General features: G+C 73.0%; 83 protein-coding genes and 3 pseudogenes (1 of these 86 only partly in view). 32 read left to right on the top strand and 54 right to left on the bottom strand.

Translation table 11 applies throughout. From position 1 onward, the window contains the following. Positions 1-108: 108 nt before the first annotated feature. Positions 109-720, bottom strand: a complete 612-nt coding sequence (locus AB0F03_RS27895) for a hypothetical protein (protein WP_361996711.1) — start codon at positions 718-720, stop codon at positions 109-111. A gap of 205 nt (positions 721-925) precedes the next feature. On the opposite strand from AB0F03_RS27895, the gene AB0F03_RS27890 reads away from it, so the two are divergent. Beyond that, positions 926-1621: a glycoside hydrolase family 75 protein gene (locus AB0F03_RS27890; protein WP_361996709.1), complete on the top strand. Its 696-nt coding sequence runs from the start codon at positions 926-928 to the stop codon at positions 1619-1621. Positions 1622-1644: 23 nt separating this feature from the next. Here the strand turns inward: AB0F03_RS27890 and AB0F03_RS27885 are convergent, their stop codons facing one another. The 3 genes from AB0F03_RS27885 to AB0F03_RS27875 form a co-directional block, all read right to left on the bottom strand. Continuing rightward, positions 1645-2547 carry a methyltransferase domain-containing protein gene (locus tag AB0F03_RS27885; RefSeq protein WP_361996707.1) on the bottom strand — a complete coding sequence of 301 codons (903 nt, stop codon included), beginning with the start codon at positions 2545-2547 and terminating at the stop codon, positions 1645-1647. A 142-nt stretch (positions 2548-2689) separates the two neighbouring features. Next, positions 2690-4528: a glycoside hydrolase family 6 protein gene (locus AB0F03_RS27880; protein ID WP_361996705.1), complete on the bottom strand. Its 1839-nt coding sequence runs from the start codon at positions 4526-4528 to the stop codon at positions 2690-2692. Between the two features lie 43 nt (positions 4529-4571). Continuing rightward, positions 4572-6062 carry a cellulase family glycosylhydrolase gene (locus AB0F03_RS27875; protein ID WP_361996703.1) on the bottom strand — a complete coding sequence of 497 codons (1491 nt, stop codon included), beginning with the start codon at positions 6060-6062 and terminating at the stop codon, positions 4572-4574. Between the two features lie 262 nt (positions 6063-6324). On the opposite strand from AB0F03_RS27875, the gene AB0F03_RS27870 reads away from it, so the two are divergent. Continuing rightward, entirely contained in the window at positions 6325-9240 is a 2916-nt protein-coding gene (locus AB0F03_RS27870; RefSeq protein ID WP_361996701.1) for a glycoside hydrolase family 48 protein, read from the top strand. A 168-nt stretch (positions 9241-9408) separates the two neighbouring features. On the opposite strand, the gene AB0F03_RS27865 is transcribed toward AB0F03_RS27870, so the two are convergent. After that, positions 9409-10194 carry a class I SAM-dependent methyltransferase gene (locus AB0F03_RS27865; protein ID WP_361996699.1) on the bottom strand — a complete coding sequence of 262 codons (786 nt, stop codon included), beginning with the start codon at positions 10192-10194 and terminating at the stop codon, positions 9409-9411. Between the two features lie 5 nt (positions 10195-10199). Further along, a complete protein-coding gene (locus AB0F03_RS27860; RefSeq protein WP_361996725.1) occupies positions 10200-10505 on the bottom strand; it encodes a 4a-hydroxytetrahydrobiopterin dehydratase in 306 nt (101 codons plus the stop codon). A gap of 151 nt (positions 10506-10656) precedes the next feature. On the opposite strand from AB0F03_RS27860, the gene AB0F03_RS27855 reads away from it, so the two are divergent. The 3 genes from AB0F03_RS27855 (at position 10657) to AB0F03_RS27845 (ending at position 13176) form a co-directional block, all read left to right on the top strand. After that, positions 10657-11487, top strand: coding sequence for a helix-turn-helix transcriptional regulator (locus AB0F03_RS27855; RefSeq protein ID WP_361996697.1), 831 nt, complete (start codon positions 10657-10659; stop codon positions 11485-11487). Positions 11488-11590: 103 nt separating this feature from the next. Beyond that, positions 11591-12454, top strand: coding sequence for a helix-turn-helix transcriptional regulator (locus AB0F03_RS27850; protein WP_361996695.1), 864 nt, complete (start codon positions 11591-11593; stop codon positions 12452-12454). Positions 12455-12696: 242 nt separating this feature from the next. Beyond that, the gene (locus AB0F03_RS27845; protein ID WP_361996693.1) at positions 12697-13176 is read left to right on the top strand and encodes a molecular chaperone TorD family protein; all 480 of its coding nucleotides are present in this window, start codon (positions 12697-12699) and stop codon (positions 13174-13176) included. 79 nt (positions 13177-13255) lie between these two features. On the opposite strand, the gene AB0F03_RS27840 is transcribed toward AB0F03_RS27845, so the two are convergent. The 3 genes from AB0F03_RS27840 to AB0F03_RS27830 form a co-directional block, all read right to left on the bottom strand. Next, positions 13256-13681: an OsmC family protein gene (locus AB0F03_RS27840; RefSeq protein WP_356825008.1), complete on the bottom strand. Its 426-nt coding sequence runs from the start codon at positions 13679-13681 to the stop codon at positions 13256-13258. A gap of 131 nt (positions 13682-13812) precedes the next feature. Continuing rightward, a complete protein-coding gene (locus AB0F03_RS27835; protein WP_361996691.1) occupies positions 13813-15942 on the bottom strand; it encodes a phage holin family protein in 2130 nt (709 codons plus the stop codon). Between the two features lie 94 nt (positions 15943-16036). Beyond that, the gene (locus AB0F03_RS27830; RefSeq protein ID WP_361996690.1) at positions 16037-16468 is read right to left on the bottom strand and encodes a hypothetical protein; all 432 of its coding nucleotides are present in this window, start codon (positions 16466-16468) and stop codon (positions 16037-16039) included. A gap of 84 nt (positions 16469-16552) precedes the next feature. Between AB0F03_RS27830 and AB0F03_RS27825 the strand changes: the two genes are divergently transcribed. Further along, on the top strand, positions 16553-17326 hold the full coding sequence (locus AB0F03_RS27825; protein WP_361996723.1) for an MBL fold metallo-hydrolase: 774 nt from the start codon (positions 16553-16555) through the stop codon (positions 17324-17326). Between the two features lie 32 nt (positions 17327-17358). Further along, entirely contained in the window at positions 17359-17949 is a 591-nt protein-coding gene (locus tag AB0F03_RS27820; RefSeq protein WP_361996721.1) for a VTT domain-containing protein, read from the top strand. Positions 17950-18019: 70 nt separating this feature from the next. Here AB0F03_RS27820 and AB0F03_RS27815 read toward each other — a convergent pair whose 3' ends face one another. The 3 genes from AB0F03_RS27815 to AB0F03_RS27805 form a co-directional block, all read right to left on the bottom strand. Next, positions 18020-19075, bottom strand: coding sequence for an MBL fold metallo-hydrolase (locus AB0F03_RS27815; protein ID WP_361996688.1), 1056 nt, complete (start codon positions 19073-19075; stop codon positions 18020-18022). Further along, positions 19072-20331, bottom strand: coding sequence for an aminotransferase class I/II-fold pyridoxal phosphate-dependent enzyme (locus AB0F03_RS27810; RefSeq protein ID WP_361996686.1), 1260 nt, complete (start codon positions 20329-20331; stop codon positions 19072-19074). Before AB0F03_RS27810 ends, AB0F03_RS27815 begins: the two co-directional genes overlap by 4 nt. Before the next feature lie 208 nt (positions 20332-20539). Then, positions 20540-21373 (bottom strand): hypothetical protein, encoded by an 834-nt coding sequence (locus AB0F03_RS27805; protein WP_361996684.1) that lies wholly within the window; start codon positions 21371-21373, stop codon positions 20540-20542. A 296-nt stretch (positions 21374-21669) separates the two neighbouring features. Here AB0F03_RS27805 and AB0F03_RS27800 point away from each other — a divergent pair, with 296 nt between their 5' ends. After that, a complete protein-coding gene (locus AB0F03_RS27800; RefSeq protein ID WP_361996682.1) occupies positions 21670-23466 on the top strand; it encodes a thiamine pyrophosphate-requiring protein in 1797 nt (598 codons plus the stop codon). A 26-nt stretch (positions 23467-23492) separates the two neighbouring features. Here the strand turns inward: AB0F03_RS27800 and AB0F03_RS27795 are convergent, their stop codons facing one another. Further along, positions 23493-24002, bottom strand: coding sequence for a DUF3761 domain-containing protein (locus AB0F03_RS27795; protein WP_361996681.1), 510 nt, complete (start codon positions 24000-24002; stop codon positions 23493-23495). Positions 24003-24227: 225 nt separating this feature from the next. Here AB0F03_RS27795 and AB0F03_RS27790 point away from each other — a divergent pair, with 225 nt between their 5' ends. Together AB0F03_RS27790 and AB0F03_RS27785 are read left to right on the top strand one after the other, a co-directional pair. Further along, complete coding sequence (locus AB0F03_RS27790) at positions 24228-24605, top strand: DUF2795 domain-containing protein (protein WP_361996679.1); 378 nt, start codon at positions 24228-24230, stop codon at positions 24603-24605. A 202-nt stretch (positions 24606-24807) separates the two neighbouring features. After that, the gene (locus tag AB0F03_RS27785) at positions 24808-25353 is read left to right on the top strand and encodes a type 1 glutamine amidotransferase domain-containing protein (RefSeq protein WP_361996677.1); all 546 of its coding nucleotides are present in this window, start codon (positions 24808-24810) and stop codon (positions 25351-25353) included. A gap of 85 nt (positions 25354-25438) precedes the next feature. Here the strand turns inward: AB0F03_RS27785 and AB0F03_RS27780 are convergent, their stop codons facing one another. Further along, positions 25439-25726: a DUF6158 family protein gene (locus AB0F03_RS27780; RefSeq protein WP_361996675.1), complete on the bottom strand. Its 288-nt coding sequence runs from the start codon at positions 25724-25726 to the stop codon at positions 25439-25441. Between the two features lie 54 nt (positions 25727-25780). Further along, on the bottom strand, positions 25781-27400 hold the full coding sequence (locus tag AB0F03_RS27775) for an ATP-binding cassette domain-containing protein (protein ID WP_361996673.1): 1620 nt from the start codon (positions 27398-27400) through the stop codon (positions 25781-25783). A 169-nt stretch (positions 27401-27569) separates the two neighbouring features. On the opposite strand from AB0F03_RS27775, the gene AB0F03_RS27770 reads away from it, so the two are divergent. The 3 genes from AB0F03_RS27770 to AB0F03_RS27760 all read left to right on the top strand — a co-directional run bounded on the left by AB0F03_RS27770 (position 27570) and on the right by AB0F03_RS27760 (position 30219). Next, positions 27570-29066: a phosphatase PAP2 family protein gene (locus tag AB0F03_RS27770; protein WP_361996671.1), complete on the top strand. Its 1497-nt coding sequence runs from the start codon at positions 27570-27572 to the stop codon at positions 29064-29066. A gap of 118 nt (positions 29067-29184) precedes the next feature. Beyond that, positions 29185-30006, top strand: coding sequence for a methyltransferase domain-containing protein (locus tag AB0F03_RS27765; protein WP_361996669.1), 822 nt, complete (start codon positions 29185-29187; stop codon positions 30004-30006). Between the two features lie 42 nt (positions 30007-30048). Beyond that, complete coding sequence (locus AB0F03_RS27760; RefSeq protein ID WP_361996667.1) at positions 30049-30219, top strand: hydrophobic protein; 171 nt, start codon at positions 30049-30051, stop codon at positions 30217-30219. 21 nt (positions 30220-30240) lie between these two features. Here the strand turns inward: AB0F03_RS27760 and AB0F03_RS27755 are convergent, their stop codons facing one another. The 13 genes from AB0F03_RS27755 to AB0F03_RS27695 all read right to left on the bottom strand — a co-directional run bounded on the left by AB0F03_RS27755 (position 30241) and on the right by AB0F03_RS27695 (position 39085). Next, positions 30241-30543 carry a gas vesicle protein K gene (locus tag AB0F03_RS27755; RefSeq protein ID WP_361996665.1) on the bottom strand — a complete coding sequence of 101 codons (303 nt, stop codon included), beginning with the start codon at positions 30541-30543 and terminating at the stop codon, positions 30241-30243. Further along, the gene (locus tag AB0F03_RS27750) at positions 30540-30728 is read right to left on the bottom strand and encodes a gas vesicle protein (RefSeq protein WP_121786038.1); all 189 of its coding nucleotides are present in this window, start codon (positions 30726-30728) and stop codon (positions 30540-30542) included. Before AB0F03_RS27750 ends, AB0F03_RS27755 begins: the two co-directional genes overlap by 4 nt. After that, the gene (locus AB0F03_RS27745; RefSeq protein ID WP_361996663.1) at positions 30725-31519 is read right to left on the bottom strand and encodes a GvpL/GvpF family gas vesicle protein; all 795 of its coding nucleotides are present in this window, start codon (positions 31517-31519) and stop codon (positions 30725-30727) included. The genes AB0F03_RS27750 and AB0F03_RS27745 overlap by 4 nt, the downstream gene beginning before the upstream one ends. Then, positions 31516-31851 (bottom strand): gas vesicle protein, encoded by a 336-nt coding sequence (locus AB0F03_RS27740; RefSeq protein WP_356825043.1) that lies wholly within the window; start codon positions 31849-31851, stop codon positions 31516-31518. Before AB0F03_RS27740 ends, AB0F03_RS27745 begins: the two co-directional genes overlap by 4 nt. Further along, on the bottom strand, positions 31848-33008 hold the full coding sequence (locus tag AB0F03_RS27735; protein WP_361996661.1) for an SRPBCC family protein: 1161 nt from the start codon (positions 33006-33008) through the stop codon (positions 31848-31850). The genes AB0F03_RS27740 and AB0F03_RS27735 overlap by 4 nt, the downstream gene beginning before the upstream one ends. Beyond that, complete coding sequence (locus AB0F03_RS27730) at positions 33005-33904, bottom strand: DNA primase (protein WP_361996659.1); 900 nt, start codon at positions 33902-33904, stop codon at positions 33005-33007. Before AB0F03_RS27730 ends, AB0F03_RS27735 begins: the two co-directional genes overlap by 4 nt. Position 33905: 1 nt before the next feature. Next, positions 33906-34163, bottom strand: coding sequence for a gas vesicle protein GvpG (locus AB0F03_RS27725; RefSeq protein WP_356825049.1), 258 nt, complete (start codon positions 34161-34163; stop codon positions 33906-33908). A gap of 31 nt (positions 34164-34194) precedes the next feature. After that, positions 34195-34965 (bottom strand): GvpL/GvpF family gas vesicle protein, encoded by a 771-nt coding sequence (locus AB0F03_RS27720; protein ID WP_361996657.1) that lies wholly within the window; start codon positions 34963-34965, stop codon positions 34195-34197. After that, complete coding sequence (locus AB0F03_RS27715) at positions 34962-35384, bottom strand: gas vesicle structural protein GvpA (protein ID WP_361996655.1); 423 nt, start codon at positions 35382-35384, stop codon at positions 34962-34964. The genes AB0F03_RS27720 and AB0F03_RS27715 overlap by 4 nt, the downstream gene beginning before the upstream one ends. Before the next feature lie 77 nt (positions 35385-35461). Next, a complete protein-coding gene (locus tag AB0F03_RS27710) occupies positions 35462-35836 on the bottom strand; it encodes a gas vesicle protein (protein ID WP_361996653.1) in 375 nt (124 codons plus the stop codon). Between the two features lie 104 nt (positions 35837-35940). Next, positions 35941-36876: a non-homologous end-joining DNA ligase gene (gene ligD, locus AB0F03_RS27705; protein WP_361996652.1), complete on the bottom strand. Its 936-nt coding sequence runs from the start codon at positions 36874-36876 to the stop codon at positions 35941-35943. After that, complete coding sequence (locus AB0F03_RS27700; protein WP_361996650.1) at positions 36873-38720, bottom strand: transketolase; 1848 nt, start codon at positions 38718-38720, stop codon at positions 36873-36875. Before AB0F03_RS27700 ends, ligD begins: the two co-directional genes overlap by 4 nt. Positions 38721-38797: 77 nt before the next feature. Continuing rightward, positions 38798-39085, bottom strand: coding sequence for a hypothetical protein (locus tag AB0F03_RS27695; RefSeq protein WP_361996648.1), 288 nt, complete (start codon positions 39083-39085; stop codon positions 38798-38800). A 364-nt stretch (positions 39086-39449) separates the two neighbouring features. On the opposite strand from AB0F03_RS27695, the gene AB0F03_RS27690 reads away from it, so the two are divergent. Continuing rightward, positions 39450-40409 carry a TIGR03557 family F420-dependent LLM class oxidoreductase gene (locus AB0F03_RS27690; RefSeq protein WP_361996646.1) on the top strand — a complete coding sequence of 320 codons (960 nt, stop codon included), beginning with the start codon at positions 39450-39452 and terminating at the stop codon, positions 40407-40409. A gap of 81 nt (positions 40410-40490) precedes the next feature. On the opposite strand, the gene AB0F03_RS27685 is transcribed toward AB0F03_RS27690, so the two are convergent. Continuing rightward, positions 40491-40934: a phage holin family protein gene (locus tag AB0F03_RS27685; RefSeq protein ID WP_361996644.1), complete on the bottom strand. Its 444-nt coding sequence runs from the start codon at positions 40932-40934 to the stop codon at positions 40491-40493. 80 nt (positions 40935-41014) lie between these two features. Here AB0F03_RS27685 and AB0F03_RS27680 point away from each other — a divergent pair, with 80 nt between their 5' ends. Continuing rightward, positions 41015-41362 (top strand): VOC family protein, encoded by a 348-nt coding sequence (locus AB0F03_RS27680; RefSeq protein WP_361996642.1) that lies wholly within the window; start codon positions 41015-41017, stop codon positions 41360-41362. Positions 41363-41412: 50 nt separating this feature from the next. Here AB0F03_RS27680 and AB0F03_RS27675 read toward each other — a convergent pair whose 3' ends face one another. The 10 genes from AB0F03_RS27675 to AB0F03_RS27630 form a co-directional block, all read right to left on the bottom strand. Beyond that, complete coding sequence (locus AB0F03_RS27675; RefSeq protein ID WP_361996640.1) at positions 41413-41964, bottom strand: GNAT family protein; 552 nt, start codon at positions 41962-41964, stop codon at positions 41413-41415. Between the two features lie 17 nt (positions 41965-41981). Next, entirely contained in the window at positions 41982-42215 is a 234-nt protein-coding gene (locus AB0F03_RS27670) for a LapA family protein (RefSeq protein WP_361996638.1), read from the bottom strand. A gap of 89 nt (positions 42216-42304) precedes the next feature. After that, positions 42305-43228: an LD-carboxypeptidase gene (locus AB0F03_RS27665; RefSeq protein ID WP_361996637.1), complete on the bottom strand. Its 924-nt coding sequence runs from the start codon at positions 43226-43228 to the stop codon at positions 42305-42307. Next, positions 43225-45180 carry a prolyl oligopeptidase family serine peptidase gene (locus tag AB0F03_RS27660; RefSeq protein WP_361996635.1) on the bottom strand — a complete coding sequence of 652 codons (1956 nt, stop codon included), beginning with the start codon at positions 45178-45180 and terminating at the stop codon, positions 43225-43227. Before AB0F03_RS27660 ends, AB0F03_RS27665 begins: the two co-directional genes overlap by 4 nt. 15 nt (positions 45181-45195) lie before the next feature. Further along, positions 45196-46500, bottom strand: a complete 1305-nt coding sequence (locus AB0F03_RS27655) for a M20/M25/M40 family metallo-hydrolase (protein WP_361996633.1) — start codon at positions 46498-46500, stop codon at positions 45196-45198. After that, complete coding sequence (locus AB0F03_RS27650) at positions 46493-47326, bottom strand: M55 family metallopeptidase (RefSeq protein ID WP_361996631.1); 834 nt, start codon at positions 47324-47326, stop codon at positions 46493-46495. The genes AB0F03_RS27655 and AB0F03_RS27650 overlap by 8 nt, the downstream gene beginning before the upstream one ends. A gap of 83 nt (positions 47327-47409) precedes the next feature. After that, a complete protein-coding gene (locus tag AB0F03_RS27645) occupies positions 47410-48129 on the bottom strand; it encodes a class I SAM-dependent methyltransferase (protein ID WP_361996629.1) in 720 nt (239 codons plus the stop codon). Positions 48130-48256: 127 nt separating this feature from the next. Next, positions 48257-50749, bottom strand: a complete 2493-nt coding sequence (locus AB0F03_RS27640) for a SpoIIE family protein phosphatase (protein WP_361996627.1) — start codon at positions 50747-50749, stop codon at positions 48257-48259. A gap of 154 nt (positions 50750-50903) precedes the next feature. Then, positions 50904-53351, bottom strand: coding sequence for a DHA2 family efflux MFS transporter permease subunit (locus tag AB0F03_RS27635; RefSeq protein ID WP_361996625.1), 2448 nt, complete (start codon positions 53349-53351; stop codon positions 50904-50906). A gap of 152 nt (positions 53352-53503) precedes the next feature. After that, entirely contained in the window at positions 53504-53947 is a 444-nt protein-coding gene (locus tag AB0F03_RS27630; protein WP_356825129.1) for an SRPBCC family protein, read from the bottom strand. Between the two features lie 134 nt (positions 53948-54081). Here AB0F03_RS27630 and AB0F03_RS27625 point away from each other — a divergent pair, with 134 nt between their 5' ends. The 3 genes and pseudogenes from AB0F03_RS27625 (at position 54082) to AB0F03_RS27615 (ending at position 57475) form a co-directional block, all read left to right on the top strand. Continuing rightward, positions 54082-55143, top strand: coding sequence for an Rv2578c family radical SAM protein (locus tag AB0F03_RS27625; RefSeq protein WP_361996623.1), 1062 nt, complete (start codon positions 54082-54084; stop codon positions 55141-55143). 147 nt (positions 55144-55290) lie between these two features. Next, positions 55291-56852, top strand: a pseudogene (locus AB0F03_RS27620) (alpha/beta hydrolase). 53 nt (positions 56853-56905) lie between these two features. After that, entirely contained in the window at positions 56906-57475 is a 570-nt protein-coding gene (locus AB0F03_RS27615) for a GNAT family N-acetyltransferase (RefSeq protein ID WP_361996621.1), read from the top strand. A gap of 16 nt (positions 57476-57491) precedes the next feature. Here AB0F03_RS27615 and AB0F03_RS27610 read toward each other — a convergent pair whose 3' ends face one another. Beyond that, positions 57492-58073, bottom strand: a complete 582-nt coding sequence (locus AB0F03_RS27610) for an adenylosuccinate lyase (protein ID WP_361996619.1) — start codon at positions 58071-58073, stop codon at positions 57492-57494. 384 nt (positions 58074-58457) lie between these two features. Here AB0F03_RS27610 and AB0F03_RS27605 point away from each other — a divergent pair, with 384 nt between their 5' ends. From AB0F03_RS27605 to pssA, 9 genes are all read left to right on the top strand, one after another. After that, complete coding sequence (locus AB0F03_RS27605; RefSeq protein ID WP_361996617.1) at positions 58458-60272, top strand: 3-hydroxybutyryl-CoA dehydrogenase; 1815 nt, start codon at positions 58458-58460, stop codon at positions 60270-60272. A gap of 184 nt (positions 60273-60456) precedes the next feature. Then, positions 60457-61284 (top strand): TetR family transcriptional regulator, encoded by an 828-nt coding sequence (locus tag AB0F03_RS27600; protein ID WP_361996615.1) that lies wholly within the window; start codon positions 60457-60459, stop codon positions 61282-61284. Between the two features lie 433 nt (positions 61285-61717). Then, positions 61718-63055 (top strand): crotonyl-CoA carboxylase/reductase, encoded by a 1338-nt coding sequence (ccrA, locus tag AB0F03_RS27595; RefSeq protein ID WP_361996719.1) that lies wholly within the window; start codon positions 61718-61720, stop codon positions 63053-63055. A 9-nt stretch (positions 63056-63064) separates the two neighbouring features. Then, positions 63065-65092 (top strand): protein meaA, encoded by a 2028-nt coding sequence (locus AB0F03_RS27590; RefSeq protein WP_361996613.1) that lies wholly within the window; start codon positions 63065-63067, stop codon positions 65090-65092. Next, on the top strand, positions 65089-66051 hold the full coding sequence (locus tag AB0F03_RS27585) for a CoA ester lyase (RefSeq protein ID WP_361996611.1): 963 nt from the start codon (positions 65089-65091) through the stop codon (positions 66049-66051). Before AB0F03_RS27590 ends, AB0F03_RS27585 begins: the two co-directional genes overlap by 4 nt. A 5-nt stretch (positions 66052-66056) precedes the next feature. Continuing rightward, a complete protein-coding gene (locus tag AB0F03_RS27580) occupies positions 66057-66569 on the top strand; it encodes a MaoC family dehydratase (protein WP_361996609.1) in 513 nt (170 codons plus the stop codon). Positions 66570-66572: 3 nt separating this feature from the next. Continuing rightward, positions 66573-67778 (top strand): acyl-CoA dehydrogenase family protein, encoded by a 1206-nt coding sequence (locus AB0F03_RS27575; RefSeq protein ID WP_356825105.1) that lies wholly within the window; start codon positions 66573-66575, stop codon positions 67776-67778. Between the two features lie 170 nt (positions 67779-67948). Next, positions 67949-68605 (top strand): phosphatidylserine decarboxylase, encoded by a 657-nt coding sequence (locus AB0F03_RS27570; protein ID WP_361996607.1) that lies wholly within the window; start codon positions 67949-67951, stop codon positions 68603-68605. A 22-nt stretch (positions 68606-68627) separates the two neighbouring features. Further along, complete coding sequence (gene pssA / locus AB0F03_RS27565) at positions 68628-69446, top strand: CDP-diacylglycerol--serine O-phosphatidyltransferase (protein ID WP_361996605.1); 819 nt, start codon at positions 68628-68630, stop codon at positions 69444-69446. 434 nt (positions 69447-69880) lie between these two features. On the opposite strand, the gene AB0F03_RS27560 is transcribed toward pssA, so the two are convergent. Beyond that, positions 69881-71032 carry a glycerate kinase gene (locus AB0F03_RS27560; protein ID WP_361996603.1) on the bottom strand — a complete coding sequence of 384 codons (1152 nt, stop codon included), beginning with the start codon at positions 71030-71032 and terminating at the stop codon, positions 69881-69883. Between the two features lie 154 nt (positions 71033-71186). Here AB0F03_RS27560 and AB0F03_RS27555 point away from each other — a divergent pair, with 154 nt between their 5' ends. From AB0F03_RS27555 to AB0F03_RS27545, 3 genes and pseudogenes are all read left to right on the top strand, one after another. Continuing rightward, positions 71187-72260 (top strand): ADP-ribosylglycohydrolase family protein, encoded by a 1074-nt coding sequence (locus AB0F03_RS27555; protein ID WP_361996601.1) that lies wholly within the window; start codon positions 71187-71189, stop codon positions 72258-72260. A gap of 28 nt (positions 72261-72288) precedes the next feature. Further along, complete coding sequence (locus AB0F03_RS27550) at positions 72289-72783, top strand: NUDIX hydrolase (RefSeq protein ID WP_361996599.1); 495 nt, start codon at positions 72289-72291, stop codon at positions 72781-72783. 80 nt (positions 72784-72863) lie between these two features. Next, positions 72864-72953, top strand: a pseudogene (locus AB0F03_RS27545) (NAD-dependent deacetylase); the annotation flags it as partial. A gap of 21 nt (positions 72954-72974) precedes the next feature. Here AB0F03_RS27545 and AB0F03_RS27540 read toward each other — a convergent pair. From AB0F03_RS27540 to AB0F03_RS27490, 11 genes and pseudogenes are all read right to left on the bottom strand, one after another. Further along, the gene (locus AB0F03_RS27540) at positions 72975-73466 is read right to left on the bottom strand and encodes a methylated-DNA--[protein]-cysteine S-methyltransferase (RefSeq protein WP_361996597.1); all 492 of its coding nucleotides are present in this window, start codon (positions 73464-73466) and stop codon (positions 72975-72977) included. A gap of 9 nt (positions 73467-73475) precedes the next feature. Next, on the bottom strand, positions 73476-74954 hold the full coding sequence (locus AB0F03_RS27535; protein ID WP_361996595.1) for an AlkA N-terminal domain-containing protein: 1479 nt from the start codon (positions 74952-74954) through the stop codon (positions 73476-73478). Positions 74955-75117: 163 nt separating this feature from the next. Next, complete coding sequence (locus AB0F03_RS27530) at positions 75118-75924, bottom strand: methylenetetrahydrofolate reductase (RefSeq protein ID WP_361996717.1); 807 nt, start codon at positions 75922-75924, stop codon at positions 75118-75120. Positions 75925-76116: 192 nt separating this feature from the next. Next, complete coding sequence (locus AB0F03_RS27525; RefSeq protein WP_361996593.1) at positions 76117-76572, bottom strand: hypothetical protein; 456 nt, start codon at positions 76570-76572, stop codon at positions 76117-76119. A gap of 236 nt (positions 76573-76808) precedes the next feature. Continuing rightward, positions 76809-77236: pseudogene (locus AB0F03_RS27520) on the bottom strand (lytic polysaccharide monooxygenase); the annotation flags it as partial. Positions 77237-77434: 198 nt separating this feature from the next. Continuing rightward, entirely contained in the window at positions 77435-77605 is a 171-nt protein-coding gene (locus AB0F03_RS27515) for a hypothetical protein (protein WP_037661814.1), read from the bottom strand. Positions 77606-77736: 131 nt separating this feature from the next. Next, complete coding sequence (locus AB0F03_RS27510; RefSeq protein WP_361996591.1) at positions 77737-78219, bottom strand: hypothetical protein; 483 nt, start codon at positions 78217-78219, stop codon at positions 77737-77739. Positions 78220-78290: 71 nt separating this feature from the next. After that, positions 78291-78803 (bottom strand): O-acetyl-ADP-ribose deacetylase, encoded by a 513-nt coding sequence (locus AB0F03_RS27505; protein ID WP_361996589.1) that lies wholly within the window; start codon positions 78801-78803, stop codon positions 78291-78293. Then, entirely contained in the window at positions 78800-80209 is a 1410-nt protein-coding gene (locus tag AB0F03_RS27500) for an NAD(P)/FAD-dependent oxidoreductase (RefSeq protein ID WP_361996587.1), read from the bottom strand. Before AB0F03_RS27500 ends, AB0F03_RS27505 begins: the two co-directional genes overlap by 4 nt. Before the next feature lie 95 nt (positions 80210-80304). Continuing rightward, a complete protein-coding gene (locus AB0F03_RS27495; RefSeq protein WP_361996585.1) occupies positions 80305-81150 on the bottom strand; it encodes an inositol monophosphatase family protein in 846 nt (281 codons plus the stop codon). Between the two features lie 124 nt (positions 81151-81274). Continuing rightward, entirely contained in the window at positions 81275-83116 is a 1842-nt protein-coding gene (locus AB0F03_RS27490) for a gamma-glutamyltransferase (RefSeq protein WP_361996583.1), read from the bottom strand. A 109-nt stretch (positions 83117-83225) separates the two neighbouring features. Between AB0F03_RS27490 and AB0F03_RS27485 the strand changes: the two genes are divergently transcribed. Further along, on the top strand, positions 83226-84290 hold the full coding sequence (locus tag AB0F03_RS27485; RefSeq protein WP_361996581.1) for a lipoate--protein ligase family protein: 1065 nt from the start codon (positions 83226-83228) through the stop codon (positions 84288-84290). Between the two features lie 197 nt (positions 84291-84487). Beyond that, entirely contained in the window at positions 84488-85156 is a 669-nt protein-coding gene (locus AB0F03_RS27480; protein ID WP_361996579.1) for a hypothetical protein, read from the top strand. A 433-nt stretch (positions 85157-85589) separates the two neighbouring features. Here AB0F03_RS27480 and AB0F03_RS27475 read toward each other — a convergent pair whose 3' ends face one another. Together AB0F03_RS27475 and AB0F03_RS27470 are read right to left on the bottom strand one after the other, a co-directional pair. Next, a complete protein-coding gene (locus AB0F03_RS27475; RefSeq protein WP_361996577.1) occupies positions 85590-87113 on the bottom strand; it encodes an NCS1 family nucleobase:cation symporter-1 in 1524 nt (507 codons plus the stop codon). A 118-nt stretch (positions 87114-87231) separates the two neighbouring features. Next, on the bottom strand, positions 87232-87842 hold the 3' portion of the coding sequence (locus AB0F03_RS27470; RefSeq protein WP_361996575.1) for a TIGR03842 family LLM class F420-dependent oxidoreductase. Its footprint extends 409 nt past the window's final position; only the last 611 of its 1020 coding nucleotides appear in the window; the start codon falls outside the window, past its right edge; its stop codon occupies positions 87232-87234.

Below are 87842 nucleotides of genomic sequence, written 5' to 3'. Positions count from 1 at the left end.
CAACATCCCACCCAACCCCGCCAAACCCGACGCAATCACCTGACTACGCCGCGCCACCACCCGCGCCACGGCCGCGTCCGTGTCCGGGCGCCTCCGTCACCGTCCGCTTCAGTCGAGGCGCGCGTCCGCGTACACCACCTCGAACTCCTCCAGGCCGACCACGTCCACGTGCGCCTTCGCCGTCGCCGCGTGGCGCGCGCTCGCCATGGCGGCGCGCGAGGCGGCCAGGCAGGTACGGTCGGTGAACAGGGCGCCGGCGACGCCCCGGCCCCGCACGCGGTCGATCAGCAGCGAGATCCTGGCCAGTCCCGGGAGGGATTCGGCCCGGGGTACCACCGTCGACCGGAACGTGTCGATGACCAGGTCCCCGTCCGGGGGGTCGAACTCCAGGCGGGTGACGCGCAGTGCGCCGCCCTGGAGGGGGTGTGCGAGGTGGTGGACCACCGCGGCCTCGTAGGCGGCGACCGCGACCGTTCCCGCGAAGGGCTCCAGGAGTCCCGCGCGCCGCTCGCGCATCACCTCGTCGCTGTTCCGCCGCGCCTCCTCGGTCTCCCACCAGCTCGCGGTGAGGATCTTGCCGAGGACCCGGTCCGCGAAGACACTCGCCCCGCGGTATCCGGGGCGTTCCTCCAGCAGATCCCGCCCCTCGCTGTTCAGGGACCGTAGGGCCGTGCCGAGCAGGGCCGGATCGCCGGTCGCGTACACCGTGCGCACGAACATGAGCCTCGCCTCCCGAGGGCTGTGGCCGCCCGGCACCGCCGGACAGGTGCAGCACATCCGACCCCTCCAGTCTCACGGGTGGGGCAAAACCCCGCAATGCGCTCGGGATTCAGCCGTTCGCCACCCAGCGCTTGACGCGGGCATGGCGGCCGGGCACGGTGGAGGCCATCTGGTAAGGAAACTTTCCTAACAGAAAGGTCCCTCCATGCGCCTCCGTTCCCTGACCCTCGCCGCGGCCTCCGGCACCGCCCTGCTCGCCGCCGGACTCCTGCCCGCGCACGCCACCGCCGCCCCCACGCCCAGGTCGGCGCAGGAGGGCACGGTCAGCGCCGCCGACCTGCTCTCGAAGGTGACGTCCTGTTCGCAGGTCTCCAACGGCAAGTACCAGACCGACGAGGAGACGTCGGCCACCGTCCCCGTGTGCGGCAAGAACGGCGCCGTGTTCTGGAAGGCCGACCTGGACATCGACTGCGACGGCCAGCGCACCACCAACTGCAACGAGGACCGCGACCCCTGGTACCAGGACGACACGGCCTTCCACCAGTCCGACGGCAAGCCGCTGAAGGCGGAGACACTGCCGTACGTGGTCGTGCCCAGCACCAGCAGCATCTGGAACTACTCCAACGCCGGCATCAAGGGCGGCGGCGTGGTCGCCGTCATCTACAACAACAAGGTCGAGTACGCCGTCGTCGGCGACACCGGCCCCACCAAGATCATCGGCGAGGCGTCGTACGCCACCGCCAAGGCGCTCGGCATCGACCCGGACCCGGCCACCGGCGGCGCCGACTCGGGCGTGACCTACATCCTGTTCAAGAACTCCAAGGTCTCCCCCATCGAGAGCCACAGCGCCGCGGTCAGCCTCGGCAACCAGCTGGCCCAGCAGTTCCTGTCGAACAACTGACCCCACCCGCCGGTGACGAGGTGTCAGACGGGCCGTACCCCGGCGTGCACCGTGCAGGCGCTCAGGACGAACAGGTCCGGCCGCAGGTGCACGCCCGCCGGGTCGGACGGGTCGAGCAGCCGGTCGAGGGTGGCCCGGTCCCCGGCGTCGAGGGCGTCGCCGAAGCCGTCGCGCAGCCGGGACAGGTGCGCGGCGACGTAGGCGCGGGTCCGGCCGGCGGCCGGGGCGGGCAGGTCCAGCAGGAAGGTGCGGGTGCGGATGTGCCCGAGGCCGGCGGCCCTCAGCAGGGCGGGCCAGTCCTCGGTCTCGGCGGCCGAACCGGGCAGGTCGGCCCGCATCCGCGCGAACCACTCCTCCTCCAGCGCGTCGAGCCGCGCCTGTAGTCCGGGACGGCCGATGCCGATGTCCCGGGGCAGGAAACGCGAGGGCAGGCCGCCTTCGAGCAGGGCCAGCGTGCCGCCGGGGGCGAGCCGCCCGGCGAACGCCGTGAGCCCGGCCCGCTGGTCGCCGAGGTGGTGCAGGCTGCGGCTGGCCCACAGCAGGCCGGCGGGCCGGTCCAGCTCGTCCAGCACGCCGGGCAGTTCACCGGCGACGGTGTCGAAGCGGTCGGCGACGCCCTGGCGGGCGGCCCGGGCCCGGGCACGCTCCAGCAGCGGGGCGGCGCCGTCGACGGCGACGACCCGGGCGCCGGGGAACGCCTCGGCGAACAGGCAGGAGACGACTCCGGGGCCGCTGCCCGCGTCCACGACCAGGCCCGGCTCGGTCACCTCTTCCGCGAGCCACGCCATGGCCTGCTCGTACACGGGGGTGAACAACTCCGCCTGTGTCTCCAGCAGGGGGCCCAGCTCGTTCCAGTCAGGGTCCGTGCCGTGGCCGTGGCCGTGCTGGTGGGCGGTGCCGTGGTGGTCGTGGTGGTCGTGCGCCATGGTGGTCAGCCTCTCTTCCGGGTGCGGTCAGCCTGCGACGGCACACCGGACGAGGGCCACCCGCGTTGCCGGTACGGCAAAAACCGGGTGCGCCGCCGGGGCCCGGCCCGATGAGGCCGGACCCCGGCGGGTCCTCATCCGGCTACGGGAGCGCCGGGTAGGCGTTCTGCATCAGCTGCTGGAACTGCGCGGAGAACCAGTGCCCGGCCAGCGGCGCGTTGGCCAGCGCGCCCGAGGGGTTGTTGCCGTTGCGGCCGTTGCCGCCGTAGGTGGGGTCGCACATCCGGTCGAAGCCCTTGCCCTCGTCGTTGTTGATGGCGGAGCTGGCGCCGTCCGACTCCCCCGGGGGCTTCACCCACACGTAGGCGTCGATCCCGGCCGCGGGGGCCGCGGTCGGCCGCTCGCCGAGACCGGCACCGCTCTGGTTGCACCAGTTGCCGACGTGGATGCGCCGGTCGATGCGGCTGCCGTTGACGTAGTCGTCGACGGAGGTCAGCGGGCCGGACCTGGTGGGCCGGGCGGCGCCGCCCCAGCCGTTGCGGGAGGTGTCGATCAGCATGCCGAGACCGGAGTTGAAGCCGACCGAGACGAGCTTGTCCCGCAACCCCTGGGCGAAGGACTGCTCGTCCACGTACTGGTTCCAGTCCACCCACTTGGACTGGCGCACGGTCTGCCCGTTCACGCTGTCGGTGACCTTGAAGTACGGCTCCTTGGTGGGGCTGTAGTTGGCGGTGTTGACGATGAAGCCGGTGACGTCGTTCACGCCGGCGCCGTTGGTCGTGGCGACCTTGTAGAACTCCTGTGCGGCGGGGCCGAGGTTGGTGTCCCAACCGAGCCAGCCGTGGTGGCCGGCGTCGATGTAGTTGTAGACGTTCGGGATGGCGCCCAGCTTGTCCAGGGCGTAGCTGACGCCCTTCTCGTAGTTGCCGTTGGCCTTCATGGTCGCGCAGGCGTCGGTGCTGCCGGCGGTGCCGCCGGCGTTGGTGGTGAGGTTGGGCAGCGAGTCGGGTTCGATGACGGTGGCGATGCGCAGGCCCGCGTACTTGGCGTCGGCCAGGATGGACGCGATCGGGTCGATGTACTGCGACTTGTACTTGTCGATGTCGTTCGGGCCGAGTTCGCCGTTGGAGGCGAGGGCGGCGCAGTCGCGGCCGGGGAGGTCGTAGATGACCAGCTGGACGACGAGGTTGCCGGAGCCCTTCTGCTTCAGGGCCTCGTCCAGGTGGGCGCGCAGGCCCATGCTGCCGCTGACCCCGTTGATGGTGGCGATCCGGTCGAGCCAGACCGCGGTGGGCTGGTTGGAGACGCGGCTGCCGCCCGGTTCCGCGGCGGCCCTGGCGGACCACTCCGGGTTCACGTAGACCTTGGCGCCGGTGTAGGGGTTGTCGGCGCGGCCGCCGGTGTCCCCGCCGCCGCCTCCGCCGCCCGTGCTGCCGCCGGTGTCCCCGCCGGTGCTGCCGCCCGTGCTGCCGCCGGTGTCCCCGCCGGTACCGCCGCCGGTACCGCCGCCGGTGTCCCCACCGGTGCCGCCACCCGTGCTGCCACCGGTGCCGCCGTCGACGTTGCAGGTGACTCCGTCGAGCGTGAAGGTGGCGGGGACGGCGTTGGTGCCGCTGTAGGTGCCGTTGAAGCCGAAGCTGACCGAACCGCCGGTCGCGAGCGAGCCGTTGTAGCTCTCGTTGGCGGCGGTGACCGCGGTGCCGCTCTGGGTCAGCTTGGCGTTCCAGCCGCTGGTGACCTTCTGGGTGCCGCCGTACGACCACTTCACCGCCCAGCTGGACTTGGCGGCGGCGTTGTTGGTGACGGTCACGGCGGCGGTGAAGCCGGTGTCCCACTGGCTCTGGATCTTGTAGTCGACCGTGCAGGGCACGACGGCGACGGCGGTGCCGGCGGAACCGGCCGGCAGGGCCGCGAACGCCGTCCCGGAGGCTCCGGCGAGCAGGCCGAGGGCCACCAGCAGTGTTGTTCGGGTACGGCTCATGGGTGCGGGTTTCCTTCTTCCGTGGGTGAGCGGATGCGGGTGCTTACGGGTTGAGGGCGCGCAGGTGGTCGCGCAGCCCGGCGCCGTACGCGGTGGCTGTGCCGTCGTAGGCGGAGATGAGGGACGGCCCGGAGGAGCAGTCCCAGGTGTTCCAGGTCCAGCCCAGGTAGGACAGGCCGTGGTCGTCGAACCACTTCATGACCTGGTCGGTGAACCCATGTGAGCAGGTGTTCTCACCGATCTCCCCGGCGACCAGCGGCACTCGGGCCGCCACCGGGGCGAGCGTGGAGTTCCAGCAGCTCTCGGTCGAGCAGGTGTTGAAGTTGTAGACGTGGTAGGCGGCGGCGAGATTGCCGGCCGGGTCGGTGGGCTGGTACGCCGTCCACTGGCTGAGGTCGTTGGAGTACGCCAGACCGCCGGCCATGATGACGTTCTTGGCTCCGGTGCCGCGGACGCTGTCGACCAGGTCCTGCATGCCGGCGACCTCGTAGGAGATCCCGGGACAGGTGCCCCCGTCCCGCCAGCACTTCCAGGCGTCCGTGGCAGTGCCGGTCGCCCGGTCCGGGTACGGCTCGTTGAACAGGTCGAACACGGCGGCCCGGTCGTCCTTGAAGGTGTCCGCCACCGATGCCCAGAACGACGGGCTGTACTGCATGTCGGGCATCGGCTTCTGGCAGGTGGCGTGCACGTCGGAGCAGCCCGCCGAGTTCCCGGTGTACTGGCCGTAGGTCCAGTGCAGGTCCAGGATCGGCGTCATGCCGTGCGCCTCGACGCGGGCCACCAGCTCCTTCACGGCGGTGATGTAGTGGGCGCCGGCGTACTCGGGTTCGATGTCGGCGAGACCCAGCCAGCACTCCTCGTTGAGCGGGATGCGGACCGCGTTCGCCTTCCAGTCGGCTATCGCCTTGACGGCCGCGTCGTCCACGGGGCCGTCCCAGATGCCGTACCCCTGCACGCACATGAACTCGCCGCCGGACCGGTTGACGCCGAGCAGACGGCGGGTCCGGCCGTCGGCGTCCACGAGTTTGCTGCCGGAGACGTGCAGTGCGGGCGCGGTGCCGCCGGACGGGGGTGGCGTCGTCGGTGGCGGGGTCGTGGGGGGTGGGGTCGTCGGTTCGGTGTCCACGTTGCAGGTCGTGCCGTTGAGCTTGAACACGGTGGGCGTGGCGTTGCTCCCCGACCAGGAGGCGAGGAACCCGGCGCTGACACTCGCGCCGGTGCCGAGCCCGGCGTTCCAGCTCTCGCCGGCCGCGGTCACGGTGGTGCCGGACTGGGACCATGAGGCGTTCCAGCCCTGTGTGACCTTCTGCCCGCCGGCGAGGTCGAAGGTGAGCTTCCAGCCGCTCAGCGCGGCGCGGTTGTTGGTGATCTTCACCGACCCCTGGAAGCCGTTGTCCCACTGACTGGTGACGGAGTACTCCACCGAGCACGCGGGCGTGGCTCCCTGGGCCGACACCACCGGGACGACCGCGCTCGTGACGAGCGCGATCGCACCGGAGGCGGCTAGAAGTACTGAACGCGGGGGGTGTCGCATGAGCGACTCCTTGCAGTTTGGCGCGCCGTGACGGACGCGTCGACTGAACGGAATCGCTCCCACTGGTGCGATGGAAGGTAGCGCCGACTCGCCTCTGTGCCCAGGGGAGTTGCTCGACTTTTCTGTCACCGGTCCTGTCGAATCTTTTCGACTCTTCAAGCATCTTGACCGCCCCCGCCCGCATCCCCACTATGGGAGCGCTCCCACTGGTTCAAGCCTTGACTTCTCCCCGAGCCGCACGCCGCAAGGAGGAACCAGCACCATGGATCCCGGACGGAAGAGCAGAGCCGGGCGGCGGTTGTGGACCGCGGTCGCCGCCGCGTTCGCCCTGCCGCTGTCGATGCTCGCCACCGGCACGGAGACCGCGCACGCGGCCACCGTGCAGTGCAGCGTCGACTACAAGACCAACGACTGGGGCGCCGGCTTCACCGCCGAGCTCACCCTCACCAACCGTGGCACCGCCGCCCTCGACGGCTGGACGCTGACCTACGGCTACACGGGCAACCAGAAGCTGTCCAACGGCTGGAACGGCACGTGGTCCCAGTCCGGCCAGACGGTCACCGTGAAGAACGCCTCGTACAACGGCACCGTCGCCGCGGGCGCCGCCGTCACCACCGGCGCCCAGTTCACCTACAGCGGCACCAACACCGCCCCCACGTCCTTCGCGGTCAACGGCACCGCCTGCACCGGCGCCCACCAGCCGCCGGTGACCGTGCTGACCAGCCCGAGCGCGGGCGCGGTCTACACCCAGGGCGAGGCGGTGCCGCTCGCGGCGACCGCGGCGGCGGCCGACAACGCGACGATCGGCAAGGTGGAGTTCTACGACGACACCACGCTGCTGGGCACGGACACGAGCGCGCCGTACTCGCTCCCGGTCTCCACCCTGGCCGCGGGCAGCCATTCGCTGGTGGCGAAGGCGTACGACAGCCTGGGCGCGTCCGCCGCGTCCACCCCCGTGGGCATCACGGTCGCCTCCGGGCCCGCCGTGGTCGCCTCGCCCTCCCAACTGGGCGTGCAGCAGGGCAGGTCGGGCACGTTCTCGGTGAAGCTGTCGACGCAGCCGAGCGCGAACGTGACGGTGAGCACGGCCCGTACCGACGGCAACACGGGCCTGTCCGTGACGGCCGGTTCCACACTGACCTTCACCCCGTCGAACTGGAACACCGCGCAGCCGGTGACGATCACGGCGGACTCCTCCGGCACCGGCGGCGCGACGTTCACCGCGTCGGCCACCGGGCACACCAAGGCGACGGTCACGGTCACGGAGCTGCCCGCGTCGAAGGCGTACGACGCCCGCTTCCTGGACCTGTACGGGAAGATCACCAACCCGGCGAACGGCTACTTCTCCCCCGAGGGCATCCCGTACCACTCGGTGGAGACGCTGATCGTGGAGGCTCCGGACCAGGGCCATGAGAGCACGTCGGAGGCGTACAGCTACCTGCTGTGGCTCCAGGCGATGTACGGCAAGGTCACCGGTGACTGGTCGAAGTTCAACGGCGCGTGGGACGTCATGGAGAAGTACATGATCCCCACCCACGCCGACCAGCCGACGAACTCCTTCTACAACGCCTCCAAGCCGGCGACGTACGCACCCGAGTCGGACACGCCGAACGAGTACCCGGCGAAGCTCGACACGTCCGTGCCGGTGGGCACGGACCCGATAGCCGGCGAGCTGAAGAGCGCGTACGGCACGGACGACGTCTACGGGATGCACTGGATCCAGGACGTGGACAACGTCTACGGCTACGGTGACGAGCCCGGCAAGTGCGAGGCCGGGCCGACGGCCACCGGACCGTCGTACATCAACACCTTCCAGCGCGGTCCGCAGGAGTCCGTCTGGGAGACGGTGCCGCAGCCGACGTGCGACGCCTTCAAGTACGGCGGGAAGAACGGCTACCTGGACCTGTTCACCGGCGACTCCTCCTACGCCAAGCAGTGGAAGTACACCGACGCCCCGGACGCGGACGCGCGCGCCGTGCAGGCCGCGTACTGGGCCGACGTGTGGGCGAAGGCGCAGGGCAAGGGCGGTGACGTCTCGACGACGGTCTCCAAGGCCGCGAAGATGGGCGACTACCTGCGCTACGCGATGTACGACAAGTACTTCAAGAAGATCGGCAACTGTGTCGGACCCTCGTCCTGCGCCGCCGGCACCGGCAAGGACGCCTCGCACTACCTGCTGTCCTGGTACTACGCCTGGGGCGGCGCCAACGACACCAGCGCCGGCTGGGCCTGGCGGATCGGCTCCAGCCATGTCCACGGCGGCTACCAGAACCCCCTGGCCGCGTACGCGCTCAGCTCCTACGCCGACCTGAAGCCCAAGTCGGCGACCGGTGCGTCCGACTGGAGCAGGTCGCTCCAGCGGCAGCTGGAGTTCTACCAGTGGCTCCAGTCGTCCGAGGGCGCGATCGCGGGCGGCGCGACCAACAGCTGGCAGGGCCGCTACGCCACCCCGCCGGCGGGCACGTCCACCTTCTACGGCATGTACTACGACGAGGCGCCCGTCTACCACGACCCGCCGTCCAACCAGTGGTTCGGCTTCCAGGCGTGGTCGATGGAACGGGTCGCCGAGTACTACCAGCAGACCGGGAACACCCAGGCGAAGGCGGTCCTCGACAAGTGGGTGAAGTGGGCGCTGTCCAAGACCACGGTCAACCCGGACGGCACCTACAAGATCCCCTCCACCCTCCAGTGGTCGGGACAGCCCGACACCTGGAACGCGTCGAGCCCCGGCTCCAACAGCGGGCTGCACGTGACGGTCGCCGACTACACCGAGGACGTCGGTGTGGCCGCCGCGTACGCCAAGACCCTGACGTACTACGCCGCCAGGTCCGGTGACGCGAGCGCCAGGTCCACGGCGAAGGCGCTGCTGGACGGCATGTGGAACAACCACCAGGACAGCCTGGGCATCGCCGTCCCCGAGACCCGCAGCGACTACAGCCGGTTCAACGACAGCGTGTACGTGCCGAGCGGCTGGACCGGCACCATGCCGAACGGCGACGCGATCAACTCCTCGTCCACGTTCGCCTCGCTGCGGTCCTTCTACAAGAGCGACCCGAACTGGTCGAAGGTCGAGGCCTACCTCAAGGGCGGCGCCGCGCCCGTGTTCACGTACCACCGGTTCTGGGCCGAGGCGGACATCGCCATGGCCATGGGCTCGTACGCGGAGCTGCTCGAATAGTCCCCGCTGACGCTCCGCGTGCACGGCCCCGTCACCGGACGACGGGGCCACCCGGCCGGGCGGCCACCACCCGCACAGGTGGCCGCCCGGTCCGCGCGTGCGCCCGCCCCCGGACGCGCCACGATGCCCCCGTGACGCCCGCCGCCTTCCCCGGGCCGCCCCGGTCCGTCAGTTGCCGTCGCCCATGCGGAGGCCGCCGGGTCGGTCGTGGGCCGACGGTTTCCGGAAGGCCAGTACGCCGAAGCGCGGGTCGGGGCGCGGGCGGTCCTGGTCCGGGAGCGCGGCCAGGCGCGCGGCGAACTCCTCGGTGCGCGGCTCGCCCGGCGGGAGCAGGGTGAACCAGCCGCGGCGCAGGTCGGCGATGGTGCTCCGGGGGCTGCGGCCCTGTCCGGCGCCGCGGAACGCGGTGCGGCCGGCCGGCCGGAACCCGTACCGGACGGCATGAGCCGTCACGGCGCCGGCGGCGTCCGCGGCGGGCCGGCGCGGGCGGGCGGCGAGGACGGCGTCGATGTCGCTGCCGACGTCGTGCGCGGCGGCCTTGTCCACGGTGGTGACGTACACCCCGCCGGGCCGCAGCACGCGCGCGCACTCGGCGACCACCGCCCGCACGTCCTCCGGGTCGTGCAGCAGGTGCAGCAGCCAGACGGTGGCGACCGCGTCGAAGGTGCCGCCGCGGAAGGGCAGCCGGCGGCCGTCGGCCCGGACGATCGCGCCGGGCAGCCGCGCCGCGGCCCTGCGCACCATGGCCGGGGTGGCGTCCGCACCGGTCACCCGCAGTTCCGGGCGGACGGCGGCGATCCGCCGGGTCACGCTCCCGGTGCCGCAGGCGACGTCGAGGAGGCTGCCCGGGCCGCCCGGTATCAGACCGAGCACGGCCCCCGCGGCAGCCTCGGCGCGGGCCTCGCCGCCGCGCAGGGCGTCGTAACGGCCGGCTTCCTTCTCGTAGTCCAGCACATCCCTCAGTGTGCTCCGTGGCCCGGCGCGATGTCCTCCACCCTGCGGGCGAGCGCGAAGTCCTTCTCGGTCACGGCGCCGCCCGCGCTGTGGGTGTGGACCGCGAGGGACACGGTGCGGTAGCCGAGGGTGAGGTCGGAGTGGTGGTCCAGCTCGTCCTGGACGGCGGCGATGTGCACGACCAGCGCCGCCGCCGCGACGTGCGAGGGGAGCCGGTAGGAGCGGGTCAGCCGGCCACCGTCGGCCGACCAGCCGGGCAGCTCGGTGAGCCGGTCCTCGATCTCCTGCTGCGACAGCGGTTCCACGGCCATGGCCGGGGCTCCCTTCATGAGGTGCGGTGTACCGGACACGGGTCCGGCGGTCCAGCCTGCCACGGGGGCCGGGGGCGCGGTACGGCGACGCGTCGGGGCCCGCGCGTCCGCCCCTCGATGGCCTCCGCCGTCCTGGACTAGGGTCGGCGGTATGACGATCGCCGCGTCGAGCCCGACCGCCTCCGCCGCCGCCCTCCCGGGCAAGGGGGTCGGGCCGTTGCTGCGCGCCTGGCGGGAGCGGCGGCGGATCTCCCAGCTGGAGCTGGCGCTGCGCGCCGACTCCTCCGCCCGGCACATCAGCTTCATCGAGACCGGCCGGTCCCGGCCGAGCGACGAGATGGTGCTGCGGCTCGCCGAGCAACTGGACGTGCCGGTGCGTGAGCGCAACTCCCTGCTGCTGGCGGCCGGTTACGCCCCGCGCTATCCGGAGACCCCGCTGGACGACCCGGCGCTGGACGCGCTGCGCGACGGCATGGAGCGTCTCATCCGGGGCTACGAGCCCTACCCCGCGCTGGTGGTCGACGCCGCGTACACGGTGGTCGCCGCGAACCGGGGCATCGCGATGCTGCTGGAGGGCGTGCCGGAGGAGCTGATGGCGCCTGCGCCGAACGCGATGCGGCTGACCCTGCACCCCGAGGGGCTGGCGCCGCGCATCCGGAACCTGCGCGAGTGGCGCGGGCACCTGCTGGCGCAGATGGAGCGGGAGATCGCCCTGCACCGCTCGGACCGGCTCCGCGCCCTGTACGAGGAGGTGGCGGCCTACCCGGTGCCCGGGCAGCCGCCCGGCGCCGAACCGGCCGATCCCGTCGCGTACTTCGCGCTGCCCCTGCGCATCGAGCACGACGGCCGGCTCCTGTCGTTCGTGTCCTCGATCTCCACGTTCAACACGCCGATGGACGTCACGGTCGCCGAACTCGCCATCGAGACGTTTCTGCCGGCGGACCAGGCGACCGCCAAGTACCTGCACACTCTGGTCGGTTGAGCCGTCCTCCCGGCAGCCGGCCGCCCCGGGGACGGGTACGGGACGGCGGCACATGACAGACTGCTGCCCGCGTACGTCGGTGTGCAGGGGAGGGGGGCGTGGCGTGAGTGAGCGGCGGGCTGCGCCCACCGTGGGTCAGGTGGTGCTCGGCAAACGGCTTCAGGAACTGCGCGAGGCGGCGGGGCTCAGCCGTGAGGAGGCCGCCCGCGTCCTGAGGGTGGCGTCGGCGACCGTACGGCGGATGGAGATGGCCGAGGTCGCGCTGAAGATCCCCTACGTGCAGGTGCTGCTGTCCACCTACGGGGTGGCCGGGGAGGAGACCGACGCGTTCGTGCGGCTGGCCGAGGAGGCGAACCAGCCGGGCTGGTGGCAGCGCTTCCACGACGTGCTGCCGGACTGGTTCAGCCTGTACGTCAGCCTGGAGGGCGCCGCCCGGATCATCCGCTCCTACGAGCCGCACTTCGTGCCCGGTCTGCTCCAGACCGAGGCGTACGCGCGCGCCGTCATGGAGGCCGGGACGATCGGGCAGACCTCGCCGGAGACGATCGAGCGGCATGTGTCGCTGCGCATGGAACGGCAGCGGCTGCTGGAGCGGGAGGACCCGCCCCACCTGTGGGTGATCATGGACGAGACGGTGCTCAGACGCCCGGTGAGCGCGCGGCCGCAGGTGATGCGGGAGCAGCTGGACCGGTTGCTGGAGTACGGCGAACGGGACCGCGTCACGCTCCAGATCGCCGAGTTCGCGGCCGGCCCGCACCCGGGGACGTACGCGCCGTTCACACTGTTCCGGTTCGCCGAGCCCGAGCTGCCGGACATGGTGTTCACCGAGTACCTGACCGGCGCGCTCTACCTGGACTCGCGCCGCGAGGTCGCCACGCACCTGGAGGTGCTGGACCACATGACGGCCCGGGCCGGGTCCGCCCGGCGCACGCGGGAGCTGCTGCTGGAGTACCGCGACCGTCGCTGAGCCCGCGGGCCCGTCAGGTGTGACCCGTACGGGTCCGGTGACGGGTGCGTTCCGGGACGCGGCCCTAGGTTCTGAGTACGGGGGCGGACCGAGGGAGCGCACGTGACCGACCCGCAGACACCGCCCGGGAACCCCGGTGCGGCTCCGCTCGCCGCCGGCCGTCTCCTCCGGCCGGGCCCGGCCGCACCCGGCCTTTCCGTACCCGGCCCCCACGACAGGGGCGGTCCGGTGCGGGAACCCTGATGCCCTCGGACGCGGTCCTCCACCAGGCGGCGGCCCTCTGTCTGACCTATCCGGACGAGAACCTCATCGCCCGTCTGCCCCTGCTGCGCGAGGCCGCTCCGCAGCTGCGCGGGTTCACCGACCACGCGGCCGTCACCCCCGCCCGGGAGCTGGCCGCCCACTACCAGCGGGTCTTCGCCGCCGGGCACCGGCACGGCCTGTACCTGAGCCGGTGGCGCGAAGGCCCCACCCCCCGGCGGGCGGCACTGGACCGCTTCGAGAGCCTCTACCGCCGGCACGGCCTGGAGTGCGACGGCGGGCGGCCGCCCGACTTCCTGCCCGCGGTCCTGGAGCTCACCGCGCGGACCGGCGACACCAGCGTGCTGACCGAGTACCGCGACGGACTGGAGCGGCTGCGCGCACGGCTGGCCGAGGACGGCACGCCGTACGCCGGCGTCCTGGACGCGGTGTGCGCCACCCTGCCGGCCGCGTACGGCTGAGCGGGACGACCGGGCGGGACGACCGGGAACCGCGATGCCGCGCCCCGGCCGGGGCGCGGCATCCGGGGACGGACGAGCGTCAGGCCAGCTCGGCCGTCAGGGTGATGGTCGTGCCGGTCAGGGCCTGGCTGACCGGGCAGTTCTTCTTGGCGTCCTCGGCGGCGGACGCGAAGCCCTCCGCGTCCACGCCCGGCACCTCGCCGCGCACGGTGAGGTGGATGCCGGTGATGCCCTCGCCCGGCTGGAAGGTGACGTCGGCCTTGGTCTCCAGCCGGGTGGGCGGAGTGCCGGCGCCGGCCAGGCCGTGCGAGAGGGCCATGGAGAAGCAGCTGGAGTGGGCGGCGGCGATCAGCTCCTCGGGGCTGGTCCTGCCGTTCGCCTGCTCGGCGCGCGAGGGCCACGACACCGGCTGCTGGCCGATGCCGGAGGAGTCGAAGGTGACGACGCCGTTGCCCTCGAGCAGGTTGCCTTCCCAGACGGTGTGGGCGGTGCGCGTGGTTGCCACGATGGTTCCTTTCGCGAGTGTCGCGTACGGGGTTCCCCGTGGCCCTATCCGATCACATCCGGGCTCGTCGCACGCTGCGGACGGCCCACGCGGCCCGGACGGCAGGCACATCGGGCGGCGGGGCGGCGGGCTCAGGCGGCCTGCTCCTCCTCGGCGGCGGCGGCGGTGAGCGGCACCTGCGGTCCGTCCAGTTCGCGCAGCCAGCGCCGCAGTACGCGGTGCACGTGCTCGGCGCCGGCCGGTTCCCCGCCGTCCTCGACCGGTGCGGACAGCTCCCGCGGGAAGAGCAGGAACGGACGGGACTGGGCGCCGCCGAGGCCGCCGTGGGAGCCGATCTGTTCCTCGAAGGCGAGGACCTCGCCGTCGGCGGGGTCGTAGGCGGAGTTCACCATGATGTCCGCGGTGTGCGGGAAGGAATGGGTGCGGCGGACGGCACCGGCGGCACCGGGGCCGAAGGGGGCCAGCGGGCCGGGGTCGTCGTCGAGCCGGGCCAGCGGTGTCTCGGCGCCGTCGGCGCCGAGCACCACGCCGTCGTGCTCGGCGCTGCGCACCAGGAGGAAACCGACGCCGGGGTGGTTGGCGAGGGTGGTGAGCAGCGCGGGGTAACGGGCGTCGATCTCCTCCTTGGTCATGCGGTGCGGGACGTCCGGGAAGGAGACCAGGCCGAGGTTGCCGGAGGCGAGCACGATCGGTTCGAACGCGCGGTCCGGGCCGTGGTGCTCGCCCTTGTGCCGCTCGGGCCGGCGCAGTGCGGCGCGGACGGTGGCGCGGGCCTCGGCGCCGCTGCGGGTGCGTTCGGCGCGGCGGGACACGGGCAGTCCGCAGCCGGCCCGGACGAGGTCGCCGAGGGTGAGGCCGTAGCGTGCGCGGAAGGTTTCGCCGGGGCTCTGTCCGTGGTCGGACAGGACGACGATCCGGTAGGGGCGCGGGGCGTGTTCGGCGACGCGTTCGATGAGGGCGAGGGACCGGTCGAGGCGCTGGAGGACCTTCTCGGCGTCGCGGCTGCGCGGTCCGGAGTGGTGGGCGACCTCGTCGTAGGCGACTAGGTCGGCGTAGACGGCGGTACGGCCGGCGAGCATGTCGCCCATGACCGCGGCGACCACGACGTCCCGCTCGATGACGGTGGCGAACGCGCGGATGAACGGGTAGAGGCCGCCCCGGCCGACCCGCGGGCGCTGCCGGCGTATACGGGCCCGGGCCGACTCGCCGATCTCGCGCGCCACCTCGGCGACGAAGCTGAGCGCGGTGCGGACGGCGTTGGCGGGGTCGCCGAAGTAGGCGAAGTACCCGGCGCGGGAGCGGTTCTCCCGGCCGCGGCGGCGGATCGCGATCGACAGCACGAGGGCCTGTTCACCGGCGCCGCCGCTGAAGAGGTTGCCGCGACTGGCGCCGTCGACGGCGAGCAGCCCGTCGTCGCCGGTGCGCAGGACGGCCCGGCGTTGCAGCTCGGCGGCGCTCGTCGGGCGGTTGCACACCATCACCTCGCCCCGGTCCTTCTCGTACCAGCGGAAGGCCGGCACGTCGAAGGTGCTGCCGTGCAGGATGCCGAGCTGGCTGGCGCCGGTCTGGCTGGACCAGTCGGTGCGCCAGGGCGTGAGGCGGTGGGTGGGCCGTGCGCCGTCCGCCCGCTCCTCCCCGGCGGCGGCCGGGGAGATGCCGTCCTGCGGGGACAGCCAGCGGGCGACCGTCGGCATCAGGCCCTTGCCGACCGCGTCCACGAGGACGTCGTGACCGACGCCGTCGAGCTGCACACAGACCAGCCCGGGGGCGCTCGGGCACGGTGGCGAGGCCCGGCGGTCGCGGCTGGCGAGGCGGAGCAGGCGCCGCCGGTAAGGCTCGTCGTCGCGGACGGTGAGGGCCCCACCGGTGGCGGAGGCGACGGCGGACATCACGGCGGCCACGATGACGGCGGTCTCGGGCGCGGCCTCGGCCCGGCCGGAGGGGCTGATGTACAGGGCGAGCAGCAGCAGGGAGCCGTTGAGGAAGAAGACGAGCAGGCCGAGGACGAGGGCGGGGACGAGCAGCAGGAGCCGGACGAGGAGCGGCCAGAGCACGGCGGAGAGCACACCGAAGGCGCCGGCGCCGCACGCGGCGGTCACGGCGATGCGGGTGGCGCTGTCGCCGTCGGGGGACTGGAGCCGGAAGTCGGGCAGGAGGCCGGCCAGGGCCAGCATGGTGGCCGTGGAGACCGCCCACACGGCGACGCTCCGTCCGATCTGACCGGCGGTCCGCCGCCACCGCACGTCTCGTAGGCCCCGCACGCCCCGTACCCCTCACGTCCCGGCCCGCTCCACCTACCGGGCCGGCTCCACCTTGTCATATGAGCCGACCGGGCCCAGGAGGGGCCTGCGCGGGTCACCGTCCGTCGTAGCCGGCCGTGGGCATGGACAGCCGCCGGTGCACCCGTGCCTTCGCCTGCGCGTCGTACGACGGCTCGGCCCGCCCGACCGTCTCCACGCGCACCCCCCGGCGGCCGCACTCGGCGGTGAACTCGTCGACCGACGAAAGGGCCCGCCGCAGCACCCGCAGGCTGGGGGCCACGAACAGGTCGACGCCGGGCCGGACCCCGTCCCACAGCGCGCTGTGGTCGAACCGCAGCCCGCCGACGAGGAGTTCACGGGCGATGACGTAGCCGTGCTCGGCGGCCCAGTGGGCGCACATGGCGTGCTGACTGCGCGAATCCACCAGGAAGGGGTCGGCCTCCAGCTCCTCCAGAGGTGTCAGGCTGGCGATGGCGGTCACCCGCACCGGCGTGAACGCGCCGAAGCAACCCAGCAGCTGTCCCATCGCCTACCCCTCACCTCCGGGTTTCGCCGACGACCCTACTCCTGCCCGTAGGCTTCGGGCAGTCGCGTGAAGGAGGCGAAGAAGGTGCCGGTGGAGATCACCTGGTGGGGTCACGCCACCTGCACGGTGGAGGACGCGAACACACGGGTGCTCACCGATCCCCTGTTCGCCCGCCGGCTGGCGCATCTGCGGCGCCGCCGGGGCGACGTGCCGCCCGCCGACGCCCGCCGCGCGGACGTGGTGCTCGTCTCCCATCTGCACGCCGACCATCTCCATGTGCCGTCGCTGGCCTGCCTGGAACCGGGCACGCGCCTGCTCGTGCCCCGGGGCGCACGACGGGCGGTACCGGGGCTGCGCCGGCTGCGGCACCTGCGGATCACGGAAGTGGCGCCCGGTGACGAGGTGTGCGCCGGCGGGCTGCTGATACGGGTGGTGCCGGCGCTGCACGACGGGCGGCGGCTGCCGCTGGGACCGCACCGCTCCCCCGCGCTGGGCTACGTCGTCGAGGGCGAGGCGCGGACCTACTTCGCCGGGGACACGGGGCTGTTCGACGCGATGGCCGAGCAGGTGGGGCCGGTGGACGTGGCGCTGCTGCCGGTGGGCGGCTGGGGACCGTACCTCGGGGAGGGGCATCTGGACGCGGGACGGGCGGCGCGGGCGCTGGCCCGGCTGGCCCCGCGGGACGCGGTCCCGGTGCACTACGGCACGTACTGGCCGATCGGCATGGACGCGGTGCGCCCGCACGAGTTCCACGCGCCGGGTGACGAGTTCGTGCGGCTCGCGGCGGAGGCCGCGCCCCGGGTGGCGGTGCACCGGCTCGGACACGGGGAGAGTGTGCGGCTGGAGGTCGCCCGGTGAGATGGCCGGCCGCCGCGGTGCTCGCCACCGCCATGACGTCGACCGTGCCCGACCCGACGCGGCAGGCGCTCGGCTATCCGTCGCTGTTCCTGCTCGTGCTGATCGGGGCGCTGGTGCCGGTGGTGCCGACCGGGGCGCTGGTGAGTGCGGCGGCGGTGGTGGCGTTCCACCGGACGGCGCCCTTCTCGCTGCTGCTGGTGTTCCTGACGGCGTCGCTGGCCGCGTTCCTGGGGGACGCGGCGCTGTACTGGCTGGGCCGGCGCGGACTGCGGTCGAAGAACGGGTCGCGGTGGCTGAAGGCGATCCGGTCGCGGGCCCCGGAGGAGCGGCTCGAGCAGGCCCAGGAGAAGCTGGCCGGGCACGGGGTGGCGGTACTGGTGCTGTCGCGGCTCGTGCCGGCCGGGCGAATACCGGTGATGCTGGCCTGTCTGCTGGCCGAGTGGCCGCTGCGGAGGTTCAGCCGGGGCAACCTGCCCGCTTGTCTGGCCTGGGCGGTGACCTACCAGGTGATCGGCATTCTGGGCGGCTCGCTGTTCAGCGAGCCGTGGGAGGGCGTCGTCGCGGCGATCGCACTGACCGTCCTGGTCAGCGTGGTGCCGGGGGTGGTACGGCGGGTGCGGTAGCCCTCCCGCCGAGGGTGGTACGGCGGGTGCGGTGGTCCTCCCGCCGGCGGTGCCGGGCCGTGACACCGCGTCAGTCCAGCACTCTGGAGGCCCCCACCGGCAGGTCCCACAGGTTCTCCCGGTCCAGTCCGGCCCGCTGCCAGGCGGCCCGTGTGCGGGTGAGGGGTTCGAGGACCGGTTCGGCGGACAGGACGAACGTGCCCCAGTGCATGGGGGCCATACGGCGGGCGCCCAGGTCCACGGTGGCCTGCACCGCCTCTTCGGGGTCGCAGTGGACGTCACTGAGCCACCAGCGGGGGTCGTAGGCGCCGACGGGCATCAGGGCGAGGTCGATGCCGGGGTAGCGGTGGCCGATGCGGGAGAACCAGTGGCCGTAGCCGGTGTCGCCGGCGAAGTACAGGCGCTGTCCTTCGGCGGCGGTGAGGACCCAGCCGCCCCAGAGGCTGTGGCAGGTGTCGGTAAGGGTGCGCTTGGACCAGTGGTGGGCCGGCACGAAGTCGAAGCGGACGCCGGACAGTTCGGCCCCCTCCCACCAGTCCAGCTCGGTCACGCGGGTGAACCGGCGCCGGCGGAACCAGCGGCCGAGCCCGGCGGGCACGAACACGGGTGTGTGACGCGGGAGTCGGCGCAGGGTGGGGGCGTCCAGGTGGTCGTAGTGGTTGTGGCTGATGACGACGGCGTCGACGCGGGGCAGGGAGTCCCAGGGCACGCCGACCGGGGTGATGCGGGCCGGGGTGCCGAGGATGCGGCGGGACCAGACGGGGTCCGTGAGGACGGTGAGCCCGCCGATGCGGACGACCCAGCTGGCGTGTCCCGCCCAGGTGACGGCGACGGTACGGGTGTCGACGCGGGGCAGCGGCGCCGGCTCGTACGGCAGCCGGGAAAGGTCGGCGAGGCCGTCCGGGCCGGGGCGTACGGCGCCTTCGCGGGCGAAGCGGGCCATGGCCCTGAGGCCGGGCAGCGGGGCGGTGAGCCGGTCGCGGAAGGTCCGGGGCCACACCCGGTGCTCGCCCAGCGGGCGGGGCTCGGCCGGCGGCGGGGACGGGGGCGCGAGGGGAGCCGGCGTGCCGGGTGTGCCGGCCGGCGTGGTCGTCGGGGCCGGACCGGGCTCGTGCGTCTGCGTCATCGAGGAGACTCCCGTCGCTGAGCGTCGTCGCGGAGATCGCCGAAGGCCGACCTCAAGGAGGTCAGCGCGCGGTGAAGGTGTGGCAGTTCCAGCGGTGCGGGGGACGTGAGGCATTCCAGGCGCTCCTGAGCCGTGCCGCCCAGCAGGGCTCCGGTGGAGAGCCGTACCCGCAGCGCCCCCAGCTCGTCGCCGAAGCGGTGACCGCCGGGCGCGGGGATGCCGAGCCGGGCGGTGAGCACGTCCTCCAGTTCCTGCGCGTCGCCGACGCCCTGGGCGGCGAGCGGTTCGCGCAGCGGGCCGAGGTCGGCGTACAGGTGGCGGCCGGCCTGCGGCGGCCGGGCGAACGCGCCGGCGGCGACCACCGCTGTGTGCGCGGCGGCGGCCACGCGCGCGTGCAGCCGTACGGTGGCCTCGCGCCGCTCGATGACGGGCGGGGGCTCGTCGAGGGCGTAGCCGGCGGCCGCGGCGACCGGCGCGGCGATGCGGGCGCCCAGTGCGGTGAGGATGTCGAGCACGCGCGCGTGCAGGTGCCGTCCGGTGGTGGTGTCCGGGAACCGGGCGACGGCGGCGGGCCAGCCGGCGGGCAGCAGGGCGCCGGCCAGGTCGCTGACGACGGTGACCCGGTCGGGCAGCATCTCGGCGGGGCTGAGCAGGACCGTCTCGTGCGGGGCGTGCAGGGTGTCGCGCCAGGTCTCGTCGCTGACCAGGTGCAGGCCCTCGGCGGTGGCGGCCTCCAGGGTCTCGTGCAGCAGTTCGGGCGGGGCGACGGTGGCGGTGGGGTCGTCGGCGACGGACAGCACCAGCAGCCGTGGGTCGCCGCCCTCGGCGCGGAGCCGGCGGACGGTCTCCAGGAGGGCGTACGGGTCGGGGACACCGCCGCTCTCGGCGGTCGTCGGCACGTGGTAGACGGGCCGCCCGAGGATCCGGGCGTACGGCGCCCACCAGGCGGCGCAGGGGCGGGGCACGAGGACGTCGGCGCCGTCACCGGCGAGCGCGGCGGTCAGTGCGAGCAGCAGGGCGGGGGCGCCGGGACCGGCGGCCACCTGGTCGGGGACGGTGGGCAGTCCGCGCCGGGTCCAGTAGCCGCAGGCCGCCTCCAGCAGGGCGGGGGCGCCGCCGACGGGCTGGGCGTCGGAGCGGCTCGCGGCGGCGGCGAGGACGGCGGAGAGTTCCGGGAGGACGGGCAGTCCGTCGGCGGGGAGGGGCGGGCCGTAGCGGACGGGGCCGTGGTCCTCGCCGGGATCCGTCCGCCGCATGTCCGCCTCCGCGCAGTCCGTCGTGCCGTCGTGCCGCCCGGTCCGGGCCGCGCTGTCCGTCCGGGTCCCGCTGCTCCCGCCGGTCGCCGCCGTCCTGGCTGCCGGGGGTGCCGCCGTGTGTGTGCCGTCGTTCGTTCCGTCGCCGTGCTCTCGCGAAGGTGTCTACCCGCCCGGTGGCCCTCCATGAGCGGCGGCGCGGTCGCCCGGGTCACATCTGCGTGGACCGGTCCCCCGCGGAGCGCCTGCGGCCGTACAGCCGGTAACCGGCTCCGACGCAGGCCGCCGCGATGAACACGCCGCCGGTGACGAGGGCGGGCACGGAGTCGGCGAAGGTGCCGCCCTCGCCCGCCTCCACCCCGCGCTGGACGGTGGCCGGGGCGCATCCGGCGCCGTCCTGGGACTCGCGGCAGTCGGGACGGCCGTCCGGGCAGGACCCGCCGGAGGTCTCCCCGCACCGGTGTCCCCCATCGGCACAGGACGCCGCGCCGACGCACTGCTGGCCCCCGTCCTGCTTGCCACCGCCCCCGTCCTGCCTACCCCCGCCCCCGTCCTGCTTGCCCCCGTCCTGCCTACCCCCGCCCCCGTCCTGCTTGCCCCCGTCCTGTCTGCCGCCGTCCTGCTTGCCGCCGCCGTCCTGCTTACCCCCGCCACCGTCCTGTCTGCCGCCGGCGTCCTGCTTGCCGGCGTCGTCCTTGCCGGGCTCGTGGCACTGCTCGCCCGGCCCGCAGGCCTGCCGCTCCGGGCACAACTCGTCCTGCGGGCAGCGCGTGTCCGCCTGGCAGGCGCCCCCTTCCTCGCACAGCGCGCCCACCTCGCCGGCGCAGGGTGCGCCCCCCTCGCACGCGTCGGCGGTGCCTCCGGGGGCGGACGGGCAGGCGCCGTCCGGCGGAGCGGCGCCGAGCGGGTCCGGCGCCGCTCCGGGGAGGGAGTCGCAGGGGACGGAGAGGGTGGCGGCGGGGACGGCGACGGCGGTGGGCCCGGTCAGGGCGAGCGCGGCACCGGCGGCGAAGGCGACGGACAGGGCGCGGACGGTGCGGCGCATGGGAGGGACTCCTCGGCGGGCGGCGGGGCGGTCGGACGGCGGTACGCCGGCGCACCGGTACGACGGCAACGCCGTGCGGCGCCCGGGTACGGGGCACGGGTCGTGCCCTCGCTGCCATCACAGCCCGCCCAGCGCCGTACCGCGCGCGGCCGGACCCCATTCGCGGGACACACGGGGCCAGGCGGGTGACGGGGCGTGCCGGAGGGGCCGGCCCGAGGTTTTCCGTCCTCCGGGCAGGTGACTCGGAGCGTGCTGACCGGATCGTCCGCTTCGCACTGCACCGGGGAGGTCTCTCCATGAGCACCAAGGTCTCCGACCACATTCTCGAGCGCCTGCGCGCCTGGGGTGTGGAGCAGGTCTTCGCCTACCCGGGCGACGGGATCAACGGCCTGCTGGCCGCCTGGGGCAGGGCCGAGGACCAGCCGCGTTTCATCCAGTCGCGGCACGAGGAGATGTCCGCCTTCGAGGCGGTGGGGTACGCCAAGTTCAGCGGCCGTATCGGCGTGTGCGCGGCGACATCGGGGCCCGGCGCCGTCCACCTGCTCAACGGCCTGTACGACGCCAAGCTGGACCATGTGCCGGTGCTGGCCATCGTCGGCCAGACCAACCGGACCGCGATGGGCGGTTCCTACCAGCAGGAGATCGACCTGCACACGCTGTACAAGGACGTCGCCTCGGAGTTCGTGGAGACGGTGACGGTGCCGGAACAGCTGCCGAACGTGCTCGACCGGGCGATCCGCACCGCGTACGCCCGGCGCTGCCCGACGGCCCTGATCATCCCCGGTGACGTGCAGGAACTGGACTACTCGCCGCCGACGCACGAGTTCAAGATGGTGCCCTCCAGCCTGGGCATGAGCGACTACACGGCGATCCCGACGGACGACGCGCTGCGCCGGGCCGCGGACGTGCTGAACGCGGGCGACAAGGTCGCGATCCTGATCGGCCAGGGTGCCTCGGGCGCGGTCGCGGAGGTGCAGGAGATCGCCGAACTGCTCGGCGCCGGGGTGGCGAAGGCGCTGCTCGGCAAGGACGTGCTGAGCGACGAACTGCCGTACGTCACCGGGCCGATCGGGCTGCTGGGCAGCCGGCCGTCGTACGAGATGATGCGGGACTGCGACACGCTGCTGACGATCGGTTCGTCGTTCCCGTACACGCAGTTCATGCCGGACTTCGGCAAGGCGCGCGGTGTGCAGATCGACATCGACCCGCACATGATCGGTATGCGCTACCCGTACGAGGTGAACCTCGTCGGCGACGCCCGGGCGACACTGCGGCGGCTGATCCCGCTGCTGACGACGGACCGGGGCGGACGCGAGTGGCGCGACACCGTGTGCGCGAACGTGCGGCGCTGGCACGAGACCATGGACCGGCGGGCCGCGCAGTCGGCCGACCCGATCAACCCCGAGTACGTGGCCCGGGCGCTGGATCCGCTGCTGCCCGACAACGCGATCCTGACCTCGGACTCCGGGTCGGTCGCGAACTGGTACGCGCGGCACATCACCATGCGGCCGGGCATGCGGGGTTCGCTGTCGGGGACGCTGGCGACGATGGGCCCGGGGGTGCCGTACGCGATCGGGGCAAAGTTCGCCCATCCGGACCGGCCGGTGTTCGCCCTCGTCGGGGACGGGGCGATGCAGATGAACGGCCTGGCCGAGATGATCACGGCGGCGAAGTACCGGGACCGCTGGTCCGATCCGCGGCTCGTGGTGGCCGTGTGGAACAACCAGGACCTGAACCAGGTGACCTGGGAGATGCGCGCGATGGAGGGCTCCCCGTCGTTCCTGCCGTCGCAGTCCCTCCCGGACGTGCAGTACGCGGCGTTCGCCCGCTCGCTCGGCCTGACCGGTATCCGGGTGGAGAAGGCGGAGGACGTGGAGGCGGGCTGGCGTGCGGCCCTGGAGGCGGACGGGCCGGCGGTGATCGAGTTCCTCACCGACCCGGCCGTACCGCCGATCCCGCCGCACGCCACCTGGGAGCAGATGGAGGCGACGGCCAAGTCGGTCCTGAAGGGCGACGCCGACCGGAGCTCGATGATCAAACAGGGCCTGAAGGCGAAGTTCCAGGAGTTCCTGCCGGGCGGTGGCAAGCAGTAGCCGCGCGGCTGCCGCACGGCACCGGCCTACCGGTAGAAGACCGCTACGCCCCCGTGGTGCGAGCACGCGCCCTGATGATGGGCGGCGTACGAGTAGGTGCCGTCGTTGCAGAGGGCGGTGGCGCCGTTCGACGCGTCGCCTGAACCACCCGAGGAGCTCGAACTCCCGCTTCCGGACGACCCGCCCGACGCGTCACCGCCGCCTGTCGAACCCGCGGCGGCCGCGTGCGCGGTGACGGTGACCCTCACCTTCACCTTGACCGTCTTCGTCGCCGTCACCGTCGGCGCGGGCGCGGGCGTCGCGGTCTCCGTGGCCGTTGCCGTGGCCGTCGCGGTGACGGTCGCGGTCGCGGTCGGCCGCACCATCGCGGCCGCCGCCTTCACATCGTTGCCGTTCCCGTTGCTCTGACCGTCGGCGCCGGCGCCGATGCCGAGGAAGAAGGCGAGTCCGATGGCGGGCAGTACGTAGCGCTTCCGCGCCCACCGCGGTGCCGTTCTGACAGGCGGCTGCGGCGGCATGGTGTACGGGTCGTTCATGTGTCCCCCCAGGGCACGTCGGAGCGTCGACCGTAACGCCCCCTGTGAAGACCGCGTGTTGCTTCGGTGTAGTAGTCATCTGTTTGTTATTCAACTGTCGTCCGCCTCCCGGTCACCGTGGCAGCACGCCGGTCCGGCGAGCTGTGTCCCGGTTCTCGCCGACCCCTGTTACGCGAGCGCCCATCCGGGTACGCGGTGCGGACCGTCGACCCTCTGGAGGGAGACATGCAGCGAGGCAGTAACCGGCTGAGCGTCCACCGTGACGACGAGATGAAGCATGAGCTGAGGGGGTTGCTGAGGTCCGGGCATCCCACCCGCGTCGAGGAGTGGCACGATCCCGAACCGGCCGCGGACGACGATCCGGAGGTCTGGAGCGGCCCGGTGGGCGGCCTGGGCTCCCCGGCGTCGCTGGAGCGGACGAGGCTGGAGCTGGCCCGGCACCTGAGCCGGCACGCGTTCCCCGCGAAGCCGGACGAGGTGGCCCGGGCGCTGCGCCGGAACAACGCGCCCGGCGGGCTGATCGACGCCGTGGCCGCCCTGCCGCACGGGCAGCGCTACGAGAACGCGCAGCAGCTTGCGGAGGCACTGGCGGGCGGCGAGTGAGCGGGGGCCCGGCTCTGATCGTGAGTGGCGGCACGGTCGACGCGACCGACGCGGTTCCCGCTGCCGGTGCGGCGATCGGGGCGTGCGTGCTGCTGCCGTACGGCGATGAGCTGATGCGGTGCCGGCGGGCGGCCCGGGACAGGAAGCGGCGTGCCCGGACGCACCGGGCCGTGTCGCGGAAAGTGAAAGGAAGCTGAGGATCATGCGTATCGCGTTTCTGGTGGCCCCCGAGGGCGTCGAGCAGGTCGAGCTGACCGATCCCTGGCAGGCGGCCTCCGAAGCGGGGCACGAACCGGTGCTGGTGTCGACGGAATCCGGGAAGGTCCAGGCGTTCAACCATCTGGACAAGGCGGACACGTTCCCCGTGGACGAGGTGGTGGGTGAGGCGTCGGCCGGGTCGTTCGGCGGTCTGGTGCTGCCGGGCGGCGTCGCGAACCCGGACTTCCTGCGGATGGACGAGAAGGCCGTCGCGTTCGTGAAGGACTTCTTCGAGCAGGGCCGTCCGGTAGCCGCGATCTGCCACGCGCCGTGGACGCTGGTGGAGGCGGGTGTCGTGCGGGGCCGGGTGCTGACGTCCTGGCCGAGTCTGCGCACGGACATCGAGAACGCCGGCGGCACCTGGGTGGACGAGCAGGTGAAGATCTGCGACCACGGTTCCAACAAGCTGGTGACCAGCCGCAAGCCGGACGACCTGAAGGCGTTCTGCGACGCGTTCCTGCACGTGTTCGCCGGCGAGACGGCCGGCTGACCGTCACCCGTCCCGGACGCGGCAGGGGCCGGCCCGCGGGGGCCGGCCCCTGCCGCTGCCCGGGGGTGCCGGTCGCCGCGGGCCGTCAGGTGCCCGAGGTGCCCGGGGCCGCCGTCTCGCCGCTGCCCCGCTCCCGGGCGCCCTCGCGGGTGCGGGACGCGCTGACCAGGCGGCGCGGGTTGCGGCGCAGGAACTCGCCCTCCAGCTGCGCCATGCGCTCGTTGTGGGCCCGCAGCGCGTCGTTCGAGCCGTACAGGAGGGTGTCGTGGCGCGTGCGGTGGATCGTCTCCAGCTCCTTCATGAGCTGCTGGTCGTCCAGCCGGCTGGGGTCGACTCCGGTCGTGGTGGTGCCCCGCTCATCGTGTTCGTTCATGCGGTCCGGGTACCCCGCCCGGCACCCGCTGCCCCCGGACGTTTTCCCGGGGAGTCACCGGGCGCGCTCGACCCGGCGTTCGTCCCAGACCGGTTCGGGGGTCTCGCGGACCCGGCCGTCGCTGCCGAAGACCAGGAAGCGGTCGAAGGAGCGGGCGAACCAGCGGTCGTGGGTGACCGCGAGCACCGTCCCCTCGAACGCCTCCAGACCCTCCTGGAGGGCCTCGGCGGACTCCAGGTCGAGGTTGTCGGTCGGCTCGTCCAGGAGGAGCGCGGTGGCGCCCGCGAGCTCCAGCAGCAGGATCTGGAACCGGGCCTGCTGGCCGCCGGAGAGCCGGTCGAAGCTCTGCTCGGCCTGCTGGGTCAGTTCGTAGCGGCGCAGCCGGGACATCGCGGCGCCGCGGTCCTGGGCGTGTTCCTTCCAGAGGATGTCGAGGAGGGTGCGGCCCCGGAGTTCGGGGTGGGCGTGGGTCTGGGCGAAGTGGCCGGGTACGACGCGCGCGCCGATCTTCCACTGCCCCGTGTGCTTCACGTCCTCGCCGGCGAGCAGGCGCAGGAAGTGCGACTTGCCGGAGCCGTTGGAGCCGAGCACGGCGACCCGTTCGCCGTAGAAGACCTCCAGGTCGAACGGCTGCATCAGGCCGGTCAGCTCCAGCCCCTGGCAGGTGACGGCCCTGATGCCGGTCCGGCCGCCCTTCAGGCGCATGGTGATGTCCTGCTCGCGGGGCGGCTCCGGCGGCGGGCCGGCCTCCTCGAACTTGCGCAGGCGGGTCTGCGCTGCCTGGTAGCGGGAGGCCATCTCGTGGCTGACGGCGGCGGCCTGCCGGAGGCTGAGGACGAGCTTCTTCAGCTGGGCGTGCTTCTCGTCCCAGCGGCGGCGCAGTTCCTCGAAGCGGGCGAAGCGTTCCCGGCGGGCCTCGTGGTAGGTGGCGAAGCCGCCGCCGTGCACCCAGGCGTCGGCGCCGGCCGGGCCCGGCTCCACGGAGACGATCTTCTCGGCGGCACGGGCGAGGAGTTCGCGGTCGTGGGAGACGAACAGGACCGTCTTCCGGGTCTCCCGCAGCTGTTCCTCCAGCCAGCGCTTGCCGGGCACGTCGAGGTAGTTGTCCGGTTCGTCCAGCAGGAGCACCTCGTCGGTGCCGCGCAGCAGCGCCTCCAGCACCAGCCGCTTCTGCTCGCCGCCGGAGAGGGTGCGCACCTGCCGCCATTGGGCGCGTTCGTACGGCATGCCGAGCGCGGCGGTGGTGCACATGTCCCACAGGGTCTCGGCCTCGTAGCCGCGGGCCTCGGCCCAGTCGGAGAGGGCCTGCGCGTACCCCATCTGGGCGGCTTCGTCATCGACGGTCATGAGGGCGTGCTCGGCCTCGTCGACGGCTTTCGCGGCCTGGCGGAGTCGGGGCGGGGCGACGGAGACGAGCAGGTCCCGCACGGTCGTCTCGTCGCGTACGGAGCCCACGAACTGGCGCATCACGCCGAGGCCGCCACCGACGGTGACCGTGCCGCCGTGCGGCTTGAGCTCGCCGGAGACCAGCCGCAGCAGGGTGGTCTTGCCGGCGCCGTTCGGGCCGACCAGGGCCACGACGGCGCCTTCGCCGACCCGGAAGGACACGTCACCGAGCAGCGTCCTGCCGTCGGGGAGGTGGTACTCGAGGTGCGCGGCTTCCAGATGTCCCATGGGCAGGCATTCTCCGGGTCGCCCGGGACCCGGGGCAAACCGTTATCAACGGCGCCGGGCGGCGCCCGCTCCGGCCCCGGCGACGTCAGAGCCCCTTCTCGGACCCCCGGGACGGTGACGCCCGGCGTGCGGAGCACAAGAAACGGGCGCTTACGGGTAAGCGCACCCCATGAGCCCAGACCTGGACCTGACTGTCCCCGCCTCCGCAGCCCGGACCCCGCTGCGCACGGCCCTCGCGCTCGACGGCCGGCTCTTCCAGGCCGCCGCCGGCTGGCACTGGCCGGGGGCCGAGCGGGTACTGCCCCGGCTGAGCCGCGGCGCGAACCACGGGGTGCTGTGGTTCGGGGTGGCCGCCGCGATGGCCGCGAGCCGCACGCCGCGGGGCCGCCGGGCGGCGGTCCGTGGGCTCGCCTCGCTCGGTCTGGCCTCCCTGTCGATCAACACCGTCGGCAAGGCGTCGGTGCGCCGGGCGCGGCCGGTGCTGGATCCGGTGCCGCTGGTGCGGCGGCTGAAGCAGCAGCCGATCACCACCTCCTTCCCGTCCGGGCACGCCGCGTCCGCCGCGGCCTTCGCGACCGGGGTCGCCCTGGAGTCGCCGGCGTGGGGCGCGGCGGTGGCGCCGGTGGCGTTCTCGGTGGCGGCGTCCCGCGTGTACACGGGGGTGCACTTCCCGAGCGACGTGCTGGCCGGGGCCGCGCTCGGGGCGGGCGCCGCCTTCCTGGTACGGCGTCTGGTGCCGACCCGGGCCCAGGTCCGGGACTCCGCCCGCCCGCGGGCCGCGGCCCCGGCGCTGCCCGAGGGCGACGGCCTGGTGGTGGTCGCCAACCAGGGGTCGGGCACTGCGGACCGGGTGCGCGCGCTGCACGACGCGCTGCCGAAGGCGGAGATCGTCGAGTGCGCGCCGGAGGACGTCGCCGACGAGCTGGAGAAGGCGGCGGCCCGGGCGCGGGTGCTCGGGGTGTGCGGCGGTGACGGCACGGTGAACGCGGCGGCCGGGACCGCCCTGCGGCACGGTCTGCCGCTCGCGGTGCTGCCCGGCGGCACCCTCAACCACTTCGCCTACGACCTGGGCGTGGAGGACGAACGGCAGCTGGCCCGGGCGGTCCGGCACGGCGAGGCGGTCCGGGTGGACGTGGGCCGGTTCGTCTCCGGGGACGCGGAGGGCGTGTTCCTGAACACGCTCAGCCTCGGCGTGTACCCGGAGCTGGTGCGGGCGCGGGACCGCTGGTCGCACCGGATCGGCGGCTGGTCGGCCGGGGTTCTCGGGGCCCTGCGGGTGCTGCGGGCCGGCCGGCATCCGCTGGAGGTGGTGGCGGGCGGTGAACGGCGACCGCTGTGGCTGCTGTTCGTCGGCAACGGCGTCTACCACCGGATGGGTCTGGCCCCGGGCCGCCGGACCGATCTCGCGGACGGTCTGCTGGACGTGCGGGCGGTGCACGGCAGCCGCAGGCCCGCACTGCGGCTGCTCGCGGCGGCGGCCGCCGGCCCGCTGACCCGGTCGCCCGCCCACGCGGCGGTGCAGGTCAACCGGCTGCGGCTGACCGGCATCGCCCCCGGCACCCCGCTGGCCTACGACGGCGAGGTGACGACCGTGTCGGGCGAGGTGCGGCTGGAGAAGCTGCCCGAGGCCCTGACGGTGTACCGCCCGCTGGACGCCTGCGCCTGATGGCCCGTCAGACCACATGGTGAAACCGGTATCTCATCATTCGGCCGGCGGGCGTACCGTGAGGCGGACCGGTGGACGGGCCGTCCGGTCCGCCGACGAGGGGTGAAGGGGCACGGCCATGCCGAAGGCGCAGGAGACCGCCGTCTACACGCACGGGCACCACGAGTCGGTGCTGCGTTCGCACACCTGGCGGACCGCCGCCAACTCCGCGGCCTATCTGCTCGGCGTGCTCGAGCCCCACATGCGCGTCCTGGACATCGGCTGCGGCCCCGGCACCATCACCGCCGACCTGGCGGAACTGGTCCCGGACGGCCATGTCACCGGCGTCGACCACGCCCCCGGCGTCCTGGCACAGGCCCGGGCCACCGCCGCCGCCCGCGGCCTGACGAACGTGGACTTCGCGGTGGCCGACGTGCACGCCCTGGACCATCCGGACGACACGTTCTGCGTGGTCCACGCCCACCAGGTGCTCCAGCACGTGGGTGACCCGGTGCAGGCGCTGCGCGAGATGCACCGGGTGACGCGGCCGGGCGGGTTCATCGCCGTACGCGACGCGGACTACGGGGCCATGACCTGGTATCCGGCACTGCCCGGCCTGGACGACTGGCTGGACCTGTACGAGCGGGTGGCCCGCGCCAACGGCGGCGAACCCGACGCCGGGCGCCGGCTGACCGCCTGGGCGCGGGCCGCCGGGCTGCGGGACGTCACGGCCACCTCCAGCACCTGGACGTTCGCCACACCCGACGAGCGGGCCTGGTGGAGCGGCCTGTGGGCGGACCGCACCCTCGCCTCCGCCTACGCCGACCGGGTGCGGGAGGGTGGTCACGCGACGGCCGAGCGGCTCCGCGCGGTCTCGGAGGCCTGGCGGGACTGGGGCCGGCGGGAGGACGGCTGGTTCGCGGTCCTGCACGGGGAGATTCTGTGCCGGAAGGAAGCCTGATCCGCGCACCGCGGGAAACCCGGCGCGCAGGAGGTGCTCACTATGGTCCCCATCCTGCTCGTACTGCTTCTGGTACTGCTTCTGTTCGGTGCCGGATTCGCGCTGAAGATCCTGTGGTGGGTCGCCCTGGTGGTGCTGATCATCTGGCTGCTGGGGTTCCTGTTCCGCGGCACGGGCGCGGGCGGCGGCCGGGGCCGCTGGTACCGGTGGTGACGCCGGCCGGCGGCCGGTGAGTCACTCGCGGGGAAGCAGCGGCCCGAGCGGCCCGAGGTCCAGGTTGAGATCCTCGGGCCGCAGGCCGTAGCGGTTGCGCAGCTCGGCCATCCGGTCCTCCAGCAGCATCAGGGTGAGCCCGATCCGCTCCTCCTGCTCCTCGGTCAGGTCCCCGGTGTCGAAGCGGCGCACGGCCTGGCGCTCCATGAGCTGGCGCAGCAGCTCGACCACGGTGAGCACGAGTTTCACCAGGTCGCGCTCGACGGTGTCGGGTTCCAGGTCGAGCCGCTTGCGCCGCGGGCCCTCGGCCGGGCTCTCGGTCATGTGAGTTCCTCGAAGGGCGACGGGACCTGCTCGTTCACGGAGCTGATCAGGGCGTTGAGGTCGATGCGGACCAGATCGACGTCCGCGATGCGCAGCGTGATGTCGCCGGTGAGGACGACCCCGCCGGCCAGCAGCCGGTCCAGGAGGTCGACCAGGGCGATCTCGCGGCGTTCGACTACGGTCACCGCACCTCCTCCGCCGCCACGTCCTCCGCCGCCACGTCGTCCGAGGAGAACGAGTACGCGGCCCAGGGACCGGTGAGCTCCACCCGGATCCCGGGCTCCTCGTCCTTCGTACGGTCGACCAGTTCCACGAATTCCTCGGAATGCGCGCGCGGCACCAGATAGGCCGCGTTGAGCACATTGCGCCCCGTGGCGCCGGAGAGCGCCGCGTTCTGCGGGGGGTGCAGCCGGTGGTCCTCTGCGGGGCCCGACAGACGCTCGTGCAGGGACCGCGCGAACGCCTCCGCCCGCTGCCACCTGTCCTCCTGCGCGTGGCTCTGCTCGCGCCGGCGGCGCAGGTAGTCCCGTCCGCTCGCGGGCTTCGCCGCGGCGGCGGGAGCCGGCCCGGCCGCCGGCTCCTCCTCCAGGTACACCTTCACCCCCCACTCGACCCGGCCGTCCAGGCGGTCGAGCAGGCGCCGGAAGCTGTCCTCCCGGGTCTCGATCATGGTGCGCAGGGCGCTGTCGTCCCGGAAGACGGTCGCGAGCCGCAGCGGCAGCGGAGTGGTGACCGTGGTGAGCGCGTCGATCACGCCCTGGTGGGCACGGGCGGTCGCGGACAGCCAGTCCAGGTCCTCCAGGCGGGCCTTCAGCGCCTCCTCGGAGAAGTCGGCCTCCGGGACCGTACTGACGACCGCGACCAGGCCGTGATGGCGCACCAGGGCCGGCGGGGCGCCCCCGATGCCCGTCAGCTGGGCCTGTAGGGGCGTCCCGAAGGGGCGGCAGACGGCGTAGACGTACCGCAGTCCGGTCATGGGGCCTCCTTCGGTGCGCGGCCCGACTCCAGCTCCTCCAGCCGGGCAAGGCGTTCTCTCAGCTCGGCGTTCTCCCGGGCCAGCTCGTCCCGGCGGGCACCGGAGGAGAGAGCCGGATCCGTCTCCCACCAGTCGATGCCCATTTCCTTCGCCTTGTCCACCGAGGCGACGATGAGCCGCAGCTTGATGGTGAGCAGCTCTATGTCGAGCAGGTTGATCCTGATGTCACCCGCGATGACGATCCCCTTGTCGAGCACGCGCTCGAGGATGTCGGCGAGGTTGGCCCCCGAGCCCTGACCGTAGGGCTCGGGGAAGCGGCCGGGCATCGTCATCGACGGCCCCGGCTCTCGGCGTACTCAGGTTCCTCTTCCTCTTCGTCCGCTTCTTCCTCGTCCTCGTACGCGTCCTCCGCGGGCTCCTCCTCGTCCTCGTCGGCCTCCTCCTCGTCGGCCTCCTCGTCCTCGTACGGGCCCTCTTCCTCGTCCTCGTACGCCTCGGGCTCGTCCTCGTCCTCGTAGCCCTCCTCGTCGCCCTCCTCGGCCTCGTCGTCCTCCGCCTCGGCCTCGGGCTCGCCGGAGTCCTCGGTGTCCTCGGTGTCCTCGTCGTTCTCGGACTGCTCGGACTCCTCCTCCGCGACGGCGTCCTCGTGGCTCTTGACCACCTCGCCGTCGCGTATCTCGCCGCGCCAGCCGTCCTCCGCCTCGCCCTTGATGGTGATGAACCGGGCGAAGTTCTTCAGGTCCAGCCGGGCCCGGCGGCCCTGGGCGCGCCAGATGTTGCCGGTCTTCTCGAAGAGGCCGACCGGGTAGTACTCCATGACCAGCAGCACCCGGGTGAGGTTCTCCTCCAGCCGGTGGAAGGAGACCACGCCCTTGGTGGTGCCCTTGGCGCCTTCCGACGTCCACTGGATGCGGTAGTCCGGCACCTGCTCGGTCGTCTTCGCCTTCCAGCTGCGAGTGGACCAGAACACCTTGGCCTGCCAGTCGGACTGGGTGTCGTCGGAGCGGCCCGCGCTCTTGACGCCCTTGGCGAAGGTGGAGAAATCCTGGTACTGGGTCCACTGGTCGTAGGCGGTGCGCAGCGGCACGCCGACATCGATGGACTCCATGATGACGACCGGCTTCTTGCCCGCGCCGCCCTTCTTGCCCTTGCCGCCCCCCAGGTTCTTGACGGCGTCCATCACGTTCTCCTTGACGCGGGAGGCGCCCACCTCCAGCACCGAGCGCACGGGCCCCTTGCCCTCCGCGAGCTTGCGCCCGCCCTCGAGGGCCATCTTGGCGAAGCCCGGGCTGTTGCCCTCGGCGATGTCGTTGAGCTTGCCGGTGGTCTCACCGAGCTTGCGGCCGAGGCCGCTCAGCAGCCGGGTGGCCTGTGCGGACAGAAACTCCTGGGCCTCCTCCTTCAGCCGGTCGGCGGCCTCGCTGTGGGCGAGGGCGCTCAGCGGGTTGTCCTTGGCCGCGGAGGTGGCCGATCCGACGTTCTCCGTCATCGGTCATCGCCACCCTTCGAACGCCGGGAGGTCGCGCGCCGGGTGGTACGGCCGGCCGAACCCGTCTTCTTCGCGGCCGTCCTGCCGGCCGTGCCTGTCTTCTTGGCCGCCGTCTTCTTCGCGGGAGCCGTCTTCCTGGCCGGGGCGGTCTTCTTGGCCGCGGCCTTCTTGGCGGGGGCCTTCTTGGCCGGAGCCTTCTTGGCGGGAGCCTTCCCGGAAGGGGCCTTCTTCGCGGGAGTCCTCCCGGCAGGGGCCTTCCTCGCGGGAGCCTTCTTCGCCGGCTTCTCCTCCGGCTCCTCCTCCTCGTCCGGCTCCTCTTCCTCTTCCTCCTCTTCCTCGGGCTCCTCCTCTTCCTCCTCTTCCTCTTCCTCGGGCTGCTCCTCCTCTTCCTCCTCCTCGGGCTCCTCCTCGTCCCGCGGCTCGCCCTCGTCCTCCGGCTCCTCGTCCTCGTCCGGCTCTTCCTCCTCGTCCGGCTCCTCGTCCTGCGGCTCGGCGGACTCCTCCGCGGACTCCTCGTAGTCCTCGTCGTCCTCTTCGTCCCGCTCGTCGTCCGCCTTGTCACCGGAGCCGCCCGACGTCACGCCGGACAGCTGGTCGCGGACCTTGGCGGTGCGGCCGTGCAGCCGGTCGGCGAGCGCGTTGATCTGCCGCTCCGCCATCGCCCCGGTGGCCGCCTTGCCGACACCCCGCATGTCCTTGCGCAGCTGGTCCCCGATCTCCTTGAACTGGGGATTCTTCTGGAGCTGCTCGCTCACCACGTCCGCGAGCATCTTCGGACTGAGGTTGAGTTTCTTGCCGGCCACGAACGAACCGACGGCGAGCGCCATCTTCAGTTTCTTCGTGCGTCCGAGCATGTATCCGGCCCCTACGGCGAGGCCCAGTGCCGTTCGGTTCATGTCACGTCCCGTTGCCTGTGGTGTCGCCGGAGCGCGCAGTGGTCTCCAGCCGGTCGAGCAGTTCGTCCTCGCGCCGGTCGAACTCCTCCTCGGTGATCTCCCCCGCCTCCAGCTGTTCCTCGAGGCGGGCGAGCTCGGCCCGTACGGTGGAGGGGTCGTAGTAGATCCGTTCCGCCTCCTGGAGCACCTGCCTGATGGCCCACGCGCTGCCGCGTACGGGCGCGAACGGCAGCATCAGCACCTCACCGATCAGTCCCACGGTGTTCTCCTCTCCGTCCGGGCCGCGAGCGCTACTGCGCTCCGGCGCCCGCGCCGGCCGTGCTGCCGGACGACTGGGCCGGGCCGGGTTCGACGAAGCTGTACGGCGGCAATGGGCCGTTGACCCGCAGCTCCAGGTGGGCGTGGCTCTCGCGGACCTGCTCGACGCCGGCCAGGAAGCGCTCGGCCGAGTCCCGGGCGACCAGGAACGACACGTTCAGCAGCCAGCCGGTGGACTCGGGGCCCACGCTGACCGCGGCGGCGGCCGGTGCCAGCAGGCTCTGCACCTCGCGCGCGTCCACGGCCTCCTTGGCCTTGACGGCGGACGCCACCATCTCGCCGAGGCGGATCTTGTCGTCGTAGCTGCCGCCACCGGACCGGCGGTTGGCCTCCGCGAGGGAGCGCAGCTCCGCGTTCTCGGCCATCACCAGGTGCAGGACGGCCTCCTCGATGTGAGTGGCCTTGACGTTGTACTCGACCTTGCCGTCCAGCTCCCGCAGCCGCTCCTGGTAGTGCTCGGCCCGCGTCCCGAGCACCTGGGTGACGGACTCGTCGTCGTCGGCGACGCTGCCGAAGCGCATGGGCAGGATGCAGCCGCCCGCGCCGGCCTCGGCCAGCACGTTCTGGTGCGCGAGCAGGTCCCTGCGCTTGGGGCGCAGGTCCTCGGGGGCGTCACTGACCACGGCGGTCAGGTCCCCGGCCGTGAGCAGACGCACCGGGCGGGCGGGCTGGCCCACGCCGGTCATGCCCTCGGGCAGCGCGGGGTGGGACCGTGCGGTGATCCCGTAGACGTAGGTGCTCACTCCTGCTCCTCCTTCCGACGCGCCGGGGCCTTACGGGCACGCGGCCGGGACTGGGTCTCCCCATCCGAACGCGCCTGCTTGAAGGCGTCGGATATGGTCTCCGCGGCGCCGGACAGCGCCCCCTTGGACTTGCCGCGGGCGCCGGACTCGGTGACCTCGCCGACGATCTCGGGCAGGCCCGGGCTCTTGTTCGGTCCGGATTCCAGGTCGAGACGGTTGCAGGCCTCGGCGAACCGCAGATAGGTGTCGACGCTGGCCACGACGACCCGGACGTCGATCTTCAGGATCTCGATGCCGACCAGAGAGACGCGGACGAACGCGTCGATCACGAGGCCCCGGTCCAGGACCAGTTCAAGTACGTCGTAGAGGCCGCTGCTGCCGCCTCCACCTCCGCTCTGTTGAGCCGGAACAACAGTCATGCCGGCGATTCCTCCTCGTGTGTATTCGGTCGCTGTCTAGTAGGTCGCGGTGTGCACGGTCGGCCGCGGCCGGTGGCTCACCGGCCGCGCGCGTCGGCCCTGCCGCGTTCGTAACGGCGGACTCGCCGGTACCCGGTGAGCTGGCCCTGCGGGTCCAGTTCGACCTGGTAGCTGCCCATCAGGCTCATCGTGTCGGGGACCCTCGACAGTTCGAGGACCTCGACCTCCAGAGACCACCCGTCCTCCGTCTGCTCGAACGAGGACACCGACTCGGGTTCGAGGCCGGTGAGTTCGGCGAGCTGGGCGCGTGCTTCGCGCAGCACCTGCATGAGGGGCGGGCGGCGGCCACCCGACGCGGGCCTTTCCGTGTTCTCGTGTGACGCCTGCGATTCCTCGGAGTCGTGCCTTTTCCGCGGTTTTTGTGACTGGGATGTGTTCTCTGTGTTCGACATGGCCACCTCTCCCTGCGTGTGGCCGCCACACCACTGGCCAAACCTTCAGGAGCACATGCATGCCACTCGCCCACCGTCGCCCCTGGTCAGGACGGGTACGTGTGTCACCCACGCAGTGCCGCGAGACGGCTCATGGCGGGCTTCAGGGACCGTCCGCGGGCCGGCGCGCCGGCCCATGGGCGGGTGCGCGCCTGGTCCACGGCGTCGGCGAGGGTCCAGCGCCGGGCGTCGGTGCCGGGGTCGTCCACCTGGTCCCAGGTCAGCGGCACCGCGACGGGCGCGCCGGGCAGGGCGCGCACGCTGTAGGGGGCGACGGCGGTCTGGGCGTAGGCGTTGCGCTGCACGTCGAGGTAGAGGCGGTCGCCGCGGTCCTGCTTGCGGGCGGCGGTGGTGAGCCGGTCCGGATGCCGGGAGACGGCGAACTCGGCCACCTCGTGGGCGAATCGGCGCACCTCGTCGAAGTCGTGGCGGCCGTCGAGCGGGATGACGAGGTGCAGTCCGCGCGAGCCGGTGGTCATCGGCGCCGTGGGCAGACCCAGCTCGTCCAGCAGCTCGCGCAGCCGGCCGGCGGCCTCACGGACGGCGGCGAAGTCGTCGCCGGGCGGATCGAGGTCGAAGACCAGGCGGTCGGGGTGGCCGAGGCCGCCGGCGCGGTCGGTCCGCGAGAGCCAGCGGTGCAGGGTCACACAGGCCTGGCCGGCGAGGTGGAGGAGGGTCGCGGTGTCGTCGCAGACGAGGTGGGTGACCGTGCCGCCCTCCTTGGCGACCTCGGCCCGGGTGATCCACTCCGGGTAGTGCTCCGGGGTGTTCTTCTGCACGAACCGGGGCCCGCCGAGGCCGTCCGGACGGCGTTCCAGCATCAGCGGACGGCCCCGCAGGTGCGGCAGCATGTACGGCGCGACGGACCGGTAGTAGTCGGCGAGGTCGCCCTTGGTGTACTCCTTCGCACCTCCGCCGCCGGGGAAGAGGACCTTCCCCGGCCGCCGGATCTCCACCGTGCGGCGGCCCGCCCGCAACCTCAGCGCGCCGCCGTCGCTCATCGCACGACCGCCTCCTCGACCAGCATCCTGGCGGCGGCCACGATGCTCACGGAGTCGATGCCGGCCGCGTGCAGTTGCTCGTCGGGGGCGGCGGAGCCCGGCATGGTGCGCACCGCCAGGCGGACCAGGCGGGGCACGGGCCGGCCGTCGCCGAACGCCTCCGCGACGGCGTCACCGAGGCCGCCTTCCGCGTGGTGGTCCTCGACGGTGAGCAGGCAACCGGTCTCCTCGGCGGCCCGGCGCAGTGTCTCGGCGTCGACCGGCTTGACCGAGTACAGGTCGATGACCCGGACCGGGATGCCGTCCTCGGCGAGCCGGTCGGCGGCGGCCAGCGCCTCGGGCACGGTGACCCCGGCCGCGACGACGGTCAGCCGGTCCTCCTCGCTGGTGCGCAGCGTCTTGCTGCCGCCCACGGGGAACTCCTCGTCGGGCCCGTAGATCACCGGGGACTTGCCGCGGGAGGTGCGCAGATAGCGGATGCCGTCGAGACCGGCCATGGTGGCGACCAGCTTCGCGGTCTGGTTGCCGTCGCAGGGGTAGAGCACGGTCGAGCCGTACACGGACCGGAACATGGCCAGATCCTCCAGGCCCATCTGCGAGGGCCCGTCCTGCCCGATCGAGACACCCGCGTGCGAGCCGACCAGGTTGATCCCGGAGCCGCTGATGGCCGCCATGCGCACGAAGTCGTAGGCGCGGGAGAAGAAGGCGGCGAACGTCGAGGCGTACGGCACCCAGCCCCGCGCGGCCATGCCCACGGCCGACGCGACGAGCTGCTGCTCGGCGATGTAGCACTCGAAGAACCGGTCGGGGTGGGCCTTGCCGAACTCCTCGGTGCGGGTGGAGTCGCCGACCTCGCCGTCCAGGGCGACGACGTCGCCGCGGGCCGCGCCGAGTGCGGTGAGGGCCTTGCCGAAGGCGTCCCGGGTGGCGACCTCCTCCCCCAGGTCGAAGGACGGCAGTTCGAGCGCCTCGGTGGTGACCGGGCGCGGCGCGGCGGCGGCCTGCGGCTCGCTGACCCGGAGGTGCAGCTCGCGCGGCCCGCCGAGTTCGGCGATGGCGTCCTCGGCCTCGGGCAGCGGCTTGCCGTGCAGGCCCTCGCGGTCCTGGACGGCGGCGACGCCCTTGCCCTTGAGGGTGCGGGCGAGGATCACGGTGGGCTGCCCGGTCGTGGACAGCGCCTCGCCGTACGCCCGGTCGATCTTGTCGACGTCGTGCCCGTCGATCTCGATGGTGTGCCAGCCGAACGCCTGGAAGCGGCGGGCGTAGGCGTCCAGGTCGTGGCCGTGCCGGGTGGGGCCGCGCTGCCCCAGCCGGTTGACGTCCACGATCGCGATCAGGTTGTCGAGGTTCTCGAAGCCGGCGTGTTCGGCGGCCTCCCACACCGAGCCCTCCGCGAGCTCGCTGTCACCGCACAGCACCCAGACCCGGTAGTCGGTGCGGTCCAGCCGCTTGCCGGCGAGGGCGATGCCGACCCCGACCGGCAGGCCCTGGCCGAGGGAGCCGGTGGCCGTCTCGACCCAGGGCAGCCGCCGCGGCGTCGGATGGCCCTCCAGCCGGCTGCCGAGCTTGCGGAAGGTGACGAGTTCGCCGTCCTCGATGGCGCCGGCCGCCTTGTACGCGGCGTACAGCAGGGGCGAGGCGTGTCCTTTGGAGAGCACGAAGCGGTCGTTCGCGGGGTGCTCGGGGCGTTCGAAGTCGTAGCGCAGATGGTTCGCGAGCAGGACGGCCACCAGATCGGCGGCGGACATCGAGGACGTGGGATGCCCGGATCCCGCTGCGGCGGACGCCCGCACGCTGTCCACACGCAGTTGCTGTCCCAGTTCGGCCAGTTCGGCGGTCTTCATGAGTCTCCTTGGTCTCGGCGTACGACGTACGGCGTTCTGCGTACGGCGTTACGCGTACGGCGTGCTGCGTGCTGCGTTCAGTCGGGCGGGGTCGCGCGGTCCGCGGGGTCGGGGGTGTCACCGGTGTCACAGGTCCCGGGCGTGTCGGTGCGCCTGACGGGGCCGGGGGCCGGACGCTCCGGGCCGGCCTTGGCGGGCTCGCCGCCGGGCTGGTTCCTGGCGGGCTCGCCGCCCGGCTGGCTGCGCGCGGGCTCCCCGCCGGGCTGGTTCCTGGCGGGCTCGCCGCCCGGCTGGTTGCGTGCGGGCTCCGCGCCGCGCCGGTCCTCCTCGTGCGGGGCGTGGGTCCGGCCGGTCTCGCGCGTCATGGTTCGCCTCCCGGGTGTGCGGACGACCGTTGCGGGCCGCCACGTGGCCGCGCCGCTGACGGTGGGGCCGGGTCCGGGGAACCGGTCGGGCCCGTGCGAGCCCGCCGGACGCCCTGGCGCGGCGGGACGGCGTCCGGCACCCGGCCGATGGCGTCCCCGCACGCGTTCGCGTGCGGGGACGCCATCGGGGGTGTGCTCCTCCGAGGACTTCCGCGTAACCGGGGCCGGGGCACCCAAACGCCGGGCGGGTCACCCGTACGCCGGGCGCGCGGGCCGCGGCGGCGTTTCGCCGGTGCCGCTCCCGGTTACCCGGCCCGGGACCGACTCCCACCGCATCCCGAGCCGCCCGCGCGGAGGTACCCCCATGCCCGAGTACGGCTATTTCCTGGCGTGCGAGGAACACGATCCCGCCGCCCTCGTCGAACAGGCCCGGATGGCCGAGCAGGCCGGCTTCCAAGCCCTGTGGATCTCCGATCACTACCATCCGTGGAACGACGCCCAGGGGCAGAGCCCGTTCGTGTGGTCGGTGATCGGCGCGCTCTCCCAGGCGGTGTCGCTGCCCATCGAGACGGCCGTGACCTGCCCGACCGTACGGATGCATCCCGCGGTGGTGGCGCAGGCCGCGGCGACGAGCGCGGTGATGACCGAGGGGCGCTTCCGGCTCGGCGTCGGCACCGGCGAGGCGCTGAACGAGCACATCCTCGGCGACGCCTGGCCGCCGCTGCACGTGCGCCTGGAGATGCTGGAGGAGTCGATCCAGGTGATGCGCCGGCTGTTCACCGGCGAGGAGGTCAACCATCACGGCACCCACTACACGGTGGAGAACGCGCGTCTCTACACCGTCCCCGACGAGCCGGTCCCGATCGACATCTCCGGCTTCGGCCCGAAGGCGACCGCGCTGGCCGCCCGCGTGGGCGACGGCTACATCACGATGATGCCGGAGGAGGAGATGGTCACCCGGTACCGCAAGGGCGGCGGCGGGACCGGTCTCGTCAGCGGCGGCACCAAGGTCTGCTACGGCACCGACCGCGACAGTTGCGTCCGTACGGTGCACGGGCTCTGGTACAACGAGCTGCTGCCCGGCGAGATGGGCCAGGTGCTGCCCTCCCCGCGCCACTTCGAGCAGCTGCACGAGCTGGTCACCGAGGAGATGGTGCGGGAGAAGGTGGTGTGCGGGGACGACGCCGACCAGCACGCCGCCGCGCTGCGGGCGTTCGCCGACGCCGGCTTCGACCGGGTGTACGTGAACCAGATCGGACCCGATCAGCGGGGGTTCTTCGACTTCTACCGCACGAAGGTGCTGCCGCGGCTCGACCGGGACTGAGCGCCGGTACCGGGTGCCGTCACGGCCTCCGGCCGCCCCGGCCTCCGCGGGACGGAGCGCCGGGGCAGGGCCGGGAACGGTTCACGCCCGGTGGTGCGGGGTGTCGGGGTCGGTCGGGGGCTGCGGCGGCGCCGGCGGGTACGGCATGCCGCCCAGGCCACCGGGCGGGGCGCCCGGCGCGGTGCCGCCGACGACCCGGTGCGGGGCGTGCGGGGCGTCGCTCCCGTGACCGTGGCCGGGACGGGCGGCGCCGCGCAGCACGTACGCCACCACGGCCAGCAGTGCGGCGGTGATCAGCGCGGCGGCCCAGCCGGGCAGTCCGGTCGCCAGGGCCAGGCCCACGGCGAGGGCCACGGCACCGCCCGCGTACAGGGCGGCGGCACCCGACGCGGCGTAGAGCATGGCGGTCCGCCGCTGCTTGCGGCTCTGCTCGCGCAGTTCGTCCCGTACCGTCTCGCGTGCCACCTGTGCCAGTTCTTCGACAAGGTGCTTGTCCAGATGTTCCAGGTGATCGATGCGGTCCATACCCTGCGGGTACCCGCTGCGCACAGCCGGTAACGCCGTGGCCCTGCGCGGCCCGGACAGCCCCAACTAGGCTCTGCCGTATGGAGATTCTGGGCGCCTCGCTGCGCATCTGCGTCGACGACCTCGAAGCCGCCGTCCCCTTCTACGAGCGCCTGGCCGGCGGCAGGGCGCAGCGCTTCCGGCGCGGTGCGGTCGAGGTCGCCGCGGTCGGCTCCTTCCTGCTGATGAGCGGCCCGGAGACGGAGCTGGAGATCCTGCGGAAGGTGTCGGCGACGATCGCCGTACGGGACGTGGACGAGGCGCACCGGCTGCTGGCCGAGCTGGGTGCCCGGGTCGTCGCCGGGCCGGTGCCGACGCCGGGGGGCCGCAATCTGCTGGCCGTGCATCCGGACGGGTCGGTCTTCGAGTACGTGGACCGGCGCGGCTGATCCCCCGGGGACCGCGGCCCGGTCCCGGCCCGCGGTTCCCGGTCCGTACGTCAGCCGGAGACGCGCATCTCCGCGGTGAGCGCCCAGCGTTCGTGGTCGCGCCAGGCTCCGTCGACGTGGATCATGTTCGGGGAGAAGCCCTCCAGGCGGAAGCCCGCTCCCCGGGCGAGGGCGATGGAGGCGGTGTTCCCGGGCTGGACGTTGATCTCCAGCCGGTGCAGGCCCAGAGGTCCGAACGCGTACCCGAGCACCAGCTCCAGGCCCTCGCGCATCAGGCCGCGCCCGGCCGCGTGCGCGAAGGCGCCGTAACCGAGGGCGCCGGACCGGAAGCCGCCCCGGACGATGTTGTTGATGTTGATGAACCCGGCGATGGAGCCGCCGTCCTTCTCGCACACCAGGAAGCCGGCCCGGTCCGGGTCCTCGATCAGCCGGCCGGCGTAGTCGGCGTACGCCTCGTCGGTGTCCGGCGGGAACAACCACGGCCGGTGCAGGTCTTTGCTCTCCCGGGCCCGTGCGGTGAACTCGGGGCCGTCCGCGAGGGTGAAACCGCGGAGCGCGACGCGGGGGCCTTCGGGGAGGCGCGGGGGCGGAGTGTGCGGCATCCGGCCAGCTTAGGGTGTCACTGGCCGCGGCGTCGCATGAGATAGGCCCCGCACAGCCCGCCGATGAGCGCGGTGGCCAGCAGGGCCGTCCACAGGGGCAGGGTGACCTCGGGCCCGAACAGCCGGATGCGGGTGGTGCCGGTGTTCTCGAAGACGAAGACCAGGGCGAGGACGGCCAGCGCCAGGACGGTCATGCGGGCGGGCGTGGTCAGTTCGCTCCGGCCGTCGCTCTCCTCGGTGTTCCGGCTCATGCGACCAGGGTGGAACCCGGGACGCCGGTCCGCACGGCGGGCGCCGCCGTCCGGGTGAGCCGTCCGCCCGGCGGCCGGGCGGGCGGCCGTCAGCGCAGCGCCGGTTCGTCCAGGGTCAACGTGCCGGTGTCCGCGTCCAGTTCGGCGGTTGCACCGAACGGGATCGTCAATGCGCCCGCGCAGTGGCCGAATCCGACGTTCTCCGCGACCGGGACGCCCAGCCCGCCGAGCCGGTCGGCCAGCAGGGGCCGCAGCCGGGCCTCGTCGGCGCAGCCCTCCCACGAGCCGAGCAGCACGCCCCGGACCCCCTCCAGCCAGCCGGCACGCAGGAGTTGGGTCAGATAGCGGTCCAGCCGGTACGTCTCCTCGCCCACGTCCTCCAGGCAGAGCAGTCCGCCGCGCGCCGAGGGCCGGGCGTGCGGGGTGCCGAGTTCCGCGGCGAGCAGGCACAGACAGCCGCCGAGGGTGACACCGCGCGCCCGGCCGGGCACGAGGGCCGTACCGCCGGAGGCGATCACACGGACCGTCTCGGGCGCGAAGAGCGTGGCCCGCAGATGCTCCTGCGCCCGCGCGTTCTTCACGAAGTCGACGCCGGCCGCCATCGGCCCGTGCAGCGTGGCCAGGCCCAGGCGGACGGCGAAGGCCTCGTGCAGCGCGGTGACGTCGCTGAACCCGACGAGGATCTTCGGGCCGGCCGCCCGCATCGCCTCCCAGTCGAGCAGGTCGATCACGCGCTGTGCGCCGTAGCCGCCCCGGGCGCACAGCACCGCGTCCACGGCCGGGTCGCACCAGGCGTTCTGGAGGTCGGCGGCGCGGTCGGCGTCCGTACCGGCGAGGTAGCCCAACTCCGGCTGCCGGTCCAGGACATGGGGGCCGGCCACCGGATCGAGGTCCCAGCCGCGCAGCACGTCGAGCCCCGCCCAGAGCCGTTCCTCGGGCACCGGCCCGCTGGGGGCGACGACGGCCACCCGGGCGCCCGGTGCCAGCCGGCGGGGTCGGACGAGGCCGTTCACGGGGCCAGCTCCACGTTGGGCACCGGCGGTGCCGGACGCAGCTTGAACACCTGGGCGTACAGGGACAGTTCTGCCTCCAGGGCACGGATCATCGTCTCGGCCCGCCGGAACCCGTGTCCCTCCCCCTCGAAGGCGAGGTAGGCGTGCGGCACGCCCCGGCCGGCGATCCGGGCGAGGAAGCGTTCGCACTGGGCGGGCGGGCAGATGACGTCGTCCAGGCCCTGGAGCAGCAGGAAGGGCACGCTGAGCCGGTCGGCGTGGGCGATCGGGGAGCGCTCGGCGTAGCGGGCCGGCACCTCGGCGAGCGGGCCGATCAGGGTCTCCAGGTAGCGGGATTCGAAGTCGTGGGTCTCCCCCGGGCCCCAGGTGGTGAGGTCGAGCACGGGATACAGGACGGTGCCGCAGGCGTAGACGTCGGTCTTGGTCAGGGAGGCGGCGGCGGTCCAGCCGCCGGCGCTGCCGCCCCGGATCGCGAGCCGGGCGGGGTCGGCGATGCCCTCGTCGGCGAGGGCGCGGGCGACGGCCGCGCAGTCCTCGACGTCGACCACGCCCCACTGCTCGCGCAGCCGCTCGCGGTAGGCCCGCCCGTATCCGGTGGAGCCGCCGTAGTTGACCTCGGCGACGCCGATGCCGCGTGAGGTGAAGTAGGCGATCGAGAGATTCAGCACCAGGGGTGTCCGGCCGGTGGGACCGCCGTGCGCCCAGATGACGTACGGCGGCAGCTCACCGTCGGGCGCGGTCCGACGGGGGTGGTGCGGCGGGTGGATGTGGGCGTGCACCTCGCGGCCGCCCGGGCCGGTGAAGGCGCGCTGCCGCGGTCGCGGGTAGTACGCCGGGTCGACGGGGTCCCGGTGCCGGGCGCCGACGGCGCGGGCGCGGCCGGTGACGGTGTCCAGCTCGATCACCTCGTAGGCGGTGTGCGGGCCGGCGCCGACCGCGATGACGCGCCCGCCGTGGGTGGCGAGGGTGGCGGTGTACTCCGTCCAGGGTCCGGCGGCGTCGACGATCTCACCGGACTCCGGGTCCAGTATGCCGAGGACGGCCGGCCCCCGGCCGTGCACCACCGCCAGCAGGCCGTTGTCGAGCGGCGCGAACCAGCGCAGCCCGAGCTGCCACAGCGGTCCGCCGAACTCCTCCTCGCGCGGGCACAGCGGGGTGCCGTCGCGGTAGAGGTTCCACCAGCCGCCGCGGTCGCTCGTGTACAGCAGCCTGCCGTCCGGGGCCCACTCGGCCTGGGCGACGGCCTCCTCGGGTCCGCCGGCGACCGTCCGCGCGTTCTCCAGCCGGCCGTCCTCCCGCACGTCGGCGACCAGCAGTTCCGTCCCGTCCCACGGCATCCGCGGATGGTCCCAGCCCAGCCAGGCGGCCCGCCGGCCGTCGGGTGAGAGCCGGGCGCCGGTGACGAACCGGTGCCGGGCGGGGACGAGTTCGCGGACGGCGCCGCGGTCACCGGCGGCCGAGCCGTCCAGCGGGACGGCGGCCAGGACCCGCCGTACGTCGTCGGGGCCGTCGCCGGTGAACTCCTCCAGCACGCCCCACACCTCACCGCGCGCGAGGTCCACCCGGGGCTCGGCCCAGCGCAGCCCGCCGGCCACCGGGGAGGAGGGGGTGAGCGGGCGGGGCTCGCCACCGGGCTCGAACCGGTACAGCCGCTGGTCGGCGAGGTGCACGAAGACGATCAGCGGCCGCCCGTCCCGTTCGGTCCCGGCCCAGGGCCGGCCGCCGTACTCGATGACCCGGCTGCGCACGTTCCACGGCGCGGGCAGCACCGACTCCTCGACGCCGTCGGCCCGGCGCCGGACCAGGGTCCGCCGGCCGCCCTCGGCGGGCCGGGGCTCGGTCCACCAGGTCTCGTCCCCGACGATGCCCACCCAGTCCGGCCGTCCGTCGTGCGCGGCGGCGAGCGCGGCGTCGACGGGCGACGGCCACGATCCGTACGGCGCCTCGTGCATCGTGTCCTCCATCGGTCACGCCGTCCGCAGGAAGCGGTCCAGGACACGGACACCGAAGTGCAGCGCCTCGACGGGCACCCGCTCGTCCACACCGTGGAACAGCGCCTGGTAGTCGAGGTCCGGGGGCAGCTTCAGCGGAGTGAAGCCGTAGCCGGTGACGCCGAGCCGGGAGAACTGCTTGGCGTCCGTGCCACCCGACATGCAGTACGGCACCACGTGCCCGCCGGGTGCGAACTCCTCCACCGCGGCCCGCATCGCGGCGTACACCGGTGTGTCCAGCGGTGCCTGGAGGGCCACCTCCCGGTGGGCGAACTCCCACCGCACGTCCGGGCCCACCAGCTCGTCGATCGTCGCGGCGAACTCCTCCTCGAAGCCCACCAGACAGCGGCCGTCGACGTACGCGACCGCCTCACCGGGGATCACGTTGACCTTGTAACCGGCGTCCAGCATGGTCGGGTTGGCGCTGTTGCGGATGGTCGCCTCGACCAGCCGGGCGGCCGGCCCGAGCTTCTCCAGCAGCCGGTCCACGTCGGTGAAGTCGGCGTCGACGCCGTTCAGTGCGGCGAGCCGGGCCAGGGCGGCCCGCACGGTCGGGGTGAGGCGGATCGGCCACTCGTGCTCGCCGATGCGGGTGACGGCGGCGGCGAGCCGGGTCACCGCGTTCTCCCCGTTCACCTTGGAGCCGTGCCCGGCCCGGCCGCGCGCGGTGAGCTTGAGCCAGCCGGTGCCGCGCTCCCCCGCCGCGATCGGGTAGATCTCCCGGCCGGACCCGTCGTGGAAGGTGAACGCCCCGGACTCGCTGACGCCCTCCGTGCAGCCCTCGAAGAGTTCGGGGTGCCGGTCGGCGAGGAACCCGGAGCCGTCCTCGGCGCTGGCCTCCTCGTCCGCGGTGAACGCGATGACGAGGTCGCGGCGGGGCCGCACGCCCTGCCGGGCCCAGGACCGGACCACGGCGAGGATCATCGCGTCCATGTTCTTCATGTCGACGGCGCCCCGCCCCCACACGACCCCGTCGCGGACCTCGCCGGAGAACGGGTGCACGCTCCAGTCGGCGGCCTCGGCGGGCACCACGTCGAGGTGGCCGTGGACCAGGAGGGCGTCGGCGGACGGGTCGGTGCCCGGGATCCGGGTGACGACGTTGGTGCGGCCCGGGGTGCGTTCCAGCAGCAGGGGTTCCAGGCCGGCCCCGGCCAGCCGTTCGGCGGCGTACTCGGCGGCGGGCCGTTCCCGGCAGTCGCCGCCGCCGCGGTTGGTGGTGTCGATGCGGATCAGGCCGGAGGTGAACTCCACGACCTCGTCCAGGGCCTGCCAATCAGCCATACTGCTCCTCCACGGCGGCGGAGACGATCGTGGTGACCGCCTTGAACGTCCTGATCCCCTCGTACATGGTGGCGCCGGTGTACGCCACCTTCCGCTCACCGGTCCGCGTCACGCCGGGGACGACGGTGGCGGCCGACGCCAGATGCTCGGCGTCGAACTCGACGGCGACCGTGAACGGGCCGGCCTCGGCGGGCTCGTGCCGGACCGCCAGTGCGACGGCCTCCTTGGCCGCCGCGTGGATGTCCGCGGCGGTCCGGGCCGGGGTCCGGCAGACGGCCGCGTACCGCGACACATGGTCCTTGACGGCGACCTTCAATGCCTCCGGCGCGTATCCGAGCGCGTCCTCGCAGGCCACGTCGTCGCCGGTGACGAGGACGACGGGGACGCCGTACTCGGCGACGACGTGCGCGTTGAGCAGGCCCTCACTGGCGCGGACGCCGTTCAGCCAGACGCCGGTGATCTGGTTGGCGAGGTAGGTGTGGGCGAGGACGCCCGACATGCCGGCGCCCGCGTGGTAGCCGACGAACGCGACGCCGTCCACGTCGCCGTGCTGGACGCCCTCCACCATGGACAGCGCCTTGTGCCGGCCGGTGAGCATCTCGACCCGCTCGTCGAGCCGCTCCAGGAGGAGGTTGCGCATGGTCCAGTGGGCCTCGTTGACGAGCACCCGGTCGGCGCCGCCGTCGAAGAATCCTTCAGCGGCGGCGTTCACGTCCGAGGTGAACATCGTCCGGCAGCGCTCCCACTGCGGCGTCCCCGGCAGCACGTCGGCGGGCCAGGTGACCCCGGTGGCCCCCTCCATGTCGGCACTGATGAGGATCTTCATCTCCGTCACGTTACGCGCCGGGCGCCGGTCAGGCTACGACCCGGGCACGCCCACGCGCCTGCCGGAGGGCCACCGGGTGCCGGTCAGGCGCCGGCGAGGACGAACCAGCGGGCGGGCAGGTCGATGCGGGTGCCGTCGGCGAGGTACTCGGTCTGCGGCAGGGCCGTCCCGCCGTCGGCCAGGACGGTCAGGCCGGCCTCGGCGAGCAGGTGCGGGATCTCGTCGTCGTCGGCGTCGGCGGGCTTGAGCCCGTGGTGGAAGACGCGCTGGAGCTTGGGCGGCGGGCCGGCCGGTTCGGACGCCGCACGCCGCAGGACGTCCCGGGAGGCGGAGGTCAGTTCCACCACGAACGCGCGGCCCTCGGTGCCGATGAGCCGGGCGACGGCGGCGGCCACCACGGGGCGGGCGGCCGGCTCGCTCTGGTGGATGACGGCCCGCATGTAGACGTTGGTGTCGCCGAGCCGCTCGTGCAGGGCGCGTACGGCGTCGGTGTCGGTGAGGTCGAGCTGCTGGAACTCGACGTTGCCGGTGTGCGCGGCGCGGCGGGCGTGCTCCACGGCGGCGTGCGAGAGGTCGACGCCGACGGCGTGTGCGAACCGGGTGGCCAGGTAGTGCGTCTGGGTGCCGTTGCCGCAGCCGAGGTCGACGATCGTACGTTTGGCGTCGGCGTACGGCAGGAGCAGCTCGCTGTGCGGCGCGGCGCTGAGGGAGGGGTCGGCGTCCCATATCGCCTCGCCCCGGGCGTCAGAGGTTGCGCTCCAGTAACTTTCCCAGGCGTTGCGGTAGTTGTCCGAGACGTTCATGCGATCTCCCCACGGTTCGGTTCCGTGATCGGAATATCGCGACGGCCCGGAGCGGGGCAAGAGCCGGGAGGCCACCTTCACGAGATGTACGGGCCCGGGCCGTCCCGCGAGGCGCGCGCCTCGCGGGTCACACGGTGCCGGTGAGGGCCTGTTCGAACCAGACGGTCTTGCGGTGGCCGCTGGCGCTGGCGCCCCATTCCCGGGCCAGCCGGCTGACCACGCGCAGCCCGCGGCCGCACTCGTCGTAGGGGCCGGCGCTGATCAGGCCGGGCAGGGCGGGTTCGTCGTCGGTCACCTCGAACAGCAGGGCGTCGGTGCGGACGACCCGCAGCCCGATCAGCGCGCTCCCCGCGTGCCGGACGGCGTTGGTGACGACCTCGCTGACCAGCAGTTCCGCCGTCTCCACGGCGTGCGCCAGGCCCCAGTGCACCAGCCGTTCGCGGACCAGGCGGCGGGCCCGGGCCACCTCGCGCGGGTCGGCGTCGAGCCACCACTCGGCGACGTCGTCGTCGGGGATGCCGTTGAGGCGGGCCATGAGCAGGGCGACGTCGTCCTTGCGTCCGCCGCGCGTGTTGAGGGCGCGGATGATCGTGTCGCAGGCGTCGTCCATGGAGGCGGCGGGGTGCGCGGCGGACTCGCAGAGCGCGGCCAGGCCCTCGCCGATGTCGGAGCCGCGCACCTCGACCAGGCCGTCGGTGCACAGCACCAGCCGGTCGCCGGGCGCGACCTTGACCCGGGACACCTCGAAGGGAACCCCGCCCACGCCGATCGGCGCACCGGTGGGCAGTTCGATGAGCTGGCTGCCGCCGTCCTCGGCACGGACCAGCACCGGTGGGATGTGACCGGCGTTGGCGAGGGTCAACTCGCCCCGGATCGGGTCGTAGACGGCGTACAGGCAGGTGGCGAGGTAGGTGTCGCCGAGCCGGCGGGCCAGGTCGTCGAGATTGCGCAGGAGCTGGGCGGGCGGGGTCTCCATGGCGGCCATGGTCTGGACGGCGGTGCGCAACTGGCCCATCATCGCGGCCGAGTTCAGGCCGTGGCCCATGACGTCGCCGACGACGAGGGCGGTGCGGGAGCCGGGCAGTTTGATGCTGTCGAACCAGTCGCCGCCGATCCGGCCGAGCCGGGCGCCGGGCAGGTAGCGGGTGGCGACGTCGCAGCCGGCCATCCGCGGGGAGACCTGCGGCAGCATGCTGTCCTGGAGGGTGTCGGCGACGTTCTCCTGGTAGGTGTACATGCGGGCGTTGTCGAGCACGAGGCCCGCGCGGGCGGCGAGTTCGGCGCCGGTGGTGCGGTCCATGTCGTCGAACTGCGGCCGGTCGGGGCGGCGCATCAGCACCATGAAGCCGAGGACGACGTTGCGCGCCTTGAGCGGGACGATCAGCAGGGACCGGCCGCCGATGAGCGGCCTGAGGTCACGCTTCTCGAACTCGCCGGCGATGCGCTCGGACAGCTCCTCGGTGACCCGCGGCACGAGCACCGGCTCACCGCTGTCCATGCAGCGGTAGAACGGGGTGTGCTCGGGGAAGGCGAACGCCTCGCCGACCGGCACGGTGTCGTCCCAGCGGCCCGGTTCGTCGTTGTGCTCGACCCAGACGCGGAACATCACGGTGGTGGGGTCCGGCGGCCCGTCCGGGAAGCCCTCGCCGGCCAGCACGGCGGCGCGCAGATGGGTACCGGCGAAGTCCGCGAACCGGGGTACGGCGGCGCTGGTGACCTCGCGGATGGTCTCGCCGAGGTCGAGGGAGGAGCCGATGCGCGAGCTGACCTCGTTGAGGAACTCCAGCCGCTCGCGGACGGCGGCGTACTCCAGGTCCTCCTCGGCGCCGGCCGGGACGCGGGCCACCGGCGCCCGGTCCCGCGGTGCGACGGCTTCGGCGCGGACGCGTCCGGCGCGGCGGGGCACGCCCCAGTACGGGGTGACGGGCACCCGCTCGAACTGGCTGAACTCCAGCACGGGATAGCCGAGTTCGAGGACCTGGGAGACGATGCGGGCGCTGAGTCCCGGGCCCATGCTGGGCAGGATCTCGGGCAGGCGCCGTTCGAGCTCCTCGAAGGCGGGCAGTTCGGTGTGGCGGGCGAAGCCGGGCGAGATGCGCTCGGCCGTCTCGTCGTCGTAACCGCGTTCGTCGCGCAGCCGGGTGGCGTCGGCGGCGAGCACGAGCAACCGGGAGCTGCCCGGCCCGACCAGCGGGTAGGCCCACCACAGCACGTCCAGCCGCTCGCCGTCCGGGTCCTGCCGGGGCGGGACCAGCCGGGCCCGGCCCGCGGTGGCGTAGCCGGTGTGGCCGCCGAGCGAGGTCTCCAGGTCGGGTCCCGGCCCGTCGTACGCCTCGTACGCGTCGGGCAGGGCGCCTGCGAGCGGGTCGCCCGCCTCGTACGCGTCCGGCATCGCGGCGCGCAGGTCGTCCGGCAGGGCGCCGGAGACGGGCAGCAGGTCCGTCACGGGATGTCCGACGGCCTCCTCCCGGCCCACGCCGAACAGGCGCCGTGCGCCGCTGCTCCAGTGGGACACCAGTCCGGCGCGATCGACGACGACCACGGCCAGCGGGATCCGGCCCGCCGCGGCGTCACCGGTGCCGTGCCCGGGGACGGTGTCCCGCTCGCTGCCACGGTCCATGGCCCAGGCCCTCTCTCCCCACGGCTGTACGCAGAACGATCTGTGCCGCCCGCCACCACGGTAGGACGACGGCCGGTCGCGATGTGCGGCAATCCTGGAATTGATATCACCGGATCGCACCGGCGCACGGCCCGCGTCCGCACGCGCGCCCCCCTCAGTCCTCGTGCCCGAGCTGGAGGTCCCGTTCGGTGCGTCCGCCGCCCGCGACCTGCAACACCGTGGCGACCGGCGGGTATCCGGCGGCGATGACGGTGTACTCGCCGGAGGAGAGGTCCACGAACCGGAAGGTTCCGTCGGCTCCGGTGGTGAGGGTGTCGACGACGTTCCCGGCGGCGTCGAGCAGCGTCACGCGTGCGTCCTCCACGGCCCGGCCGCCACTGGCGCGCACGGTGCCCTTCAGCACGGCGCCACCCGCGAGTTCGATGTCCTGCCGGGTCTCGCGGGAGGCCTGCACGGTGACCGGGAGGGCGGCGGGCCGGAAGACGGGGGCGCTGGCGGCGAGGGTGTACTCCCCGGCGACCAGCTCCGTGATCACGTAGCCGCCCTCGCGTCCGCTGCGGGTCGCGGCGACGACCTCGCCGTGCACGTTGGTCAGGGTGACGGTGGCGTCGCGGACGGGGGTGCCGTCGGCGGTCAGCACGCTGCCGGCGAGGCGTCCCGCGCCGCCGAGGACGACGTCGAGTTCGACGGGGCGTTCGCCGACGGTGACGGAGACGGCCTGCGGCTGGTGGCCGCCGGCGGCGGCGATCAGCACGTACGACCCGGAGCCGGGCGTGCCGAGGGCGTACCGCCCGTCGTCGCCGCTGGCGCCCCGCCCGATCTGCCGGCCGGCGACGTCGATGAGGGTGAGGGCGGCACGGGGCACCACGGTGCCGTCGGGGTGCTGCACGGTGCCGCAGACCGGGATGCCGGCGGTGTACGGCGTGCGGGAGGAGGCGGGGGTCCCCGCGCCGGGCGGCTGGTGCCTGGCCTGCGGGACGGGGGCGGTCACGGACCCGGGGTCCGTTCCGGCGGCGTTGTGGGACACCAGTGGTTTCTCCTTGAGGAAGAAGGCGATCAGCAGGCCGAGGACGAGCACCGGCACGAGGTAGAGGAAGATCCGCGGCATCGCGTCGGCGTAGGCGCGGATGTAGGCGTCGCGCAGCGCCGGGGGCAGCGCGTGGACGAGCTGCGGGGTGAGGGAGTCGGCGTCGGGCAGCCCGGTGCCCGCGTGCGGGGGCAGCTGGGCGCGCAGGGCGTCGGTGAGCCGGCCGGCGAAGAGGGTGCCGAAGACGGCGGCGCCGACGCTGCCGCCGATCTGCCGGAAGTAGTTGTTGGCGCTGGTGGCGGTGCCGAGGTCGGCGGGGCGTACGGAGTTCTGCACGGCGAGGACGAGAACGGGCATCACCAGGCCGATGCCGGTGCCGAGGACGGCCATCCAGATGCTGTAGTGCAGCCGGGGCGTGTCGGTCTCCAGCCGGGACAGCAGCCACATGCCGACGGCGGAGACGGCGCTGCCCAGCACGGGGAAGATCCGGTACCGGCCGGTGTGGCTGATGAGCTGTCCGCCGATGACGGAGGCGCCGACGATGCCGGCCATCATGGGCAGCATCAGCAGCCCCGACTCGGTGGCACTGGCCCCGTCGACCATCTGGAGGAAGGTCGGCAGATAGCTGGCCGCGCCGAACAGGGCGACGCCGATCACCAGGCCGACCAGGCCGCTGGTGACGAAGACGGAGTCGCGGAACAGCCGCAGCGGGATGAGGGGTTCGGCGGCGAAGTGCTCGGCGACGAGGAAGAGGGCGGTGGCGGCGAGGGCGCCGGCGCCGAGGCCGAGGATCTGCCGTGAGTCCCAGGCGTACTCGGTGCCGCCCCAGCTGGTGAGCAGGACCAGGCAGGTGGACGCGGTGGCGAGCAGCACGGCGCCGGGCAGGTCGAGGCGGGCGCGGACCCGCGGCCGGGGGAGCCGGAGGACCGCGGTGACGACGGCCAGGGTGACCAGGCCGAAGGGGACGTTGACGTAGAAGCACCAGCGCCAGGAGAGGTGGTCGGTGAAGTAGCCGCCGAGCAGCGGGCCGGCGACGGAGGCGAGGCCGAAGACGGCGCCGATCAGGCCCATGTACCGGCCGCGTTCCCGGGGCGGCACGATGTCGGCGATGATCGCCTGCACGCCGATCATGAGCCCGCCGGCGCCGACGCCCTGGAGTGCGCGGTAGGCGATGAGCTGGTCCATGGTCCCGGCCCGGCCGGCGAGGGCGGAGCCGAGGACGAAGACGGCGATGGCGAACTGGAAGACGCTCTTGCGGCCGACCAGGTCGCCGAGTTTGCCGTAGAGGGGCAGGCCGATGGTGGAGGTGAGCAGGTAGGCGGTGATGGCCCAGGACATCCGGTCCAGGCCGTGCAGTTCGCCGACGATCTTCGGCAGCGCGGTGGCGACGATCATCTGGTCCAGCGCGGCCAGCAGCAGGGCCAGCATCAGCCCCAGGAAGACCAGGCGGACCCGGCGGGGGGCGAGTGCGGCGGGGGGCGGTGGCGGGGCGGCGCTCTCCTCGCCGGCGGCGCTCTCCTCGCCGGCAGCCGGTGCCGCGACCGGCTCGTGCTGCACCAGTGTCGTCCCGCCCACGTACCGCTCCCCTCGTCACGCCTGTCGCATTTCCCGCGTGAGGCGACAACTGCGAACAACTGCGGCGAGTTACGGCACCAACCGGGACCGGGGGGAGATCCACCCGAACCGGTGAAGGGGGTCAACACCCCTTCACCGTCCGGGCCTTGAGGCTACTTCTCGACCTCGGCGGCGAGGTTGGCGAGCAGGGCGTCGTAGATCCGGCCGAGGCCCTTGGGTGCGAAGGTGCGCTCGAAGAAGCCGCCGACTCCGCCGGCGCCCTGCCAGGTGGTGGTGACGACGACCCGGGAGCCGCCCTCGCCTGCCGGGGTGACGCGCCAGGTGGTGACCATGGAGGAGTTGCGGTCCTTCTCGACCAGCTCACCGTCGGTGGGCTCGGTCACGTCCAGGAGGCAGTCGCGCACGCGCTTGCTGGTGGCCTGGAGCTTCCAGTGGACGACGGTGCCCTCGCCGTCGCCTCCCTCGCGCACCTCGTACTCGCTGAAGTGCTCGGGCAGCAGCTTCTGCCGCGTACCGCGGTAGTCGGCGAGGGCGTCGAACACCTTCTCCGCGTCCGCCGCGACGACCCGCTCCGTAGTGGCCTCGACCTGCGCCATTGCTTCCTCCAGGACCTGGTTGCTCGGGGGTGGGGGCAAGCCAACCACCCCGGTACCCGGCCACCCAAATCGGGGTACGCACGATCATGGGAACAGATGTTCTATTGTGTGGCCAGTGCTACCGAGGAGGCGTCATGCGCTGGGAGAACCTCACCGTGGAGTCCGGCCCGCCCGAAGAGCCCGCCGAGCACGGCCGGGCCGCCGACGCGGCACTGTTCGGCGCGGACTCCGTCACGACGCGTACGTTCGACACGCCCGAGTTCCACGGGATCACCTTCCACGAGGTCCGGGCGCGCTCGGTGCTGAACCGGGTGCCGGGCGCCTCGCGCATGCCGTTCGAGTGGACGGTGAACCCCTACCGGGGCTGCACGCACGCGTGCGTCTACTGCTTCGCCCGCCGGACGCACGGCTATCTGGACCTGGACACCGGCATCGGCTTCGACACCCAGATCGTCGTCAAGGTCAACGCGCCCGAGGTGCTGCGCCGCCAGCTCGCCTCCCGCCGCTGGCAGGGCGACCACGTCGCGATGGGCACGAACGTCGACTGCTACCAGCGCGCCGAGGGCCGCTACCGGCTGATGCCGGGCATCATCTCCGCCCTCACCGACCACGCGAACCCGTTCTCCGTCCTCACCAAGGGCACCCTGATCCTGCGCGACCTGGACCTGCTGGTCCGGGCGGCCCAGGTGACGGACGTGGGCATCTCGGTCTCCGTCGGCTTCCTGGACACCGAGCTGTGGCGCACGGTGGAGCCGGGCACGCCCGCGCCCGAACGCCGGCTGGACGTCGTACGGACCCTCGGGGAGCACGGCATCGGCTGCGGCGTGCTGATGGCGCCGGTGATCCCGTTCCTGAGCGACACCCCGGCCCAGCTGCGGGAGACCGTACGGGCGATCGCGGCGGCCGGGGCCACCTCGGTCACGCCCCTGGTGCTGCATCTGCGCCCGGGCGCCCGGGAGTGGTTCGCGGCCTGGCTCGGCCGGCACCATCCGCACCTGGTGGGTCGGTACGAGCGGCTGTACGCCGAAGGGGCCTACGCGCCCCGCTGGTACCAGCGCCGGATCACCCGTCAGGTGCACGAGCTGGCCGAGGAGTACGGCATCGGGCCCACGCGCGCGGGGCAGGTCCGCCGGATCCGCCCGGCGCCCGCACCGCCCCCGGCCGGCCCGGAACCCACCCAGCTCACCCTCATGTGAGCACGTCCGGGGGCGTCAGGGGGATCTCCCGGCCCAATCGGGTCAAGTATCGCCGGAACACGTTCCCGGGGGGCCCGGCGCCGGGACGATGCGGCCAGAACCGTGAGCCTCGCGGTTCGCCGTCACCTCCGTCCCGGGAGGACCCGCATGAGACACCGCGCAGCCGTGCTGTGCGCAGCCGCCGCCATGGTGGCGGGCTCGGTCACCGCCGTTCCCGTCCGGGCGGCCACCACCGCCCCCGTGCCGGAGCTCTCCTGGCACACGTGCGGCACCCGCGACCACCCGAGGCTCCAGTGCGCGTCCCTGAAGGTACCCCTGGACCACGCGGACCCGTCGGGCCGGCAGCTCACCCTCGCCCTGTCCCGCGTCCCGCACACCGCGCGGACCTCCCAGGGCCCCCTGCTGGTCAATCCCGGCGGCCCCGGCGGCAGCGGTCTGACGCTCGCCGGCTTCGTCGCCTCGGCCCTGCCGCGGAGCGTGGCGTCCCGGTACGACGTCATCGGGTTCGACCCGCGCGGGGTCGGCGCCGGCGACCCGGCCCTGACCTGTGCGCCCGGCCACTTCCGGGCGGTGCGCCCGGACACCGTGCCGGCCACGCCCGCGCTGGAACGGGCCGGCCTGGAGCGGGCGCGGTCCTTCGCCGCCGCCTGCGGCCGTGAGTACGCCGGCGTGCTGCCGTACATCGACACCGTGAACAGCGTCCGGGACCTGGACTCCGTCCGGCAGGCCCTGGGCGCGCCGAGGATCAGCTACTTCGGCTACTCGTACGGCACCTACCTCGGCGCGGTCTACGCGAAGCTCTACCCGCGGCGGGTCCACCGGCTGGTGCTGGACTCGGTCGTCGACCCGGCCGGCGTCTGGTACGAGGACAACCTCGGGCAGGACTACGCCTTCGACGGGCGCCACCGCGCGCTCATGGCCTGGATCGCCCGGCACGACGCCGCGTACGGGCTCGGCCGGGACCCCGCCGGGATCGAGGCCGAGTGGTACGCGATGCGGGCCGCGCTGGCGCGGACACCGGCCGGCGGCAAGGTCGGCGCCGCCGAACTGGAGGACACCTTCGTCCCCGGCGGCTACTACGACGGGTACTGGCCCTATCTGGCCGAGGCGTTCGCGGCTACGTCCATCACAAGGACACCGGGCCGCTGGTGGAGGCGTACGAACACTTCGCCGCCGTGGACGCCTCCGGTGACAACGGCTACAGCGTCTACACGTCCGTGCAGTGCCGGGACGCCCCCTGGCCGCGCTCCTGGAACCGGTGGCGCGCCGACACCTGGAGGGTGTACGCGAAGGCGCCCTTCATGGCCTGGAACAACGCCTGGTACAACGCGCCCTGTGCGTTCTGGCCGGTTGCGGCGCGGCAGCCGGTGGACATCAGCAACGGCGAGCTGCCGCCCGCGCTGCTGTTCCAGGCGACCGACGACGCGGCCACCCCGTACTCCGGCGGTGTCACGGTGCACCGGCTGCTGGCCGGCTCCGGCCTGGTGGTCGAGGAGGGCGGCGGCAACCACGGCGTCACGCTGAGCGGCAACGCCTGCCTGGACGGGTACCTGGCCGCGTATCTCGCCGACGGCACGGTGCCGCGCGGCGGCGGGCCGGCCGACGCGGTCTGCGCGAAGTCGCCGGACCCGGAACCGCTCGCCCCGAAGGCGGCGTCGACGCCGTCCCGCGGCGCGGCCCTGCACGGCCTGCTGGGCTTCCGCCGCTAGCGACCGCCGGGCCTCGTCGGGGTGACGGCGGCGTGAGGGGTCACCATGAGGACATGACCGAACCGACCCTTACCGCCGCCCCCGACGGGGCCGCCGAGCCGCTCACGAGCGCCCTGACGGTCCGCGAGATGGCCCTCGCCGACTGCGGCCGCGTCTCCGAGATCCGCGTACGCGGCTGGCAGCACTCCTACCGGGGGCTCCTGCCGGACTCGTACCTCGACGGTCTGGACGTCGCGGCCGACGCCGAGCGGCGCCGGGCCCGGTTCGCCGAGGGGGACGGCTCCGTGGTGAACCTGGTCGCCGAGCGGGACGGCCGGGTGCTGGGGTGGGCGGCGCACGGGCCGTACCGGGACGGCGACGCGCCCGCCCGGGACGCCGAGCTGTACGCGCTCTACGTGGATCCGGCGCACCTCGGCGGCGGGATCGGCCGGGCCCTGCTGGCCGCGTCGGTCGAGCGGTGCCGGGCGTATCCGCGCATGCTCCTGTGGGTGCTCCGGCACAACACCTCGGCCCGCCGCTTCTACGAGCGCGCCGGGTTCCGGCCCGACGGGGCCGAGGAGCCGTTCGAGGTGGACGGCACCGCCGTGCCCGAGGTGCGGTACGCGGCCACCCTGGGCGGCTGACCGGGCGTCACCCCGGTCATCTGCGCTGCTGTTCGGGAATCCTGGCCAGCGCGCGCACCGCCGCCTCGGCGAGCGCCGGATGGGCCAGGGCCTCGGTCAGCACCCGGCGGGCGCGGGCGTCGCCGAGCGTGCCCAGGCCCTCCACACAGGCGAGGGCGACCTTGCGGTAGGGGTCGTGCGGGCGCAGCCGCCGCTCCAGGGTGGTGATCAGCGCGGGCACGGACTCCGGGGCGCGCAGGTCGGCCAGGAGTCGTACCGGGTGCAGGGCGTAGGCGACGCGCAGTTCGTTGGTGGCGAGGGCGGCGGCGGCCCGGGCGGTGCGCGGGTCACCGAGCCGGGCGAGGGCGTGGGCGGCGGAGGCGCAGCGCGGCGGGTCGCGGTGGTTGAGGAGCAGCACGAGGGACTCGAAGGCGCGCCGGTCGCCGGCGAGGCCGAGGCGGAAGGCGGCCAGTTCCCTGGCCCACAGGGGCTGTCCGGGCGCGGTGAGCACCTCGGCCAGTTCGGCGTGGTCCCGCGTGGCCCGCAGGCGGTCGAACGCCGGCGTGCCGCCCGACTCGTACCGTAAGCGCTGGGTGAGCGATCGCAACTCTTCGTCCACGAGGTCCAGCGTAGGCGGGTCGTGGCGGTGGGGGGAGGTACATCACACGGTCGGTTTCTCCCCGGGGGCTGGCGCGCTCGTTACCCGCCGGTTAAGCTCATACGAGCGAGTAACCCTCTCGCTTATCCGCCGACGACGGTCTGGTGACGCGGCCGTCGACGGTGTCGGTTCGGTACGCCATGTGTACCGCAGTACGACACGGCTCCGGGACAGGGCCGGTCGACGTTCCGCCGCTCCGGGCGTGTGCACGCCCGCGGCACCGGCAGCACCGGGCGTGTGCGCTCGCAGCCCGGAAACACCCGCACTCCTCTTCGCACCGCGGTGCGCCCTTCCGGCGCACCCGGCGCGCTCCTCGTCGTCACCCCTCATTCCTGGAGTCCCGCGATGGCCACTCCCCTGTCCCCCCAGCCCGGCACCCCCATGTCCCCGTTCCGGACGGTCGCCGTCGTCGGCCTCGGCACCATGGGCACCGGCATCGCCGAGGTCCTCGCCAAGGCCGGCCGCGAGGTGATCGGCATCGACATCAGCGAGGCCCGGACCGCCCGGGCCCTGGCCGCCCTGGAGGCCGCCACCGACCGGGCCGTGGCCCGCGGCCGGCTCACCGCCCAGGAGCGCGCCGACGCCCTGGCCCGGGTGCGCACCGCCACCGACCTCGGCGCGGCGGCCGACGCCGACCTCGTCATCGAGGTGGCCCCGGAGTCGTACGAGATCAAGCAGCAGATCTTCGGCGAACTGGACGGCATCGTCCGCCCGGAGACGATCATCGCGACCGGGACGAACGCGCTGTCCGTGACCCGGCTGGCCGCCGGCTCCGCCCGCCCGGAGCGCGTGCTCGGCTTGCACTTCTTCAACCCGGCCCCGGCGATGCGGCTGGTGGAGGTCGTCTCCTCGGTGCTCACCGCGCCGCAGGCCGTCGCCGCCGTCACCGACTTCGCGATCGAGCTGGGCAAGGAGCCGGTCGCGGTCGGCGACCGCCCCGGTTTCGTCGCGGACGGGCTGCTCTTCGGCTACCTCAACCAGGCCGCCGCGATGTACGAGGCGAAGTACGCCTCCCGTGAGGACATCGACGCCGCCATGCGGCTGGGCTGCGGCCTGCCGATGGGACCCCTCGCACTGCTGGACCTGATCGGCGTCGACACCGCGCGGACGGTCCTGGAAGCCATGTACGCCGAGTCCCGGGACCGGCTGCACGCCCCCGCTCCCATCCTCAAGCAGCTCAGCGAGGCGGGTCTGACCGGCCGCAAGTCCGGGCGCGGGTTCTACACCTACGAGGCGCCGGGCAGCGCGACGGTGGTGCCGGACGCGACGAGCCCGGCCGGCGACGGCGCGCCCGCCGCGGGCCGTACGGTCCGCTCCGTCGGTGTCGCGGGCTCCGGCACCATGGCGTCCGGCATCGCCGAGGTGTTCGCCAAGGCGGGTTACGACGTCGTCCTGGCCGCCCGCAGCGAGGAGAAGGCCCAGACCGCCAAGGCGCGGATCGGCAAGTCGCTGGCCCGCTCCGTCGACAAGGGCCGGCTGACCGCGGAGGCCGCCGCGCAGGTCCTGGACCGGATCACCCCGGCGGGCTCCTACGACGCCTTCGCCGACGTCGACCTGGCCGTCGAGGCGGTCGCGGAGGACCTGGAGGTCAAGCGGCAGCTGTTCGGGACGCTGGACAAGGTGTGCAAGCCGGGCGCGGTCCTGGCCACCACCACCTCCTCGCTGCCCGTCGTCGCCTGCGCCCGCGCCACCTCGCGCCCGCAGGACGTGATCGGCATGCACTTCTTCAACCCGGCGCCGGCCATGAAGCTGGTCGAGGTCGTGCGGACGGTGCTGACCGCGGACGACGTGCACGCGACGGTGCGCGAGGTGTGCGGCCGGATCAGGAAGCACGCGGTCGACTGCACGGACCGGGCGGGCTTCATCGTGAACGCGCTGCTGTTCCCGTACCTCAACAACGCGATCAAGATGGTGGAGGAGCACTACGCGACGCTCGACGACATCGACGCGGCGATGAAGCTCGGCGGCGGCTATCCGATGGGCCCGTTCGAACTGCTCGACGTGGTGGGCCTGGACGTCTCGCTGGCCATCGAGAAGGTGCTGCACCGCGAGTTCCGCGACCCCGGTCTCGCCCCGGCCCCGCTGCTGGAGCACCTGGTGGCCGCGGGCTGCCTCGGCCGCAAGACGGGCCGCGGCTTCCGCGAGTATGCCCGGCGCTGACGGCGCCGGCGAGCGGGCCCGCGCGGACACGGACTGGGGCGGGCTGCTGGATCCCGGCGCGTTCGCGCCGCCCGCGCGGCGCCGGGTCCCCCCGCCCTCCCGGACCGGCGTTCCCCCGGCCCCCCAGGGCGGGGGAACGCCCGCACCTGCGCACCGGACCTCGCCCATGCAGTACGTTCGGGTCATGTCGCAGTCCGCCAGGTCCTCCCGTACACCCGCCGCACCCGACGCGCCGGAGAGCGCCGCGGGCAGCCGCGCCGCCGCCCAGCGGCTCAAGATGCGCCGCGAACTGGCGGCGGCGGCCATGGAGCTGTTCGCGACCAAGGGGTACGAGGCGACCACCGTCGACGAGATCGCGGCCGCCGCCGGGGTCGCCCGCCGCACCTTCTTCCGCCACTTCCGTTCCAAGGAAGAGGCGATCTTCCCGGACCACGACGACACCCTGGTCCGCGCGGAGGCGGTGCTGAACGCCGCCCCCGCGCACGAGCACCCGCTCGACACCGTGTGCCGCGGCATCAAGGAAGTCATGAAGATGTACGCGGCGCGGCCGGAGATCTCGGTCGCCCGCTACAAGCTCACCCGCGAGGTGCCCACCCTGCGCGAGGCCGAGATCGCCTCCGTGGCCCGTTACGAGCGGCTGTTCACCCGCTATCTGCTGGGCCACTTCGACGAGCACGCGCACGCCGACGACGCCAACGACGACCCGCTGCTGGCGGAGGTCGCCGCCTCCGCCGTGGTCACCGCCCACAACCACGTGCTCAGGCGCTGGCTGCGGGCGGGCGGCCAGGGCGACGTGGAGGCGCAGCTGGACCACGCGTTCGCGATCGTGCGCAAGACCTTCGGCAGCGGTATCGGAGCCGGCCGCGGCCCCGCCGGGCAGGCCGCACAGGGGGCTCCCGCCGCCCCGGCGGCGGTCTCCGCGCACGGTGAGGTCCTGGTGACGGTCGCCCGCACCGACGCCTCCCTGGACGAGGTCATGCGGACTATCGAGGAGGCGCTGAAAGAGCGCTGACGGCACGCACGAGCTGTGAGGACGGCCACCCTTCGGGGTGGCCGTTTTGGCATGTCAGGGGCCGTTTTCGGGGAGACTTCAGGGGCCGTTCGATCGATCATCGCTCATTTGTTACGTAAAGATTTCATCTGAGAGCCAAGTTCTGGCACTCAGTGCCTTGCCGCCTGACACGCGGTGTCATACGTTGAAGAGGTCCGGGCGGCCGGCGAGCAGCGACCAGACGCTCGCCGGCTGTCCCCGCAAGCCCCCTGGCCTGCGCGCCCGGACGCCTGCGTCACAGGCAACCTCCCGCGCCACAACGCGCTGCCGAAGCACCACCGAGCCGAACCGACGGCACACCCGACAACCCTCAGCAGCACTCCTCGTAGCAACACCGACGAATCCCCAGCGCCCCTCCCTCAGGGCGCTCACCGCCGGAGGCAATACCGTGACCGTGAAGGACATCCTGGACGCGATCCAGTCGCAGGACGCCACGTCCGCCGACTTCGCCGCTCTGCCGATCCCCGAGTCGTACCGCGCGATCACCGTGCACAAGGACGAGACGGAGATGTTCGCGGGCCTCGAGACCCGCGACAAGGACCCGCGCAAGTCGATCCACCTCGACGAGGTTCCCGTGCCCGAACTGGGGCCCGGGGAGGCCCTGGTGGCCGTCATGGCCTCCTCGGTGAACTACAACTCGGTGTGGACCTCGATCTTCGAGCCGCTCTCGACGTTCGGCTTCCTGGAGCGCTACGGCAAGGTCAGCGAGCTGACCCGCCGCCATGACCTGCCGTACCACATCATCGGCTCCGACCTGGCGGGCGTCGTGCTGCGCACCGGCCCGGGCGTGAACGCCTGGAAGCCCGGCGACGAGGTCGTCGCGCACTGCCTCTCGGTCGAGCTGGAGTCCTCCGACGGCCACAACGACACGATGCTCGACCCCGAGCAGCGCATCTGGGGCTTCGAGACCAACTTCGGCGGTCTCGCCGAGGTCGCGCTGGTCAAGTCCAACCAGCTGATGCCCAAGCCGGACCACCTCAGCTGGGAGGAGGCCGCGGCCCCGGGCCTGGTCAACTCCACCGCCTACCGCCAGCTGGTCTCCCGCAACGGCGCGGCGATGAAGCAGGGCGACAACGTGCTGATCTGGGGCGCGAGCGGTGGCCTCGGCTCCTACGCCACGCAGTTCGCGCTGGCCGGCGGCGCCAACCCGATCTGCGTCGTCTCCAGCGACCAGAAGGCGGACATCTGCCGCTCGATGGGCGCCGAGGCGATCATCGACCGCAACGCCGAGGGCTACAAGTTCTGGAAGGACGAGAACACCCAGGACCCCAAGGAGTGGAAGCGCTTCGGCAAGCGCATCCGCGAACTCACCGGCGGCGAGGACATCGACATCGTCTTCGAGCACCCCGGCCGCGAGACCTTCGGCGCGAGCGTCTACGTCACCCGCAAGGGCGGCACCATCACCACCTGCGCCTCGACCTCGGGCTACATGCACCAGTACGACAACCGCTACCTGTGGATGTCGCTCAAGCGGATCATCGGCTCGCACTTCGCCAACTACCGCGAGGCCTGGGAGGCCAACCGCCTCATCGCCAAGGGCAAGATCCACCCGACCCTGTCGAAGGTCTACTCCCTCGAGGACACCGGCCAGGCGGCGTACGACGTCCACCGCAACCTGCACCAGGGCAAGGTCGGCGTGCTCTGCCTCGCCCCCGAGGAAGGCCTCGGCGTGCGCGACGAGGAGATGCGCGCCCGGCACATCGACGCCATCAACCGCTTCCGGAACATCTGAGGGCCTTAGATGACAGAGCGTCAGAAGGACCGTCCGTGGCTGATGCGGACGTACGCCGGCCACTCGACGGCCGAGGCGTCCAACGAGCTGTACCGGCGCAACCTCGCCAAGGGCCAGACCGGTCTGTCGGTGGCGTTCGACCTGCCGACCCAGACCGGCTACGACTCCGACCACATCCTCGCCCGCGGCGAGGTCGGCCGGGTGGGCGTGCCCGTCGCGCACCTCGGTGACATGCGCCGGCTGTTCCAGGACATCCCCCTGGAGCAGATGAACACCTCGATGACGATCAATGCCACGGCCATGTGGCTGCTGGCGCTCTACCAGGTCGTCGCCGAGGAGCAGGGCGCGGACATCACCGAGCTCCAGGGCACGACGCAGAACGACATCGTCAAGGAGTACCTGTCCCGGGGCACCCATGTGTTCCCGCCGGGACCGTCGCTCCGCCTGACGACGGACATGATCGCGTACACGGTCTCCCACATGCCCAAGTGGAACCCGATCAACATCTGTAGCTACCACCTCCAGGAGGCCGGGGCAACGCCGGTGCAGGAGATCGCGTACGCGATCTCCACGGCGATCGCCGTCCTGGACGCCGTCCGCGACTCCGGCCAGGTGCCCCGGGAGCGCATGGGCGACGTGGTGGCCCGCATCTCCTTCTTCGTGAACGCGGGCGTCCGCTTCGTCGAGGAGATGTGCAAGATGCGGGCGTTCGGCCGCATCTGGGACAAGGTCACGCGCGAGCGCTACGGCATCGAGAACGCCAAGCAGCGCCGGTTCCGGTACGGCGTCCAGGTCAACTCGCTCGGCCTGACCGAGGCGCAGCCGGAGAACAACGTCCAGCGGATCGTGCTGGAGATGCTGGCCGTGACCCTGTCCAAGGACGCACGCGCGCGTGCGGTGCAGCTGCCGGCCTGGAACGAGGCCCTCGGCCTGCCCCGCCCCTGGGACCAGCAGTGGTCGCTGCGCATCCAGCAGGTGCTCGCCTACGAGAGCGACCTGCTGGAGTACGAGGACATCTTCGAGGGCTCGAAGGTGATCGAGGCGAAGGTGGACCAGCTGGTCGGGGACACCCTCGCGGAGATCGACCGCATCCAGGAGATGGGCGGCGCGATGGCCGCCGTGGAGTCCGGCTACCTGAAGTCGCAGCTGGTCGCCTCGCACGCCGAACGCCGGGCACGGATCGAGTCCGGCCAGGAGAAGATCATCGGCGTCAACATCTTCGAGAGCACCGAGCCGAACCCGCTGACCGCCGACCTGGACACCGCCATCCAGACGGTCGACCCGGAGGTCGAGGCCCGCGTCGTGAAGTCCCTGCGGCACTGGCGCGACACCCGCTACCAGCCGCCCTTCAACCATCCGCGCCCCTGCAAGGCGCTGGAGCGGCTGAAGGAGGCCGCCAAGGGCACCGGCAACCTGATGGAGGCCACCCTGGAGTGCGCCCGCGCCGGAGTCACCACCGGCGAGTGGGCGGGCGCCCTGCGCGAGGTGTTCGGCGAGTACCGGGCGCCCACCGGGGTCTCCTCCGCGCCGGTGGCCGTCACCGCCGAGGCCGGCTCCGCGCTGGCCGGGGTCCGCGCCAAGGTGGACGCCACCGCCCGTGAGCTGGGCTCCGGCAAGCTGCGCTTCCTGGTCGGCAAGCCGGGCCTGGACGGGCACTCCAACGGGGCGGAGCAGATCGCCGTGCGCGCCCGTGACGCCGGGTTCGAGGTGGTCTACCAGGGCATCCGGCTCACCCCGGAGCAGATCGTCGACGCGGCCCTGGCGGAGGACGTCCACGCCGTGGGCCTGTCGATCCTCTCCGGCTCCCACGCCCAGCTGGTCCCGGACGTGCTCCAGCGGCTCCGTGTGGCGGGTGCCACAGATATACCCGTGATCGCGGGTGGCATCATCCCGAACGGTGACGCCGAACAGCTCAGGGCCGCCGGTGTGGCCGCGGTGTTCACCCCGAAGGACTTCGACATCACCGGGATCATCGGCCGCATCGTCGACGAGATCCGGAAAGCGAACAAGCTCGACCCCCTGGAGGTCCCCGCATGACGACTGTCAACCGCCTTCGCCCGCGGCGCTCCTGCCTGGCCGTGCCGGGCAGCAACCCGCGCTTCCTCGAGAAGGCGCAGGGCCTCCCGGCGGACCAGGTCTTCCTGGACCTGGAGGACGCGTGCGCGCCGCTGGCCAAGCCCGAGGCGCGGCACACCATCGTCAAGTTCCTCAACGAGGGCGACTGGACGGGCAAGACCCGGGTGGTCCGCGTCAACGACTGGACGACCGAGTGGACGTACCGCGACGTCGTCACCGTGGTCGAGGGCGCGGGCCCCAACCTCGACTGCATCATGCTGCCGAAGGTGCAGAACGCCCAGCAGGTCGTCGCGCTGGACCTGCTGCTGACGCAGATCGAGAAGACCATGGGCTTCGAGGTCGGGCGGATCGGCATCGAGGCGCAGATCGAGAACGCGCAGGGCCTGAACAACGTCAACGAGATCGCGCAGGCCTCCCCGCGCATCGAGACGATCATCTTCGGCCCGGCCGACTTCATGGCGTCGATCAACATGAAGACCCTCGTGGTGGGCGAGCAGCCGCCCGGCTACCCGGCGGACGCCTACCACTACATCCTGATGAAGATCCTGATGGCCGCCCGCGCCAACGACCTCCAGGCGATCGACGGCCCCTACCTCCAGATCCGCAACGTCGACGGCTTCCGCGAGGTCGCCGGCCGTGCCGCCGCGCTCGGGTTCGACGGCAAGTGGGTGCTGCACCCCGGCCAGGTGGACGCCGCCAACGAGGTCTTCTCGCCCTCCCAGGAGGACTATGACCACGCCGAGCTGATCCTGGACGCGTACGACTACTACACGTCCGAGGCGGGCGGCAAGAAGGGCTCGGCGATGCTCGGCGACGAGATGATCGACGAGGCCAGCCGCAAGATGGCCCTGGTCGTCTCCGGCAAGGGACGCGCCGCCGGCATGCAGCGCACCAGCAAGTTCGAGATCCCGGAGGGCTGAGCGCGATGCAGTTCGGACGCACGTACGAGGAGTTCGAGGTCGGGGCGACGTACAAGCACTGGCCGGGCAAGACGGTCACCGAGTACGACGACCATCTCTTCTGTCTCCTCACCATGAACCACCACCCGCTCCACATGGACACGAACTATGCGGAGAGCACGACGGACTTCGGCAAGAACGTCGTCGTGGGCAACTACATCTACTCCCTGCTGCTCGGCATGTCCGTCCCGGACGTCTCCGGCAAGGCGATCGCCAACCTGGAGATCGAGTCGCTCAAGCACGTGGCGCCGACCTTCCACGGCGACACGATCTACGGCGAGACGACCGTGCTCGACAAGTGGCCCTCGAAGTCGAAGAACGACCGCGGGATCGTCCACGTCGAGACCAAGGGCTACAAGCAGGACGGCACCCTCGTGTGCGTGTTCCGCCGCAAGGTGATGGTGCCGACCGAGACGTACATCAAGGAGCGCGGCGGCGAGCAGCCCGGCCGCCCGGAGCTCAAGCAGCAGGAGAAGTAAGCCATGGCCCGTCTCGCCCAGACCGCCGGTCTGACCGACGTCCAGCAGGAGATCCTCTCCACCGTCCGGGACTTCGTCGACAAGGAGATCATCCCGGTCGCGACCGAGCTGGAGCACCGCGACGAGTACCCGCAAGCGATCGTGGACGGCCTGAGGGAACTCGGCCTGTTCGGACTCATGATCCCCGAGGAGTACGGGGGGCTGGGCGAGTCGCTGCTCACCTACGCGCTGTGCGTGGAGGAGATCGCCCGCGGCTGGATGTCGGTGTCCGGCATCATCAACACCCACTTCATCGTCGCGTACATGCTCAAGCAGCACGGCACGCAGGAGCAGAAGGACCACTTCCTGCCGCGCATGGCGGCCGGCGACATCCGCGGTGCCTTCTCGATGTCGGAGCCGGGACTGGGCTCCGACGTGTCGGCCATCACCTCCAAGGCGGTGAAGGACGGCGACGAGTACGTCCTGAACGGCCAGAAGATGTGGCTGACCAACGGCGGTACGTCCTCGCTCGTGGCCGTCCTCGTCCGCAGTGACGAAGGACACCCCGAGGGCACGGCGCCCCACCGGTCGATGACCACCTTCCTGGTCGAGAAGGAGCCGGGCTTCGGCGAGGTCCGCCCGGGCCTCACCATCCCCGGCAAGATCGACAAGATGGGCTACAAGGGCGTCGACACCACCGAGCTGATCATGGACGGCCTGCGCGTACCGGCCGACCGGGTGCTCGGCGGGGTCACCGGCCGAGGTTTTTACCAAATGATGGACGGCGTGGAGGTGGGCCGGGTCAACGTGGCGGCCCGTGGCTGCGGCGTCGCTCAGCGTGCCTTCGAACTGGGTGTCCGCTACGCCCAGCAACGCCACACTTTCGGCAAGCCGATCGCCCAGCACCAGGCCATCCAGTTCAAGCTGGCGGACATGGCCACCAAGGTCGAGGCCGCGCATGCGATGATGGTCAACGCGGCACGCAAAAAGGACTCCGGGGAGCGAAACGACCTGGAGGCGGGCATGGCGAAGTACCTGGCCTCCGAGTACTGCAAGGAGGTCGTGGAGGACGCCTTCCGGATCCACGGCGGCTACGGCTTCTCCAAGGAGTACGAGATCGAGCGCCTCTACCGCGAGGCACCGATGCTGCTCATCGGTGAAGGTACCGCCGAGATCCAGAAAATGATCATCGGGCGCAGGCTGCTCGAAGAGTACCGCTTCCAGGGCTGATTATCCGGGTACGGGGTGTTTTCTCCGAGAAGAAGATCACACCCCGTGAACGGGCTTCAGCCGCCGACTCGACTGCCTGGCTTGCCCAGTTGTGGCCCGCGACCGGTACGATCCCCGGAAAGCCGCCGTCCCCCGTCAGAGCGCGGCATCATCCGCTACGAAGGTCATCCATGCCCCACAGCCAAACCTCTGCACACCGCGACAGCCTGGTAGGCGCACGCCTCGCGCGCGGAGCATCGCCGTGGCTTCTCCCGACCGTCGCCACCGCAGCCCTCAGCCTGGCCCGCGCCCGCCGCTCGGGCGCCGCCAAGGCCGTCGCCGTGCCCGTCACCGCGCTCGCGGCGGGCATGCTGTGGTTCTTCCGCGACCCCGAGCGCGAGATCGCCCAGGGCCGGGTGATCTCGCCCGCCGACGGTGTGGTGCAGAGCATCATGCCGTGGAAGGACGGGCGCACCCGCGTCGCGATCTTCATGAGCCCGCTCAACGTCCACGTCAACCGCGCTCCCCTCGCGGGCACCGTGACGTCGGTCGAGCACATCCCCGGCGGCTTTGTTCCTGCTTTCAACAAGGAGAGCGAGAACAACGAGCGCGTAGTCTGGCATTTCGACACCGAACTCGGCGACATCGAGATGATCCAGATCGCCGGCGCGGTGGCCCGCCGCATCGTGCCCTACATCCCCGAGGGCACGAAGGTCGAGCAGGGCGACCGCATCGGTCTGATCCGCTTCGGCTCGCGTGTCGACCTCTACCTGCCCGAGGGTGTGGAGGTCGCGGTCGAGGTCGGACAGAAGACCGTGGCTGGGGTGACTCGCATTGACCGTGATTGATCCGGAGACCCAGGCGGGCTGGGTGCCAGAGGCCGACGACGTGGACGACGACGAGGAGATGCCCCTCTCGCTGCGCCTGTCGATAGCGGACACCCTGACGCTGGGCAACGCCACCTGCGGGTTCATGGCGGTGTACTTCACCACCACCGGCATCCTGATCCCGCACCTCACCGGCAGCCAGGAGTCCGGCATGGCCCGCCACAGCGCGGCCACGGCGGTCATCCTGATGCTCTGCGCGGCGGTCTTCGACCTGTTCGACGGCCTGGTGGCACGCAAGCTGCGCTCCTCCCCGATGGGCGCCGAACTGGACAACCTGTCCGACCTGATCAGCTTCGGCCTCGCCCCCGCCTACTTCGTGCTCGTCTACGGCATGGTCGCCGACGACGCGCACCAGCGGGTGGCGGCGGTGGGCGCGATCGTGGTGCTGCTGGCGGTGGTGCTGAGACTGGCCCGGTTCAGCTGCGTGACGCTGAAGGACGGCACGTTCCAGGGCATGCCCTCGCCGTTCGGCGCGCTGACGGTCGTCTCCATCGTGCTGCTGGAGCTGCCGTTCGTCGCGACGCTGCTGGCGATCCTGGGGACGGCGTGGCTGATGGTCAGCCGCGTGGAGTACCCCAAGCCGCGGGGCCGCCTCGCCGGCGCGATGCTCGGCTGGATCGTGCTGTCGATGGGTCTCCTGGCCGCGTGGGCCTTCGACGCCCCGAGCGGACAGCTGCTGCTCCAGACGGGCTGCGCGCTCCAGCTGGTCATGGGCGCGGTGATCCCGCTGTTCGCCACGGCCCGACGGGTGAACAACTTCCGCGACAACCGGCGCGAGGCGCGGGCGACGCAACTGCCGTGACGTCCCGCCGAAAGGGCCCCGGATCCGACGAGGATCCGGGGCCCTTCGCTGTGCCGGAGCGGTCACCGGAGTCCCCTGACGGCCCACCGACCGACGCCGGTGGACGCACTGTCAGGCCAGCAGCCGGGCCCACGGGTGCCATGGCCTACCGGCCCATCGATCCGGCCCCGTCGGCCGACCGGCCGGACGCGGCAGACGCCTGACCGGTCATCGGCCCGCCGGCCCACCGCGGGGCCCGACGGACTCCCCCGCCAGCCGACCGGCCCGGATCCCCTGGGTGCCGGCGTCTCTGCCGGCTCCCGGCGGGCCCGCGCCGGTCAACCGGCCGGACCCCGTGGGCGCCTCGCCGGCCGGGCCGGACCCCGCGGGTATCCTGCCGGCCAGGCGAGCGCGGTAGCGGGGGCGCGGGGCAGGGGCCGCGGCAGGGGCAGGGGTCAGCTGAGGTAGTCCTTGGCTATGTGGGCCGCGATCTGCTCCAGGATGGGGCCCGCCTCGGCGATGCAGCGGGCGACGTCCGGCTCGACGGACGTCAGGGGGTACGCCCGCTCGATGCCGGCCCGCAGCAGCGCCTCGTCCGGCAGGGTGAGCCGTCCGCACACCGCCACCACCGTCCGGCCCGCCGCCCGCGCCGCCGCGGCGACCCCCGCCGGCGCCTTCCCGTGCAGGGTCTGCTCGTCGAGCGAACCCTCCCCGGTGATCACCAGCGAGGCCCGCTCCAGGGCGGGCGCGAAGCCCAGCACGTCCAGCATGACCTCGATACCGGGCCGGAACCGGGCGCCCAGGAGCAGCGCGCCGAAGCCGATGCCGCCCGCCGCGCCCGCGCCCGGTGCCGCGGCGTACTCCGCCGCGCGCGGACCGGCCGTCGCCTCCAGCACCTCGGCGAAGTGGGCGAGGGCCGCGTCCAGTACCGCCACGTCGTCGGGTGTGGCCCCCTTCTGCGGGCCGTACACCGCCGGCGCGCCCTTGGGTCCGGTCAGCGGATTGTCGACATCGCTGGCCAGCACCAGTTCGACCGAGGCCAGCCGGAGATCGAGGCCGGAGAGGTCGGCGCGGGCCAGAGCGGCCAGGCCGCCGCCGCCCGGCGGCACCGGGTCCCCCGCCTCGGTCAGGAACCGGGCGCCCAGCGCGGACAGCATCCCGGCGCCGCCGTCCGTCGTGGCGCTGCCCCCGACGCCGAACACGATCGTCCGCGCGCCCGCGTCCAGCGCGGCCCGCAGCAGCTCCCCGGAGCCGTACGTCGAGGCGGTCAGCGGCGCGAACACACCGGCCGGGAGGTGCTGGAGCCCGCTCGCCTCGGCCATCTCCACGACCGCGGTGCCGTCGCGCAGCGCGAACGCGGCCGTCACCTCCTGGCCGAGCGGCCCGGCGACCCGTACCTCGCGCCGTTCGAAACCGGCCGCGACGGCCGCGTCCACGGTGCCGTCGCCGCCGTCGGCCACGGGCAGCGCCTCGGCCTCGAGGTCCGGCACGACCCGGCGCAGCCCGGCCGTCACCCGCTCGGCGACCTGCACGGCCGTCAGCGAGCCCTTGAACTTGTCCGCGGCGATGAGCACCCGACGGGGCTCGTTCCCTACAGCGTCCGCCACCTTGTCTTCCCCTTGCTCTCCGGGCCCCGCGCATGTCAGGGCCAGTCGCGCCGCTGCGACCATAACCGCAGGACACCTCCGCCGTCATGCCCCGCCCGAACCGTGGGAAGCCGCCCGCGCGCCGAAGCCCCGGCAAAGTGGGTACACCCCTGCCATGAGCACCCAGCGCAGCGGACCCGGCCTCGGCGACCGCATCCACGGCGGCTGGCTCGGCCGGATCGCGGGCAACATGCTCGGCAAGCCGGTGGAGCAGGGCGAGGTGTGGACCCGCGACCGCATCGACCGCTATCTGCGCCGGGCCGCGGCCCTGCCGCTGACCGACTATCTCCCCGAGCCCGCCGACCCGGCCGAGGCCGCCGTCCTGCGCCCGGAGTGGCGCCAGTGCGTGCGCGGCCGGATCCACGGCAGCTGCCGGGACGACGACATCGACTACGCGGTCCTCGGCCTGCACCTGCTGGAGACCCACGGTTTCGGCTTCAGCACCGAGCAGGTCGGCGACCTGTGGCTGCTCAGGCTGCCGTACCTCCAGACGTTCACGGCGGAGCGGGCGGCGTACCGCAACCTCGCGAACGGGCTGAAGCCGCCGCTGACGGCGACGTACGACAATCCGTACCAGGAGTGGATCGGCGCGCTGATCCGCGCCGACGTGTACGGCTGGACCTGCCCGGGTGACCCGGCCCGGGCCGCCGGCCTGGCCCGCCGGGACGCGGTGCTGTCGCACACCGGCAACGGGGTGTACGGCGCGATGTTCGCGGCGGCGCTGATCGCGGCGGCCTTCACCGCCCCGGCCGTGCGGGACGCGCTGGAGAGCGCGCTCGCCGTGATCCCGGCGAGCAGCCGCCTCGCCCGGACCGTACGGCGGGTCGCGGCCCTGCACGAGACCCGGCTGCCCTGGGAGGAGACGCTGGCCACCGTGGCCGCGGAGACCGCCGGGCTCGGCTGGATCCACACCGTGCCCAACGCGGCCGTCCTCACCGCCGGACTGCTGTACGGCGACGGCGACTTCACCCGGACCATCGCCCTGACCGTGCGCGGCGGCCTGGACACCGACTCCAACGGGGCGACGGCGGGCTCGGTGGCCGGCGTGTTCACCGGGGCGGACGCCATTCCGGCGCAGTGGCGCGATCCGCTGGAGGACACGGTCCGCAGCGCGGTGTTCGGCTTCGACGGCGTACGGATCGGTGCGCTGGCCGAGCGCACCCTGCGCCTGGCGGTGGACGGGACATAGCGGGCCGGTGGCTGGTTACCCTTCCTGGATGACCACGACTCCTGATTTCGCCACGTACATCGCAGGCCTGCCCCGGATCATCGCCGGTGCCGCCGCGCTCTTCCGGGACGCCGAGGGCCGGGTGCTGCTCGTCGAGCCCAACTACCGTGAGGGCTGGGCGCTGCCGGGCGGAACCATCGAGTCCGACGACGGGGAGACCCCGCGGCGGGGCGCGCGCCGGGAGACGCTGGAGGAGATCGGGCTCGACCGGGAACTCGGCCGGCTGCTGGCCGTGGACTGGGTGCGCGGTGTGGGCCGGCCGCCGCTGGTCGCCTATCTGTATGACGGTGGTCTGCTGACCGAGACCGACCTGAAGGCCATCCGCCTCCAGGAGGAGGAGCTGCTGTCGTGGCAGCTGGTCGCCCGGGACGACCTCACCGCGTATCTGCCCGGGGCGCTCGGCCGCCGGGTGCTGGCCGCCCTGGACGTCCTCGCGGACGGCTCCGGCACGGCGGAACTGGAGAACGGCAACCGCGTGTCGTGACCGCCCGGCCGGCCCCCTGATGTCCGTTCGCGGCGGGCGGGGAGCCCCGCCTGCGCCCGGTCGCACGACCGGGCCGCTCGTCGCCGCTCCAGGTGCACCCCGCGGCCGGGCTGGCGGGCGTCGCCGCCGGCCACGGGGCCCGGCTGGTCATCGTCGACGCCGAACCGACGCGACTTCCGCGTCCGGGGCGCTCAGAAGAGTGCGCTGCCGCGCTCGAAGTCGAGCAGGCGCCGCTTGCGGTCCAGTCCGCCGCCGTAACCGGTGAGGCTGCCGTCGGAGCCGACCACCCGGTGGCAGGGAATGATGATGCCGACGGGGTTGCGGCCGTTGGCGAGGCCGACGGCGCGGGAGGCCCGGGGATTGCCGAGGAGGTCGGCGAGTTCGCCGTACGTACGGGTCTCTCCGTACGGGATGCGGGCCAGCTGCTGCCAGACGCTGCGCTGGAACGGTGTTCCGTGCAGCCCGAGCCGGACGGTGAACCCGGTCGACTCGCCCGCGAAGTACGTCTCCAGCTGCTCCCGGGCCTCGGCGAAGACGGGCAGGGTGTCGTCGCGCGGCCCGAAGGACTCCTCGCCGGGGCGGTGCCGCTGGCCGGCCATGTACAGGCCGCACAGGGCGCCTTCGGTGTCGGCGACCAGGGTGAGCAGCCCGTAGGGGCTGTCGGTCACGGTGTGGTGGTTCATCGGGTTCCTTCAGGCCGGGAGGAAGTTGATCGGGTGGGTGTCGGTCGCCCACAGGTACTGCACGGCGTACGCCCGCCAGGGCCGCCAGCCCGCCGCGCGGGCGGTGAGCGCGGCCGGGGTGGACGGCAGGCCCAGGTCCTTCGCGGCGCGGCGGATGCCGAGGTCGGTGGGGAGGAAGGCGTCGGGGTCGCCGAGGGCGCGCATCGCGATGATGTCGGCCGTCCACGGCCCGAAGCCGGGCAGCGCCAGGAGCCGGGCGCGTGCCTCGGCCCAGTCGGTCTCCACTCCCAAGTGAAGAGTACCGTCCGCGAGTTGGCGGACGAGGGTGGTGAAGGTGGTGCGCCGGGTGCGGGGCATCGCCAGGGTCTCGGGGTCGACGGCGGCCAGTGCCTCCGGGGTCGGGAAGAGGTGGGTGAGCCCGCCCTCCGGGTCGTCCAGGGGCTTGCCGTGCGCGGTGACCAGGCGGGCCGCGTGGGTGCGGGCGGCTGCGGTGGACACCTGCTGGCCGAGCACGGCACGGACGGCGAACTCGTCCTCGTCGACCGTGCGCGGCACCCGGCGGCCTGGGCCGCGGTCCACCAGGGGGGCGAGCAGCGGATCGGCGCGCAGCCGGTCGTCGACGGCGACCGGGTCGGCGTCCAGGTCGAGCATGCGGCGGCAGCGGCTGATGGCCACGGTCAGGTCGCGCAGGTCGCTGAGGGTGAGACGGCAGGCGATGTGGTCGGGCCGCGGGGCGAGGGCGACGATGCCGTGCCCGTACGGCAGCCGGAGCGTGCGCCGGTAGGCGCCGTCCCGCCACTCCTCGACGCCGGGTACGGCGGTGGCGGCGAGGTGGCCGAAGAGGTTCGACGGGTTCAGGGGGTCGCGGAACGGCAGCCTGAGGGTGAGCACGCCCGGGGTGCCCGCGCCGCTGCGGGGCGCCCGGGCCCGTAGCTCGCCCGGGGACAGGGCGAAGACCTCGCGGACGGTGTCGTTGAAGGCGCGCACGGAGGAGAAGCCGGCCGCGAAGGCGGTCTCCGCCATGGGCAGCGGGGTGGTCTCGATGAGCAGCCGTGCGGTCCGGGCGCGCTGGGCGCGGGCGAGGGCGAGGGGGCCGGCGCCCAGCTCGGCGAGCAGCTGCCGCTCCACCTGCCGGGTGCTGTAGCCGAGCCGGGCGGCGAGTCCGGGGACGCCTTCGCGGTCCACGACGCCGTCGGCGATCAGACGCATGGCGCGGGCCACCAGGTCGGCGCGCTGGTTCCACTCCGGGGAGCCGGGGCTGGTGTCGGGGCGGCAGCGTTTGCACGCCCGGAACCCGGCCTGCTGGCAGGCCGCGGCGCTCGGGTGGAAGGTCATGTTCTCCGGCTTGGGCGGCACGGCCGGGCAGCTGGGCCGGCAGTAGATGCGGGTGGTCAGGACGGCGGTGAAGAACCAGCCGTCGAACCGCGCGTCCTTCGACCGCACGGCCTGTACGCACTGCTCCCGGTCGAGGTGCATCCCTGTCTGCATGCGTCCAGCATGGGCCACGGTCCGCCCCGGCCGCTGGCGGAAATCCGACACGTACGTCGACCTGGCCAGGGACCCGGCCGACCGGATCGAGTAGTCGGGCCCGTTTCGCCACTGTGTTCGGACGGCGCGGCCGGTGCCTGGGGTCCCCGGGCGCGGAGCGACCTCAGACGGCTCGCTCCTGGCGGAACCGGGTGATCCACTCGGCGGTGGTGCGCAGGCCGCCGAAGGTGTAGAAGTGCACCTTCACCACGCCGTGCCGCTCGGGGTCGTACCGGTCGGCCAGCGCGCGCAGGAAGCGGTCCGGGCCGGCCGTCCCCATGAGGTTGGTCAGTGAGAAGCCGTACTTGCGGGCCACGGAGGCGCTGGTGCCGACGCCGAACCGGGCGGCGTAGCCGAGCAGCCGGCGCACTCCGGCCGGGCCGGGGACGCCGATGCGGACGGGCAGGTGCACGCCGCGCGCGCGGAGATCCTCCAGCCAGGTGAGGACCGGGTCGACGTCGAAGCCGAACTGGGTGATGACGTCGCCGGTGAACCGGTGGGCCGCGATGGCCTCCGCCTTCTCCGTCAGCGCCGCCCACAGGGCCGGGCCGGGTATCCCGGGATGGCCCTCCGGGTAGCCGGTGATGCCGACGTGCCGGACGCCGTGCAGCCGGAGCGGCCCGGTGCGCAGGACGGCGAGGGCGTCCTCGTAGGGGCCCTCGGGCCGGGCGGGGTCGCCGCCGACGACGAACACGTTCTCGGCGGTGCCGTCGGCCGCCAGTCCGGCGAGGAACTCCTCCAGGGCGGTCCGGGAGGGCAGGCGCCGCGCGGAGATGTGCGGTACGGGCACGAACCCGAGCCGTCCGACCGCGCGGGCGGCGGCCAGCCGGGTGACGGTGTCCTCACCGGCGAGGAAGGTGATGTTGATCCGGGTGCCCGGTGGAATGCCGTCGCGCGCCTCCTCGAGGCCGGGCGTGTCCCTGCCGGTCATCTCCAGGGAGAAGTCGTCCAGCAGGGAGGTCCCGGTGCCCTGCCCGGGGCTCCCGGTGCCGTGCGGGCAGGGGGCACCGCCCTCGGAGGGGGCGGTGACGGCGGGGTTCATCGTGCTCCTCGTACGGCGTGGTCCTGGCCCGGGCCGATGATGCCACGCGGCCCGCCGGGATCGCCGTCCAGGGGTCCCGGGTCAGGCCGCGGCCGCTTCCTGCCGGGACGCGAGCGCCCAGATGACGAACACGTCGAGCGCCATCACGATCACCGACCAGAGGGGCGCGTACGGCAGGAACAGGAACTGGGCGACGAGGCTGAGCGCGGCAAGGAACAGGCCGGTGAAGCGGGCCCAGGTCTCGTCCTTGAGCAGGCCGATGCCGGTGCCCAGGACGAGGACGCCGAGGACGATGTGGATCGTGCCCCAGCCGGTGAGCGTCATCTTGTAGACGTAGGCACCGATGCGGACGTAGACGTGGTCCCCGACGACCGCGGCGATCCCCTGGAGCAGGGCGAGGATGCCGCTGCACACCATGAGGACTCCCGCGAACGTGACGCCGCCGGTCGTCCAGCCGGCGTCCCGGGCCCCGGGCCGGCGTGGCGGCCGTGAGCCGCCCGCGGGTTCCGGTCCGGTGGGCTGCGCTGCCTGGCTCATGAGCGTGTCCTTTCTGCCTCCCCGTTCCCCGGAAGGGACCGCGCGCCCGTGGGGAGCGCGCGGGCACCTCCGAGCGTCGGGCCGGCAGCCCGCGGACGCACCCGCGGCGACGCCGTTCGGGTGAGCGGCCGGCGCGAGCCCGTGCCGTCGCGCCGCACGGGAAAGGGTTCGGCCGGCGTGGCGGAGTCCGCCCGCGCCGGCCGCGCCGGTGGCTCAGGAGTGCTCGGGGTCCGGCGTCAGAACGTGACGTCCGAGCAGGCGTAGAACGCGTTGCCGGTGTCCGCGATGGTCCACACGCCGAGGATGACGTGATGGCCGCTCAGTCCTGCCGGCAGGGTGCCGCTGTGGCTGAGGGTGGCCGGCGGCTGCTTGCCGCCGTAGGGGACCGTCAGGAACGGCGTCGTGTTCAGGTCGGCGCGTGACAGGGCGTGGTCCTGGTTCCAGCCCTGCTTGGTGACGTAGCGTGCCGCGCCTCGAACTGCCAGCGGAAGGTGTAGCTCTGGCCGCCGGTGACCTTCGTGGTGGGCCACTCCGCGCCCTTGGGGGTCCGGGCGCCGTCGAGCTGGCCGAAGCGGCTCTCACCGCCGGAGCAGAGCTGTCCGTCGGCCGGTCCGCCCGCCGGGAAGCCCTTGGGACCCTCGACGCACTGCGGCTCCCACTGGATCTGGCGGCTACTTGAGCATGTCCAGACCAATCAGAGGACGGCTTCCACCCGTCCGGCGCGGGCCCCCGTCGCGCCGGACGGGCGCCGGACATGACCGCGCCGGACATCTCCGCGCCGGACACCCGTAGGGCCCGGCCGTCACCGGCCGGGCCCTACGTACTTCACAGTGGCGTGCGCGTCAGACCTCGACGCCCGCGGCTACCAGCGGTACCAGCGGCCCTTGCGGCCACCGCTGTCCGCGGAGCGGACCACGAAGCCCAGCAGCCACACGATCAGGACGATCACCGCGATCCACCACAGCGCCTTCAGTGCGAAGCCCGCACCGAAGAGGATCAGAGCCAGAAGAAGAACCAGAAGCAGGGGAACCATTGTTATCAACCTCCTGGCCATCGCATGCCCTTACTTCAGTCCTACAAGCACACAGAATATGAGTTAGTTCTTCACATCGGCGGGCATACTCGCGCGCCGTGCGTTGTTCCCGCTCTCCCGCGCGGTACGCGTCACGGTTCGGGAACCACGGACCGCGTCGACTGCGGGGCGGGCCGGAGCAGTTCACGAGCCGAGCACCCGGAATCGAGGTCTTCGGTCAGGCACAGGTCGAAACCCCGCTCGTCCCGGCGCACCTGAGCCGACAACAGGCATGCTCCCGCCGGGGACGTGATCTCGAGAGCGATGGTGTCACCGCTGGCGAAGGAGGCGTCGGCGTAACTGGTGCCGGTGTCGTCCACCGGGCCGAAGAACGCCCAGTGACCTGTGACGGCGTCGGGGCAGGAGGTGCCTCCCAGCAGGGCGTTGTGCAGCGCGGTGCCCGCCATGCGGCGGTCGGCCGCGAGGGTGAGGCGCGCTCCGGCCGCGTTCGTCCAGCCGCCCACCGCCTCCGGCTCGCGCATCGAAGCCACCCCGCCCCCCGCGTTCACGCAAGCGGCACACGCGCCCACCAGTACGGCCGCGAGGAACACGGCTCGCTTCGCCTCGGTCGTCATCCATCCCCCACACGTGATTGAACGCGTTCAGAATAGTGCGCCCGAGGAGGGGCCGGGCACCGTGCGCCGGGCTATCCGGGCAGTTGCCGGGCGAACGCCTCGTACGCGCGGTCGTCGAACAGGACGAACCGCACCTCTTCGACGCCGGTCGGCGTGTTCCGTACGGTCTCCGTCGCGATGCGGGCCGCGTCGTCCATCGGCCACCCGTACACGCCCGTGGAGATCGCCGGGAACGCGACCGTGCGGGCACCCAGCTCGTCGGCGACCCGGAGACACTCCCGGTAGCAGGACGCGAGCAGCGCGGACCGGTCGTCCGAGCCCTGGTACACCGGGCCGACGGTGTGGATCACCCAGCGGGCGTCGAGTTCACCCGCCGTGGTGGCGACGGCCCGGCCCGTGGCCAGGCCCTTGCCATACCAGGAGGCGCGCAGCGCGCGGCACTCCGCCAGGATCGCGGGGCCGCCGCGGCGGTGGATGGCGCCGTCCACGCCCCCGCCGCCGAGGAGCGAGGAGTTCGCGGCGTTGACGAGGGCATCGGCGCGCTGGCGGGTGATGTCGCCCCGGACGAGGACGAGGCGGGTCATGTCTGCCTCAGCCTGCGCCAGACGGCCTTGGCGGCGTTGTGCCCCGACATGCCGTGGACACCGGGCCCCGGCGGAGTGGCCGAGGAGCAGATGAAGACGGCCGGATGGGGCGTGTGGTACGGGAAGAGGGACAGCTTGGGGCGCAGCAGCAGCTGGAGTCCGGAGGCCGCGCCGCAGGCGATGTCACCGCCGACGTAGTTGGCGTTGTGGGCGGCCATCTCGGCGGGGCCGGCGATGGCGCGGGCGAGGACGCGGTCACGGAAGCCGGGGGCAAAGCGCTCCAGCTGGCGTTCCAGGGCGTCGGTGAGGTCGCCGGACCAGCCGTTCGGCACATGGCCGTAGGCCCAGAAGACGTGCTTGCCCTCGGGGGCGCGGGTCGGGTCGACGACGCTGGGCTGCACGGTGATCATGAAGGGCCGGTCGGGGGCGCGGCCCTCCCGGGAGGCGGCGCGCAGAGCGGTGCCGATCTCGGCCTGGCTCGCGCCGATCTGGACGGTACCGGCGACGCGGGCCTCGGGCGCGGTCCAGGGCACCGGGCCGTCCAGCGCGTAGTCGATCTTGAAGACGCCGGGGCCGTAGCGGTAGTTCGCGTAGTGGTCGCCGAAGCCCGCGATACGGGCGAGCGCGGTGGGCGAGGTGTCGAAGACGTAGGCACGCGCCGGCGGCAGGTCGTCCAGGCGCTTGACCTCGTAGTCCGTGTGCACCTCACCGCCGAGGTCCGTCAGATAGGCGGCGAGGGCGTCGGAGATGGCCTGGGAGCCGCCGCGCGGCACCGGCCAGCCGCGGGCGTGGGCGGCGAGGGCGAACACCAGCCCGATGGCACTGGTGGCCAGGCCGTTGAGCGGTGCCATCACATGGGCGACCAGACCGGAGAAGAGGGCCTTGACCTGTTCGTCCCGGAAGCGGCGCATCAGCCAGGTGGACGGCGGCAGCCCGACCAGGCCGAAGCGGGCCAGGGTGACGGGGTCGCGCGGGAGCGCGGTCAGCGGCAGGGACATGAAGTCCCGTACGAGCGTGTCCCAGTGGGCGAGGAGCGGCTCGACCAGTCTGCGGTACGGGCCCGCGTCGCGCGGTCCGAACGAGGCGGCTGTCTCGGCCACCGACCGGGACAGCACGGACGCGGTGCCGTCCGGGAACGGGTGGGCCATGGGCAGCGGGGCGTGCAGCCACTCCAGGCCGTACCGGTCGAGCGGCAGGGCGCGGAACGCCGGGGAGTTGATGCCTAGGGGGTGGGCCGCCGAGCACGGGTCGTGCCGGAAGCCGGGCAGCGTCAGCTCCTCGGTGCGGGCGCCGCCGCCCACCGTGGGCCGCGCCTCGAACAGGGCCACGGAGAAGCCCCGGCGGGCCAGCTCCACGGCTGCGGTCAGTCCGTTCGGTCCCGCACCCACCACGACCGCATCGAGCATCGACGACACCTTCGGACCCCTTCGTCAGCCGACGGCCATTCGCGAGCAGGATATGCCGGGAGCCTGCCCTCCCCCGGGCCGGGTGGCCCCGGATGTCAGGTCGCCGCGCCCAGCAGGCCGGCCAGCCGGCGGGCGGTGGCGGCGTCACGGGCCGCGGTGAACGGCAGGACGTTCCCACCGGTGACCCGGAACGGCTCACCGGTCAGCGTGACGTGCGTGCCACCCGCCTCCTCGACCAGCAGCAGACCCGCCGCATGGTCCCAGGCGGCCTCCCAGGAGAACGCGATCGCGTCCAGCTCGCCCCGGGCGACGGCGAGATATTCCAGACCCGCGGAACCGCACGGGCGCGGCGCGAGGCCGTCGGTCCACAGGGCCTTCAGGGCCCGCTTCTGCTCGTCGGTGGTGAAGTCCGGGTGGGAGACGGCGACCGAGAGGTCCCGGCCGGGCGCGGGCGGGCCCGCGAACAGCCGCTCGCCGTCGAGGAAGGCGCCGCGGCCGCGGACGGCGGTGGCGAACTGGTCGCGGGCCGCCGCGTACGTCCAGGAGGCGATCACGGTGCCGCGGTGGGCGAGGGCGACCAGCGTGCAGAAGCCGTCGTCGCCGTGCACGAACTGGCGGGTGCCGTCGACCGGGTCGACGATCCAGACGGGCGCCTCGCCCTGGAGCGCCTCGTACACCGCGGGGTTGGCGTGCACCGCTTCCTCGCCGACCACCACCGAGCCGGGCAGCAGGGCGCCGAGGTCGTCGGTGAGCCGCAGCTCGGCAAGGCGGTCGGCGTCCGTCACCAGGTCGTGCGGGCCGCTCTTCCGGTCCACCTCGTGCTCGGCGAGACGGCGGAAGCGGGGCAGGATCTCGGCCGCGGCGGCCTTGCGGACCGCCTCTTCCACGTCGGCCGAGCAGCGGGCGAGAAACTCCTCGATGGTTTCCGTTTCTTCGATCATGCCTCCATGAGAGCACGTCCCACTGACAGGCCCCGCCCCACGGGTGCACTCCGGGGGGAATCGGGATGAACGACGGAGGACGGAGCTGCGGGCGCCCGGGGGGGCGGAGACCCCCCGGCCCGCGTCAGCGGCCCACGGCGTACCCCTGCATGCCGCGCGGGTTCGCCGCCGCCGACAGGATGCCGGTCTCCGGGTCCCGGGCCACCGCGCACAGCCGCCCCTCGGACCAGGCGGGACCGACGGTGACGTCGTGGCCGCGCCGCCGCAGCTCCTCGATCACCCCGGGGTCGGTGCGGGACTCGACGGTCACGCTGCCGGGACGCCGGCCGCGCGGGTGGAAGGAGCTGGGGAAGCTGTCGTTGTGCCAGTTCGGGGCGTCGATGGCGCCCTGGAGGTCGAGGCCGCCGCGGACGGGGGCGCGCAGCGCGGCGGCGAGGAGGAAGTGCAGCTGCCACTGGTCCTGCTGGTCGCCGCCGGGCGTGCCGAACGCGAGGACCGGCACGCCGTCGCGCAGCGCGAGCGACGGGGTGAGCGTGGTGCGGGGACGGCGTCCGGGGGCGAGCGAGTTGGGCAGCCCCTCCTCCAGCCAGGCCATCTGGAGGCGGGTGCCGAGCGGGAAGCCCAGCTCGGGGACGACCGGGTTGGACTGGAGCCAGCCACCGCTGGGCGTGGCCGCGATCATGTTGCCCCAGCGGTCGACGACGTCGAGGTGACAGGTGTCGCCCCGGGACGCGCCGTCCGCGCCGATCTGCGGCTCACCGGACACCTGGGGCTCGTCGGGGAACTGTGCGACCGTCGGCTCGCCGGTGCCCGGCACGCGCGCGTGTAGGTGTCCGTGAGCGCCCGGACCCGCGCCCGCCGGTGCGAGCGCGGGCAGCCGTGGGGCGCGTCCGCCGGGGCTGCCGGGCCGCAGCTCGTAGGAGGCCGTACCGCCGACGAGTGCGCGCCGGGCCGCGTTGTATCCGTCGGACAGCAGCTCGGCGACGGGCACCTCGGCCGCGTCCCCGTACCAGGCCTCGCGGTCGGCCATGGCGAGCTTGCAGCCCTCGACCAGCAGGTGGACGTAGTCGGCGGAGCCGTAGGCGGGCAGTTCGGGCGGGAGCAGGGCCAGTTGCTGGAGCAGGACCGGTCCCTGGCTCCAGGGACCGGCCTTGCACACGGTCCAGCCGTTCCAGTCGTACGTCACCGGTGCCTCGTAGGACGCCGACCAGCCGGCGAGGTCGGCCTCGGTGAGGGTGCCGGTGCGGCGCTCGCCGCTGGTGTCCCGCGTGGGCCGCCCGGCCTGCCGTACCAGGGCCTCGGCGACGAAGCCCGAGCGCCACACCTCGCGCGCGGCGTCGATGCGGGCCTCCCGGCCGCCCGCGCGGGCGGTCTCGGCGAGCAGCCGTTTCCAGGTGGCGGCGAGCGCGGGATTGCGCAGCAGCGTGCCGGGGCGGGGCGCCTGTCCGCCCGGCAGATAGACCTCCGCCGACGACGTCCACTCGGTCTCGAAGAGCCGCCGTACGCTCTCGACGGTCGCGCCGACGTTCTCCACGGGCGCGTGCCCGTGTTCGGCGTAGCCGATGGCGTACTTCAGCACGTCATCGAGGGACCTGGTGCCGTGGTCCCGCAGGAGCAGCAGCCAGGCGTCGAAGGCGCCGGGCACGGCGGCGGCGAGCGGTCCGGTGCCCGGTACGAGGTCCAGTCCCAGGCTCCGGTAGTGGGCGACCGTGGCGCCCGCCGGGGCCACGCCCTGCCCGCACAGCACCCGCACCGCGCCGCCCGCCGGGGCGAACAGGACCGGCACCTCACCGGCCGGCCCGTTGAGGTGCGGCTCCACGACATGCAGCACGAACGCGCCGGCCACGGCCGCGTCGAAGGCGTTGCCACCGCCCTCCAGCACCGCCATCGCCGACTGGGAGGCCAGCCAGTGGGTGGAGGACACCATGCCGAACGTGCCGTGGAGGGTGGGCCGGGTGGTGAACACGCGTGGGCTCCTCTGCTCGCCCGGCATGCTACGGACCGCGCCGCCGTCGGGGAACACCCCGGCCCGCCCGGGCGTTGATCTCGTGCGGGAGGAACGGAGGGCCTGGCACGTGCATGGTGAGTACAAGGTGCCCGGCGGCAAGCTCGTCGTCGTGGACGTGGAGGCCGCGGACGGTGTGCTGCGGGACGTGCGGGTGGCCGGGGACTTCTTCCTGGAGCCGGACGAGGCGCTGGACGCGGTGAACCGCGCGCTGGAGGGCGCGCCGGCGGACACCGACGCGGCGGGGCTCGCCGCACGGATCGAGGCGGCTCTGCCCGCCGGGACGGTGATGTACGGCCTGACGGCGGAGGGCGTGGCGATCGCGGTGCGCCGCGCACTCGCGCACGCCACGGACTGGACGGACTACGACTGGCAGCTGATCCACGAGAGTCCGCAGCCGCCGGCCCTGCACATGGCGCTGGACGAGGTGCTGACCGCGCAGGTGGCCGCGGGCCGGCGCCCTCCGACGCTGCGCGTGTGGGAGTGGGGCGCCCCGGCGGTGATCATCGGCAGTTTCCAGTCGCTGCGCAACGAGGTGGACGCGGAGGGCGCCGTCCGGCACGGCATCGAGGTGGTGCGGCGGATCTCCGGCGGCGGCGCGATGTTCGTGGAGCCCGGCAACACGATCACCTACTCCCTGTCGGTGCCCGAGTCCCTCGTCCATGGCCTGTCCTTCCAGGACAGCTACGCCTATCTGGACGACTGGGTGCTGGGCGCCCTCGGTGACATGGGCATCCATGCCTGGTACCAGCCGCTGAACGACATCGCGACCGACCAGGGCAAGATCGCGGGGGCGGCTCAGAAGCGGATCGTCGGCCCCGGCGGCGGGCCGGGGGCCGTACTGCACCACGTGACGATGTCGTACGACATCGACGCGGACAAGATGGTGGAGGTCCTGCGGATCGGGCGGGAGAAGCTGTCCGACAAGGGCACGAAGAGCGCCCGGAAGAGAGTCGACCCGCTGCGGCGTCAGACGGGGCTGCCGCGCGAGGCGGTCATCGACCGGATGATCGAGTCCTTCGGCGCACGCTACGGCCTGACGCGGGGCAAGGTCACCGCCGAGGAGCTGGAACGCGCCGAGGAACTGGCCCGCACCAAGTTCACGTCACCGCAGTGGACGGCGAGAGTGCCGTAGGACCGGGGGTTCCGCGGCCACGGCAGGCCGGGGAGCGCCCAGACAGCGGACAAAGCGGCACACCGTGCGTGGGCTGTCGTGACCGGGTGAGTACGCAGTGCGTCGGCACTTCCGCGTCACAGGCAGTCATGTGACACTGTCGTCCCCCGTCCACCCTGCGGACCCCTCCGCACCCCCTTCCCCACGAGAAGTGCGCCGTGCGTTCCCTTCCTCTGCCGCTCGCCCTCACCGCGCGTCTGTCGCCGGTCGCGGTGCTCGCCTGCGCCGGCTGGGCGCTGACGTCCGGACCGGTCACCCCGCCCGCCGCCGGGCACCAGACGGCCCAGAAGGTGCCCGCCGGTGCCTCCTCCGGAGCGCCCTCGGCCACGGCGGCGGCGCCGAAGACGTACACCGCCGCGCCCGCCCCCTGCGCCAGTGTGCCCGTGGCCACCGTCAAAGCCCTGGTGCCGGGGGCGAAGACGGCCGGCAAGGAGATCCCGTCGACCGACACCGAGCTGCGCCGCACCTGTTCCTGGAACGCGCTCACGGGTTACGACTACCGCTGGCTCGACGTGTCCTTCGAGATCACCGGGTCGGACCGGGAGGCGCGCGAGGAGTACGAGCAGCGGACCCGCGAGAAGAGCGGCGGCGGGGCCGTCCCCGGACTCGGGGACAGCGGCTACTCGGTGGTCGACCTCACCACCGAGGACAAGCAGCAGACCCGCGAGGGCGTGGTGCTGGCCCGGGCCGCCAACGCGCTCGTCGTCGTCACCTACAACGGCAGCGACTTCGAGACCAGGAAGGCCCCCGCCACGGACGAGATCAACAAGGGGGCCATCAAGGCGGCGAAGGCGGCGGTCGCCGCGCTGGGCGCCGGTCGGGGCTGAACAGCCGTACGCCGGCCCTGGTCCGCGGGCCGGCGGGTTCCGCCCCGATGGCGCACCAGCCGCGACCCGAGCAGCGTCACGAGGTCCCGGCGCGCGGTCTCCCGGTCCTCGGCGCCGAGCGTGACCGACGCGCGCGCAGCCTCCAGCAGCCCCAGGGCCCGTTCCCATTCGTCGGGGGCGTCCGCCGGGACGAACCGCAGGGCGAGGCAGCGGCCGAGCCGTGCGGCGACCGCCGCGGGCCGTCGCGTCATCGCCGCCCTGGTCTCCACCTCGACCGGCACCGACTCCGGCTCTCCGGTTCTCCGGTGAGCGTGTCGAGTTCCGGGCCGCGTACTCGACCGGGACAGACCGCCCGATCCGCCGTCGTCGGAAGGGGTGCGGCCGGACGCGAGACCCGCGCACGTACGCCCGGGAAGCCGAGAGGACCGGCCGGTCAGGCCGTTCGCGCCTCCCGGCCCGAGAGCAGGGTCAGCGCCGTGTACAGCGCCAGGGAGGTGCCCAGGCCCACCGCCCAGCCGTAGTCGGCGAGCGGGGACAGCGCCGGGATGGGGCGGCCGTCGGCCAGCGGTTCGAGGCGGGCGCCGCCGACCGCGAGGACCCCGCCCGCCAGGAAGGCGACGACCGCCCGCCAGTTCCAGCCGCCGGTGTACCAGTACCGGCCGCCCGCACGGTACAGGTCGGCGAGGTCCAGGCGGGTGCGGCGCAGCAGCCAGTAGTCGGCGACGAGGATGCCCGCGACCGTGCCGAGCAGCCCGCCGACCAGGCCGAGCCAGGTGAAGATGTAACCCTGCGGGTCGGCGTACAGCCGCCACGGGCGGATCAGCACGGCGAGGACCGCGGTGATCAGGGCGCCGGTACGGAAACTCACCTTCCTGGGCGCCACGTTGGAGAAGTCGAAGGCCGGCGAGACCAGATTGGCCGCGATGTTCACGGACAGGGTCGCCACCAGCACGGTGACCAGGGCGTAGAGCAGACCGGCCGCGTTGTCGGTCTTCGCGGCCAGCTGGACCGGGTCCCAGACCGGCTTGCCGTACACCGCCTGCGAACCGGACGTGACGAGCACCGAGAGGAAGGCGAAGAGGGTCATCGTGGTCGGCAGGCCCAGGGCCTGCCCCCGGGTCTGCGCCCGCTGGCTCTTTCCGTAGCGGGTGAAGTCGGGGATGTTCAGTGACAGCGTGGACCAGAAGCCGATCATGCCCATGAGGGACGGCCAGAACAGCTTCCAGAAGTCGCCGCCCCAGCCCAGCCGGGACGGCTGCCCGAAGAGCGGGCCGACACCGCCGGCCTTGGCGCTCATCCACCCCAGCATCACGAACGCGCCGACGAGCACGAAGGGCGCGGCCCAGTTCTCGAAGCGGCGGACGGTCTCCATGCCGCGGTGGATGATGGCGACCTGAAGGAGCCAGAACAGCGCGAAGGACAGCCACATGGTCCACGCGTGGCCGCCGACGCGCGAGGCGTCGGACCAGCCGGCGCCGACGAGTTTCCCGGCGAGGAAGTAGATCGCCTCGCCGCCGATCCAGGTCTGGATGCCGAACCAGCCGCACGCCACCAACGCCCGCACGACCGCGGGCAGGTTGGCGCCGCGCACGCCGAAGGAGGCCCGGGCGAAGACGGGGAAGGGGATGCCGTACTTGGGTCCCGCGTGCCCGGTCAGCAGCATCGGCAGGAGCACGATCAGGTTGGCGAGGCCGATGGTGAGCACCGCCTGCTTCCAGTCCATGCCCACCGCGATCAGTCCGGAGGCCAGGGTCCAGGACGCCGTGTTGTGGGCCATGCCGACCCACAGGGCCGAGAAGTCGTACGTCGTCCAGGTGCGGTCGGCCACGGGGACCGGGAGCAGGTCCGCGTTGGCGTAGGGGCCGTCGGGCCGGGGCGCGCCGGGAGTGATCTCCACCCGGCCGTCGGGGAGGGTGATCTGGGTCGGCGGTATGTGAGGGGGAGCGGTGTCGGTCATGGGCCGGCCAATCGGGGAGGAGGGTCGGGAACGGCCGTGCGGGCACCGGCCCCCTCCCCGGGACGGCGGGGAGGGGGAGACAAGGAGGGTCGGGGCCGGGGATGGGCCCAGGGGACGGTCAGGCGTTGACGGCGGGGATGATCCGGCTGCCGTAGGCGTCGATCGTCGCCTCCTGCGCGTCGTGCATGTCGTACACGGCGAACTGGTCGACGCCCAGGGCGCGCAGCGCGGTCAGCTTCTCGATGTGCTGCTGCGCGGGGCCGATCACGCAGAACCGGTCCACGATCTCGTCGGGCACGAACCGGGTGTCCGGGTTGTCGCTGCGCCCGTGGTGGGCGTAGTCGTAGCCGTGCCGGGACCTGATGTAGTCGGTGAGTTCCTCGGGGATCCGGCCGGAGTGCTCGCCGTACCTGGCGACCAGGTCGGCGACGTGGTTGCCGACCATGCCGCCGAACCAGCGGCACTGCTCGCGGGCGTGGGCGAGGGCCCCGGGCGAGTCGTCCTCCGTGACGTAGGCGGGCGCGGCCACGCAGACGGTGACCTCGGCGGGGTCGCGTCCGGCGGCGGCCGCCGCCTCCTTGACGGTCTTCACCATGTACTCGGTCAGGTACAGGTCGGACAGCTGGAGGATGAACCCGTCGGCCTCCTCGCCGGCCATCTTCAGCGCCTTCGGTCCGTACGCGGCCATCCAGACGGGGAGTTCGGCCCCCTTCCCGACCCACGGGAACC

It is taken from the genome of Streptomyces sp. NPDC028722 (genome assembly GCF_040637655.1).
Classification (GTDB): domain Bacteria; phylum Actinomycetota; class Actinomycetes; order Streptomycetales; family Streptomycetaceae; genus Streptomyces.
Note: the sequence above shows the minus strand (reverse complement) of the source record. Positions and strands in the feature narration are given on the sequence as shown.

Coding starts and splice junctions, on each gene's coding strand:
- AB0F03_RS27895 (WP_361996711.1), bottom strand. CDS start 720: ATGTTCGTGCGCACGGTGTACGCGACCGGCGATCCGGCCCTGCTCGGC.
- AB0F03_RS27890 (WP_361996709.1), top strand. CDS start 926: ATGCGCCTCCGTTCCCTGACCCTCGCCGCGGCCTCCGGCACCGCCCTG.
- AB0F03_RS27885 (WP_361996707.1), bottom strand. CDS start 2,547: ATGGCGCACGACCACCACGACCACCACGGCACCGCCCACCAGCACGGC.
- AB0F03_RS27880 (WP_361996705.1), bottom strand. CDS start 4,528: ATGAGCCGTACCCGAACAACACTGCTGGTGGCCCTCGGCCTGCTCGCC.
- AB0F03_RS27875 (WP_361996703.1), bottom strand. CDS start 6,062: ATGCGACACCCCCCGCGTTCAGTACTTCTAGCCGCCTCCGGTGCGATC.
- AB0F03_RS27870 (WP_361996701.1), top strand. CDS start 6,325: ATGGATCCCGGACGGAAGAGCAGAGCCGGGCGGCGGTTGTGGACCGCG.
- AB0F03_RS27860 (WP_361996725.1), bottom strand. CDS start 10,505: ATGGCCGTGGAACCGCTGTCGCAGCAGGAGATCGAGGACCGGCTCACC.
- AB0F03_RS27855 (WP_361996697.1), top strand. CDS start 10,657: ATGACGATCGCCGCGTCGAGCCCGACCGCCTCCGCCGCCGCCCTCCCG.
- AB0F03_RS27845 (WP_361996693.1), top strand. CDS start 12,697: ATGCCCTCGGACGCGGTCCTCCACCAGGCGGCGGCCCTCTGTCTGACC.
- AB0F03_RS27830 (WP_361996690.1), bottom strand. CDS start 16,468: ATGGGACAGCTGCTGGGTTGCTTCGGCGCGTTCACGCCGGTGCGGGTG.
- AB0F03_RS27820 (WP_361996721.1), top strand. CDS start 17,359: ATGACGTCGACCGTGCCCGACCCGACGCGGCAGGCGCTCGGCTATCCG.
- AB0F03_RS27815 (WP_361996688.1), bottom strand. CDS start 19,075: ATGACGCAGACGCACGAGCCCGGTCCGGCCCCGACGACCACGCCGGCC.
- AB0F03_RS27810 (WP_361996686.1), bottom strand. CDS start 20,331: ATGCGGCGGACGGATCCCGGCGAGGACCACGGCCCCGTCCGCTACGGC.
- AB0F03_RS27805 (WP_361996684.1), bottom strand. CDS start 21,373: ATGCGCCGCACCGTCCGCGCCCTGTCCGTCGCCTTCGCCGCCGGTGCC.
- AB0F03_RS27800 (WP_361996682.1), top strand. CDS start 21,670: ATGAGCACCAAGGTCTCCGACCACATTCTCGAGCGCCTGCGCGCCTGG.
- AB0F03_RS27795 (WP_361996681.1), bottom strand. CDS start 24,002: ATGAACGACCCGTACACCATGCCGCCGCAGCCGCCTGTCAGAACGGCA.
- AB0F03_RS27790 (WP_361996679.1), top strand. CDS start 24,228: ATGCAGCGAGGCAGTAACCGGCTGAGCGTCCACCGTGACGACGAGATG.
- AB0F03_RS27785 (WP_361996677.1), top strand. CDS start 24,808: ATGCGTATCGCGTTTCTGGTGGCCCCCGAGGGCGTCGAGCAGGTCGAG.
- AB0F03_RS27780 (WP_361996675.1), bottom strand. CDS start 25,726: ATGAACGAACACGATGAGCGGGGCACCACCACGACCGGAGTCGACCCC.
- AB0F03_RS27775 (WP_361996673.1), bottom strand. CDS start 27,400: ATGGGACATCTGGAAGCCGCGCACCTCGAGTACCACCTCCCCGACGGC.
- AB0F03_RS27770 (WP_361996671.1), top strand. CDS start 27,570: ATGAGCCCAGACCTGGACCTGACTGTCCCCGCCTCCGCAGCCCGGACC.
- AB0F03_RS27765 (WP_361996669.1), top strand. CDS start 29,185: ATGCCGAAGGCGCAGGAGACCGCCGTCTACACGCACGGGCACCACGAG.
- AB0F03_RS27760 (WP_361996667.1), top strand. CDS start 30,049: ATGGTCCCCATCCTGCTCGTACTGCTTCTGGTACTGCTTCTGTTCGGT.
- AB0F03_RS27755 (WP_361996665.1), bottom strand. CDS start 30,543: ATGACCGAGAGCCCGGCCGAGGGCCCGCGGCGCAAGCGGCTCGACCTG.
- AB0F03_RS27745 (WP_361996663.1), bottom strand. CDS start 31,519: ATGACCGGACTGCGGTACGTCTACGCCGTCTGCCGCCCCTTCGGGACG.
- AB0F03_RS27740 (WP_356825043.1), bottom strand. CDS start 31,851: ATGACGATGCCCGGCCGCTTCCCCGAGCCCTACGGTCAGGGCTCGGGG.
- AB0F03_RS27735 (WP_361996661.1), bottom strand. CDS start 33,008: ATGACGGAGAACGTCGGATCGGCCACCTCCGCGGCCAAGGACAACCCG.
- AB0F03_RS27730 (WP_361996659.1), bottom strand. CDS start 33,904: ATGAACCGAACGGCACTGGGCCTCGCCGTAGGGGCCGGATACATGCTC.
- AB0F03_RS27715 (WP_361996655.1), bottom strand. CDS start 35,384: ATGACTGTTGTTCCGGCTCAACAGAGCGGAGGTGGAGGCGGCAGCAGC.
- AB0F03_RS27710 (WP_361996653.1), bottom strand. CDS start 35,836: ATGTCGAACACAGAGAACACATCCCAGTCACAAAAACCGCGGAAAAGG.
- ligD (WP_361996652.1), bottom strand. CDS start 36,876: ATGAGCGACGGCGGCGCGCTGAGGTTGCGGGCGGGCCGCCGCACGGTG.
- AB0F03_RS27700 (WP_361996650.1), bottom strand. CDS start 38,720: ATGAAGACCGCCGAACTGGCCGAACTGGGACAGCAACTGCGTGTGGAC.
- AB0F03_RS27695 (WP_361996648.1), bottom strand. CDS start 39,085: ATGACGCGCGAGACCGGCCGGACCCACGCCCCGCACGAGGAGGACCGG.
- AB0F03_RS27690 (WP_361996646.1), top strand. CDS start 39,450: ATGCCCGAGTACGGCTATTTCCTGGCGTGCGAGGAACACGATCCCGCC.
- AB0F03_RS27685 (WP_361996644.1), bottom strand. CDS start 40,934: ATGGACCGCATCGATCACCTGGAACATCTGGACAAGCACCTTGTCGAA.
- AB0F03_RS27680 (WP_361996642.1), top strand. CDS start 41,015: ATGGAGATTCTGGGCGCCTCGCTGCGCATCTGCGTCGACGACCTCGAA.
- AB0F03_RS27675 (WP_361996640.1), bottom strand. CDS start 41,964: ATGCCGCACACTCCGCCCCCGCGCCTCCCCGAAGGCCCCCGCGTCGCG.
- AB0F03_RS27670 (WP_361996638.1), bottom strand. CDS start 42,215: ATGAGCCGGAACACCGAGGAGAGCGACGGCCGGAGCGAACTGACCACG.
- AB0F03_RS27660 (WP_361996635.1), bottom strand. CDS start 45,180: ATGCACGAGGCGCCGTACGGATCGTGGCCGTCGCCCGTCGACGCCGCG.
- AB0F03_RS27655 (WP_361996633.1), bottom strand. CDS start 46,500: ATGGCTGATTGGCAGGCCCTGGACGAGGTCGTGGAGTTCACCTCCGGC.
- AB0F03_RS27650 (WP_361996631.1), bottom strand. CDS start 47,326: ATGAAGATCCTCATCAGTGCCGACATGGAGGGGGCCACCGGGGTCACC.
- AB0F03_RS27645 (WP_361996629.1), bottom strand. CDS start 48,129: ATGAACGTCTCGGACAACTACCGCAACGCCTGGGAAAGTTACTGGAGC.
- AB0F03_RS27640 (WP_361996627.1), bottom strand. CDS start 50,749: ATGGACCGTGGCAGCGAGCGGGACACCGTCCCCGGGCACGGCACCGGT.
- AB0F03_RS27630 (WP_356825129.1), bottom strand. CDS start 53,947: ATGGCGCAGGTCGAGGCCACTACGGAGCGGGTCGTCGCGGCGGACGCG.
- AB0F03_RS27625 (WP_361996623.1), top strand. CDS start 54,082: ATGCGCTGGGAGAACCTCACCGTGGAGTCCGGCCCGCCCGAAGAGCCC.
- AB0F03_RS27615 (WP_361996621.1), top strand. CDS start 56,906: ATGACCGAACCGACCCTTACCGCCGCCCCCGACGGGGCCGCCGAGCCG.
- AB0F03_RS27605 (WP_361996617.1), top strand. CDS start 58,458: ATGGCCACTCCCCTGTCCCCCCAGCCCGGCACCCCCATGTCCCCGTTC.
- AB0F03_RS27600 (WP_361996615.1), top strand. CDS start 60,457: ATGTCGCAGTCCGCCAGGTCCTCCCGTACACCCGCCGCACCCGACGCG.
- AB0F03_RS27590 (WP_361996613.1), top strand. CDS start 63,065: ATGACAGAGCGTCAGAAGGACCGTCCGTGGCTGATGCGGACGTACGCC.
- AB0F03_RS27585 (WP_361996611.1), top strand. CDS start 65,089: ATGACGACTGTCAACCGCCTTCGCCCGCGGCGCTCCTGCCTGGCCGTG.
- AB0F03_RS27580 (WP_361996609.1), top strand. CDS start 66,057: ATGCAGTTCGGACGCACGTACGAGGAGTTCGAGGTCGGGGCGACGTAC.
- AB0F03_RS27575 (WP_356825105.1), top strand. CDS start 66,573: ATGGCCCGTCTCGCCCAGACCGCCGGTCTGACCGACGTCCAGCAGGAG.
- AB0F03_RS27570 (WP_361996607.1), top strand. CDS start 67,949: ATGCCCCACAGCCAAACCTCTGCACACCGCGACAGCCTGGTAGGCGCA.
- AB0F03_RS27555 (WP_361996601.1), top strand. CDS start 71,187: ATGAGCACCCAGCGCAGCGGACCCGGCCTCGGCGACCGCATCCACGGC.
- AB0F03_RS27550 (WP_361996599.1), top strand. CDS start 72,289: ATGACCACGACTCCTGATTTCGCCACGTACATCGCAGGCCTGCCCCGG.
- AB0F03_RS27540 (WP_361996597.1), bottom strand. CDS start 73,466: ATGAACCACCACACCGTGACCGACAGCCCCTACGGGCTGCTCACCCTG.
- AB0F03_RS27535 (WP_361996595.1), bottom strand. CDS start 74,954: ATGCAGACAGGGATGCACCTCGACCGGGAGCAGTGCGTACAGGCCGTG.
- AB0F03_RS27530 (WP_361996717.1), bottom strand. CDS start 75,924: ATGACCGGCAGGGACACGCCCGGCCTCGAGGAGGCGCGCGACGGCATT.
- AB0F03_RS27525 (WP_361996593.1), bottom strand. CDS start 76,572: ATGAGCCAGGCAGCGCAGCCCACCGGACCGGAACCCGCGGGCGGCTCA.
- AB0F03_RS27515 (WP_037661814.1), bottom strand. CDS start 77,605: ATGGTTCCCCTGCTTCTGGTTCTTCTTCTGGCTCTGATCCTCTTCGGT.
- AB0F03_RS27510 (WP_361996591.1), bottom strand. CDS start 78,219: ATGACGACCGAGGCGAAGCGAGCCGTGTTCCTCGCGGCCGTACTGGTG.
- AB0F03_RS27505 (WP_361996589.1), bottom strand. CDS start 78,803: ATGACCCGCCTCGTCCTCGTCCGGGGCGACATCACCCGCCAGCGCGCC.
- AB0F03_RS27500 (WP_361996587.1), bottom strand. CDS start 80,209: ATGCTCGATGCGGTCGTGGTGGGTGCGGGACCGAACGGACTGACCGCA.
- AB0F03_RS27495 (WP_361996585.1), bottom strand. CDS start 81,150: ATGATCGAAGAAACGGAAACCATCGAGGAGTTTCTCGCCCGCTGCTCG.
- AB0F03_RS27475 (WP_361996577.1), bottom strand. CDS start 87,113: ATGACCGACACCGCTCCCCCTCACATACCGCCGACCCAGATCACCCTC.